The organism is Pseudomonas sp. R2-7-07 (assembly GCF_003852355.1).
In the GTDB taxonomy this organism is placed as follows: Bacteria; Pseudomonadota; Gammaproteobacteria; order Pseudomonadales; family Pseudomonadaceae; genus Aquipseudomonas.
In genome coordinates this window covers 526200-641542 of record NZ_CP027759.1, presented here as the reverse complement: position 1 = coordinate 641542, position 115343 = coordinate 526200, and the positions used below count along the sequence as shown (strand labels likewise).

Below are 115343 nucleotides of genomic sequence, written 5' to 3'. Positions count from 1 at the left end.
TCACGCACGCGATCAGCACCACGCCAAACCAGTCCATGCCGCGCCGGCCGGCGGACAAGGCACCCGTCATGGCTTCGGCGGTGATGGCGATGAGGTAGAGCATCAGCAGCATGATGGCGATCCTTGCAGAGAGGCCGGCAGTCTAATCATTTGCTGATGGCACCAAAAGGGGGCGCTTGGCGATAAACCGAGTCGCCGGCTATCGGGGGCAAGCCCCCTCCCACATTGGGACGCAGAGCGTCCTGGGCTGCATTCCCACGCGGAGCGTGGGAATGATCCAAGGCGGAAGGTCTTCAAGCCTTGATGAAATGCTTGCGGTAATGCTGCAACTCGGCGATCGACTCGCGAATATCATCCAGCGCCAGGTGCGTGCTGCCTTTGTGGAAGCTGTCTTTGACCTCCGGCGCCCAGCGTGCAGCCAGCTCTTTCAAGGTGGACACGTCCAGGTTGCGATAATGGAAGTAGCTCTCCAGCGCCTTCATATGCGTATAAAGGAAGCGACGGTCCTGGCAGATACTGTTACCGCAGATCGGCGATTTGCCCTTGGGCACCCATTTTTCCAGGAACGCGATGGTTTCGGCTTCGGCTTCGGCCATGCTGATGCGGCTGTCGCGTACACGCTGGGTCAGGCCGGAGTTGCCGTGGGTGCGGGTATTCCATTCGTCCATGGTGGCGAGCACGGCGTCGCTGTGATGGATGGCGATCACCGGACCTTCGGCCAAGGTGTTGAGGTTGCTGTCGGTGACGATCGTTGCCATCTCGATGATGACGTCGGTGTCGGGGTTCAGACCGGTCATTTCCAGATCGATCCAAATCAGGTTCTGTGGGTTTTGCATGGCTTGATTCTCTTGGCACCTTGGCGTAGCCAGGCAGTTTAGCAGGCGGCGCCGTGCTAGACTCGCGACCGTTTCACCCAACTTTTGCATTATCGACACGGAACACCAATGGCCAAACGCCAGCTCAATCGTCGCCAAAACTGGCGCATCGAAAAGATTCAAGGTGAACGCGCAGCGCGCGCCGCCAAACGAGAGTCCTCCGCCGTGGAAGCGCTTGAGGGCGGCGACCTGGGTCCCGAACAAACGGGCCTGGTGATCGCGCACTTCGGCGTACAGGTCGAAGTCGAGGCGCTGGAAGGCGAGCTCGCCGGCTCGGTATCCCGCTGCCATTTGCGCGCCAACCTGCCTGCGCTGGTGACCGGCGACAAGGTCGTCTGGCGCGCTGGCAACCAGGGCATCGGCGTGATCGTCGCCCAGTTGCCCCGCAGTACCGAACTGCGCCGCCCCGACAGCCGCGGCCAGCTCAAGCCGGTGGCGGCCAACGTCGACATGATCGTGATTGTGTTCGCGCCGCTGCCCGAGCCCCACGCCAACCTGATCGACCGCTATCTGGTCGCCGCCGAGCATGCCGGTATCCGCCCGCTGCTGCTGCTGAACAAATTCGACTTGATCGACGAGCAGAACGCACCGGCGCTTAACGCATTACTGGCGGTCTACCGCACCCTGGGTTATCCGGTACTGGAAGTCTCGGCACACCACGGCAACGGCATGGAACAGCTGCAACAGCAGTTGGACGGGCGTATCAGCGTGTTTGTCGGCCAGTCCGGCGTGGGCAAGTCATCGCTGGTCAACAGCCTGCTGCCGGAAGTCGACACCCGTGTCGGCCCGCTGTCGGAGCTGTCCGGCCAGGGCACGCACACCACCACCACCGCACGGCTGTTCCACTTCCCCGGAGGCGGCGAGCTGATCGATTCCCCAGGCATTCGTGAGTTCGGCCTCGGCCATGTCAGCCGCAGCGACGTGGAAGCGGGCTTCATCGAGTTCAACGACCTGATCGGCACCTGCCGCTTCCGCGATTGCAAACACGACCGCGAACCGGGTTGTGCATTGCTCAAGGCCCTGGAAGATGGCCGCGTGCAGCAGCAACGGATGAATAGCTATCGGTCGATTATTGCGAGTTTGCCTGAGAGCAGTTACTGACGGTCAACGTCTTGATACATATAAATCAGGACGCCGATCCTCATAATCCATTGATTTAATAGGTGCAGGCATCAAGAATTCAGTCCAACTCGGTGGCTTACAACACGAGCTGGCTTGTATTCGGATTTTCTGATGCCCATAATTGCTCCGTCACCAGCGAAAGCTGGCAGGAGTCTGGATCCTTTTCGGAGTTGATCCAGCGGCGCAGAAGGGGCGAAGCAAGCTCCGCTGCGTGTCGAATGAAGCCGCCTTCGGGCGGCTTTGCTTTTTGTGGGGAATTAACATTTGGCTCTCTACTATCACCCCAAACAGGGCGATGTACTGCTGTGCGACTTCACGCGGGGCTTTGTGGCTCCGGAGATGCTGAAGATCCGTAAGGTCGTAGTGATATCCCCAACCTCTACGCACAATCGCAAACTGTGCACCGTGGTGCCGATTTCCTCTACTGCACCAGATATCCGGCACGACTGGCACCATCTGCTACGCGCCAACCCACTTCAATCCGACCGTTACAAAGAGCTGTGGGTAAAGTGCGACATGATTTACACCGTCAGCTTCGAACGCCTCGACAAACTGCACAGAAAGACCCGCTCCAAGGGTCGAGAGTACTTCGTACCGCGCCTGTGCGCGGATGATATGCGGGGCGTAATCGGTGGCGTCAAAGCGTACCTGCCACTCTGACCGCAAATGAAAACGCCCCGGCTGATCGGGGCGTTTTCATTTCTGGCTTATAGAGACCGCTTACGGCGCAGGCACAGGCGCCGTCGGGTCCTTCACGCCGCCATCATCAAACAGGTTCAGCTTCTGGCGCAGTTCATGGGCTGGCAGCGGCTCCTGCCCTGGCGGGAGCGCGTTCGGGTCCGCCGGCACTTCACCGGGGGCGCCTTCACCCTGAGCCGGCTGTGGCGGTGGCGGTTGATCGCCCTCGATCGCACGCTGGGCCTTTTTGGTCAGCACAACGATGTCGATCCGACGGTTGATCGGGTTGAACGGTTCCTTGGGGTCAAACAGCTGCGATGACGCAAAGCCCACCACCCGCGCCACTTGCGGGTCCGGGTAGCTGCCAGCCACCAGCGCACGGCGGGCGGCGTTGGCGCGGTTGGCCGAAAGTTCCCAGTTGCCGAAGTCGCCCTGCCCCGCATAGGGCTTGGCATCGGTGTGGCCGCTGATACTGATCTTGTTCGGCACCGCCTTGATGGTGTCGGCCATGGCCAGCAGGATATCTTCGAAGTACGGCTTCAAGCGTGCGCTGCCGGAATCGAACATCGGCCGGTTGGCGGCGTCGGTGATCTGGATGCGCAAGCCTTCCGGAGTGATCTCGAAGGAAATCTGATCCTTGAACTTCAGCAGTTGCGGGTTCTCCTCAACTTTGGTCTGCAGCTCCTGCAACAACAGCTCGAGGCGTTCTTTCTCAACCTGTTCGGCCATGGTTTCGACCTTATCGCGCTCGATCGGGATTTTTTCCTGGGGCGATTCGGTCTGCACTTCCGGGTTGATGGTGCGCTCAGGCGCCAACTGCGGCGAGCCACCCAGGTCGATCACGAAGGGCGTGCCACTTTCCGAAAAACCAATCGGGTCCTTGAAGTAACCCGCGATGGCGATCTTCTGTTCAGGGGTAGCGGTGGACATCAGCCACAGCACCAGGAAGAACGCCATCATTGCCGTCGCGAAGTCGGCAAAGGCGATTTTCCAGGCGCCGCCATGGTGCCCCGCTGCGAAGCGCTTGACGCGCTTGATGATGATCGGCTGGTTGTTTTCCATGGCTTAGCGACCGCGAACCGCTTGTTCCAGCTCGGCGAAACTTGGGCGATGTTTCGGGTACAACACTTTGCGTCCGAACTCTACCGCCAGCGAGGGCGGCATGCCGGATGCCGAAGCCACGAGGCACGCCTTGATCGCTTCGTAGAGGTTGATCTCTTCCTTGGCATCGTGGGCCAGCGACGTGGCGAGCGGGCCGAAGAAACCGTAGGCCGCGAGAATACCGAAGAAGGTACCGACCAACGCCGCGCCGACGTGCATGCCGATGGCCGCCTGGTCGCCCTCGCCCAGGGAGGCCATGGTCACCACGATACCCAGCACCGCCGCGACGATACCGAAACCGGGCATGCCGTCGGCAATGCCAGTCACCGCGTGGGAAGGATGCTCCAGCTCTTCCTTGAGGCTGAACAGCTCCATGTCGAACAAGCCTTCGAGCTCATGGGGGGCCATGTTGCCGGAGGACATGATGCGCAGGTAATCGCAGATATACGCGGTCATGCGCTCGTCTTTGAGCACGGCCGGGTATTTGGCGAAGATCGGGCTGGCGGCGGCGTCTTCGATGTCTCCTTCAATCGCCATCATGCCTTCGCGGCGGCTCTTGTTGAGGATCTCGTAGACCAGCCCCAGCACTTCCAGATAGAACGTGTGCGAGAAGCGCGAGCTGAACATGCCCAGCGACTTCTTGATCACATGCATGGTCATGTAGCCGGGGTTGGCCTGGAGGAAGGCGCCAAAGGCGGCGCCACCGATGATCATCACTTCGAACGGCTGGATCAGCGCGGCGATTTTACCGTGGGACAGGACGTACCCACCGAGCACACTTGCGAGGACGACAATGATGCCGATAATTTTAGCCATAGGGGATCTGTACTTGCGCCGTCGGGTTCATGGACATAGTGGGTGCAGCTGGAAAACTCTTGTTCTACTTATCGGCAAAACTGCGCCAGACTATAGCCCGTTAAGGCGAAAAGCCAATTCAGCCCGTTCCGGGCGTGTTGAACACAAGTGACGATCGCGCCCCAATCATGGCTAATGAAACGACAGTTCCAACTGCAAAACCCGCCACACTCGCCGCCTGGATCAAGTGCCTGGACGACGTGCTGCTGCCCGTTCCCCAGGCCAGCCACGAGCGTGTGTGCAAAGCCATCCGCGACAGCCGCAGCTCATTAAGGGACATCGCCGAGCTGATGCAAGACAGCCCGGCCCTGGTGCTCAGCGTGATGCGCGAGGCCAACAGCCACACTCACGGCAGCCTGGCGGAACCGGCGGAAAACCTCGAAGTGGCGCTCAACCGCCTCGGTCTCAAGCGCGCCGAGGAACTGCTGGCACGCCTGCCTTCGGTGCCGGCCGATGAAATTCCCGTAGCGCTGCGCCAGCTGCTGTTGATCAGCCAACATGCCTCGCAGCAGGCCAACGGCTTGTTCGGCAACCGCCTGGCGCGTCTGTGGCAGGATATTCATTGGGGCAGCCTGTTGTTTCTGTCACCGTTGTGGCCGATGGCCGTCGCCTACCCCAAGCTCCTGGAGGAATGGGAACTGCGGGTGATCCACAAAGGCGAGTCGGCGCACCAGGTCGAGCAGCAATTATTCGGCGTGCGCCTGCTGGACCTGTGCCTTGGCCTGACTGCGGCCTGGCACCTGCCTATCTGGGTATCCCAGGGCTATCACCTGCTGCTGGGCGAGCGTCGCCTGCTGGTCAAGGCCTTGCGCATCGCGCGCGAAGACGACCCTCTGCGCCACCAGCAATTACTCGACGCCGACCCCAACCTGCGCCGCTGGCTGAACCAGCCGGCCAACACCGTATTGTTGGCCAATGGCCTGGCAATGTCGGCGCAGGAGTCCTGGACCTGTCCGCACACCGAGCGCTGGCAATACCTCACTGCGCTGTACCTGCAGGAGCCATTGGGCGATGTGCAGCAGCAAGTGCACCAACAAGCGGTGACCAGCGCGCGCAGCACCTTGATGCCTGACCTCTGGCACCCGGCCCTGTCGCTGATCTGGCCGTGGCATGTGCAAAAAGTCCATCGTGGCCTGTTGCCCGCGCCGCCGCCCACGGCCGAAGCACTGGCACTGTGGCGCAGCCGCTGCACCGAGCTATTGGTCGAGCCGAGCCGCTTTGCCAATGCGATGCACCTGACCACTTGCGCCAAGGAAGCCCTGGTCGCCAGCGGCATGCAACGCGTATTGCTGTTCATGGCGGATCGCGCTTTGAGCACCTTGCGTGTGCATCAGGCCGATGGCTTGCCCAGGGACGCTGCCAACCTGAGCCTGGATGTGGTTAACAGTACATTGCTGCAACGCCTGCTGGAAAAGTCCGCCCAGGTGCGTCTCAGCCCTGACAACCATGCACAGTTCGCCGCCCTGCTGCCACCGATCCTGCGCCGCCTGTTTACCGGCGAGCACCTGCTGTTGCGCTCGCTGAGCTGCAATGGCCGCGTGGTGATGCTGATGGTGGCGGACCAGGGTGGCGGGCCGTTCTCGGAAACCACCGTGCAAGCCTTTGGTAAAACCGCGCAATGCATCGAAAAGGCCCTGCACAGCTTTACCAACCGCAGCGCCTGATGCTTGCGCTACAATCGCCCTCCTTTATCGCCAACATTTGTGCCCAGGAGACCTCACATGCCTGACTTCTCTGGCTTGCCGCTGGTGATCGAATCCAGCGACCTGCAAGGTCGCCTGGATGCCGACCACCTGATTCTGGTGGACCTCACCAGTGCCGCCCGCTACGCCGAAGGGCATATCCCCGGCGCGCATTTCGTTGACCCCAAGCGCACCCAATTGGGCCAGCCCCCCGCGCCAGGCCTGCTGCCGCACAAGGCCGACCTGGAAAAGCTGTTCGGCGAGCTGGGCCACACCCCCGACGCCACCTATGTGGTCTACGACGACGAGGGCGGCGGCTGGGCCGGTCGTTTTATCTGGATGCTCGACGTCATCGGCCATCAGAAGTATCACTACCTCGACGGCGGCCTTCTGGCGTGGCTGGAAGAAAAGCATCCGGTTTCCACCGAGGTGCCCGCGCCAGCCGGTGGCCCGGTCAGCCTTACGCTGCACGACGGCCCCACCGCCACCCGCGAATACCTGCAAAGCCGGCTGGGCGCAGCCGACCTGGGTATCTGGGACGCACGCGGCCCGCTGGAGTATTCCGGCGAAAAAGTGCTCGCGGCCAAAGCCGGGCACATTCCCGGCGCGGTGAACTTCGAATGGACCGCCGGCATGGACAAGGCGCGTAGCCTGCGTATCCGCCGCGACATGCCGCAAATCCTCGAAGACCTCGGGCTGACCCGCGATAAAGAAATCATCACCCACTGCCAGACCCACCACCGCTCTGGCTTCACCTACCTGGTGGCCAAGGCGCTCGGTTATCCGCGAGTCAAAGGTTATGCCGGTTCCTGGGGCGAATGGGGCAACCACCCCGACACCCCCGTCGAGATTTGAAGCTTAAGGACACTTAATGAAAAAGCAGTTGTTTATCCTCAGTCAGTACTTGCTGCCGCACCACCTGCTGTCGCGCTTGGCCGGCTGCATTGCCGAGTGCCGTGTGCGCTGGTTCAAGAACGCCTTCACCCGCTGGTTCGCCAAGCGTTACCAGGTGGACATGTCCCAGGCACTGGTTGAAGACGTGACCGCCTACGAGCATTTCAACGCCTTCTTTACCCGCGCATTGAAAGACGGTGCGCGCCCGCTGGACCCGACCCCCGGCGCCGTACTGAGCCCGGCCGATGGTGCGGTCAGCCAGCTCGGCCCGATAGAACATGGCCGTGTGTTCCAGGCCAAGGGCCACAGTTTCAGCGTGCTGGAATTGCTCGGCGGCGACGCAGCGCTGGCGGCGCCGTTCATGGGCGGTGACTTCGCCACTATCTACTTGTCGCCCAAGGACTATCACCGCGTACATATGCCACTGGCCGGTACCCTGCGCGAGATGGTCTATGTGCCGGGGCGGATTTTCTCGGTGAACCAGACCACCGCCGAAAACGTGCCGGAACTGTTTGCGCGTAACGAACGGGTTGTCTGCCTGTTCGACACCGAACGCGGCCCGATGGCCGTGGTATTGGTGGGCGCGATGATCGTGGCCTCGATCGAGACGGTGTGGGCCGGGCTGGTAACACCACCGAAACGCGAGCTGAAAACCTTCCGCTATGACGAAGCTGCTCGCGCACCGATTCACCTGGAGAAAGGTGCGGAGTTGGGTCGCTTCAAGTTGGGTTCTACTGCGATCGTGCTGTTCGGGCCGGACCAGGTGCAGTGGGCGCAGGAACTGGCGGCGGGCACGCCGGTGCAGATGGGCCAGGGTATCGGCTCACCTAAAGCCTGATGATCGTTCCCACGCTCTGCGTGGGAATGCAGCGCAGGGCGCTCTGCGCCCCCAAAGCCTGACGCAGAGCGTCACAGAAGGCATTCCCACGCGGAGCGTGGGAATGATCTGTCGAGTTACAGCTGACCATCACGGTCACGCAAGCCCAGCAGATACAGCACTCCATCCAACCCCAAGGTCGAAATCGCCTGCTTGGCCGATTGCTTGACCAATGGCTTGGCACGAAACGCCACACCCAATCCCGCAATCGCCAGCATCGGCAAGTCGTTCGCGCCGTCGCCGACCGCAATGGTCTGCTCCAGGCGCAAGCCTTCCTTGTGCGCCAGCTCCTTGAGCAGGTCCGCCTTGCGTTGTGCATCGACAATCGGCTCCACGGCCACGCCGGTCACTTTGCCATCCACCACTTCCAGCTCGTTGGCGAACACGTAGTCAATGCCCAGCTTGGCCTGCAGTTGCTTGGCGAAGTAGGTGAAGCCGCCAGACAGGATAGCCGTCTTGTAGCCCAGGCGCTTGAGCTCGGCGAACAAGGTTTCGGCGCCTTCGGTCAGGCGCAGGGACGCGCCGATTGAATCGAGCACGCTCACATCCAGGCCCTTGAGCAACGCCAGGCGCTCCTTGAAGCTGGCGCGAAAATCCAGCTCGCCGGCCATCGCGCGCTCGGTAATGGCCGAGACTTGCTCGCCCACACCGGCGGCCTTGGCCAGTTCGTCGATGACTTCGGCTTCGATCAGCGTGGAGTCCATGTCGAACACCGCCAGGCGACGGTTGCGTCGGAACAGCGAGTCCTCCTGGAAGGCGATGTCGACATTCAGCTCCTGGGCCACGCTCAGGAATTCAGCGCGCAGCGCCTGCGCATCGGCCGGCTCGCCCCGTACGGAGAACTCGATGCAGCCCTTGCCTTTGTCTGCGGGCGTGTCCAAGGGCATGCGACCCGACAGACGGTCGATATGGTCGATGTTCAAGCCGTAGTGCGCCGTGATCGAACTGACGCGCTGCAACTGTTCGGCCGTGACCTTGCGGGTGAGCAACGTCACGATATGGCGTTTTTTGCCCTGGCCTTCGACCCAATGCTGGTAATCGACTTCGGACACCGGCGTGAAACGCACCTGCTGATCCAGCTTGTAGGCCGTAAACAGGATGTCCTTGAGTACCGACGAAGCCTGCTCGTTGCTGGGGATTTCCACCAGGATGCCGAACGACAGGGTGTCGTGGATCACCGCCTGGCCGATGTCGAGAATGTTCACACCACCCTGGGCCAGAACGCCGGTAATAGCAGCGGTGAGACCCGGTCGGTCAAGACCTGTGATGTTGATCAGGACAATTTCGCGCAAAGCGCACCCCCAGGCTGGAAAAAAACCGCATTCTACCCACTTTCAGTGACCATCGGGCACAGCCAGCGCTTTGCCGGTCATGGGCCTGTCGCTATACTGCGCGTCAACTTCACGGACCAAGAGCCGAGCGCAAGTGAACCGGCCCACGCCAGTAAAAACCGATAACTTCTTCCTGCTGATCTTCCGGGCACTGCGCCACCGCCGTGTACCGATCGCATTACGCATCGCCAGCCATAATGTGATCCTGGTCGCCCTGGCCCTGGTGATCTACGCCTGCGTGATGGGTTTGCAGTTCAAGCAGGCCATGCACGAGCAGGCCGACGCCCTCGGCGAGAGCCTGACCACCCAGACCGCCACCTCGGCGACTGAGTTGTTGGTGTCTAACGACATCCTCAGCCTCAACGTATTGCTCAACAACCTGACCAAGAACCCGCTGGTGGCCCACGCCGCCATCTATAGCGTGGACAACCGGATCATGGCCGAAGCCGGGCAGCGCCCGAAAAACGGCCTGTTGGGCGAAGCCGAGGGCCTGTACCAGAGCAATATCACGTTTCAGGATGTAAAAGCCGGCCAATTGCGCATCAGCCTGGACATGCAACAATTCCAGCAGCCGATGACCATCAGCCTGCAGAGCATGGGCATCTTGAGCGCGATCCTGCTGGCCCTCGCCCTGGCGTTGAGCCTGCGCCTGGGACGGCATATCTCCACGCCGTTGATGCAACTGCGCATCTGGCTGCGCGATATCGACGAACACACTCCAGCCACCGACCGCCAGGACGAAATCGGCGACCTGGCGCGCCAGTTGCATGCCAGCTTCGCCCCGGAGCCGACCGTGCCTGAGATCGAACCCGAACCCGAGTACGACGACGCCGACTACACCGACGAGCCTGAGTTTGAAGTACGCGACCTGCGCGACCCAGGCTTCGACGAAAGCGCTCCGGTAGCGGGCTTGAAGCCTGCACCGCGGCATGTGGTCAAGGCCGAAGAAGACGAGCTGGACGACGAAGACCCGTTCGCCGACCTGCGCGATACCGCCGAGTCCGCTCCCGTCGTAACGCCCAAATCGCTTCCCGCCAAAAGCAGCGAACCTCAGTACAGCGCCGTACTCGCCGTGCAACTGGGTGCACAGGACCAACTGCGCCGCCTGCCCCGCGCTCGCTTGACGGAACTGCTGGAACGCTACCGCGACTGTCTCGACCAGGCCGCCTCGCTCTACCAGAGCGAACTGCACACCCTGAACGACGGCAGCACGCTGATGCTGTTCCACAGCGAAGACAGCGGCGAGGACTACCTGACCAACGCCATCTGCTGCGGCGAGTTGTTGCGCGCCCTGGGTCATGCTTTGCAGATTGAAGTGGCGGACAGCGGTATCACATTGCAACTGCAGCTCGGTTTGACGGTGGGTGATGACCTGTTCGGCATCAGCCAGATCGACCTGCTGCTGACCGAGATCGCCCAGGATGCCCTGGCCTTGTCGCAACACAGCCGCAACCTGCTGCTGGTGGAGCGCAAGATCAGTGAAGACACGCTGATCCGCCAACGCGCACGCATCCGCCCGATTGCCAGCCCTGAGGGTGCCAGCTGCGTGGAGCGCTTGATGGAGCCTTACCCGTCGATGCTGGAACGGCAGCTGGCGCGGATGCATGAGACGCGCAAGCCCTGAAGCACGCTGCAAGAACCTTGTGGGAGGGGGCTTGCCCCCGATAGCGGAGTATCAGTCAGCACATCACTCACTGAAACACCGCCATCGGGGGCAAGCCCCCTCCCACATTTGACTGCGCCATGGCTTCTATTTTCAGATACAAAAAAGGCCCGCTTACTCAGCGGGCCTTTTGCTTGTCTGCCATTCAGATCAAAACCTGAACACTTCCAAATCCGTACGAATCGGTGTCGCCATCGGCATCTTGGGTTTTTCCGGTGTGGCCGGCTTGGCCTGTGCCGGCGCCTGCTTGCGCGGAGCCTCGGCAATTGGCGGCTGGTTGGCCAGCGGCTTGAGCGCTACCGACAACTGTTGCGCCAAGTGCTGCAACAATACGCCCTGGGCCTGGACCTGGGACGCCGTGGTGCCGGTATGTTCTTCCTGCAGGTGCACGATACGGTTGTCCCGCACCTGGCCGCGACGGTCGATCAGGCGCCACTGTGCATCCAGGATCGCCGGTTGCGAGGTACCGGAGTCAAGCCGCGTGATCGTCAGCAGCACCTGCACATCCGGGGTAAACCCGGATGGCCCCGGCGCCAGGACTACGCGCTGGCTGTCCAACTGGCCGGCCACCTGACGCAACATCAATTGATTGATATCGGAGGACAGGCTGCCCGCCCAGCGACCATCGGTGGAACCTTGCAGGCTGCCGTCGTTCTGACGTTGCAGCAGGGTTTCGCGTTGCAGGTAATCGGCAACGATTACCGGCCCCAGCAGAACGGCCATGCCGGCGGTTTGTGCTGGCTGAGCCGGACTTCCGCTGTCCAGCTGGTACAGCGACACCGGCTGGTGCGTGCTGCAACCCGCCAGCCCTAACAGGCCAGCGAGCATCAAAAATAGAGGAAGGCGTGGAGCAGTCATCATCCCATCCAGGTGGCTGCCGCACGGCGAACCACAATGTAATACTAAAAATAACCTAAATACGCTCGGCCACGCCGGCGCTGGAAAGGCCATATCATCCGTGAATATGCGCCATGACTCCAGCGCCAAAGCGTCGATCTACGCGTTAAATCGTAGATCGAGGCCTCTAGTACGCCTTAAGCAGGCGTTTCTACCAACAAAGCATCCACTCTCTGGAAGCCGCGAGGCAGTTTGTTACCGCGTCGACCGCGCTCGCCCTTGTAGTGTTCAAGGTCGTCGGGGCGCAAGGACAACGTGCGCTTGCCGGCCTGGAGCACCAGGGTGGAGCCTTCCGGGATGACGGCGATGTCGGTCACGTACTCTTCGCGACTGGCCACCCGCTCTCCAGGGATACCGATGATCTTGTTGCCCTTGCCCTTGCCCAACTGCGGCAGGTCGCTGATCTTGAACACCAGCAAACGCCCTTCGGTGGTCACCGAGGCCAGCCAGTTATGCTCGCGATCCTCCACCGGTCGCGGCAGGATCACCTTGGCGTTGTTCGGCAGGCTCAACAACGCCTTGCCCGCCTTGTTCTTGGCCTGCAGGTCTTCACCCTTGACCACGAAACCGTAGCCGGCGTCGGACGCGATGACGTACAGCGAATCATCGTCCGGCAACAGCACGCACTCGAAATTCGCCCCCGGCGGCGGCGTGAGGCGCCCGGTCAGCGGCTCGCCCTGCCCGCGTGCTGAGGGCAAGGTGTGAGCCGGCACCGAATAACTGCGCCCGGTCGAGTCGATAAACACCGCAAATTGGTTGGAACGCCCAGCCGCCGCAGTCTTGAAGCCATCACCGGCCTTGTACGACAGGCCGGTGGCATCAATATCATGCCCTTTGGCGGAACGAACCCAACCCTTTTCCGACAGAACGACGGTAATTTTCTCGTTAGGCAACAGCTCGGTTTCTGTCAGAGCTTTCGCTTCTGCGCGCTCGACAATCGGCGAGCGGCGGTCATCGCCGTAGGTTTCGGCGTCTTTGATCAGTTCACTGCGCACCAGCTTCTTGAGCTTGGCTTCGCTGCCCAGCAGCGCCTGCAGCTTGGCTTGTTCCTTGAGCAGCGCGTCCTGCTCGTCGCGCAGCTTCATTTCTTCCAGGCGTGCCAACTGGCGCAAGCGGGTGTCGAGGATGTAGTCAGCCTGGATTTCGCTCAGCTCGAAGCGCGCGATCAGCTCGGCCTTCGGGTGCTCGGCGGTACGGATGATATGGATCACTTCATCCAGGTTGAGGTAGGCAATCAGCAAGCCGTCCAACAGGTGCAAGCGGCGCTCGACCTTGTCCAGGCGAAATTGCAGGCGGCGGCGCACGGTCTGCACGCGGAACTCCAGCCATTCCACCAGCAAATTGCGCAGGTTCTTGAGCTGTGGCTTGCCGTCCAGGCCGATGATGTTGACGTTGACCCGGTAGCTGGACTCAAGGTCGGTGCTGGCAAACAAATGCTGCATCAGCACTTCATGATCAACCCGGCTATTGGTCGGGATGATCACGATGCGGCAAGGGTTTTCGTGGTCGGACTCATCGCGCAGGTCGGCGACTTGCGGCAATTTCGACGGTTTTGCCTGCATCAACGCGGCGATCTGCTCCAGCACCTTGGCGCCGGATACCTGATGCGGCAATGCGGTCACAATAATGTCGCCGTCTTCGACGTGGTACACCGCGCGCATGCGCACCGAGCCCTTGCCGGTTTCGTACATCTTCAGCAGGTCGGCGCGCGGCGTGATGATTTCCGCCTCGGTCGGGTAGTCCGGGCCCTGGATATGCTCGCACAGCTGCTCGACCGTGGCTTTTGGCTCATCCAACAGGCGCACGCATGCCGTGGCGACTTCGCGCAGGTTGTGCGGCGGCACGTCGGTGGCCATGCCGACCGCGATGCCGGTGGTGCCATTTAGCAGGATGTTCGGCAAACGTGCCGGCAACACCAGGGGTTCGTCGAGGGTGCCGTCAAAGTTCGGCCCCCAGTTCGCGGTGCCCTGGCCCAGCTCGCTGAGCAGTACTTCCGAGTAGCGCGACAGGCGCGCCTCGGTATAACGCATGGCGGCGAAGGACTTGGGATCATCCGGCGCACCCCAGTTACCCTGGCCATCGACCAGGGTGTAGCGGTAGCTGAACGGCTGGGCCATCAGCACCATGGCTTCATAGCACGCCGAATCGCCGTGGGGGTGGAACTTACCGAGCACGTCACCGACGGTACGCGCCGACTTCTTGTGCTTGGAGTCGGCGTCCAGGCCCAACTCACTCATGGCGTAGATAATGCGCCGTTGTACCGGCTTCAGGCCGTCGCCGATATGCGGCAGGGCACGGTCCATGATCACGTACATGGAGTAGTTGAGGTAGGCATTTTCGGTGAAGTCAGCCAGCGATCGGCGTTCTACGCCATCTAAGCTGTCTGCGAGGATGTCACTCATGCGGGCCTCATCATGGGGTAAGGCGCAACGGAATTGCCGCTGCGCTGATTCAATTCAAATTCGTGACGGCTCATGGCTGGGCACTCCAGCCACCGGCCGGGGCGGCGAAACGATAGACCACCGGGCGCTTTTCACCATCGGCACGCGCGCCGAAATTATTGTCGATGCCAATCCAGGCACCGTCGGCGTCCACCGCCAGGGCTTCGGCCAGGCCGTAAGGCTGGGGGTAACGCCGCTCGGGCGTCAGGGTTTCGTCGGCAAACGACCAGCACAGCTCAACCTTGGCCGTCACCGTATCGCGCCGGCAAATCTGGAACGCATTGCGCTCCAGGGTAAACAGCTTGCCGTTGAACAGCGCGAGGTCGGCAAAGTCCTTCGACACCGCCTTGGCGTTGGGGAACTGCGCCGGTTGCACTTCCAGGCCGGCCTCGCTCAACAACACGCAAGCACCGTCGCAATCCCACACGCTCTGCCCGCGCTTGATCGAAACCAGGCCGCGGCGCTCACGCTCGGCCGCCAGCCAAATCCGATCGCCTTGCGGGTTCACCGTCAGGCCCTCGAACAACGCATTGAAGTGCAGCAACATGCCGCTGGCCCGGGCCTCGCGCACCATGCCTGGGGCAATTTTCAGCCACTCGGGTGCGCCTGCTACCGGCACCTGCAACACCGCCGCGTGGGCTTCGCTGACGATGTAGCGGTTGCCTGCGGCATCACAGCTGATGCCTTCGAAATCCAGGTCGCCACCGCGAACGAACGAAGCCGCCTTGGTGCGCGAGCGCAAACCCCACGGCAGGCCGGATTCGGGCACGGGGGGTACGTCGATCTTCACCACTTCGGCGGTCCAGGTCGGCGCGCGGGTGTCCAGGCGATAAATCTGCTCATCATCACGGTCCGACACGGTCCACAATTGCTCGCCACATAGCGCCAGGCCCGACAGGTTCCCGCCGCGCATGCCGTCTACCGGGTGTTCCGACACCAGCTTGAGTTCAGCCACGGGCGCGGCAACCACATCGGTGGTCGCCAACCCGCACACCATCAGGATCGCCAGGGCGACGCCTGTGCGCATCAGCCCAGAACCTCGGCCAGGTTGCCTTTGGATTCGAGCCAGGCTTTGCGATCCGGTGCGCGCTTTTTCGCCAGCAGCATGTCCATCATTTCCGACGTGCCGGCGAAGTCTTCCAGGGTCAACTGCACCAGGCGCCGGGTGTTCGGGTCCATGGTGGTTTCGCGCAGTTGCGGCGGGTTCATTTCGCCCAGGCCCTTGAATCGCGTGACCTGTGGCTTGCCGCGTTTCTTCTCGGCCACCAGGCGGTCGAGAATGCCATCGCGCTCGGCTTCGTCCAGGGCGTAGAAAATCTCCTTGCCCAGGTCGATCCGGTACAGCGGCGGCATGGCGACGTAGACGTGACCGGCATCCACCAACGGGCGGAAGTGCTGCACGAACAACGCACACAGCAGGGTCGCGATGTGCAGGCCGTCGGAGTCGGCGTCAGCGAGGATGCAGATCTTGCCGTAGCGCAACTGGCTGATGTCCCCCGCGCCCGGGTCGACGCCGATGGCCACGGCAATGTTGTGCACTTCCTGGCTGGCCAGGACTTCGCTGCCGTCGACTTCCCAGGTGTTGAGGATCTTGCCGCGCAACGGCAGGATCGCCTGGAACTCCTTGTCCCGCGCTTGCTTGGCGGAACCACCGGCGGAATCACCTTCCACCAGGAACAGCTCGGAACGCATCGGGTCCTGCCCGGCGCAATCGGCCAGCTTGCCGGGCAATGCCGGGCCCTGGGTGATGCGCTTGCGCTCGACCTTCTTGCTGGCCTTGAGGCGACGACCGGCGTTGTTGATCGCCAGTTCCGCCAGGGCCAGGCCCAGCTCCGGGTGCTCGTTGAGCCACAGGCTGAAGGCATCCTTGACCACACCGGAGACAAACGCCGCCGCCTCGCGGGACGACAGGCGCTCCTTGGTCTGGCCGGAAAATTGCGGCTCCTGCATTTTCATCGACAGCACGAAGGCGATGCGCTCCCACACGTCTTCCGGCGCCAGCTTCACGCCGCGTGGCAGCAGGCTGCGGTATTCGCAGAATTCGCGCATGGCATCCAGCAGGCCCTGGCGCAAGCCATTGACGTGGGTGCCGCCCTGGGCGGTGGGGATCAGGTTGACGTAGCTTTCCTGCACGCTGTCGCCGCCTTCGGGCAACCACAACAGCGCCCAGTCGACGGCTTCCTTGTTACCGGCCAGGCTGCCGCAGAACGGCGCGTTGGGCAGGCGCTCGAAGTCGCTGACGGAGTCTTCCAGGTAGGAGCGCAGGCCGTCTTCGTAGTGCCACTCGACCTTCTCCCCCGTGCCTTTGTCTTCAAAGCTCACCAGCAGGCCCGGGCACAGCACGGCCTTGGCCTTGAGCACGTGCTTGAGGCGGCTGATGGAGAATTTCGGCGAATCGAAGTATTTCGGGTCCGGCGCGAAGTACACGCTGGTGCCGGTATTGCGCTTGCCAACGGTGCCGATCACCTGCAGGTCGGTGGCTTTGTAGCCATCGGCGAAGGTCATCTCGTACTCGTTGCCGTCGCGCTTGACCTTGACCCGGACGTGGTTCGACAGCGCGTTGACCACCGAAATACCCACGCCGTGCAGGCCGCCGGAGAACTGGTAGTTCTTGTTGGAGAACTTGCCGCCGGCGTGCAGCTTGGTAAGGATCAGCTCGACGCCCGACACACCCTCTTCGGGGTGGATGTCCACTGGCATGCCGCGACCGTCATCGGACACTTCCAGGGAGTGATCGGCGTGGAGAATGACCTGCACCGACTTGGCGTGGCCGGCCAGGGCTTCGTCAACGCTGTTGTCGATGACTTCCTGGGCGAGGTGGTTCGGCCGACTGGTGTCGGTGTACATGCCGGGGCGTTTGCGCACCGGGTCGAGGCCCGAGAGGACTTCGATGGCGTCGGCGTTATAAGAGCTAGCGCTGGGAGTGGCCATGGGGTCTCGTCGTGAGTCGTTCGATTAAAAAAGTAACCCGCGATTTTTACAGTGACGAAAAATCGAAGGATTGATACTGATCTGCGCCAATGCCGGCAAAGCTCAACAGTGCCGGCAATTGCTGGGCGAACCCTTGGTAACCATGGTCGCCACCGGCCTGGATGCGCAAGGCACAGGCCCGGTAATACTGCTGGGCCAGGCGATAATCCAGGGTTTCATCCCCGGTCTGCAACCACACCTGATAACGCGCGGCGTCTTGAGGAGCCGGCACTTCCAGCTCGGCCAGCGCTGTGACGTGATCGTGGGTCAATTCCCAGGTTTCATCGGTGTAGAGGTTCTTCTGGGTGCCCAGGTAACCGTCAAACATCCGATGGGGGCTGATCGCCGGGTTGACCAGCAGCGCCTTGAGGCCATGGCGTTCGGCAAGATGGGTTGCATAGTAGCCGCCGAGTGAGCTTCCCACCAGCAGTGGCCGACCCAGTTGCGCGATGGCTTCCTCCAATTGAGGAATCGCCTGACGCGGGTGGTGATGCAGGGCCGGTACACGCAACTGGTCGGCCAGGCCGAGGCTGTCCATCACGGTCATCAACTGGCTGGCCTTGTTGGACGCCGGCGCGCTGTTGAAACCGTGGATATACAAGATTGATGCGGACATGCCGGGCTCTCCATGCTTGCGCCAAAGAGGCGCAGTTTACAGGTAACAGCGGGGTCGTGGGTGCAGCCCATCGCCGCTGGCGTTACTATCCGTTCCACGCCCCTTAAGCACCTGATCGGCTGCAAACTGCTCATTTTTTGATCAGCGCACTCTTTCTTCATTGCTTGTGGAATTCGCCGGTACTGGCGGCGCGTTAAATAGGTTGCCGAGCGGGAAAACAGCATGCAACTGGAATGGCTTGAGGACTTTATTGAACTGACCCGCACCCGCAGCCTGTCGCGCGCGGCGGAAAATCGGTGCGTCACGCACCCCGCGTTCGGGCGACGTATCCGGGCGCTGGAAGAATGGGTCGGCACGCCATTGATCGAACGTACACAACCGGTGTCACTGACCCCTTGCGGCGTACTGTTTCTGGATGCTGCAACCCAATCGCTGGAACTGCTGACCGCCGTCAGAGCGCAATTCAAAGGTGGCCCCCTGAGCCGCGATGAACCCGTGCGTATCGCCACCGGGCGAACCCTGGCCTGTGACTTCTTCCCCGACTGGTACGAGTCGCTGCACCCGCAATTGGGCAGTTTTGCGGTGTCACTGCTCACCAGCGGTGCGCAAGAGGCCATCAGCCGGCTGTCGGCTGGCGAAGTCGATCTGCTGCTGAGCTTTTCCAGCCCGCTGACCCAGTCATTGATCGACCCGCAGCGTTTTGACTCTCGAGTGCTGGCAAAGGAGCAATTGCTACCGGTCAGTGCGCCGGACGCTCAGGGCCAACCGCGCCAGCAGATAGCCGCAAGCAGTAACGCCCTCCCCATTCCCTGGCTGGCCTTTTCACCTTCCCTTGCGCTGCGCGGCGTGCTGGCGCAGCACCTGGAGCGACTGCCACAGCGCCTGGCGTTGCGGATGGTTTACCAAGCCGATTCCTATGATGCGATTCTGGAAATGGCCAAGCGTGGCAAGGGCCTTGCGTGGTTACCGCAGATGGTCGTCAACGATGCGCTGGCGTCGGGCGAACTGCTGATTGCAGGCGGCGCCGAGTTTTGCGTCAGCTTCGACGTCTCGCTGCATCGGTTACGCGATAACCAGAGCGAGATGGTGATGAAGATATGGGAAGCGTTGGCAGCGTTTGAAACGCTGCCGCCCCCCTCATAATCGCCCGTTTTTCCGCTTCACCACCGCTACCAGCCGCGGCTGGCCTGGCCCGTGCCAAAACAGCTCAAACCTGTGCCAAATCAGCAATTGCCGCTACACCGCTATTGATTCACTTTCATCCGGGCTTTCACCCATAACAATTAACGCTTTCGATCTCGCCAGGCCGCGTAGCAGCTTGGGCGAATCCGAATGCCAAACGTGAAATACACCCGGGGCACACCCATGACCGCTCAATCACCCGTCTTACCCTCGGCAACGACCCCAGCCCGACGAGGCCCATGGAAGGAAATCATCGCTGCCAGTTTCGGCAATGCGCTGGAGTTCTATGATTTGTTGATCTACGGCTATTTTGCAGTCGTCATCGGCAAACAGTTTTTCCCCTCCGATAACGAAACCACCTCACTGTTGCTGGCCGTGGGCTCATTCGGTATTTCCTTTCTGATGCGTCCGCTAGGCGCCATTGTGCTGGGTTCCTACACCGACAAAGCCGGGCGAAAAGCCTCGCTGACACTGTCGATCATGATCATGTTGCTCGGCACCGCAATAATCACTTTCGCACCCACCTATGAACAGATTGGCTTGGCCGCGCCGTTGTTGATCATCGTTGCGCGCATGCTTCAGGGGTTCTCCACAGGCGGTGAGTTCGGCGCCGCGACGGCGTTTATGGTCGAACACGCAGACGCCAGGCGCCGGGGTTTCTTTGCCAGCTGGCAACTGTCCACCCAAGGGCTGGCAACCGTCCTGGCAGCGGGGGTCAGCGCGATCCTCAGTTATGTACTGTCGGATGTGCAGTTGAACGAATGGGGCTGGCGCGTCGCATTCGGTTTCGGCCTGCTGATCGGGCCGGTGGGCTATTACATTCGTACACAAATCGATGAAACCCCGGACTTCAAGAAAACGCTGGTCAGCAGCACGGCCAAAACCCCGCTGCGAGACGTCTTGATCAAGGGGCATGTCAGCCTGCTGCTGGCTATCGGTGTAGTGGCCGGTGCGACCGCATTCAATTATGTCCATAAGTTGTACATGCCGATCTACGCGTTCAAGCAACTGAACATCACCGCCACGTCTTCTTACCTCGGGGCGCTGATGACGGGCGTGACGTTAATGCTGATGGCGCCGGTATTTGGCGGGCTTTCAGACCGCTACGGACGATACCGGGTACTGACCATTGCGCTGTTGATTACCGGGTTTTCGTCTTACCCGATGTTCGTGCTGCTCAACACCTTCCCCAGCTTCACCACACTGCTGATCGTGCAAGCCCTTGTTGGCTTGTTGATCGCAGCCTGCCTGGGGCCGATTCCAGCGATGCTTTCCGACATTTTCCCGACCAGCATTCGCGGCACGGGCCTGGCGCTGAGCTACAACTTTTCCGTCACCCTGTTTGGTGGTTTTGCGCCATTGATCGTGACCGCGTTGATCGAAGCCAGCGGCAGCAAGCTCGCACCGAGCTTTTACGTGATGGGGACCATCTTGATCAGTGTCGTGTCGATCGTCTGCCTCGGCCGGCGCATGCGCGGTACGCAACCTTCGGCCAGTTGAGCCGGGCCCTTATAAAAGCCAGCTTCCCATGTTTGTCGCGCCCTATCTGGCGACACGTCTAAACGTTGGTCTATCGGAGACAGAAATGAAAACCTTAGAGCAAGTGCGTGCATCCCTGAAGCCATACCCGATTGAAGTCAACTTCCCCGACCTCAGCCCATGGAAAAACGGTAATGGCGGGATCGACTACGTTTACAGTTTCGACAGCGGCGAACCGGGGCCGCATGTTTTGATCATGGCATTGACCCATGGGAATGAAGTCAGCGGAGCCATCGCGGTAGACACCCTGTTACGCAGCGGTATCCGTCCGCGCAAGGGCCGCTTGTCACTGGCGTTCGGCAACGTTGAGGCCTATCAACGCTTCGACCCGCAAAACATCGACGCGTCCCGCTTCATTGACGAGGACATGAACCGTGTCTGGCTGCCATCCGTATTGGACGGCGAGCGAGAGTCTGTCGAGTTGCGCCGCGCCCGTGAGCTGCGACCGCTGATCGACGACGTCGATTTTCTGCTCGATATCCATTCAATGCACGAAGAGTCCCCACCCCTGATGATGTGCGGGGCGTGCGCCAAAGGCCTGGCATTTGCAAAATCGTTGGGTGTACCGGCCACCGTCGTCGCCGACGCCGGCCACGCCAATGGTCGACGCATGCGTGACTACGGCGGGTTTGGTGACGCCAAAAGCACCAAAAACGCGCTGCTGATCGAAACAGGTCAGCACTTTTCAAAAAAGAGCGAACACGTCGCCCTCGATATAGCCGCTCGTTTCCTGGTGGCGACTGAAACCGTCACCGGGGCTGACGTTTCGAGGTTTCTAAGCCGGGAACAGCCCGTTGCCCAGCACTGTTTGCAGGTCACCGATCCGGTGATCGCGAACAGCATGGACTTCAGTTTTACCGATGACTTCCGTGGCCTGGAACGGATCGCTCACGCGGGAACAGTGATCGCCCGAGACGCCGAACGCGAAATCCTCACGCCGTATGACAACTGCGTGCTGATCCAACCCTCGCTGCGGCACTTGGGGCAAGGCGTTACCGTGGTCAGGTTGGCGAAGGCGCTGGACCTATAGCCGCGCCGTCGGTGGTCAATAGCCGTTGCTGCCGTAGTCCACCTGGAACGCGAAGCCTTGGAGCCTTTCTACGCCGGTATCCAACCGCCCGTCGGCATGCAGGCGCAGCCAGCGATAGCCCGGCGCTTGCTCGCTGACCTTGAAGTCCTCACTGCCGGGTGCGAACTGGATGCACGTGGACGGCGAAGCCAGCAGGCGTACACCGTTGCGCTCGCGGTCGATTTCCTGGTGCACATGGCCCCAGAGCACCGCCTTGACCTGCGGGAAGCGGTCGAGCACGGCAAACAACGCATCGGGGTTGCGCAGGCCGATAGGCTCCATCCAGGCACAGCCGATCGACATCGGGTGATGATGGAAGCACACCAGATGATGCCGGTTCGGCGCTTCGCTCAAGGCCTGGGCGAGTAATTGCAGTTGCTGGTCTTGCAGGTAGCCGGGCACGGAGCCGGGTACGGCGGAGTCCAGCAGGATGATGCGCCAATTGCCGACATCGACCACCGGCTCCAGCAGGTCGCTGTGCACGGCAGCCTGGGCCATGATCTGCGGCTCATCGTGGTTGCCGGGAATCCAGCGCGCGGGAGCACCTATCGGCGCAGTCATATCGCGAAATTGCTGGTATGACGCCAGCGTGCCGTCCTGGGACAGATCCCCGGTGGCCAGCACCAGATCGATAGACGGCTGTTGTTCGCGGACCAATTCGATCACCCGCTGCAGGCTCTCGCGGGTATTCATACCCAGCAGCGTACTGTCGGCCTCGGCAAACAGATGGCTGTCGGTCAGCTGCACCAGCAGCACAGCGTCAGGGTTCACGGCGGATACGCTCGGCAAGGCGCTCTCCCTAGCAATCACAGGAATAGATAGTTGGGGCAATTATGCTGGGGCAGGACACAAAGAGGAAACCTGGACAAACGGACACCGTTCACATCTACCGCACGACTTCGAACTCATGGCCCAAGGCCAGGCAGTGGCTCAACCATTCGCCAAGGAACACATTGAGCTGGGCTTTCTCGTCGGGCTGGTGCATGAACACATTCGGGTAAGGATAGATGCTGCGAAAGCGCCGTGCATGTTCGGCGCTGATCACTTCGGCCATGCGCGCATCGTGGTACACCTGCACTTCCAGCTCCGGCACCGGCAGCCACGGCAGGCTGTGTTCCTGGCGCACGCGCAGGGTGGTGGTGTACGGGCAATTGACGATGACTTCCAGGGCCAGCACGCCGAGCATCTGGTCGCCGTGGGTCACGGCAATGCGCCGCGCCTCGGGCGCGTGGCGCATGTCGGGCAGCAGGCGCATCAGCCGCGCGTAGTTGGCCTCGCACGCGGCTTGCAGCCCGATCAGGTCGACCCGATAACGTTCCCGTGCCTTTACTGCCATAACCCCCTCACTTCCGCGCGATTAAGCGCAAGCCATTGCAGGGCGATAATGCTGGCTGCGTTGGAAATCTTACCGTCGCGTACCGCCTGCAAGGCATCTTCGAATGCCCAGGTGGTGACGCGGATGTCTTCTGCCTCTTCTTCCAATCCATGGATACCACCGGCCTGGGAGCTGTCGCAACGGCCCAGGTACAAGTGGACAAATTCGGTGCTGCCGCCAGGCGAGGGGAAATACTTGGTGATCGGCCACAGCGCGGAGAACGTCAGCCCAGCTTCCTCCTCGGCTTCGCGGTGTGCAACCTCCTCCGGCTGCTCGTCCTTGTCGATCAGGCCGGCGACCATTTCCACCAGCCAGGGGTTGTCGGTGCGGCCCATGGCGCCCACGCGGAACTGCTCGATCAGCACCACTTCATCGCGCTGCGGGTCGTAGGGCAGCACGCACACCGCATCATGGCGCACGAAGACTTCACGATTGATCACGCGGCTCATGCCGCCGTCGAACTTCTCGTGGCGCAACTGCACGCGATCGAGCTGGTAGAAGCCCTTGTAGGCAGAGTCGCGCTGAACAATCTCGATTTTATTCGGCGTCGACTTCGTAAAATCCGTCATATCCTTCCTCGTCATAAGCCGTGCAATGGGCGCCATCCTAACGCGCCCATGCAGGTTGGCGCAGCCCCTTTCCGGTTGCCGGGATAGACGGCGGGCGTCAAACTCACTCTAATCAGTCTAGTGGCGAACTGGCGGCCTTGTTGGCAGTCCAAGCGCTACTCTTTTCGCTTTCCATCGATTTACGAAGGACACACATGTCGCTTTTAAAAATCGCCTCCGTGGCTTGTATTGCCTTGACCCTGGGTGCCTGCCAGAGCCTGTTCCAACCCAGCCAGCTCAAGCCGCTGGACGTCACCACCGACAAATCGGAGCAAACCAAGCCCGGCTGCGGCAGCCCTGACTGCCCGCTGGTGAATATCGATACCGTGCATTTTCCCGCCGACCCGCAACTCGACAGCCTGGTGGAGCAGCGCTTGCTGCAAATGACCCGCACCAGCCCCGGCGCCAGCGTACCGGCAACCCTGAATGCCTACCGGGACAAGTTCCTGCGCGAATCCCCCGACCGCCACAGCATGTATTTGCAAGCCAAGGTACGCGAGCAGCATGACGCCCTGGTGATCGTCGAAGTGTCCAGCTACCTGGACACCGGCGTGGCCCACGGTGAGCCTGGCCGCGGGTTCATCAACTATTCACGTGTGCTGCATAAAGAGCTGGGCCTGGCCGACATGTTGTTGCCCGGCCAGGAGCAGGCCTTCTGGAATACGGCAAAAGTTGCCCACAATAGCTGGTTGATCAACACCAAGATGGACCGCGATCCGGAGTTCGTGAAGAACTGGCCGTTCCAGAAAACCCCGAATGTGGCCTTGACCAGTGGCGGCGTGGTGCTCAAGTACAACGTGAGCACCATCGCGCCTTATGCACAGGGGTTGATCGAAATCACCATCCCCTATGCGCGCCTTACCGGTGTGATCAAGCCTGAGCTGATGCCCGCGCGCCACTGACCGCCCGCCCCAGGATGAACTGCAGCAGCCCCGCCAGCAGCAATGCCGGCAGGGTTGCGCCAATATCCGGATAGAGGTTGGCCAGCACATGATAGGTAGCGATGCCGCCCAGCCAGGCCACCAGCGCTGGCCAGTGCAGCTGGGTCACCGCGCCCTGGCGCCGATGGCGCAGGATGAAGTGATCCACCAGTACCACGCCGAACAGTGGTGCAAATACTGAACCGATCAGCAACAGGAAGTTCTGGTATTGCGCCAAGGGCGCAAAGCAGGCGATCAGGGTGCAGATCACACCAATGGCCAACGCCAGGTGCTCGACCTTCAAGCGCAGCAGAATAGCGCTCGACACCGCCGCCGAGTGAATATCGGCAAACGCGTTTTCCGACTCGTCCAGCAGGATCAGCAACAGCGGAATACCCAGGCCGGCGCCGGCCAGGGCCAGCAGCAATGCATTGACCTCACCGCTTGGCGCAAATGCCAGGGTGTAGGCCACCCCCAGGCTCATCAGCCAGAAATTACCCACAAAGAACCCCAGCGCAGTGCCGCCGAACACGCTTTTGGCGCGCTTGCCGAAGCGTGAGTAGTCGGCAATCAACGGCAGCCAGGACAGCGGCATGGCGATGGCAATGTCGAAGCCCACCGCAAACGGCATCGAGCCATCACCGGCCTGGGCCCACAGGGCAGCGAGGTCGGCCTTGACGAACAGGTTCCAGGTCAGCCACAGGCAGGCCGCAAGCAGCAGCCAGATACCCCATTTGCGCAGGACCTGGCGCACGAAGGTCAGCGGGCCGCTCACCGCCAGCAAGGTGGCAAGGCCGCCGAAGAACAGCGTCCACAGCAAGGGGCTCGCCAGCAGGCTGCCTTCGCTGAACGCTCTTGTGCCCAGCAGACTGGCGGCATCGCGCATCACGATGATTTCGAACGAGCCCCAGCCAATCAATTGCAACAGGTTCAACAGCGCCGGCAGGCTGGCGCCCTTGGCACCGAGGCTGAGCTTGAGTGCGGCCATGGCGGACAAGCCGGTGTCGCTGCCGATCACACCGACGGATGCCAGCAACAGCACGCCCACCAGGGTGCCAAGGAAGATGGCCAACAATGAGCCGGACAAACCCAGGCCCGGCGCCAACAGCGCGCCGGTTTGCAGGACCATCAGGCCGATGCCGAGGGAGAACCACAGGGAGAACAGGTCGCGGGCGCCGAAGACGCGCTTGTCGGTGGGCACCGCGATGTCGGGGGAGTAGGTACTCGGTTGAATGTTCAAGGGGGGTATCTCTGAGGGGCTGATCGTTCCCACGCTCTGCGTGGGAATGCCGCTTTGGACGCTCTGCGTCCGCCTTTGTGACGCGGAGCGTCACGGGATGCATTCCCACGCGGAGCGTGGGAACGATCATGGGTTTCAGACTTTTTTGTACAGCTGACTGCCTTCCTGCTTGAACCGCTCCGCCTGCTCCGCCAGGCCCTTGGCCACGTCCACATCCACCGCTTCAATGCGCTGGTTAGCCGCGTACTCACGCACTTCCTGGGTAATTTTCATCGAGCAGAATTTCGGCCCGCACATCGAGCAGAAATGCGCGACCTTGGCCGAATCCTTCGGCAGGGTTTCGTCGTGATAGGAACGCGCGGTGTCCGGGTCCAGGCCGAGGTTGAACTGGTCTTCCCAGCGAAACTCGAAGCGTGCCTTGCTCAGCGCGTTGTCGCGTATCTGCGCACCCGGATGGCCCTTGGCAAGGTCGGCAGCATGCGCCGCGATTTTGTAGGTAATGATGCCGGTCTTCACGTCATCCTTGTTCGGTAAGCCCAGGTGCTCCTTGGGCGTGACGTAGCAGAGCATGGCGCAGCCGAACCAGCCGATCATCGCCGCGCCGATACCGGAGGTGATGTGGTCATAGCCTGGCGCAATATCGGTGGTCAGCGGCCCGAGGGTGTAGAACGGCGCTTCGTCGCAGCACTCCAGCTGCTTGTCCATGTTTTCCTTGATCAACTGCATCGGCACGTGGCCCGGGCCTTCGATCATGGTTTGCACGTCGTGCTTCCAGGCGATCTTGGTCAGCTCGCCAAGGGTTTCCAGTTCACCGAATTGCGCGGCGTCGTTGGCGTCGGCGATCGAGCCAGGGCGCAGGCCGTCGCCTAGGGAGAAGCTGACGTCATAGGCCTTCATGATTTCGCAGATCTCGTCGAAATGCGTGTAGGTGAAGTTCTCTTTGTGGTGGGCCAGGCACCACTTGGCCATGATCGAGCCGCCACGGGACACAATGCCGGTGACGCGCTTGGCGGTCAGCGGTACGTAGCGCAACAACACGCCGGCGTGGATGGTGAAGTAGTCGACGCCCTGCTCGGCCTGTTCGATCAAGGTGTCACGGAACAGCTCCCAGGTCAGGTCTTCGGCGGCGCCGCCGACTTTTTCCAGGGCCTGGTAGATAGGCACAGTACCGATCGGCACCGGCGAGTTGCGGATGATCCACTCGCGGGTTTCGTGGATGTGCTTGCCGGTGGACAGGTCCATCACCGTGTCCGAACCCCAGCGAATACCCCAGGTCAGTTTCGCCACTTCTTCTTCAATGGACGAGCCCAGCGCGCTGTTGCCGATGTTGCCGTTGATCTTCACCAGGAAGTTACGGCCGATGATCATCGGTTCCAATTCGGTGTGGTTGATGTTGGCCGGAATTATCGCGCGGCCACGGGCGATTTCTTCACGCACAAATTCAGGGGTGATGATTTTCGGCACGCTGGCGCCGAAGCTGTGGCCGGCGTGCTGCTGGTCAAGCAAGCCACCGGCGCGGGCTTCTTCAAGCTTCATGTTTTCGCGGATGGCAACGTATTCCATCTCGGCGGTGATGATGCCCTTGCGCGCGTAGTGCATCTGCGTGACGTTAGCCCCGGCCTTGGCGCGGCGCGGGTTCTTTACATGGGCGAAACGCAGGGCAGTCAACTCGGCATCGCTCAGGCGCTGTTGACCGAAGTGCGAACTCAGGCCCGACAGGCGCTCGGTGTCGCCACGGGATTCGATCCAGGGCGAGCGCACATCGCCCAAGCCTTTGCGCACGTCGATGATCACGTTGGGGTCGGTGTACGGACCGGAGGTGTCGTAGACCACCACGGGCGCGTTGATTTCGCCGCCGAAATCGGTGGGCGTCACATCCAGGCTGACCTCGCGCATCGGCACACGAATGTCCGGGCGAGTGCCTTGTACGTAGATTTTCTGCGAGCGGGTAAACGGCTGCACGGAGCCGGAGTCGACCTTGGCCGATTCACTCAAGTGCACGGTGTTTTTCAGTTTTGTACTTTTTATTTCTGTGCTCATCACGGGCTCTCCAACTCTCCAGGCGGTGGATGTTTGTCGGAGCGAACCTGTGACGGACGGAGGCACTGGAACCAGTGCTGTGCTTGGCGCACGAGGGCTGTTCGATTGTCGAACAACATCCCGGACGAAGCACAAGAGGACTCGCCGGGTGACGAGAAATCTTGTTCCCTACGCAGGCGTTAACCTGATCAGGTTCAACGGGATCCGGTATTTACCGATCTCAGCCTTCCAACAAGGCACCCCGACAAGAACGCGGCCAGTCTAGACCATGGCGTGGGCAAATTGCCAATGGCGCCGCATTGGGCACGATAAATGGCGTGATTGCAGGATTGTTGTGCCGCGGTCCGGCCACTACACTCCGGAGCTGCCTCAAGGCTTGACGCTCCAGTTGGGTCACCGTAGCCTTGGCTAACAAATTATCATCGTAATATTTACTCAGGGATCGACTCATGCTGCGCAAACTTTCACTGGCAGTTGCCGTGTCTTGTGCGACCCACACAATGGTCTGGGCAGCTGAAGCGCCCTTGTCTGCCAGGACCGACCTGGTCAGCGTCTATCAGGAAGCGGTGGACAACAACGCTGATCTGGCCGCCGCACGCGCCCAGTACGGCGCGCAGAAAGAAGTGGTGCCCCAGGCCCGCGCCGGGTTGCTGCCGAACCTGACCGGCGGCGCTGATATCAACAACGTACGCACCCAGATCGACACGCCGGCCGCCACCGCCAATCGCGATGCGCACTCCTGGCGTGCAACCCTGAGCCAGCCGCTGTTCCGTGCCGACCGCTGGTTCCAGTTGCAAGCTGCCGAAGCCACCAACGAGCAGGCGGCGCTGCAGCTCTCGGCGACCGAACAGAACCTGATCCTGCAGAGCGCCGAAAGCTACTTCGCCGTGCTGCGCGCCCAAGACAACCTGGCCTCGACCAAGGCCGAAGAAAATGCCTTCAAGCGTCAGTTGGACCAATCCAATGAACGCTTCGATGTGGGCCTGTCGGACAAGACCGACGTGCTGCAATCCCAGGCCAGCTATGACACGGCACGGGCCAACCGTATCCTCGCCCAGCGCCAGGTGGAAGACGCCTTCGAGGCGCTGATCACCCTGACCAATCGCCAATACAATTCGATCCAGGGCATTGTCCATACGCTGCCGGTGTTGCCGCCGCTGCCGAACGACGCCAAGGCCTGGGTCGAAACCGCCGGCCGCCAGAACCTGAACTTGCTGGCCAGCAACTACGCCGTCACCGCCGCCGAAGAAACCCTCAAGCAGCGCAAGGCGGGCCACGCGCCGACCCTGGACGCGGTGGCGCAGTACGAAAAAGGCGATAACGATGCCCTGGGTTTCAGCAACCCGAATGCGTTCGGTACGCCCTATCGCGGTGACGTCGAACAGCGCACCATCGGCCTGCGCCTGAACATTCCGATCTACAGCGGCGGCCTGACCAGCTCCCAGGTCCGTGAGTCCTACTCGCGCCTGGGCCAGACCGAACAGCAACGCGAAGGCCTGCGCCGCCAGGTCGTGGAAAACACCCGCAACCTGCACCGCGCGGTGAATACCGACGTGGAGCAGGTACAGGCGCGCCGCCAGTCGATCATCTCCAACCAGAGTGCGGTGGAAGCCACGGAAATCGGCTATCAGGTGGGCACGCGCAATATCGTCGACGTGCTCGACGCCCAGCGCCAGCTCTATGCGTCGGTGCGCAATTACAACAATAGCCGCTACGACTACATCCTCGACAACCTGCGCTTGAAGCAGGCTGCGGGCACGTTGAACCCAGGGGATCTGCAGGACCTGACGCGCTACCTCAAGGCCGACTACAACCCGGACAAGGACTTCCTGCCACCGGACCTGGCCAAAGCCGCCGCCGAGCAATTGAAGGCCCGCCCAGGTTCTTGAGAACACTGCAAAACCAATGTGGGAGGGGGCTTGCTCCCGATAGCGGTCTGTCAGTTCAAGTAGTTTTGACTGACACTCCGTCATCGGGAGCAAGCCCCCTCCCACATTTTGGATCGGCGTTGAGTCAGTGAGTGATCAATCGATCCAAACCATCCAGCAAGCGCTTAAGCGCGCCCTGGTTGGCCTGCATCACCTTCAACCCCGCCTGCGCCATCCTGCGCGCATCCTGTGGCAACTCGAACAGCTGCCGCACCGCCTCGGCCAAGCCGTCTGCATCATCCACCTCACGCAACGCCCCGGCGTCGCGCATCATCGCGGTGATTTCCAGGAAGTTGAACAGGTGCGGCCCCATGATCACCGGCTTGCCCAGCGCGGCCGGCTCCAGCGGGTTGTGCCCTCCGGTCGGGACCAGGCTGCCGCCGACAAAGGCGCTGTCGGCCAAGGCGTAGAGAAACAGCAACTCGCCCATGGTGTCGCCGAGCAACACTGAGGTGTGGGCGGTGACCGGCTCGCCACTGGAACGACGTACCGTGGCAAAGCCCTGCTGCACGCAACGCTCAAAGGCCGGGTCAAAGCGTTCCTGGTGACGCGGTACCAGGATCAGCAAGGCGTTGGGATAGCTGGCGAGCAATTGGCGATGGGCCGCAAGCACGACTTCGTCTTCACCTTCGTGGGTGCTGGCGGCGATCCACACCGGCCGCTCGCCGGCCCCCCATTGTCCGCGCAGGGCGGCGGCGCGGGCCGGCAGTTGCGGGTCGACGGTCAGGTCGAACTTGATCGAGCCGGTGACTTCAACGGTTTCAGGACGCGCGCCGAGGCTGCGAAAGCGTTCGGCCTCGGTCTCGGTCTGTACCGCAATCAAGTTCATTTGCGCCAGCATCGGCGCGGTCAGCCTGGCAAACCGGGCGTAGCCCTTGGCCGAGCGCGCCGACAACCGCGCATTGGCCAGGGCCACCGGAATACCGCGCTGGGCGCAGGCGTGAATATGGTTGGGCCACAATTCGGTTTCCATTATCACCGCCAGCCGGGGCTGTACCCGGTCAAGGAAACGCTTGGCGGCGCAGGGCAAGTCGTACGGCAGATAACAATGTTGAATGCGCGGTTCATTGGCGAACAGCGCCTGGATGCGCTCGGAACCGGTGGGCGTCATGCAGGTGACGGTCATCGGTAACTGCGGATAACGCTCCAGCAGGGCGCGGATCATCGGCGCGGCGGCAATGCTTTCGCCCACCGACACCGCATGCACCCAGATGCCGCCGGGCCGCATCACCGGCAAGCCATAGGAAAACCGCTCGCCCACGCGCTTGGCATAGGCCGGCGCCTTGCGCGCGCGCAACCATAGACGTAAAGCCACCAACGGCAGCGCCAGGTAAAACAGACAGCTGTAGAGAGTTCTATTCATGGCGGCGGAGTTTATCGGCTTTTTCAGTCGATCGCCTGCAGGCACTCGGCAAAACGTTCAGCCAAAAAGCGTGCGGCAGGCCCGAGGTGTTCATCGCGGCGCCACACCAGCTCCACCACCAGCGCCGGCGGGGTCCATTCGCTGTCCAGTTCAACCATCTGTTGCTGGTAGGTCGGGTATTGCACGATATGCCGTGGCAACCAGGCCCAACCGAGGCCGCTCATCAGCCATTCGGCCAGTACGTAGAAGCTGTCGGCCCGCCACACCAGCGGGCTGGCGGCTTCGCTGCCGGGGTAGACGCTGGTCTGGGTCGACATCAGCAACTGGCGAAACTGTGCCAGTCGTTGGCAATCTACATATTTTTCCCTAGCCAAAGGGTGATTCACTCCGCACACCGTGACCATTTCCACACTGCCCACCACCCGCCGTTCGAGGGCTTCGGGGATCTGGTCGTGGTAGAACAACAGGCCCAGGTCGGCCTGGCGTTCCACCAGCTTGCGCGCCACATCGCCCTGAGCGGCGCTGGACAACTGCACTTCAAGCAACGGATAGCGCACGGCCAGCGCTTCCAAGCTGTCGAGCACCGGCTGGAACAACATCGCCTCGTCCTGGGCCAGGCGCAGGCACGCTTCCTCGCCACGGGTCAACGACAATGCCCGCCCCGTCAGGCGCTCGCACTGGCGCAGCACTTCGCGCGCCTCCTCCAGCAGCACACCGCCGGCTTCGGTCAGGCGCGGCTGGCGGCCGCTGCTACGCTCGAACAGGCTGACGCCGAGGTCCGCCTCCAACATCGCGATAGCATTGCTGACGGCCGATTGCGCCTTGCGTTGCCCGCGCGCCACGGCAGAGAACGAACGCTGCTCGGCAACGCTGACAAACAGGCGCATCTGTTCCAGATCCCACTGCACGCTCATGGCTGAACCTATCTTGAATTCGGATAGGTAATGACTTTACCCCATCTGTTGAACCTCTAGAATGCCGACCTTATCAAACGAGCTTCACCTTGAGGAACGCACCATGAACGCCGCCTACTGTTACCTGGCCATCGCCATCTGCTCGGAAGTGATCGCGACCGTTTCCATGAAAGCCATCAAGGGCTGGAGCACACCCATCCCGCTGTTGCTGGTGATCGTCGGTTATGGCGTGGCGTTCTGGATGCTTACGCTGGTGGTGCGCACGGTGCCGGTGGGCGTGGCTTATGCCGTCTGGGCGGGGATGGGCATCGTGATGGTCAGCGTTGCAGCGCTGTTCATCTACGGGCAGAAGCTGGACATCCCGGCCATGCTGGGGATGGGCCTGATTGTGCTGGGCGTGGTGGTGATTCAGCTGTTCTCGAAAACCGCCGGTCACTGACCACCACTCAACAGCCTGTATACTGCACCTCTTGTCTTGAACATTGAGGTCGCCGATGCCATCCGTTATTTCCACCGACGTTCTGATTGTCGGCGCCGGGGTTGCCGGCCTTTGGCTCAATGCGCGCCTGCGCCGCCAGGGGTTTTCCACGGTGCTGGTGGAAAGCGCGACCCTGGGTGGCGGGCAAAGTGTGAAGTCTCAGGGGATCATCCACGGCGGCGCGAAATACGCCCTGCACGGCGCCCTCACCGGCGCCTCCGAAGCAATTGCCGACATGCCGCGCCGCTGGCGTGAAGCCCTGGCCGGCACTGGCGAGCTGGACCTGTCCGGCGTGCGCCTGCTCTCCGAAGCCCACTACCTGTGGTCCCCCGGCACCCTCGCCGGTAATCTCACCAGCTTTTTCGCCAGCAAAGCCGTGCGCGGTCGCGTCGATCAGGTCAAGGGCGACGAACTGCCCCCGGCGCTGCAAGATCGCCGCTTCAAGGGCAAGGTCTATCGCCTGGCGGAGTTGGTAGTGGACGTGCCGAGCCTGATTGAACGCCTGGCGCACCTGGCTGGTGACGGTTTGCTCGCAGGCCGGCAGATCGAACCACTGCTCGACGGCGACACGCTGGTCGGCTTGAAGGTTGATGGCCGCGACATCCGCGCCCAGCGCATCGTACTGAGCGCCGGCGCCGGCACGGCGGAGTTGCTGGCGGCCCTGGGCTTGAGCCAGCCGGCGATGCAGACCCGCCCGCTGCACATGATCATCGCCAAAGGCCCAGGCCTCAAGCCGTTGTATGCCCACTGCCTGGGCGGCGGCACCAAGCCGCGCCTGACCGTGACCACCCACCCGGCCGCCGACGGTCGCTGGGTGTGGTACATCGGTGGCGATATCGCCGAGGCCGACGGCGTGGCGCGCACGCCGCAAGAGCAGATCGCTACCGCCCAGAAAGAGCTTGCCCAGTTGTTGCCGTGGATCGACATGAGCCAGACCCAGTGGGCCACCCTGCGCGTCAACCGCGCCGAGCCACTGCAATCGGGCCTGACCCGTCCCGACAACGCCTTCGTTGCCGAACAGGGTCGCCTGTTGGTGGGGTGGCCGACCAAGCTGGCCCTGGCACCGGATTTCGCCGACCGAGTCATCACCCGCCTGGAACGCGACGGCATCCGCCCAAGCGCCAGCGCCCCCCTGCCCGAGCTGCCAAAGCCTGCTATCGGCCAACCCGCCTGGGAGCAACTGTTGCCATGAGCCTGCCAACCCTGCACGACCTGCATCGCCCCCTGGGCAGCACCGGCTTGCTGGTGTCGCCGCTGGGCCTGGGCACCGTCAAGCTGGGCCGTGACCAAGGGGTGAAATACCCCAGCGGCTTCAAGATTCCGGATGACGACGAGGCGCGGATGTTGCTGCGCCAGGCGCGCCAGCTGGGCATCAACCTGATCGACACCGCACCCGCCTACGGCCGCAGCGAAGAGCGCCTCGGACCACTGCTGCGCGACCAGCGCAAGGATTGGGTGATCGTCAGCAAGGTCGGTGAGGAATTCGAAGCGGGCGTTTCCCGCCACGATTTCAGCGCTGCCCATACGCGGATGTCAATCGAGCGCAGCCTGAAAAGACTTGAAACGGATTTTATCGACCTGGTGCTGGTGCACTCCGACGGTAACGACCTGCATATCCTCAACGATTGCGAGGTGTACCAGACCCTGGCGGCGCTGAAAAAAGAGGGCAAAATTCGCGGTTTCGGCTTCTCCGGCAAGACCGTTGAAGGCGGCGTGAAGGCGCTGGAACAGGGTGATTGCGCAATGGTCACTTACAATTTGAACGAACAAGCTGAAAAAGCCGTCATTGAATACGCAGCGGCCCATGGCAAGGGCATCCTGGTGAAAAAAGCCCTGGCCAGCGGCCACGTGTGCCTGGAGCCTGGAATGGATCCAATTCAGGCCAGTTTCATGTTGTTGTTTGCGCAAACGGGTGTCGCCAGTGCTATTGTCGGGACCATTAATCCGCTGCACCTGGCCCATAACGTGGCAACCGCTGCCCGAGTCATCCGTCAACTCTGATGCCGCCCACGCGGCCGACCCCGTCGCAAAAAGGAGCCGACATGCCGCGTACGCTCATAAGAAAGAACCCCAGCAACTTCAAGACATTGCCGCTGCACGTAGAAGCCACCCCCGAAGGCCTGAGCTACCAGAGCGTCGGTATGCCGCTCAACTTCGCCCAGACCCTGCAACGGCGCAAGCCGGTCGAGGTGCCCGACGCCGAACGCTTCACCCTGGAACTGGCGAACCTCGGCGTCTCGGTGCGCCTGACGCTGCACTGGCAAAACAAGGATTACTGGGTACTGGTGCGCCAGCGGCGCCAGGATCGCGGCGATGTGGTGCTCAAGCTGATCTCCGGCTACGTCCCGGCCCATGAACTGAACCTGCCGCTGCATACCGCCATCCAGGAAATTGCCGAAGAGTGCTTGCTGGAAACCCCGGAAGGCTGGCTCGGCGGGCGCTTCAACGACACATGGCTGCCGGCGCCCTACTCCGCCGCGCTGCATTACCGTGAAGCCCTGCCGTTTCGCCTGAGCCCGCTGTCCGGCGCCGCGCGCCCGGTGCGCTGCGCGACCACCCAGTTGATCGAGCGCCCACGGGCCTATGTGCACCTGCCAACGGCTTCACTGCAGTTGATTTACGATCTGCGCCTGGAAGTGCCGAAAGAGGCCAAGTCGCTGAGCCTGTTTCATGTGGATGAGCGCCTGGAAGGTGACCAACTGGTGGCGCGCCTGGATCGACAGCGTCCGGATCTGTACTTGATGCCGCTCAAAGACGGCGAGCCGCTGGCCGAGCTGTACACGGTCAAGAAAGATCAGCTGTACCCTGCGAGCACGCGTGGTTTGTACCTGGCCGAAAGCTTCGCCCAGCAAGAAGGCTGGCTGGTGCGTGATGAGCGGATTCGCTGGAAGGACTGGCTGCGCCAGCAAGGCCTGGCAGAACCGGAAAAAGAATCGAAGCTCAAGCGCTTGACCGGCAAGGCGCAGCAGATGCTGCGCAAGATCGTGCCGAAGAAAACCAGCCGCTAGGCGCGAGCCCAGCGGCTACAGGCTTTATTCGTTATTGCGGATTTTCTCGACGATCGCGGTGGTCGAGCTGTTTTCCACCAGCCCCAACACTTTGACCGTGCCGCCGTAGGCACTGACGATGTCCGCACCCACTACCTGGTCGACGGAATAGTCACCACCCTTGACCAGCACGTCTGGCTTGACCTGGGCCAACAGGTTTTCCGGGGTGCCTTCAGAAAAACTGATCACCCAGTCCACCGCACCCAAACCCGCCAGTACCGCCATGCGCCGGTCGACGCTATTGATCGGGCGGCCAGGGCCTTTCAAGCGGCTGACGGACGCGTCATCGTTGACCGCGACGATCAGGCGATCACCCTGGGCGCTCGCTTGCTCGAGATACGTCACATGGCCGGCGTGCAGGATGTCGAAGCAACCGTTGGTGAAGACAATGCTTTCGTTGTGGGCGCGAGCGTCGTCAATCGCCAACAGCAATTGCTCGAGCCCCAGCACCCCGCGTTCCGAGCCTTCGGAGCGCTGGATGGCGCGACGCAACTCGGGTGCGCTGATGGCAGCGGTGCCCAGCTTGCCAACCACGATGCCCGCCGCCAGGTTGGCCAGGGCCACGGCGTGGGGCAGCTCCTCACCCGCGGCGATGGACGCGGCCAGGGTGGAAATCACCGTGTCACCGGCGCCGGTGACGTCGAACACTTCCCGCGCACGCGCCGGCAGGTGCATCGCCGGATGGCCTGGACGCAGCAGGGTCATGCCGTGCTCGCCACGGGTCACCAGCAGGGCGCCGAGTTCAAGATCGGCCATCAGCGCCGCGCCCTTGCTCACCAGCTCGTGCTCATCGGCGCAACCACCGACGACGGCTTCGAACTCGCTGAGGTTTGGCGTGATCAGGCTGGCGCCGCGATAAATCGAGAAGTCCTTGCCCTTGGGATCGGCCAGCACCGGAATGTTGCGGGCCTTGGCGGCCTGGATCAGCACCTGGTGGTTCTTCAAGGCGCCTTTGCCGTAGTCAGACAACACCAGCACCTTGATGCCTTCGAGCAACTCCTCTACCTGGCTATTGAGGGCCAGGGCGTCGGTGGCGAAGGGTTCTTCGAAATCGATGCGCAGCAATTGCTGGTGACGGCTCATGACTCGCAGCTTGACGATGGTCGGCTGATGAGCGATGCGCTGGAATAATGCGCGCACGCCCGCCCCGCGCAGGCTGTTGGCCAGGCTGTCGGCCGCTTCGTCGTCACCGGTCACACCCACCAGAGAGGCCGGGGCGCCGAGCGCGGCAATATTGAGGGCGACGTTGGCAGCGCCACCTGGACGGTCTTCGATTTGCTCGACCTTGACGACCGGTACCGGCGCCTCAGGGGAAATCCGTGAGGTACCACCATGCCAGTAACGGTCGAGCATGACATCGCCGACCACCAAGACAGGGGCTTGATTGAATCGCGGCATGGACAACTTCATGGAGCAACCCACATACAAAATGAACAGGGGCGCGATATTAGCACAGGGTTTGCGCTGGCTTGCGACTGGCGCGACGCCGAATATAGCGCAGGGCAAATGTGGGAGGGGGCTTGCCCCCGATGGCGCTGTATCAGCCAGCACTTCTGCAAGCTGACACTTCGCTATCGGGGGCAAGCCCCCTCCCACAGTAGATGTGTGCGTATTTCAGATCAGGTGATATCGGCCGGTACCGGCGCGTCCAGGCCCATGGCATGCAGGCGGGCGTAATAGCCGTTCTGCGCCAACAGTTCGCCGTGGGTGCCGCGTTCGACGATCCGACCGTCGTCCATCACCAGGATCAGGTCAGCCTTTTCGATGGTGGACAAGCGGTGTGCGATCACCAGCGTCGTGCGGCCCTGCATGACCTTGTCCAGCGCGGCCTGGATATGCCGCTCGGACTCGGTGTCGAGGGCCGAGGTGGCCTCGTCGAGAATCAACACAGGCGCGTTCTTGAGCAGGGCGCGGGCGATCGCCAGGCGCTGGCGTTGGCCGCCGGACAACAGCACGCCGTTCTCGCCGACCTGGGTATCGAAGCCCTTGGGCAACTGGTCGATGAAGTCCCTGGCGTTGGCATCCGCCGCCGCCGCCTCGACGTCTTCGCGTGGCGCGCCGGCCAGGTCACCGTAGGCGATATTGTTGGTCACGGTGTCGCTGAACAGGGTCACGTGCTGGGTCACTTGGGCAATGTGCTTGCGCAGGTTGAGCAGCTTGTAGTCTTCGATCTCGATGCCATCGAGCAGGATTTCACCGCTTTCGTGGTGATAGAACCGCGGGATCAGGCTGGCCAGGGTCGACTTGCCACTGCCCGAGCGCCCCACCAGGGCGATCATCTGCCCAGGCTCGGCGGTAAAGCTGATGTCCTTGAGCACATGGCGCTCGGTGCCCGGGTAGGTGAAGTTCAGGTTGCGCACTTCCAGGCGGCCGCTGACTTTTTCACGCTCGAGGGTGCCGTGGTCGACCTCCACCTCTTCGTCCAGCTGTTCGAAAATGCTTTCGGCACCGGCCACGCCTTTCTGGATAGTCGAGCTGACTTCCGACAGTTGGCGGATCGGTTTAGGCAACAAACCGGCCAGGGTGATGTAGGCCACCATGTCACCGGCCGACGCATCGCCTCGCAGGTACAGCACCAGGAACATCAGCACCGCCATCGCGGAGTAGATCACCAGTTGCAGCGCCGGCGTGTAGATCGCCCCGGTGCGGGTCATGCGCAATTGCTTGTTGGTGTTGCTCTGGCTGGCCTTGAAGAATCTTTTTTCTTCGTAGACCTCGCCGCCGAAGCTGCGCACCACGCGGTAGCCCTGGATGGTTTCCGAGGCGACGTGGGTGACGTCACCCATGGCCACCTGGATCTTCTTGCTCTGCTTGCGGAATTTCTTGCTGGCCGTGCTGACCATGACCGCAATCAACGGCAGGATGGCGATCATCACCAGCGTCAGGCGCCAGTTCATGAACAGCAGCGAGGCGAACAGGAAGATCACTGTCATGCCTTCGCGGATCACCACCTTGATGGCATCGGTTGCCGCCCCCGTGACCATGGTCACGTTGAAGGTGATGCGGGAAATCAGGTGGCCGGAGTTGTGATTGTCGAAGTACCGGTTTGGCAGCGTCAGCAGGTTGTTGAACAACTGCACGCGCAAATCGTGGACCAGCCCCAGGGAGACCTTGGCCAACAGGTAGTTGCCCAGGAATGAGCCCAGGCCTTGCCAGGCCGCGATCAGAATGATCAGCAGCGGCACCGCCTGCAGCAGCTGCAGGTCGCGCAGGAAAGGCACGGTCGGAAACAGCACGGCTTCGGGGTTGGACAGGCCGTCGACGAAGTATTTGAGGATGTAACCCAGCATCGGTTGAGTCGACGCGAAAATCAGAAATCCAAGGATACTCAACGCGAACAAGCCCATATAAGGCTTAACGTAACTGAGCAGGCGGAAGTATATTTTCAAGCTCGAAGGGCTTGCGCTCGGACTGGAGTCGGTCATATCACGCGGCGTTTTGAAAAAGGAGGCTGACTTTAGCACAGCTTCTCTGTTGTACTTGCACCCGGCGTAACCCGCAGCCCGGTTGGATCAGACGGGCGACATTACATAGCCACTACCTTAAGATGGTCGGCTTTCTCTTTCTGGAATGGCTTTATCGTATGCACTCAAAGCGCCTTATCTATGGCTCAAATCGCGTTTTCGACTTCCTGGTCTTGTGGATTTTGCCTGTTGGCTTGCTGTTGCTCTTGAGTGCGCTGTTCTTCGTCGGCAACCGTAACGTACTGCATAAACTCTATTACGGCCTGTTCAGTGCGCCAACTCTGTTGTTGTTGTGCTTGCGCCCAAGGGAGTTCAAGGAGGCCTTCCGCGAGCCTGTGATCATCGCTTTTGTGATGTTTTCGGCCTGGGCATTGATCAGTCTCTTATGGAGCCCTGAGCATCACCCTGATACCGATCTTTTCAAGAGACCGATGCATACGTTCATGCTGCTGGCCGGCTGCGGCATGTTGTTGCATTACCGTAACGAACTATTCAAGCCGATCTTTTTCAGCGCGGCGCTCATCGCGCTGGTCACCACCCTCTTCAACCTTGCACATTTCATCAAAAGCTTTGAACCCGGAATGCGCATGATTGGTGGGCGCGGCGCACTGGACAACCCACTGCTCAGCTCTCACATCTTCGGTTTCTTTACTATCTACTGGCTCTTTGTCTGCGTAACAACCCGTCAACTCAAGAGTCTGTGGTTCGCAGTTCCCGCGCTTGCCATTATGCTTGCGGCAGTATTGGCGACAGGGTCCAGGACGCCGCTGGTAGCGCTGGTGGTTGCCGCACTCTGGTTGACCCTCATAAGCCCGAACCGTCGGTCGGCTCTGATGATCGCGGGTCTGATATTCGGTTTCGCGACGGTAGTGGCGATTGCCCCTGAAATTATCACTGTACGCGGCGATTCTTCGCGCCTAGGTCTCTGGCAGCTCTCGCTGGAGCGTATCGCCGAGCATCCGTGGATCGGTCACAGCTACGATTCTGATCTATACCTGAGCTTCGGTTGGGGCGAAACTCTGCGTGAACCCCATAGCTTTGCCCTAGGCGTGCTGTATTATGTCGGTATCATCGGCTTCATCCCATGGATTCTCATGATCTGCTGGGGTTTGTACAGCAGCTTCCGACACCGTACCCAAGCGCTTTTCATTCTTGCCTCATCACTACTGGCATATGGGATCGGTGCAGGTCTAACTGAGGGCGGCGGTATTCTCTCGCGCCCTAAAGAGCACTGGTTCCTGTTGTGGATTCCGCTGGCGCTGATCGCCGGCCTGAATATCGCCCGGCGCCGACGCAGTCTCTTGCGCTTACCTGTGGCAGACATTAAGTCGCAAGAGTTCGACCAGCTGTGCAGCAATGCCCATGTAATCGAAGCCGATGGCCTCGGGCCAAAAGTCCTGCGCCTGGAAGATGGCAGTTTCCTCAAACTGTTCCGCCCACGCCGCTGGTACACCTCCGGTAGCTTCAATCCGTATTCAGAGCGCTTTGCCAGCAACAGCGAGCAATTGCGCACCCTGGGCATCCCCGCACCGCACATCCTCGGGCTCTACTCCTTGCCCGATGCCAGCAGCGCCGTGGCCTACACGCCCCTGCCCGGCCTGACCCTGCGCCAGGCCCTGCAAAGCCTGGACAGCAGCCTGCGCGAATCGCTGGTCGAGCGTTTTGGTCGGTTCATGGCGCAATTGCATGAGCGCGGCGTGTACTTCCGCTCGCTGCACCTGGGCAACGTGTTGCTGATGGACGACGGCGAGTTCGGACTGATTGATGTCGCCGACCTGCGCATCTACCCGTCGCCCCTGCGCTACGCATTGCGCCAGCGTAATTTGCGCCACATGCAGCGCTATCCGCAGGACCGCAACTGGCTGTTCGAAACGCACTTCGAGCAGCTGGTGAAGGGCTACGCAACGGTTGCGAGCCCAACGGCCACTGCGAAAATTCGCGAGCAGGTACGCAGCCTGGCCCATTCAGGTGATAAGCACCTGTAGGCGCGAGCTTGCTCGCGAAGATCGTCAACGATAACGCGGGCATTCAGACTGCCTGCAGTGTCCTCGGGTTTTTCGCGAGCAAGCTTGCTCTACAGGGGGAGCGCCTCAGCTTTTGAGCGGTGCCAGGTAGAGCCGCACCAACCCGCGCAAGGTTTTGCGGCCCCAGAACTTCAGTGGAATCTGCTTGAGAATCTCGCGCGCCAACGGCCGGTCGCGCTGGGCGGTCTTTAAGAACATCGAGTTCAGGAAGTTGTAGCGCACCGCGTCATAGGCCGGGTGGTCGCTGAACTTGGCGTACGTCTTGAGAATGTTCTGGATCATGTAGCGGTGGTTCTTGTAGGTGTTGCTGCCGTGCTGCCGATACTGCGCCATCACCACGTCAAGGGCGTCGATGGTGTAGCCCGCCGCCGTGATCTTCAATTGGATCAGCAGGTCCTCGAGGGGAATCTGCGGGTCGAAACCGCCGACCTCCTCGAGCACGTCCCGACGAATCAGCATGGTGGGCGCCGGTGGGAACGGCTTGCGGTCCATGAACATGTCGTCGAAATCGAGACTGCGAAACGGCACATCGCGACGTTGCTTCTTCTCCGGGTGCAGGTTGCCATCGCCATCGATCAGCTCGATGTTGCCGGCGCACATGCCCACCTTCGGCTTGCCTTCCATATACGCCACCTGGGTCGCGATGCGGTCCGGCAACATGATGTCATCCGAACCGAACGGTGCGATCAGGCTGCCCTTGGCGCGAGCGATCGCGCCGTTGAGGGTGGCGCTGAGGCCCTGGTTCTGTTGCACCTGGAAATCAAAGCCATGCTCGGCCTGCAGGCGCCGGATGCGCTCGACGCTGTCATCCTTGGAACCATCGTCCACCACCAGCAACTCGATATTGGGGTAGGTCTGCCCCAACACGCTGAGGATGCTCTGCTCGATGTACCGGGCATGGTTATAGGAAGCAATGATCACCGAGACCAGGGGTTGCTGCTGATTCATGCTCTACCTACTTCACGCAAACCGGTTTCAATCAGGGTCAGGTACTTGTGCTTGAACTCGTCGAGGGTGTGGTTGGCTTCCAGATAGCGGAACACCTCTTCCCCCTTGGCGCGCAGCTGTTCATCGCTCAGTGCCAGATAAGTGTCCAGGGCCGCGGCCAGTTGCTCGACATTGCCTGGGTCATGGGACAAGCCGCCCGCGCCCTGCACCAGGGGCAGCATCGCAGGGCCGTTGGAAGCGATCACCGGCAAGTGGCCGCTCATGCCTTCCAGCAGCGCAAGGCCCAGGCCTTCGAACAGCGATGGCATGGTCCAGATGTCGAAACCGCGCACGTACTTCATGCCGTCTTCGCGAAAGCCCAGCAAATGCGCACGGCCCGTCAGGCCCAGGCGCTCGATGTCGGCGCGCAGATCGGCTTCGGCACGCCCGGAACCAATGATGCCCACCTGCGCTTCAGGGTATTTGTCCTTGAGGGTGGCAAAGGCTTGCAGCAAATGGGTGTGGCCCTTGATCGGCACCAGGCGGCCGAGGGCGCCGATCATGCGTGCGTCCATCGGCAGCCCCAGGGCTTGGCGGGCATCCTCGCGGGACAGCTGCAAAGCCTCTGCCTGGGGAATATCGATCGCGTTGGTCACATAGGTCGTGTTCTCACGGGTGAACCCGCAGTTGAGGTCCACCAGGTAGTCCTTCACCGCCTCCGACACACCGACGAACCGCCAGGCCGGGCTGACCCAACGCCGGGTCTGGCGCCGGCGATAGCTACGGGCATACTCGCCGAAACCGTGGGAGATGCCGATGCACAACGGGATCTTCAGCCAACGGTTGAGCGACAGCATCATGTTCACCGATTTGAAGCGGTTACAGATGACCACGTCGAATTTCTGCTCGCGGCAATACTTGTAGATCTGCCACATGGCGCCAAAGCGGATGCCCTTGAGGGACTTCTCCGGCAACTCGAAATAGTGGGAGTGCTCGGCCACGCTCAAGGGCTGGCCTGGCTGCGGACGCCCACTGAGAAAACCGGAGGTCACCTCGAAACGCTCAACCGGCAGGGATTTGACGATCTGCTCACCCAGGTCGGCGAAATCATGGGTCTTGACGTTGTAGTCCGGCTGTAACTGCAAAACCTTGAAACGCGGCTTCATAACTCTCCATGCAGCGATCTGGCTACGGGCGCACGGCCCGGTAAAAAACAGCGACAGGCCCATGCCGGCCTGCCTTCGATAGGGTCTCAGTCCTGCTTAAGGACCCACAACAGCTCGTGACGACGCACGGCCTTGCGAAAGAATTCGTTCTCGCCATAAGGCGATGGACTACGGCCCGCCAGCACCTGCTGCAACCACTTGCGCACGCGACGCTTGAACGGCGCTCGCGGCTGCAGGTCATGCATCATGCCCAGCGCCATGGCCTTGTCCTGCTGCTGGCGCAAGGTCAGGTTAAAACTGCACGGGACCAGCGCTACGGCGGCATCGAAATGCGGCGGCAGCGCCACCCCGGCCCCGGAATCGCCCATCGGCCAGCGGTCGTTATCATGCAGGTGATTGGCGTAGCCGAGCAATGTGTCGGGCTGCCACGCCAGGCCCTGCAACGCTTCAAGCACCGCCGCATGGGCGCAGATATGGTCGGCGTGCGGGTCGAGCAACGGCGTGGGTAACACGATCACCTGAGGCTGCGCCTTGAGCAGCAGTGCGCGCAGGTCGGCGATCAGGTTGTGCCAGGTCGGCGCGCCGTCCACATCCCCGGGCAAAGCAAAGCTATTGAATTGACGGAACAGTCGCGTATCGGCCAAGTCGGCTTCGCGCGAGGCCTGAGGCTGATCCGGCGCGGCCTGCATGGCCTGCAATTGCATGCAGAAATAACCCAGTTGCACACACTGCGCCTCGGGCACACCGGCCCAACGCGGCACGGCGACGCTGTCCCAGGCGCGCAGGCGGCCTTTGAGCCGTGCCGCCTCAGCCGTGGGCAAACCCATGTGCTGGTAATGCTCGGCTTCGATTTCGCCGGCGGTCAGGGTCACGATCCAGCTTTGTGTCGCCTGGCTGTAAAGGCTGAACGCGGCCAGCTCGGCATCGTCGGCGTGGGGGGCGATCACCATTACGCGTTGCTGGCGATAGTCGGGTTGGCGAAAACGCCATAGCGTCGGCTGGCCCTCGATCCGGCAAAAACGTCCGCGCAAGACGATATTGCCCGCCGCAAGTGCTTCAGTGGCGCCGGTCAGGTTGAGATAACGCCGCCCGGCGACACCCCGTTCGAAGACTTGCCGGTCCGGTGTTTCCAGGCCCAGCACGTCCAACGCCGGGTCGAGGAAGCGCCCTAGCCATGAGCTTTTCAACTCAACCCCGACGATCAGGGTTTCATCGGCCGCCAACGGCGCGTCCAGCAATAGCCGTCCTGCCTCCAGACGCAAACCGGGCTGTTCGCTGCCGGCCGGGAAGGCGTACGCATAAGGGTCTTTTGGCGAGTAGAACAGGTGGTCGGCAAACCAGGCTTCATGGGCCGCCCACAGCAGCACCGCGAGGATCGGCAGCAGCCACCAGGCCACCAGCACGCCGGTCGCGATCAGCACCAGCAAGCCGATTAACAGCGCAATGCGCTTGTTGCGCCGATGGCGCTTGAGCAACTGCTGTTTGCGGCTCATACGCTGAACACCGGCACCGGGTTGCACCAGCGCTCCTTGTATTCGCGGTCGGCACGCCCGAAGGAAAAGCGCAGCGACTTGTCGGCCGCCCGCGCCTGCTCCCAGGCACTTTGGGTATTAAGGAAACTCAATACGCTGCCGGGGCTGAACGCGCGAGTTTCAGGGTCGACACCGCCGTTGACGTATTCGGCGCTGAACCATTCGCGGGACTGCACCTGATACACCAACTGCACAGCGATTGCGGCGTCGTTGAGAAACAGCACCGAACCGAACAGAAACTCCTTGAGCAGCTCCAGCACCTCGGCCAAGCGCGCCGCGCCGGCCGCCGGGAAACCCCAGCGGCGCTGGAACAGGTCGCAATAAATCGCCGCCAGTTCCACGCTGGAAAACTCGTTGACCGCCCGCACCACGCCACCCGCTTCTTCCAGCAAACGCAACTCACGCCGCTGGTTGTAGCGAAACTTTTTCGAGAGTTCTTCAGGGGTGCGCGCCATGGCCAATTGTTCGGCCTGGGGCTTGAGGGTGCTGATGCGTCCTTCGTTCAGCGCTGACAGGTAACGCCCACGGTGGCGCAGCGGCGCCTGCGCATCGGCGGCAATCGGCAGGATGATCTCGGCATTGCCCAGGTCAAACAGGCCCTTCCTGCCCGTGCGCTTGAGTACGTCCTTGGACAGGGCCAGGTCGCGCCCCCAGGTGGCAATCGCCCCCTTGAGTTCGCCGTCCTGCTCCCAACCCAGGTAGCGCACCGGAAGCTGGGCCAGGCCGGCCAAGCGTTCGATGACCTGCGGATGGGTCGCCACACTGCCGCCGTAACGCTGCCAGGCCTGGGCGTAAACCTCGGCCTCGACAGGCGTCCAGCCACGTTCACGCCAGCCCCGCAAGCGGTTCAGCATTTAAACCACGGCGTCATAGGGGTCCACGCCGTCCTTGACCACCAGGATGTCTTCCATGATCAGGTACTGCAGGTCGGAGCCGAAGAACATGTTCAGCGCGTCGGTCGGCGAGCAGATCATCGCTTCACCCCGGCGGTTGAGCGAAGTGTTCAGGGACACGCCATTGCCGGTCAGGACTTCCAGCTCCTTCATCATGTCGTAGTAGCGCGGGTTGTATTCGCGCTTGAGCACCTGGGCACGGGAGGTGCCGTCTTCATGCACCACCTCCGGCACGCGGGTTTTCCATTCTTCCGAGACTTCAAAGGTGAAGGTCATGAACGGCGCCGGGTGATCGACCTTGATCATCTGCGGGGCCACGGTGTCGAGCATCGACGGGCAGAAAGGCCTCCAGCGCTCGCGGAACTTGATCTGGTGGTTGATACGATCGGCCACGCCGGTGGCGCTGGGGCAACCGATGATCGAACGACCGCCCAAGGCACGCGGGCCGAACTCCATGCGGCCCTGGAACCAGGCCACCGGGTTGCCATCGACCATGATTTTGGCGATACGCTTGGGCATGTTTTCGATCTTGCGCCAGTTCGGCTTGCTCGCGTGCTTGGCGCACGCCGCGATGACGTCTTCGTTGCTATAGGACGGGCCGAGATAGACGTGCTCCATCTTCTCCACCGGCACACCACGGGCGTGGGAGACATAGGCGGCCGCACCCACGGCAGTGCCGGCATCGCCGGACGCCGGCTGCACAAACAGCTCTTTGACGTCATCGCGGGCAATGATTTTCTGGTTCAGCTTCACGTTCAGCGCACAGCCGCCGGCAAAGGCCAGCTTGCCGGTGTCCTTGAGGATGTCGCCCAGGTAATGGTCGATCATCTGCAAGGCCAGTTTCTCGAACAGTGCCTGCATGCTGGCCGCGTAGTGGATGTACGGCTCGTCGGCAATATCGCCTTCGCGCTTGGGCCCCAGCCACTCGATCAGTTTTGGCGAGAAGTAGAACCCCTTGCCCTTCTCTTTATAGCGACGCAGGCCGATGACGTTGGCGTAATCGGTGTTGATCACCAACTCGCCATTTTCAAAGGAGGCCAGGCGCGAGAAATCGTATTTGCTGGCATCGCCATAAGGCGCCATGCCCATGACCTTGAACTCACCGTCGAGCATCTCGAAACCGAGGAACTCGGTGATCGCGCCGTAAAGGCCGCCCAGGGAGTCCGGATCGTAGAATTCCTTGATCTTGTGGATCTTGCCGTTTTCGCCGTAACCAAAGAACGTGGTGGCGTATTCACCTTTGCCGTCGATGCCCAGGATCGCGGTTTTTTCCTGGAAGCCGGAGCAGTGGTAGGCACTGGAGGCGTGGGCCAGGTGGTGTTCAACCGGTTCGATCTTGATTTTCTTCGGATCAAAGCCCAGTTGCTCCAGGCACCAGACGATTTTGTTGCGATAGCGCTTGTAGCGGCGGTTGCCCATCAGGATCGCGTCGAGCGCGCGGTCCGGGGCGTACCAGTAACGCTTGGCATAGTGCCAGCGCGCTTCGCCGAACAAGCTGATCGGAGCGAACGGAATAGCCACCACGTCAACGTCGGAAGGCTTGATGCCCGCTTGCTCCAGGCAGAACTTCGCCGACTCGTAGGGCATGCGGTTCTTTGCATGTTTGTCGCGTACGAAGCGCTCTTCTTCGGCGGCCGCGATCAGCTTGCCGTCGATATACAGGGCCGCGGAAGGATCATGGCTAAGGGCGCCGGACAGGCCAAGAATCGTCAATGCCACTGGGGTCTAGCCTCTTTTAGTCTGCATGCAGGCGGGTCGCGCCTGAAAAAAGTGTGCCTCCCGCACGGGCGGGAAACAGCTAAAGGGCGGGATTATAGCTTAAAAGCACTAGGAAGCTGTTAGCGCCAAGGGCTAGCGAAGCTCAAGGTTACCGTCGGCGTTTTGCCGGTAGAGGGTATAGGGCAGGACGAGCGTATCCAGCACTCCGGAGAGGGGCACATCGAGAATGGCCCACGGAATACCGTTCAGCGAGAGTCCGCCTGCGGAATTGGGGGGCCCGTGCAGGACACACAGGTCATACGCCACGCCGCTGTAGATGCGTGAAACAGACTGGCAATAGGTTTTCTTGCCCCTGAGCTCCCGAACAGTGACGTCATCACCTCGCAGCACAGTGGTCGCGGTACCGCAGCCGCCCAGCAGCAAAGATATTCCCAGCAGCACCGATAACCGCACGATAAGCGTCCACATATTTGCTTCTTCTTTCTTATTGAGAGGACCGAAAATCTAGCACCCTAGAGCCGCCGACTCAGGTTTCCATAGCCGCTGCCTGGCGTAGGAAACCTCTCATTCGGCCCAACGGCAAGGAACTCGGCAATTCCCAGGCTGAATCGTTAAACTTGCGATATTTGCACCCGCGCACCTGAGTCGGGTGGCGCCACGGACCTGACCTGTTCATGAACTCATCTACCCCCGCTTGCCTGGCCCTGCTCCTGGGCTTGGTGAATACCGCCCAGGCTGACGATGCGCCGCTGATCCTCGACCCCAGCGTGGTCACCGGTTCGCGCAGCGCCAGCCCCACCTTTGACCTGCCCTACTCGGTCGACGGCATCAGCCGCGAACAGATCAGCGACGGCCAACTCGGCATCAACGCCTCCGAAGCCTTGTCCCGTGTGCCCGGCCTGGTGGTGCAGAACCGCCAGAACTACGCGCAGGACCTGCAAATCTCCTCCCGTGGCTTTGGCGCCCGTTCAGCCTTCGGCGTGCGCGGCATCAAGCTGCTGGCCGACGGGATTCCCGCCAGCACCCCGGACGGCCAGGGCCAGGCAGCGACCTTCAACCTCGATACCGCCGAACGCATCGAAGTCCTGCGCGGCCCCGCCGCGACGCTGTATGGCAGCAACGCCGGCGGGGTGATCCAGATGTTCTCCCGCGACGGCGAGGGCCCGCCGCGCATCGGTGCCGAAACCCTGGTCGGCAGCGACGGGCTGAACAAAAACCACCTCACCGCCGAAGGTGCGGCCAACGGCGCCGGCTTCGTGCTCGACGCCTCGCGCATGGACACCAACGGCTATCGCGACCACAGCAGCGCGCGTCGCGACCAGACGTTCGCCAAGCTCAACGTCGAGCCGGATGACGACAGTAAGCTGGCGTTGATCTACAGCAGCCTGGAACAGAATGGCACGCAGGATCCGCTGGGCCAGACCTGGGCGGCGTACAAGGCTGATCCACGTTCGGTGAGCGCCAATGCGCTGACCTACAACACACGTAAAAGTATCGATCATCAGCAATTGGGCATGAATTACGAACGGTACTTTGGCGAGGCTACCTTGCAGGTCAACGCTTACACCGGGCGGCGTAGCGTGATTCAGTACCTGTCGATCCCCAAGGGCACGCCCGCGAACGAGCGTGGCGGTGGCGTCGTGCAATTCGACCGCAAGTTCTACGGTGGCAGCGTGCGCTGGATGCAGCCCATCGAACGCGCGCCGGGCGAGCTGATGATCATCACCGGCCTGGACTTCGACCAGAGCGAAGACAGCCGCCACGGTTATCAGAACTACAGCGGCAACACCCTGGGCGTGAAAGGCGAGTTACGCCGTGATGAAATCGACACCGCCCGCAGTCTCGACCCCTATATCCAGGCCAACTGGGCCCTCGACCGCTGGACCCTGCAAGCCGGCATCCGCCATAGCACCATGCAGCTGGACGTCGACGATCAATTCCTGAGCAATGGCGACGCCAGCGGCAACAAGACCTACCAGAAGAACACCCCGTCGATGAGCGTGATGTACGCGTTCACGCCCGACCTGCACGGTTACATCAGCGCAGGCAAAGGCTTCGAAACCCCCACCCAGGCCGAGCTGGCCTATGCACCAGGCAATGTCGAAGGCTTCAACTTTGGCTTGAAGCCGTCTGACAGCACGCAATACGAAATAGGCCTGAAGGCTCAACTGGCCAACACCCACGTCAACGCCGCCGTGTTCCAGATCACCACTGAAGACGAACTGGTCGTGCAGCAATCCATCGGTGGCCGCACCAGCTACCAGAACGCTGGCCGAACCTCGCGTCGCGGTTTCGAACTGGGCGTGGAAAGCCAGCTCAGCGAGCAGTGGAGTACCAGCCTCGCCTATACACGCCTGCAGGCGACCTACGACAGCGCCTTTGCCAGCGGCGCGAATACCATCGACAAAGGCAACTACCTGCCCGGCGTGCCGCAAACCACGCTGTTCGCCGAACTGAATTGGAAACCGCGCGACTGGGTCAGTACCGCCCTCGAAGGCATGTACCGCAGCAAAGTCTACGTCGAAGACACCAACCGCCAACACGCCGCACCGGGCTACAGCGTATTCAACTGGCGCGCGCGGTTCGAGCAGAAGGCGGAGCACTGGACCTTTCACCAGACCTTGCGCCTGGATAACTTGCTGGATCGTCAGTACGTGGGCTCGGTGATCGTGGGGGACGGCAATGGTCGCTACTACGAAGCGGCGCCGGGGCGGTCGTGGTATGCGGGGGCGGGGGCGGAGTATCAGTTCTGACTGCAGCTCCATCATCTGGCGCCGCCTGGCCGCAAGCTGGCTCAATAGCTGCGTTGACACCTAAAAATCGCGCGCATAGAATTTGCTTCAAATGGACTGGGGGATCCTGGTCGGCGCTATAGCCTCGGTGAGTTTCACCGGGGCTTTTCGCTTTCAGCGACAGGAAAAATCTTCAGCCCCCAATTTTCGAACCCTTCTCCGACCTTGCCACGCCCTCCACTGCAGTAGAACTTTCGCGTAAGCACATCAAAGGCTCGATTCTCCTGGCCGGGGCGCAAGACGCTCATGCCGATGGGTCTCGCAACGAGATCCGCAAGTTGCAACCCTGTGGAATTAACCTGTTTTGTAGCGAATACAATGTCAAATGGCATACGAACACCTGAACGATTCGCACCGTCACACATTCGGCGAAACTCCAACTCAAGCTCATTATCCTCCCTGCGGCCTCGACGCTCGAAAATCACATGAGTTAACGCATGCTGTTGATTTTTCTCTTGAAGGAATTCGTAAAGCGTTTCAAGACAGAACCCCAACGCCAGATGATACGGGTTGTGTATCGGCCCCTGCTGTTCACGAAGTGCAATTTTATCAATCACACAACTGATCAATACGAAATTGCTCACTTGGATAATACTGGTCAATTCTTCAAGAAAGTCGTGTTTATGCTGGCGTGACATAAACATGTTCGAGAACGCGCCTTTCTCTTTGCGGATCTCCAATTCATGCAAACCCACAAGGTCATGCCCCATATGGTTGAATTTGAATTTCTGAAGCGCGGGGATGACCTTTTCGCAATAGTGCCGCTTATGAAACACGCAAAAAGCCAATACAAACATAGGGTAGTTAACGTCAAGCGTTTGCATCCCATGATCGCCGCTTTCATCCACGTAAACGATGAAATCGCTGAACTGCCCAGTCGGCGAGCTGGCCATCACACTTTTTGCGGCTCGCTCAGTCTCGCTTTCATTTTCAAAAAGTAAAAACTGCGGGGAAGCTGGCGGTTCATTTGCCATGGAGTTGTTAATCCCAGGTTTTCGTTTTTGTTCGCCGGGATAATATCGAAAGGTCTGTCCAGCCAGACCTTTGCTTACGTTACAGAATCAGACAGAGAGATCCTGGGCAAACGCTGATCAATCACCTGATACAACGCACTGCCCTGCGGCCAATTACGCATGAACCGCGCACGATCCTTGGCATACGCCCCAGCGAAGCTGGCAGCGGAGTGGTGCTGGCACATGGCGTCAAGGTCGATCATCGCCCAGCGGCCTTCGCTCCAGAACAGGTTGTGGCCTTTGAAGTCTCCATGGCTGATGCGCTCGCGGATCAACTCGGCGAACAACCGGTCCAGCGCCAGCAGCTCATCTTCTGGCGCATCGCCGTTTTCAACATAGGGCGCAAAACGCTCAATAATGTCGGGGCCAGGCAGGTATTCAGTGACCAGATACGCACGGCTGCGCAACCAGAAAAAGCGCTTCTCCAACACCGCCAGCGGCTTGGGCGTGGCGATGCCAAGGAATGCCAGGCGATTGCCTTCGCGCCAGGAATGCCAGGCACGGCTGGGGCGCCAGAAGCGTTTGAGCCAGTGGGCGAAACCCTTGATGTTGTAGCGTTTGATCACCAGGGGCCGGCCGGCCACTTCGACCTTGGCCACGCTTGCCGCGCCACCGGTCTTGTACAGATGGCCCCGGTCGAGCAGCGCATCGGCCTGCTCCAGCACGGGCAGCATGGCGGCCTCTTCTTCACGCCGAATCGCGCGCAGGCCGAAGGCGCCACGCACCACGCTGAACAGCGTGCAGTCGCGACCGACCTTGTTCAGATAGTCCCTCAAGCGCCAGGCGCTGACTTTGCGCACCTGCTTTTCGAGCGCTTCCAGGGGCAAGGCATGTTCGCCGTTTGCCAGCAGGTAGTACACCAGCAATTCTTCGGTAAACGGCTCGAGGTTTTTCGGCAACTGGGCAAAGAACACCCCGAGGTTTTCCAGCACCCGATTGCGCGACAGCGGCTTGCCCGCCTCTTCGACACGGATTCCGGCACCATCGATCAAATACAGTTTGCCGTCCTGGCGCAGCAGGTTGTCCAGGTGCAGGTCTTCCTGCCACAGCCCTTTGGCATGCATCTGCGCAATCGCGCCGAGCGCTTCGGCGAGCACAGCGGTTTGTTCGTCGGCCAAGGGCGGCAAGCCTTCGACAGCGAGCCAGGCGTCTCCCAGGCTGTGGGCGCCTTCGAGAAACTCGAACAGCAGCCAGCCCCCCTCACCTTCCTGCAAACCGTCGGCGAGCAGCAGCGGTGTGGTCAAGCCTTGCTCGGCCAACAACCGCACACCACTGAGTTCACGTTGGAAATGCCGCGCCGCCTTGCTGCCCACCAACAACTTGGCCAGCACCGGGCGACCGCGCCACACGGCGGCGCCGACGTAGCGCTGCCCCGGCAAAACCCGCAACAGGCTGAGCAGCTGCAGTTGCCCCGGACCTGCCGCATCCGCCAGATCGAGGGTCAGCGGCAGGCGGGGTGTACGACCGGCATTTTTCAGCTCGGACAAACGCATCAGCGGTTCTCCTTGTGGCTGCGGCGCGCCGTCAGGCGCTGGTGCCAGGTAGACACCGATGCGCTGTCTTCGGGCTGCTCAAGGTAAGCCGCCAACAGCTGTCGCACCTGGGCGTCGGTCCACTGCGGTGCACGGCGCAGCAGCGGTTCCAGGTCCTTGACCCGGTCACGCCAGCCGAACAGCAGCGGGCGGGTTTTTTCCAGGTCGATTAGTTGCGCGGCATAACTGTCGCCACGGCCCTGCAGGAAAATATGCTTGGGGTAAAAGCAGCCGTGCACCTGGCCCACGCTGTGCAAATGCCGCGCAAGCTTGCCGCAGGCCAGGAGGATCGCGTGCTGCTGGGCGTCGCTCAGTTGCGTCCATTGCTCCAGCAACGAGTCAAGGTCGTTCCAGCCGTCCAGGGCACGGGTGAGCAGCATCGCACGGCGCTCGCCCGCAACCTTGCGCTCGCCGAAAAAGGCTGCCTGCAAGGCCGGGATACCCAGCTTTCGGTACAGGCTGATATTGCGAAACTCGCGGGCAAAACTCGGTTCGCCAAACGGCCGGTGCAAGGTGCGCGTCAGGTAGTTGCTCTGGCGCTTGAGGTAGTAACCCTGACCTTCAAGCTCCAGGCGATACACGCTGCTCCAGCCGTCGCCGCTGGTGTTCGGCTCGTCCACCGCGTCCAGTTGCCGGGCCCACAGCGCGTCGAAGCTAGCCAGGCCGTTGCGCTCAAGCAGAGCGCGGTCTTCGGCCGCCAGGAAGTCACTCATTCACGTCCCTCGAAAAACTTCACCACATGGCGAATTCGTTGTTTGTCCGACGTCTTCAGGTGCGTGCGTTGGCGGTATTGCATGTAGAAACGCAGGCGCTGGGTGGCCGACAGATGATACTTGGCGACCTTGTCCAGGCAGGCCAGGTCTTTGGTAATGCGGTACTTGAGCCAGAAACCGCGCCAGAAATCGCCGTTGGGGCAGTCGATCAGGTACAAGGTGCGCTGGTCGTCGACCAGCAGGTTGCGCCACTTCAAGTCGTTATGAGTAAAGCGGTGATCGTGCATGGTGCGCGTGTATTCGGCGAGCTGGCGGCTGATCGCATCAACCCACGTGGGGTCTTTGAGGCGCGGATCGTTGCGCTCAGCCAACGCCGACAGGTCTTCAGTCTTGGGCAGCTCACGGGTGATCATCGCGCCACGGTCGTAGGCCAATCCGCTACGTTGCAGGCCCCAGGCGATGACCTCGGCGGTGGGAATGCCCCACTTGGCAAAGCGCTTGAGGTTCTGCCACTCGGACTTGACCCGCGGCTTGCCCAGGTAGCGGCGCAGGCCTTTGCCAGCCCCGACATAGCGCTTGACGTAATAATTGACCCCGCCGCGCTCCACCCGAATTACTTCCGACAGTGGGTCGCGGGTCAGGCGCTCGCCTTGCAGGGCAAACACCGCTTCCAGGCTTCCGAAGTCGTCCGCGAGGGCGGCGTAGGCAGGTTCCAGATTCCAACCCGCCATCAGAGCGCATCCCCGTAGCGCTGCTTGCGCGCATAGAGCTTGGCGGCCATGCGTTCCAGTTCGCGCAACAGCGCGGTTTGCTCGGCGAAGATCTGGCGCAGCGGCTGCTGAAAGTAATGCTTGAGAAAGCGCAGCTTGTCGCGCTGGGTCAGGCCGATTTCCAGGGCAGAGTAATACAGCCCGGCCAGGTCTTTGTTGCGCCAGCGCACGGGGATCGTCGCACGCACCTGGGCGCGGTGCAGGTCGATCACCGACAGCTTGAGGGTGTCGACCGCAATGGGCCGGTCAGTGTGCAGCAGGAAGTGGCACAGGTAGCAATCGCGATGATTGACGCCGCCCCGGTGCATCGCCCCGACGGTGTTCGCCAACTCGACGGTCAAGGCGTGCTTGATCGCCGGCACGGGCGGATGCTTGACCCAATCGAGGGTCAGGTCTTCCAGGCTGATGATCGGCGTCAGCTCTTGCGTGATGATGAACGAATGCTGGTCGGCCGGGTTGCTGCCTTTTTCGCCAAAGGCCACCGCCGTCATGGTCGGCACGCCAAGTTCCTGCAAGCGCTGGATCGCCAGCCACTCCTGGCCTGCGCCCAGCACCGGCAATTTGGCGGTGACCAGATTCTTGAGGATTTCGCCCCAGCCGATACCACGGTGGATCTTCACGAAATAGGGTTGGCCCTGCACCACCGTACGCAGCGTACGGCGAGCGGCCAGCTCGCGGAACACCTGGCCTTGCAGCTTCTCTACCTCGGCGAACGCATCGCGTCCGGCCCAGAGGGTGTTGAAGGGTTCGGCAAGAATCAACTTCATCGGTTTGGCTCCGCCAGAATCAGGTCCGCAGCGTACTGCGGCATGCTAAACAGGTCGGCCGTCTCGGCGAAGGCCAGACCATTGCGACTCCAGGTCGCGCGCGCGCGTGGATCTTTGAGCATATCCACCAGGTACTGGTTGAGCTGGGCCTGTTCGAACGGCTCGTCCAACACCCGGCCGCTCTGGGCCTTGTCGATGTAGAACGCGTAGCCGCAGACCCGGCTCACCAGGACCGGGAGGCCGGCGACCACCGCTTCGACCAGCACCATGCCGGCCGCCTCGTTGTAGGCAGGGTGAATCAACAGGTCCGCCCCGAGCAGGAAGCGCGGGATATCGTTGCGGCCTTTGAAGAACTGCACCTGGTCGCCCAGGCCCAGCGCGGCGCTCTGCAATTGGAAGACTTTGGGGTCGTCCTGGCCGATTACAAACAGGCGGGTGCGTTTCTTCAGTTTGGACGGCAATGCGGCGACGGCCTTGAGGCTGCGGTCGACGCCCTTGGTCTTGAAACCCGAACCGATCTGCACCAGCAGCAAATCATCCTCGGCCAGGCCGAACTCACGGCGAAATTCAGCGCGGATGTCAGCGGCGTTCGGCGGCGCGCGCCGGTCACGGGCGATGCCCGGCGGCAGCAGGTGGAACCGCTCGGGCTGGGTGCCGTAATACTGGCTGAACAGTTGTTGTTGATGCTCGGACAGCACCATGATCTGGGTCTTGGCGTTCTTGTCGAACACCGCACGCTCGTATTCGGCAAAGTGCTTGTAACGCCCGAACCAGCGGTACATCGGGTTGCGCAGTGTCTGGGCCTTGTCTTCGAACACGCCGTCGGCGGCGAAGTACAGGTCGAGCCCCGGCATCTTGTTGAAGCCCACCACGCGGTCCACCGGGCGCCTGGCCAGGTCGGCCTGGATCCAGGCGTAGAGCCTTTCGTTGCGGCGATGGTTGACCAGCGCCTTGACCGGCGCCACCAGCACTTCGAAGCCGGGCGGGATATCGCCTTCCCAGATCAGCGTATAGACACGAATCTGATGGCCGCGCTGCTGGCACTCCAGGGCGATGCGCATGAAGTCACGCTGCAGGCCACCGAAGGGAAAGTATTTGTACAGTACGAAAGCCAGTTGCATCAGTGCTGCTCCTCAGCCAGTAACAACGCGCTCAGTCGGCTTGCTACGCGCTCAGGATTCAGGCGCGTGAAGCACAGGGGCGACTCGCGCGTGATGTCGAACCGCCGCAGGTCATCGGCGGTGGGTTGGTAGGTGCAGTGCTTTTGCAGGCACGGCGCACACGGCCAGTCGCTGGCCAAGTGGACCTGGCCTTTGCCGTAGGCGCCGGTGAGGCCCGGGTTGGTCGGCCCGAACAGCGAAATGGTCGGCACATCCAGCGCCGCCGCCAAGTGGCCGAGGCCGGTGTCCACCGCCACACAGGCGCGGGCACTGGCCAATACACGGGCTACGCCCGCCAGGTTCAGTTTTGGCAGCACTTCGGCGTTGGGCAAGCCCTGGGCCAGGCGCTCGGCGCGGGCTTTTTCGGCGGCGTTGCCCCACGGCAACTTCACGTCCACGCCCAGGCGGGCCATGCGTTCGGCCAGTTCGCGCCAGTAGGCTTCGGGCCAGTGCTTGGTATCCCAGGTGGTGCCGTGCAGCAGCAGCACGAAGGGTTTCTTCGGCGGCAGGCCAAGCAGTTTCTCGACGCTCAGCCCATAGTCACCCAGGCCCTTGGGCAGGTCATAACCCAGCGCCACGGCAAACAGTTGGCGCAACCGCTCCACCGCATGTTGCCCACGGGCCACGGCCAGGCGTCGGGAATAAAAACGCGCCGCCAGGGGCTCACGGGCCGAGGTTTTATCGAAGCCGGCGACCGGCGCCCGCACGTAGCGGGTCAGCCAGGCACTTTTCAGCAGGCCCTGGGCATCGATCACCAGGTCATACTTGGTCGACTGCACGGCCTGTTTGAAACGCCGCCATTCGCCGCTCTTGATGGTTTGCCAGAGGTTCTTGCGCCAGCGACGAATCGCCACCGGGATCACCTTGTCCACCGCCGGGTGCCAGGTCGGAATTTCGGCAAAGCCTTCTTCCACCACCCAATCGAAACGGATGCCGGGGATCGCCCGCGCCGCGTCGGTGAGTGCCGGCAAGGCGTGGATCACGTCGCCCAGGGATGAGGTCTTGATTACCAGTACCCGCAACTCAGTGAACCTCGACCACGTCGCCCTGCAACCGCTGCAAGGCATCGGTTACCGGCTGCGGCAGCAATTGGCGCAGGCAGTTGTAGTGGCCGAAACGGCAGGTGCGCTCAAAACAGGGGCTGCAATCCAGGCCCAGGCGTACCACTTCGACCTGGTCGGCCAAGGGCGGAGTGAACCCAGGGGACGTCGAGCCGTACACCGCCACCAACGGACGATTCAGCGCAGCGGCGACGTGCATCAGGCCGGAGTCGTTGGACACCACCGCGTCGGCGCACGACAGCAAGTCGATGGCTTCGGCCAGGGACGTCTCGCCACTGAGGTTCACCGCCTCTTCGCGCAGGCCTGGAATCAGGCGCTGGCGAATATCTTCACCCACCGAGTGATCGTTTTTGGAGCCAAACAGCCACACCTGCCAGCCTTCGCGGATCTTGGTCTCGGCGACCTTGGCGTAGTGCTCCGACGGCCAGCGCTTGGACTCGCCGAACTCGGCGCCCGGGCACAAGGCCAATACCGGGCGGTCCAGCGCCAGGCCGAACTTGGCCAGCGCCGCATCGCGGGTCAGCGGGTCGATCTGCAAGCTGGGGCGCGGATACGGCGTGGGCAGCTCGGCGCCGGGTTCGTAGGCCAGGGCCATGAAACGCTCGATCATCAACGGGTAGCGCGCTTTGTCCAGGGTGCGTACATCGTTAAGCAGCACATAGCGAAACTCGCCGCGCCAGCCGGTACGTTTGGGAATACCGGCAAAAAACGGCACCAGCGCCGACTTCAGCGAGTTGGGCAACAGGATCGCCTGGTCGTACTGGCCGGCCATGGCTTTGCCGATGCGCCGGCGGGTCGCCAATTCCAGCGCGCCATGGCCGAGCGGAAAGCTCAAGGCCTTGCGCACCTGAGGCATGCGCTCGAGGATCGGCCGGCTCCACTCAGGGGCGAGCACGTCGATCTGGCAGTCCGGATAGCGCTGCCGCAGGCACTGGAACAGTGTCTGTGCCATCACCATGTCACCGACCCAACTGGGCCCAACGATCAGAATATTCATGTAGTTTCCACAAACGATGCGGGGAGGCTTATGCCTCCCCGCCCTAATAGTGTTTCAGCTCAAACCGAGCGCCTGCCAGATTCGCATCACCTGGCGCCGCTCGTCTGCAAATTGGTCCCCGGCCACCGTGCCCGCCTCGTTCTGCAAGGCTTGGCGGTGCGCGGCGGAGCGGTACGCCTTATACACCTCCCGCAACAAATGGGCATCGGCGGCGGGCATCAGCCCGACCTGCTCCAGGCCTTCCAGAATGCGGATATTGTCGGTGTAGCGCAGCAACGATGGATGTTGCGCAGACCACGCCAAAGCGGCGTATTGCACCATAAATTCAATATCGACGATACCTCCGGCGTCCTGCTTGAGGTCGAACAGCGCCGTGGCTTCGAAGGCATTGGCGCCCATACCGGCCGCTGTGCTCCTGGTCCCCAGGTTGTCACGCATCTTGGCGCGCATCTCGCTGACCTCCTGGCGCAGCTTCGCCAAGTCCCGTTCACGCCCCAATACCTTGGCACGGACCTGCTCGAATGCCTGGCCCACATCCTGGCTGCCGACCAATACCCGCGCGCGAATCAGCGCCTGATGTTCCCAGGTCCAGGCTTCATTATGTTGATAGCGGTCGAACGCGCCCAGTGAACTCACCAGCAACCCGGATGCACCTGAAGGTCGCAGGCGCATGTCCACCTCATACAGCTGGCCGGAGTTGGTCTGGGTGGTCAGCAGGTGAATGATGCGCTGGCCCAGGCGCGTGAAGAACTGCGCACCGTCGATCGGCTTGGCGCCGTCAGTCTCGGCCTGCGGGTCGCCATCATGGATAAACACCAGGTCCAGGTCCGAACCATGCCCCAATTCGATACCGCCGACTTTCCCATAACCGACAATGATAAACCCAGGATCGCACAGGCTGCCGTCCAGCCGTTGCGGCGAGCCATGACGGGCAACGGTCTGGCGCCAGGCCAGGGCCAGCACTTGCTCGAGAATGGCTTCGGCCAGCCAGGTGAGGTAGTCGCTGACTTTCATCAATGGCAGGCTGCCGGCGATTTCCGACGCGGCCACCCGCAGACGGTGCGCCAGCTTGAAATGGCGCAAGGCTTCCATCTGCTGCTCGAGGTCGTCTTCGGGAATACGCGTAAGGCGCTCGCGCAACTCGGCGGCCAGCTCCGGCGCCAACGGCGGCTTGAACAGGCGCCCTTCGTTGAGCAGTTCATCGAGCAACAGCGGGAAACGGGTGATCTGCTCGGCGATCCACGGGCTCGCGGCGCACAGCGTCAGCAGACGGCGCAGGGCGTCGGGGTTTTCAGTGAGCAGCACCAGGTAAGCCGAACGACGGGCGACAGCCTCGACCAGCGGCAATACGCGCTCCAATACCAGGTCCGGGTTGGCGTGCTCGACAGCCTGGGCCAGCAAGCGCGGAATAAACGCATCCAGCCGCTCGCGACCGAGGCGCTGCATGGCGCGCAGCTGCGGACTGCCGCGCAAGCCAGCCAGGGCCTTGAGGGCCTTGGGCGCATCGCTGAAGCCGCCTTCGCTCAACTGGCGGCAGGCGGCGTCGTCATCCTGGGATTCTTCCCACAGCGGCAACCATTCCCCGCCGACGACCAGTTCGCTTTCTGCGCCCTCTTCTTCATCAGGGTCGGCAATCACTTGGCGGAAGTGCCAATCCACCCGCCCACGCCAATACATCAGGCGTTCGTGGAACGCGGCCCAGTCGGCAAAACCGAGCATGAAGGCAATACGCGCCTGATCTTCCGGGCTGTCGGGGAGCATCTGGGTCTGGCGGTCGGCAATCGCCTGGATCGCGTGTTCGGTGTAGCGCAAAAACTCGTAGCCATTGCGCAACTCACTGATCACGGCGGCCGGCAAGTAACCCTGGCCCTCCAGGGTGCCCAGCACATTCAATAGCGGACGTTGCTGCAGGCTGAGATCGCGGCCACCGTGGATCAGCTGGAACGCCTGGGCGATAAATTCCACCTCACGAATACCGCCCGAACCCAGCTTGATATTCTCGGCCATGCCTTTGCGCCTTACTTCCTGCTGGATCAGTTGCTTCATGGTGCGCAGCGCTTCGATGGCCGAGAAGTCCAGGTAACGGCGATAGACGAACGGGCGCAGCATGTCGAGCAACTGCGCGCCGGCCAGTTGGTCACCGGCGACGACGCGGGCCTTGATCATGGCATAACGCTCCCAGTCACGGCCCTGGTCCTGGTAGTACTGCTCCAGCGCGTTGAAGCTCAGTACCAGCGCGCCGGCCGAACCGTAGGGACGCAGGCGCATGTCGACGCGGAACACGAAACCGTCAACCGTCATCGGGTCGAGGGCCTTGATCAATTTTTGACCAAGGCGAATGAAAAACTCCTGGTTATCCAGGGAGCGCTTGACCCCCACCGTCTCGCCGCCTTCTGGGTAGGCGAAGATCAGGTCGATATCCGACGACAGGTTCAGCTCCACCGCTCCGAGCTTGCCCATGCCGAGGATGACCATGTGCTGCGCCTCGCCGCTGCGCCGCCCGGTTGGCGTGCCGAATTGCACGCAATGGCGCTGGTACAGCCATTGGTAGGCCTGGTCGATGCAGGCGTCGGCCATGTCGGAGAGGTCGCGGCAGGTTTGCACCAAATCCGCCTGGCGGGTCAGGTCGCGCCAGATGATGCGCACTTGCTGACGCGTACGCTGGCGCCGCAGCACACGGCCGAGTTCGTCTTCTGTTTCGGCCTGTTGCACGGCACCGGCAATCTGCCCGCACAGCTCACCCGGCGCAAACCCCCGGTCCAGCTCGCCCCAAGCCGCCAGCTCAAGCAACATCAAAGGGTCACGCACACTCTGTTCAATGACAAAATCACTGGCGGCGCACACCCGCGCGAACTCGGCCCACCGTTGCGGCGTCCAGCCAGAAAGGCCATGATCGTCATCCAGCGCGGCCACTGCGTCACGAAATGACTGCTCGGCCCGGCTGGCGTAAGGCAAGAGAATGGCCGGCAGTTCGGCCAGCGTTGGAAGGCTCATGGTCTATCCTTGATCGGCGTGTAAATGGCGTGTAGTTGTGAACGCAGGAGCCATGCTCGATGAAGGACTGTCGAACAAAAGTTAGAAATAGCTGAAATTAAATTAATCTTGGCAGGCAACATCAAACTTTCACCTTTTCTTGTTCGCAATAGACCAACAATAACGATTATGCTCACCAGCCAGACCGAGCCATACGCTCAGTCTTGTGTAGTTTTACTACTCGTATATACATTCGAAAGGCTGAAATGGCCGACGATTTGTAGTAAAACTACAGGACGCCGAAGCAACCTTCGGCCATCCAAGAATTTATGTCGTCTGCCCACAAGGCCAGTCGCAAACTTCAGGCAACCGATTCTGGTAGCCTTTCCGCCCTGGAGCAAGCCATGCAAGACCTCGATCCCGTCGAAACCCAGGAATGGCTGGACGCCCTGGAATCGGTTCTCGACAAAGAAGGCGAAGACCGTGCTCATTACCTGATGACCCGTATGGGCGAACTCGCGACCCGCAGCGGCTCGCAATTGCCTTACGCCATCACCACGCCATACCGCAACACCATCCCCGTTACCCACGAAGCACGCATGCCTGGCGACCTGTTCATGGAACGCCGCATTCGCTCGCTGGTACGTTGGAACGCCATGGCGATGGTAATGCGCACGAACTTGAAGGATTCGGACCTGGGCGGTCACATCTCCAGCTTCGCTTCCAGCGCAACCCTGTATGACATCGGCTTCAACTACTTCTTCCAGGCCCCGACCGACGAACACGGCGGCGACCTGATCTACTTCCAGGGCCACACCTCGCCAGGCGTCTACGCCCGTGCGTTCATGGAAGGTCGCATCACCGAAGAGCAAATGAACAACTTCCGCCAGGAAGTCGACGGTCAGGGCCTGTCGTCCTACCCGCACCCTTGGCTGATGCCTGATTTCTGGCAGTTCCCGACCGTATCCATGGGCCTGGGCCCGATCCAGGCGATCTACCAGGCACGTTTCATGAAGTACCTGGAAGCCCGTGGCTTCATTCCCGAAGGCAAGCAGAAAGTCTGGTGCTTCCTGGGTGACGGCGAGTGCGACGAGCCGGAATCCCTGGGCGCCATCTCCCTGGCCGGCCGCGAGAAGCTGGACAACCTGATCTTCGTCATCAACTGCAACCTGCAGCGCCTCGACGGCCCGGTTCGCGGCAATGGCAAGATCATCCAGGAACTTGAAGGCGTGTTCCGCGGTGCGCATTGGAACGTGACCAAAGTCATCTGGGGCCGTTTCTGGGACCCGCTGCTGGCCAAGGATGTCGACGGTATCCTGCAACGCCGCATGGACGAAGTCATCGACGGCGAGTACCAGAACTACAAGGCCAAAGACGGCGCGTTCGTGCGTGAACACTTCTTCAACACGCCTGAACTCAAGGCGATGGTTGCCGACCTGTCCGACGACGAGATCTGGAAGCTTAACCGTGGCGGCCACGACCCGTACAAGGTCTACGCGGCGTACCACGAAGCGGTCAACCACAAAGAGCAACCAACCGTCATCCTGGCCAAGACCATCAAGGGTTATGGCACCGGTGCCGGCGAAGCGAAGAACACCGCGCACAACACCAAGAAAGTCGACGTCGACAGCCTGAAGCTGTTCCGCGACCGCTTCGACATCCCGGTCAAGGACGAAGAGCTGGAGAACCTGCCGTTCTTCAAGCCTGAGCCGAACAGCGCCGAAGCCCGCTACCTCAGCGAGCGTCGCACTGCACTGGGCGGTTTCGTGCCGCAACGCCGCGCCAAGAGCATGAGCATCCCGACGCCGCCACTCGATACCCTCAAGGCTATCCTGGACGGCTCGGGCGACCGCGAAATCTCCACCACCATGGCCTTCGTGCGGATCCTCGCGCAGCTGGTCAAGGACAAGGAAATCGGTTCGCGTATCGTGCCGATCATCCCGGACGAAGCCCGTACCTTCGGTATGGAAGGCATGTTCCGTCAGTTGGGCATCTACTCCTCCGTCGGCCAGCTCTACGAGCCAGTCGATAAAGATCAGGTGATGTTCTACAAGGAAGACAAGAAGGGCCAGATCCTCGAAGAAGGCATCAACGAAGCGGGCGCCATGAGCTCCTTCATCGCTGCCGGTACTTCGTACTCCAGCCACAACCAGCCGATGCTGCCGTTCTACATCTTCTACTCGATGTTCGGCTTCCAGCGCATTGGCGACCTGGCTTGGGCCGCAGGCGACAGCCGTACTCGTGGTTTCCTGATCGGCGGTACCGCCGGCCGTACCACGCTCAACGGCGAAGGCCTGCAACACGAAGACGGTCACAGCCACATCCTGGCTGCCACCATTCCGAACTGCCGCACCTTTGATCCAACCTACGGCTATGAGCTGGCGGTGATCATCCAGGACGGCATGAAGAAGATGACCGAAGAGCAGCAGGACGTTTTCTACTACATCACCGTGATGAACGAGTCCTACCAGCAGCCAGCCATGCCGGCCGGTGTCGAGGAAGGCATCATCAAGGGCATGTACCTGCTCGAAGAAGACACCAAGGAAGCGGCGCACCACGTACAGCTGATGGGCTCCGGCACCATCCTGCGCGAAGTGCGTGAAGCGGCGAAGATCCTGCGTGACGAGTTCAACGTCGGCGCCGACGTGTGGAGCGTTACCAGCTTCAACGAACTGCGTCGCGACGGCCTGGCCGTGGAACGCAGCAACCGCCTGCACCCGGGCCAGAAGCCTGCACTGAGCTACGTCGAAGAGTGCCTGGCCGGCCGTAAGGGTCCAGTCATCGCCTCTACCGACTACATGAAACTGTTTGCTGAACAAATTCGCCAGTGGGTCCCGTCCAAGGAATTCAAAGTCCTGGGCACCGACGGTTTCGGCCGCAGTGACAGCCGCAAGAAGCTGCGTCACTTCTTCGAAGTCGACCGTCACTTCGTGGTGTTGGCAGCCCTGGAAGCCTTGGCTGACCGTGGTGAGATCGAACCCAAGGTGGTGGCTGACGCCATCGTCAAGTTCGGGATCAACCCGGAAAAACGCAACCCACTGGACTGCTGAGGAGATTTTTTGTGAGCGAACTCATTCGCGTACCTGACATCGGCAGCGGTGAAGGTGAAGTAATCGAGCTGTTTGTGAAGGTTGGCGACACCGTCGAAGCCGACCAGAGCATCCTGACCCTGGAGTCGGACAAGGCGAGCATGGAAATCCCTGCTCCCAAGGCCGGCGTGGTCAAAAGCCTGAAAGTGAAGCTGGGCGACCGCCTGAAAGAAGGCGACGAACTGCTGGAGTTGGAAATCGAAGGTGCCGCTGATGCGGCCCCTGCGGCGGCTCCTGCTGCCGCTGCACCTGCGCCGGCTGCTGAAAAGCCTGCTGCTGCCGAGGCTGCTCCAGCCCCGGCCGCTGCACCTGCCGCCGCCACCGTCCAGGACATCCACGTTCCGGACATCGGCTCGTCGGGCAAGGCCAAGATCATCGAGCTGCTGGTCAAGGTCGGCGACACCGTCGAAGCCGACCAGTCGCTGATCACCCTGGAGTCCGACAAGGCCTCCATGGAGATCCCATCGCCGGCTGCCGGCGTGGTGGAAAGCATCGGGGTCAAGCTGGAAGACGAAGTCGGCACTGGCGATTTCATCCTCAAGCTGAAAGTACAAGGCGCTGCGCCTGCTGCTCCAGCACCTGCCGCCGCTCCGGCTGCGGCCAAGGCTGAAGCGGCTCCGGCCGCTGCTGCTCCTGCCCCGGCTGCCAAAGCCGAAGCTGCACCGGCTCCTGCCGCCGCGCCTGCGCCAAGCGGTGCCAAGGTTCATGCCGGCCCTGCCGTGCGTCAGCTGGCCCGTGAGTTCGGTGTCGAGCTGGGCGCCGTCTCGGCCAGCGGCCCTCACGGCCGTGTGCTGAAGGAAGACGTGCAGGCTTACGTCAAAGCCATGATGCAGAAAGCCAAGGAAGCGCCAGCTGCCGGCGGCGCTACCGGTGGCTCGGGCATTCCGCCGATCCGCACCGTGGATTTCAGCCGTTTCGGCGAAATCGAAGAAGTGCCGATGACCCGCCTGATGCAAATCGGCGCGGCAGGTCTGCACGCGAGCTGGTTGAACATCCCGCACGTAACTCAGTTCGATCAGGCCGATATCACCGACCTGGAAGCGTTCCGCGTTGCGCAGAAAGCCGTGGCCGAGAAGGCCGGCGTGAAACTGACCGTGTTGCCTCTGCTGCTCAAGGCTTGTGCGCACCTGCTCAAGGAACTGCCGGACTTCAACAGCTCGCTGGCGCCAAGCGGCAAGGCGATCATTCGCAAGAAGTACGTGCACATCGGCTTCGCGGTAGACACGCCTGACGGCCTGCTGGTACCGGTCATCAAGAACGTCGACCAGAAGAGCCTGCTGCAACTGGCTGCCGAGGCTGCTGCGTTGGCCGCCAAGGCCCGCGACAAGAAGCTCACCCCGGACGACATGCAGGGCGCGTGCTTCACCATCTCCAGCCTCGGGCATATTGGCGGTACTGGCTTCACGCCAATCGTCAACGCGCCGGAAGTGGCGATCCTGGGTGTGTCCAAGGCAACTATCCAGCCAGTCTGGGACGGTAAAGCGTTCCAGCCCAAGCTGATGCTGCCACTGTCGCTGTCCTACGATCACCGCGTGATCAACGGCGCGGCGGCGGCACGCTTCACCCAGCGCCTGAGCCAGCTGCTGAACGACATCCGCACCATCCTGCTGTAAGCCGCAGCGGCCTCCCCTGAGCGGGAGGCCTTTGCCGCACCGATTTCCGAGCGCCACGCTCGTACCTCAACCCCGCCACTTGGCGGGGCTTTTTTTGCCCGTTTGTTGTATACATAGGACAGGCTTGTACACCTTCCGTCACTTCGACTGCAGAAACGCCCTGCGTGGCCGATAACAGGGTTATAGCACTTAGCCTTCATCCTCTCTTGTCAGTGCGTGCCGCATGATGCAACCTTGCCGCAGGCAACAGTAAAGAGGGCGTGAGCCCGGCGCCGTGCGCATTTTTCCAAGCGAGTTTCCCCCATGAAAAGCCAACCCGATGTCGCCCGAACGGCGGCCGAGGTAGTGACGCAATTACCGGTGCCTTCGCGCCTCGGTATGCTGCGTTTCGAGCGGCTTAATGAGGCAAGCTGGGCGCTGCTCTACCTCGATCCCAATTGCGAGCGCCAATTCGGCCTGCCGGCGGTCGAACTCTGCGCCCTGATCGGCACGCCGTACGCCAGCCTGATGGAGCCCCAGGCACGCTATCAACTGCACGACGCGATCCAGCAGCAACTGAGCCTCAGCCCCCACTACCTGGTGCGCTACACCCTGCACACCAACGATGGCCCGCTGAGCCTGCTGGAAATGGGCGAGGCCTACAAACAACACAATCGCCACCTGCTGCGCGGCTACCTGATGGTGGTTGATGGCCTGTTCAGCGAAATTCCCGCCACGTTGCCGACCGCCGACCTGGAAAACCAGAACAGCCGCCTGCAAATCGCCCTGGAACTCAACCAGCGCGCGCAACAGGAACAACTGCAGCACCTGGAGCGGGTACGCGCCCAGCAGGAGTTGATCCTGCTCCTGGCCCGCCAACGCTACACCACACCCAATTCGCTGCAAGAAGCCGCCGAACTGATCACCCGCAGCGCCTGCGACATCTACCAGATTGATTGCGCCAGCATCTGGAACTTGGAAGGCCAGCGCCTGGTGCCGATTTCGGCCTATCACCGCGCCGATCAGCAATACCATTTGCCTGAAGCGATTGACGCCAGTTGTTTCCCCGATTACCTCGAAGCCCTGCACAGCAGCCGCGCGATCGATGCCACCAATGCCCTGCGCGACCCGCGTACGCGGGAAATGGCCGAAAGCCTGTTCGCCAAGGATATCCACGCCATGCTCGACGCGAGCATCCGGGTGGATGGCCAGGTCGTCGGCGTGCTGTGCCTGGAGCAAAGCGGCAGTTCGCGTGCCTGGCAGTCCGATGAAATCGCCTTTGCCGGCGAGTTGGCGGACCAGTTCGCCCAAGTCATCAACAACCACAACCGCCGCACCGCCACCAGCGCTCTGCACCTGTTCCAGCGTGCCGTGGAACAAAGTGCCAATGCCTTTCTGCTGGTCAATTGCGATGGCGTGGTGGAGTACGTCAACCCAAGCTTTACCGCGATCACCCAATACAGCGCCGAAGAGGTGCACGGCCACCGCCTGGCACAGTTGCCGGCCCTGGAGAACCTCAGCGAGTTGCTGTTCGATGCGCCGTCGAGCCTGGCCAAGAGCAACAGCTGGCAAGGTGAATTCAAAAGCCGACGCAAAAACCTCGAACCCTACTGGGGCCAGCTGTCGATTTCCAAGGTGTATGGCGACAACCGTGAGTTGACCCACTACATCGGCATCTACGAAGACATCACCCAGACCAAGCTGGCGCAACAGCGCATCGAACGCCTGGCCTACACCGACAACCTGACCAACCTGGGCAACCGCCCGGCCTTCATCCGCAACCTCGACGAGCGCTTTGCCCGCGACAGCGACAGCCCGATCAGCCTGCTTTTGGTGGACATCGACAACTTCAAGCGCATCAACGACAGCCTCGGGCACCAGACCGGGGACAAGCTGTTGATCAGCCTGGCCCGTCGTCTACGCAACAGCCTGAGCAGCGGCGGCAGCCTGGCGCGCTTTGCCAGTAACGAGTTTGCGGTGTTGCTGGACGATGCCGACCTGGAGACCGGCCAGCAGGTCGCCAGCCAGTTGCTGGCCACCCTCGACAAGCCGATGTTCGTCGACAACCAATTGATCAGCGTGACCGGCTCCGTAGGCCTGGCCTGCGCACCGCTGCACGGCCGCGACCCGCAGACCCTGATGCGCAACGCCGGTTTGGCCCTGCACAAGGCCAAGGCCAACGGCAAACACCAGGTGCAGGTGTTTACCGAAGCCCTGAATGCCGAAGCGAGCTACAAACTGTTCGTGGAAAACAACCTGCGCCGCGCCCTGACCCAGAACGAGCTTGATGTGTTCTACCAGCCCAAGCTGTGCCTGCGCAGTGGCCGCCTGTTGGGTATGGAAGCGCTGTTGCGCTGGAACCATCCGGAAAAGGGCATGATCCGCCCCGACCAGTTCATCAGCGTGGCCGAAGAGACCGGTTTGATCATCCCCATCGGCAAATGGATCGCGCGCCAGGCGTGCCGCATGAGTCGGCAGTTGACAGCGGCGGGCCTGGGTAATCTGCAGGTAGCGATCAACCTGTCGCCCAAACAGTTTTCCGACCCGGACCTGGTGGCCTCGATCGCCTCGATTCTCAAGGAAGAACAGTTGCCGCCCAATCTGCTGGAGCTGGAGCTGACCGAAGGCCTGCTGCTGGAGGCCACCGAAGACACGCGCTTGCAACTGGACCAACTGAAGAGCTTTGGCCTGACCCTGGCCATGGATGACTTCGGCACCGGTTATTCGTCGCTGAGCTACTTGAAAAAATTCCCCATCGACATCATTAAGATCGACCGGAGCTTTATCCACGAAATCCCGGATAACCAGGACGACATGGAAATCACCTCGGCGGTCATCGCCATGGCCCACAACCTCAAGCTGAAGGTGGTGGCCGAAGGCATCGAGACCGCCGCGCAGCTGGCGTTCCTGCGCCGGCATCGGTGCGACGTGGGCCAGGGCTACCTGTTCGACCGGCCAATCCCCGGCGCAGAGCTGCTGGAGAAGCTTAAACGCTATCCACGCGGGCCAATCGCCTGACAGCGCTGTAACACTCGGGCACACTGGCTGTCTGACCATTTACTGCTAATCAACCTGACGAGAGGACTGATCATGGTCTTGCGCTCGGAAATTCTGGTGAACAAAAACGTGCTGCCTACTCAAGAACAAGCTCTGCCTGGCCGTGAAACCCCGATGAACCTGCCGGAGACGCATTTCGTCAACGGCAACCCGCTGCTGGGCCCGTTTACCGACGACGTCGGTTTTGCGATCTTCGGCCTCGGCTGCTTCTGGGGCGCAGAGCGCAAGTTCTGGCAGCGCGACGGGGTGGTCAGCACCGTGGTCGGCTACGCCGGCGGCTTCACGCCGAACCCGACCTACGAAGAAGTCTGCTCAGGCCTGACCGGCCACAGCGAAGTCGTGCTGGTGGTGTATGACCAGGCCAAAGTGAAATACGAAGACTTGCTGAAGATGTTCTGGGAACTGCACAACCCGACCCAAGGCATGCGCCAGGGCAACGATATCGGCAGCCAATACCGCTCGGTGATCTATGCCACCACGCCGGAGCAACTGGCGGCGGCCAAAGCCAGTGCCGAGGCTTATCAGCAAGAGCTGACCAAGGCCGGCCTGGGCGAGATCACCACCGAAATCGACGAAGCGCCGACGGTTTACTTCGCCGAGGCGTATCACCAGCAGTACCTGGCGAAGAATCCCCAGGGTTACTGCGGCATCGGCGGCACCGGCGTGACCTGCCCGATATAAAGGGGCAACACAGCTCAAAATGTGGGAGGGGGCTTGCCCTAAAGCCAGTCAGTTAAGGCTTTTTGTAGGAGCGAGCTTGCTCGCGAAAAACGTCAACGATAACGCGTGCTTCCTGAATAAACGCGGTGTCTGTGAGTTTTTCGCGAGCAAGCTCGCTCCTACAGACGGTGGTGTACGCTTAACTGACTGGCATTAGGGCTTGCCCCCGATTGCGGTGTACCAGTGACAGATGCACTGACTGACACTCCGCTATCGGGAGCAAGCCCCCTCCCACACTGGTTTTGTGTTTGGCTTGAAATAGGCTATTCAGCGATGAGCCAATCCATCTGCCACCCGCCCTGAGTCTGGCCCAGTTGCCTGGACAGCCACGGCAGCAATTCACGCAGCTCCTCTTCCAGGCCCCACGGCGGGTTGGCAATTGCCAGGCCTGAGCCGGTCAGGGTGTTGGGCGTGTCCAGCGGATGCACCAGCAGCTCTACGCGCAACAGTTTCGGCGCACCGGTGCCGGCCAGGTCCTGGTAGAAGCGGCGCAACATGCGCGGATCTTTCACCGGGTACCAGATTGCCGCGACCGTCTGGCGCATGCGGCTGACGGCTTCCTTGAGGGACGCCGCGCAACGCTGCATTTCATCGAGCTTTTCAAACGGCGGGTCGATCAGCATCAGCGCGCGTTTTTCCGGCACCGGCAACAGGGCGCGCGGTACGTGCCAGCCTTCGCCCAGGTGCACCTTGACCCGACGATCACCCTTCATGTTGTCCTTGAGCAACACGCCGTCTTCCGGGTGCTTTTCGTTGAGCAGTACACGGTCCTGGGGACGCGTCAGGCGCCGCGCCAGTTCCGGCGAACCTGGGTAGTAGCGCAACTGGCCATCCGGGTTCATTTCGTGCAGCACGCGCATGTAATCAGCAGTGAGCGGCGGCAGGTCGTCTGCGCCCCACAGGCGGGCGATGCCTTCCAGGTATTCACCGGTGCGGTTGGCCTGGTCACCCTGCAGGTCGTACAGGCCAATGCCGGCGTGGGTATCGAGGTAGGCGAACGGCTGCTCCTTGCGCGACATCAAGGCGATGAGGCGGGTCAAGGTCAGGTGTTTGAAGACATCGGCGTGGTTGCCGGCGTGAAAGGCGTGACGATAATTCATGGTTGCTCCTGCGCAGGGGGCGAAGTTTACCTTCTACCGGCGCAAAGGTGCAGGGCCGCATGGCGGCTGGTGTTTTTGTTAACTCAACTGCGCAGCGAGGTAATCGGCCAGCGCTGCATGGTTGACTCCCGGCCTGCGCGCGAACCAGGCGAGCTTGTGCTGCAAGGTGGCCGGCGTGAACGCGGCATACACATCAGGACGCTGCTCTTGCAACCATTGCAACAGGTTGTCGACCAGTACCTGCGGCGACCGCTCAGCCAGGTGCCTGAGCAACGGCTCAGGCACTCGCCACCAGGGCCAGGGCTTGGCAGGGGTGATCGGGCCAGTCGCCACCGTCAGCGGCTGACCATTGATCAGATAACGTCCAAACACCGGCAAGACCGTCCCTGCCTCGTCACCCAATTGCTGCCACATCGGCTGAAACTGAGCGCCATCCCAGAAGCGTAGGAACACCGCCTGGTCATTGGGCATAAACACCTTGGTCAAGCTTTGCAGATGGGCAACTACGGTTTCCAACGGGCTGGAGGACACCGCCAGCCAACCCCAATCCACGGCTTGCACAGTGGCGACCCAATCGAGAAATGCGCTGCCCGACTCGACGATGCCCACGTAAGGCATCACCTCATCCCAAGCGTCGTAGGCCGTGCCGGCCCAGATCGCGTGCGGCGCCGGCCCTGCCGTCATGGCTTGCCAGGCGGCAAATGGCTTGGCGTCGCTGGTAGTGCCTAGCACGGCAAAGATTCGCTCACCGGCAAGCAGCGGGAACTGCGCCAGCCAGGTGCTGGGGTCCATGGGCGTCTGCATCAAGGAACACTCCGTGCATGCTCGGGGATACTGCACTGCCCGTCACGGCAGCGTTCGCACTCTTCACAAAAAGGCGCGCTGCGTTTCAGGCTCTCAATCTGCACAGGGCTCAGAGGGAGCGGGACCGCCGCCAGTGCTGCCTCCTTCAAGCCCGGCTTCAAGGGCGCCGCCGCAGGGGCTGGCGCCCCGCCAAGCTGGATCGGCACGCTGCTGAAAATACCGCCCGCCGACAGCGTGATCGACTGCCCTCCCGCCTGAATCGTAACGCTGGCTCCCGCGTCGATAACAATGCTTTGCCCGGCCGCCAACTGAAGGGTGCGACCGGCACGCATGTGCTGAGAACCGCCGACCACCAGGTGGTCATCCTGCTTGAGTTCCGTCAGGCGGTTGCCATGGGTAATGCGCTGCTCTTCGCCCTGCAACTCATGGTGCGATTCGCCGCCCACCCTCACCCGGCGCTGGTTATCGACCTGCACCTGTTGGTCATGCAATACATGCTGGGTCCAGTCGCGCTGAGCGCGCAGGTAGATTTCCTCGGCGCCCTTGCGGTCTTCGATGCGCAGTTCGTTGTAGCCTCCGCCACCAGGGCTGCTCTGGCTGCGAAAAATACTGCGGGTCTTGTCCGCCGGCAGGTCGAGGGGCAAACGATTCGCCGCGTTGGGCAGGCAACCCATGACCAGCGGCATGTCCATGTCGCCATCGACGAAACCCACCAGTACCTCCATGCCGACTCGCGGGATCAGCACCGCCCCATAACGGTCATGGGCCCAGCCGCTCGCCACGCGCAGCCAACAGCTGGAATGATCGTTGTGCTCACCGTCGCGGTCCCAGGCCATCTGCACTTTGACACGACCGTACTCGTCGCAATGGATTTCACTGTCGACAGGCCCGGTGACCACCGCGTTCTGGTAGCTGGATAGGTGCGGCCGGGGCGTGATCAGAGGCGTTCGAAACGGCACATCCCAGGGCGTCACTACAAAATCGTTGCTGTAACCCGCAGGCAAGTCATCCCTATAGGTGTCAGGCGCAGACTCTTCCAACACTTGCGATTGTTGCCCCGTGTGGTGCAACTGGGTAACCAGCCACAGGTCATTCCACTCCTGACGCGGGTGGCCAGCCATCTTCAGAAACCGCCCAGTGCCCAAGGCCGGCTGATCGCTGATGCCGCTGGCTTGGCGAAAGTCGCTGCGATGACGCTCCAACACACGCTGTGCCAGGTACTTGCCATGCGCACGATCGGTAAAGTTTCCAGGGTAACGTTGCTCGTCCAGGGGCAGGTGCTGCCCGCTGGAGGCCGTGCTTTCCAACACCAGGCTGGGCTTTTTGAAGTCGTAGGCCCGCAGGTTCACGCCGGCGGTACGGGTTTTCAGCCGCAGGATGAAGCGCTTTATCGCAGGGGCCTCGGCCACCATCCCGGAACCGGCCAGGTAGGGGGTGACCTGGTCCGGCTGGCCAAACACACTCTGGTCATCGCCAAACACCAACAGGTGACGCTCGGGACTGTGCTGAAAGTGATAGTGAATGCCCGACTCAACGCACAAGCGCTGAATGAACTGCAGATCGGTTTCGTCGAACTGAACACAGTACTCACGCTCGGGATATTTTCCGCTCAGGCGGAACACGAAGGTATCACCCTGAATGTCCTGGGCCTCCAACACCCGAGCAATGATCTGCGGCACGGTTTTCTGCTGAAAGATCCTCTGGTGAGTGCTGTGCTCCAGATAGGCCAACTGCGGCACCAGGGTCATCTGGTAACGGGTAAGCCGCTTGCCCGAATCGCCTTGCGCGACCCGGTAAACTCGGCCATGGATACCGTGGCCCTGAGCGTCAAACCCGAGGAACGCCTGACGGTGCAGCAGGCCATCGAGGTCCAGATCGGGTCGCTCGCTCACCAACTCAAGGTCAAAGCGAAAGGGCAGGCTGATAAATTCGTCGCCCATGAACCCATGAACCTTGAGATCATAAGGCTCCCCGTCCAGGGTCAGGTTAAAGGCACTTTGATTGGCAGGAGCGAACATCCGGTGTTTCTCTGCGAAGGGTGGGTGAGCGATTCTGCCTCAGCCGTTTGCCGAGTCGAGCGCTGTGCCGGCAAATAAGTAACGTCCTACATCGACAGTGCCGAAATCCTGCGCAGGGCTTTTTTTCTTCATAAAAAAAGGCCCAGCATCCATAGGACGTGGGCCTTCTTTTCGAATACCAGGCGATCAACGCCCGGCTGTATTACTTGTTGAGGTTGTAGTCTTTTTCCGCGGCATCAAAGCGCTCGACCATACCAGCCGTCGGTGCACCCATCTTGCTCACGAAGTAGATCGCCAGGCTGGCGAAGATGAAGCCTGGGATGATTTCGTACAGGCCCAGCACTTCGAAGTGCTTCCACACGATTACGGTGATCGCGCCGACCAGGATGCCGGCCAGTGCGCCGTTGCGGGTCATGTTTTTCCAGATCACCGAGATCAGCACCACAGGCCCGAACGCGGCGCCGAAACCGGCCCAGGCGTAGCTGACCAGGCCCAGTACGCGGTTTTCCGGGTTGGCGGCCATGGCGATGGCGATCAAGGCTACCGCCAGCACCATCAGGCGACCGACCCACACCAGCTCAAGCTGGGACGCGCCCTTGCGCAGGAATGCCTTGTAGAAGTCTTCGGTCAGGGCGCTGGAGCACACCAGCAATTGGCAGCTCAGGGTACTCATGACAGCCGCCAGGATGGCCGACAGCAATACACCGGCAATCCATGGGTTGAACAGAATCTTGGCCAGTTCGATAAACACGCGCTCAGGGTTTTCGGTCACGGGACCGGCCACCTCAGGATGCGCCGAGAAGTAAGCGATGCCGAAGAAGCCCACCGCCACGGTGCCGCCCAGGCACAGGATCATCCAGGTCATGGAGATGCGACGCGCATTGGCAATCGACTTCACCGAATCCGCCGCCATGAACCGCGCGAGGATGTGCGGCTGGCCGAAGTAACCCAGACCCCAGCCCATCAGCGAGATAACGCCGATAAAGGTGGTGTTTTTCAGCATGTCGAAGCTGGTCGGGTCCTTGGCTTCGATGGCCAGGAAGGTGGTGTCCACGCCGCCGGTCGCCAGCAGTACGATGATCGGCGTCAGGATCAACGCGAAGATCATCAGTGTGGCTTGCACGGTATCGGTCCAGCTGACCGCCAGGAAACCGCCAACAAAGGTGTAGGCAATGGTCGCTGCGGCACCGGCCCACAGCGCAGTCTCGTAGGACATGCCGAAGGTGCTTTCGAACAGGCGGGCACCGGCCACGATGCCGGAGGCGCAGTAAATGGTGAAGAACACCAGGATCACCACAGCGGAGATGATCCGCAGCAGCCCGCTTTTATCTTCGAAGCGGCTGGAGAAGTAATCCGGCAGGGTCAGGGCGTCGCCGTTGTGTTCGGTCTGCACGCGCAGGCGGCCGGCCACGAACAGCCAGTTGAGGTAGGCACCGACGATCAGGCCGATAGCAATCCAGCTTTCCGACAAGCCCGACATGTAGATTGCGCCAGGCAGGCCCATCAACAACCAGCCGCTCATATCGGAAGCGCCGGCGGACAAAGCGGTCACCACGCTACCGAGGCTGCGGCCGCCCAGGATGTAATCGGAAAGGTTATTGGTGGAGCGATAGGCCATCAAGCCGATCAGTACCATTGCTGCGATGTAGATCACGAACGTGATCAGGGTGGGATTACTAACGCTCATAGAAGTGACGCCCTGGCTTTGTTTTTATGTAGCGACGGTCAATCAGCCCGCTACCGGTGGTTAACCGGGTAAACGATGCTGCCTGCCGCGCATTTATGACTGGCGTTTCCCCAGGAAAGCCGCCAGCCGATGAACCGACCTGTGGAAGTGGTTGCACCTTGGTGCGCGAATGCTATTCAACAAAGCAAATAAGGTGCAACCAGTTTCTCGCGAATAAGTTGCACCTACGCGGTTTTAAGGACAAACACCGGGTTTTTGCTCCTTTTCGGAGCAAGAACAGTCAACCTCAGAAGCAAATGCACCAACAAGAAGTTGATTCGAGAGAAGGCCGGAATTTTTCCGATCAACCGTCGGAAATTTCCTGAATAAAAAGGGTTGCACCCGGTTGCACCTCTTCATGGGCGAGGCTAATCTTGCCGCCAGCAGATGCCACTCGGTAGTGGCACCCATGAGGATAAGAAAATGGCTACGACCACCCTTGGGGTCAAACTCGACGACCCGACCCGCGAGCGCCTGAAGGCCGCCGCGTCCTCCATTGATCGCACGCCGCACTGGCTGATCAAACAGGCAATTTTCAATTACCTGGAGAAACTCGAGGGTGGCGCAACCCTTTCCGAGCTCAACGGTTCGGGCAGCAAGGATGCCGACGACGCCGGCGAAGTCCAGCATGACCACGCCCACCAGTGCTTCCTTGAGTTCGCCGAGAGCATCCTGCCGCAATCGGTACTGCGCGCCTCGATCACCGCCGCTTACCGTCGCCCCGAGCCGGAAGTGGTGCCGATGCTGATCGAGCAGGCGCGCCTGCCGGTAGAGATGGCCGAAGCCACCAACAAGCTGGCCGCCACGATTGCCGAAAAATTGCGCAACCAGAAAAGCGCTGGCGGCCGTGCCGGTATCGTTCAGGGCCTGCTGCAGGAATTTTCCCTGTCGTCCCAGGAAGGCGTGGCGCTGATGTGCCTGGCCGAAGCGCTGCTGCGCATCCCCGACAAAGGCACGCGCGATGCGCTGATTCGCGACAAGATCAGCACCGGCAACTGGCACCCCCACCTGGGCAACAGCCCGTCGCTGTTCGTCAATGCTGCTACCTGGGGCCTGCTGTTGACCGGCAAACTGGTCGCGACCCATAACGAAGCAGGCTTGACCTCGTCCCTGAGCCGCATCATCGGCAAAAGCGGCGAGCCGATGATCCGCAAGGGCGTCGACATGGCCATGCGCCTGATGGGTGAACAGTTCGTCACCGGCGAGACCATCGCCGAAGCCCTGGCCAACGCGAGCAAGTTCGAAGCCAAGGGTTTCCGCTATTCCTACGACATGCTCGGGGAAGCCGCCCTCACCGAACACGACGCCCAGAAGTACCTGGCTTCGTACGAACAAGCCATTCACTCCATCGGCAAAGCGTCCCACGGCCGTGGGATCTATGAAGGCCCAGGCATCTCCATCAAGCTCTCCGCCCTGCACCCGCGTTACAGCCGCGCGCAGTACGAGCGGGTGATGGACGAACTGTACCCGCGCCTGTTGTCGCTGACCCTGTTGGCCAAGCAATACGACATCGGCCTGAACATCGATGCCGAAGAAGCCGACCGCCTCGAGTTGTCCCTGGACCTGCTCGAGCGCCTGTGCTTCGAGCCGCAACTGACCGGCTGGAACGGTATCGGTTTCGTGATCCAGGCCTACCAGAAGCGTTGCCCCTACGTGATCGACTACGTCATCGACCTGGCCCGCCGCAGCCGCCACCGCCTGATGATCCGCCTGGTCAAAGGCGCGTACTGGGACAGCGAAATCAAGCGCGCCCAGGTCGAGGGCCTGGAAGGCTACCCGGTGTACACCCGCAAGGTGTACACCGACGTTTCCTACATTGCCTGCGCACGCAAACTGCTGTCGGTGCCGGAAGCCATCTACCCGCAGTTCGCCACGCACAACGCCCATACGTTGTCGGCCATCTATCACATTGCCGGTCAGAACTATTACCCCGGCCAGTACGAGTTCCAATGCCTGCACGGCATGGGCGAACCGCTGTACGAACAAGTGGTGGGCAAAGTTTCCGAAGGCAAGCTGAACCGTCCGTGCCGTGTGTACGCACCGGTCGGCACTCACGAAACACTGCTGGCGTACCTGGTACGTCGCCTGCTGGAAAACGGTGCGAACACCTCGTTCGTCAACCGCATCGCCGATCACTCCATCTCGATTCAGGAGCTGGTGGCCGATCCAGTGGCGAACATCGAGCAGATGGCGACGGTGGAAGGCGGCTTCGGCCTGCCGCACCCGCGTATCCCGCTGCCGCGTGACCTGTACGGCAGCGACCGCGCCAACTCGGCCGGTATCGACCTGGCCAACGAGCATCGCCTGGCATCGCTGTCCTGCGCCCTGCTGGCCACCGCTCACAACAACTGGAAAGCCGCGCCGATGCTCGGTTGCGCCGCCAGCGAACAACCGGCTGCAGCGGTGCTGAACCCGTCCGACGTGCGCGATGTGGTCGGTCACGTTCAGGAGGCCACCGTCGAAGACGTCGACAATGCCATCCAGTGCGCCATCAGCGCCGCGCCGATCTGGCAGGCCACCCCGCCCGCCGAACGCGCCGCGATCCTGGAGCGCGCCGCCGACCTGATGGAAGGCGAGATTCAGCCATTGATGGGCCTGCTGGCCCGTGAAGCCGGCAAGACCTTCGCCAACGCCATCGCTGAAGTGCGCGAAGCCGTGGACTTCCTGCGCTACTACGCGGTGCAGGCGCGTAATGATTTCACCAACGACGCCCACCGCCCGTTGGGTCCGGTGGTGTGCATCAGCCCCTGGAACTTCCCGCTGGCGATCTTCAGCGGCCAGGTGGCGGCGGCATTGGCTGCCGGTAACCCGGTGCTGGCCAAACCCGCCGAACAAACCCCGTTGGTCGCCGCCCAGGCCGTGCGCATCCTGCTCGAAGCCGGCATCCCGCAAGGCGTGCTGCAATTGCTGCCGGGCCAGGGCGAGAGCGTCGGTGCCCGCCTGGTCGGTGATGATCGCGTCAAAGGCGTGATGTTCACCGGCTCCACCGAGGTTGCACGCTTACTGCAACGCAGTGTCGCCGGTCGCCTGGATGCCCAGGGCCGTCCGATTCCGCTGATCGCCGAAACCGGCGGCCAGAACGCGATGATCGTGGATTCCTCGGCGCTCACCGAACAAGTGGTGATTGACGTGGTGTCGTCGGCTTTCGACAGCGCCGGCCAACGTTGCTCGGCGCTGCGCGTGTTGTGCCTGCAGGAAGATTCGGCAGACCGCGTCATCGAAATGCTCAAGGGCGCCATGGCGGAATGCCGCCTGGGCAACCCGGAACGCCTGTCGGTAGATATCGGCCCGGTGATCGACGCCGAAGCCAAGGCTGGCATCGAGAAGCACATCCAGGCCATGCGCGACAAAGGCCGCAACGTTTACCAGGTGGCGATTGCCGACGGCGAAGAGATCAAGCGTGGCACCTTCGTGATGCCCACCCTGATCGAGCTGGAAAGCTTCGACGAACTGCAACGCGAAATCTTCGGCCCGGTGCTGCACGTGGTGCGCTACAAGCGCAAAGAGATCGACCAGCTCATCGGCCAGATCAATGCCTCCGGCTACGGCCTGACCCTGGGCGTGCACACCCGCATCGACGAGACCATCGCCAAGGTGATCGACAACGTCAATGCCGGTAACGTCTACGTCAACCGAAACATCGTGGGTGCCGTTGTGGGCGTGCAGCCGTTCGGCGGCGAAGGCCTGTCGGGTACCGGCCCGAAAGCCGGTGGCCCGCTGTACCTGTACCGCCTGCTGTCGACTCGTCCTACCGATGCGATCGAGCAATCCTTCGTACGTGGCGACGCATTGACCGCACCGGACCTGCGCCTGCGCGACGCCATGAGCCAACCGCTGACCGCGTTGAAAACCTGGGCCGACAGCCACAACTTCAGCGAACTGAGCGCCCTGTGCAGCCAATTCGCCGCCCAGTCGCAAAGCGGTATCACTCGCCAACTGGCCGGCCCGACCGGCGAGCGCAACAGCTATGCGATCCTGCCGCGTGAACACGTGCTGTGCCTGGCGGAAGTGGAAGGTGACCTGCTGACCCAACTCGCTGCGGTATTGGCGGTAGGCGGTTCTGCGGTATGGCCGGAAACCGAACTGACCAAGGCCGTGTTCCCACGCCTGCCGAAAGATATTCAGGCGAAGATCAAGCGCGTGGCCGACTGGACCAAGGACGTGGTGTTCGACGCTGTCCTGCATCACGGTGATTCCGACCAGCTGCGTGCGGTGTGCCAGCAAGTGGCGCAGCGCGGTGGGGCGATTGTTGGGGTGCATGGTTTGTCCCAGGGCGAGACATCCATTGCCCTGGAGCGGTTGGTGATCGAGCGGGCGTTGAGCGTTAACACGGCTGCTGCCGGCGGCAATGCCAGCCTGATGACCATCGGTTAAACGCGGTAAAAAAAATGTGGGAGGGGGCTGATCGTTCCCACGCTCCGCGTGGGAATGCAGCTCAAGGATGCTCTGCGTCCAGAAGCGTGACGCGGAGCGTCAAGAGAGGCGTTTCCACGCAGAGCGTGGGAACGATCTTAAATACACTGCTATCGGGGGCAAGCCCCCTCCCACATTTGATTGCATTTCAATTCCCTCTCTCCGAGTTCTGCTCGTCCATCACCCAGATCAATCTTGCTATCCAGCCTCTATTCGCGCACTTAGACTCACGGCAATTCCTCAAAGGTAAGCCGCCATGTCCGAGACGCTGCTCAGTTCCCGCAATCTGGCTTTCGAGCTGTATGAAGTCCTCGATGCCGAGGGCCTGACCCAGCGCGAGCGGTTTGCCGAGCACAATCGCGAAACCTTCGACGCCGCCATCAGCACAGCGCGCAACATTGCCGAAAAGTACTTCGCGCCTCACAACCGCAAGAACGACGAGAACGAACCGCGCTACGAAGACGGTAAGGCGATTCTGATTCCGGAAGTGAAACCGGCGGTGGATGCTTTCCTGGAAGCCGGTTTCCTCAATGCCGCCCGCAGCTTCGAGGCCGGCGGCATGCAGTTGCCGACCCTGCTGTCCCAAGCCTGCTTCGCTCACTTCCAATCCGCCAACGCGGCATCAACGTCCTACCCGTTCCTGACCATGGGCGCCGCCAACCTGATCGAAAGTTTCGGCACCGAGGAGCAGAAACAACGCTTCCTGCAACCGATGATCGAAGGCCGCTTCTTCGGCACCATGGCCTTGACCGAGCCGCACGCTGGCTCATCCCTGTCGGATATTCGTACCCGCGCGGAGCCTGCGGCTGACGGCAGCTATCGGCTGAAGGGCAACAAGATCTTCATCTCCGGCGGCGACCATCCGCTGTCGGAAAACATCGTGCATATGGTGCTGGCCAAGCTGCCCGATGCACCGGCCGGGGTGAAGGGCATTTCGTTGTTTATCGTGCCCAAATTCCTGGTCAACGCTGACGGCAGCCTGGGCGAGCGCAACGATGTACTGCTGGCCGGGCTGTTTCACAAGATGGGCTGGCGCGGCACGACGTCTACAGCACTCAATTTTGGCGATAACGGCAACTGTGTCGGCTATCTGGTGGGCAAACCGCACCAGGGCCTGAGTTGCATGTTCCAGATGATGAACGAGGCACGGATCGGCGTCGGCATGGGCGCGGTGATGCTCGGTTACGCGGGCTATCTCTACTCGTTGGAATACGCCCGCGAACGTCCGCAAGGCCGCCTGCCGGACAGCAAAGACCCGAGCACCGCGCCGGTATCGATCATCCAGCACGCCGATATCAAACGTATGCTGCTGACCCAAAAAGCCTACGTGGAAGGCGCCTTCGACCTGGGCCTGTACGCCGCACGCCTGTTCGACGACACCACCACCCTGCCAAGCGAAACCGAACGCAAACAAGCCCACGAGTTGCTGGACCTGCTGACCCCCATCGTCAAATCCTGGCCGTCGGAGTTCTGCCTCAAGGCCAACGAACTGGCGATCCAGATTCTCGGCGGCCATGGCTATACCCGCGAGTACCCGGTCGAGCAGTATTACCGCGATAACCGCCTGAATCCGATCCACGAAGGCACCCATGGCATCCAGTCCCTGGACCTGCTTGGGCGTAAGTTGGCGCAGAACGGCGGGGCCGGCCTCAAGCAATTGATTCGACTGATCGCCGAGACAGGTGCTCGGGCGCAGCCATACCCATCGCTCACCGCACTAAGGGAACCGCTGGAGCAATTGGTCAACCGCCTGCAAAGCGTGACTCTCGGCCTGCTGAGCGATCTCGCCCAGGGCAAGGTCAACAGCAGCCTGGCGAACTCGGCGCTGTACCTGAAAGTGTTCGGGCACACGGTAATTGGCTGGCGCTGGCTGGAACAGGCGATTCGCGCCGAAGAAGGTCTGGCCAAGGGCAATGCGGCCGATGTGGCCTTCTATAAAGGCAAGCTCCAGGCCGCCCGGTACTTCCTGACCTGGGAAGTACCAAGCTGCCATCATGAACTGGCGATTCTGGAGGCACGCGACGATACGTGCCTGGGGATGCAGGATGCGTGGTTCTAAGGCTGGATCGCCTTGGAAATCACTTCGACCGTGGCGCTGACTTGCTCTTGGTAACGGTCGAGTTCCTGTTGATGGGCCTGCTGCATTTCGATCTGCTCGGCGCACAGGTTCAGCGCGGCCAATACCAATAATTTGTCACCAATCAGGGTCGGGTACTTTTTCTTGGTCGTGGCCAGGGAAGCCTTGAGCATGGTCACGGCGTGCATCAGGGTCTGGTCTTCCCCGGCCGGCGCCTTGATCGAGTAATCCTCACCGAGAATCGAAACGACCTTTATCCCTTCATTCATGCGCTGACAGGCCCTGCGCTCACACGCTCAACCAGTGCCTGGATGCGGGCGGCGGTGGCGCCATGCTTTTCTTCCTGTTCCATCAGGTTCAGTTGCAGGCTGTCGTTTTCGTCCTTGGCCTGGGCCAGCTGCGCCTTGAGGGATTCGTTGCTGCTCAGCAGGTCCTGGTTCTGCTGTACCAGGTCGTTGACCAGTTGTTCCAGTTGGCTGAGGGATGCTTCTAACATTTTGATTTCTCGGGCTTTTTAAAAGGGCGGTGACGATAAAGAAAATTCACCTCGGATGCCAGGGTTATCCCCGGCGCGCAGCCCGATGTTCAAGGGCCGGGCCGCGCTTTCGAGCCTTAGTGACTGCAATTACCCGATCTGGTTCCTGAATCCGTGCAACCCCCGGTCAGCTGCGACAAAAGCGCGCGCCCCCCTTAAGACTTTAGTCGCAGGGCCGATACGCGATGCACACCCCGTCTCATGGCCGCATGGATCGCGCTTCTCCCCAGGATTCCAGCATGTCTCTTCGTAATATGAATATCGCCCCGAGGGCTTTCCTCGGCTTCGCGTTTATCGGCGCGTTGATGTTGTTTCTCGGCGTGTTCGCCCTGAACCAGATGAGCAAGATCCGTGCTGCCACCGAAGACATCACCCTGTCCAGCGTGCCAAGCATCCGCGCCCTCGACGAATTCACCCAGCTGACCTTGCGCCTGCGCGTGTTGTCGTACCGCTTGCTCACCAACCGCGAGCCGGAGGTACAGCAAAAGACCCTGGAAGCCTTCGACGTGCGCAACCAGCAGATCCGCACCGCCCAGGGCGTGTATGAAAAGCTGATCGAGAGCCGCGAAGAACGAACGACCTACGATGAATACGTGCGATTGCTGGCCCAGTACCATCAGATCGAAGAGCGCATGAAAAGCCTGTCCCGGGCCAACCAGGTCGACGAATTACGCGCCCTGCTCAACACTGAACTGCTGAACAACTCCGAGCAGGTCAATGCGGTGCTCAGCCGCCTGCTGGAAATCAACAACAGCATGGCCCTGGACACCAACCAGCAAGCCAAAGACCAGTACGACCTGGCCTTCAACATGGTCGTGAGCCTGCTGGTGATCGCCACCGCGCTGACCCTGTTGTTCGCCTGGCTGCTGACCCGCAGCATCACCGTGCCGATTTCACAAGCGCTGGAAGCGGCCGAAGAAGTGGCCGAAGGCAACCTCACGCGCCCGATCAAAGTCGACGGCAACGATGAGGCCGGCCGCCTGCTCGCCGCCATGGCCAAGATGCAGGACAAACTGCGCGACACCCTGCAACGTATCGCCGGCTCCGCCACGCAGCTGGCGTCGGCCGCCGAAGAGCTCAACGCCGTCACCGACGAAAGCGCGCGTGGCCTGACCCAGCAGAACAATGAGATCGAACAGGCCGCCACCGCCGTGAACGAGATGACCAGTGCGGTCGAGGAAGTCGCCCGTAATGCCGTGAGCACCTCTGAAGCCTCGCGCAACGCCACCACCTCGGCCGGTGATGGCCGTGACCTGGTACAGGAAACCGTCAGCGCCATCGAACGCATGAGCGGCGACGTGCAAGCCACCGCCACCTTGATCGGTGAGTTGGCCAATGAATCCCGCGATATCGGCAAAGTGCTGGACGTGATCCGTGGCCTGGCCGACCAGACCAACCTGCTGGCCCTCAACGCGGCCATCGAAGCGGCGCGGGCCGGTGAGGCCGGGCGTGGTTTTGCGGTAGTGGCGGACGAGGTCAGGGCGCTAGCCCATCGTACCCAGCAGTCCACCAGCGAGATCGAGCGCATGATCGGCAGCATCCAGGCCGGCACCGAGCATGCGGTGGATTCGATGCGCAACAGCACTGAGCGCGCCGAATCCACGCTGAACATCGCCAAGGGCGCAGGGATGTCGCTGGATACCATCAACACGGCAATTGTCGAGATCAACGAGCGCAACCTGGTGATAGCCAGTGCGGCGGAAGAACAGGCGCAGGTCGCGCGGGAAGTCGACCGTAACCTGGTGAATATCCGCGATCTGTCGGTGCAATCGGCGACAGGTGCGAGCCAGACCAGCGCGGCGAGCAGCGAGTTGTCGCGCCTGGCAGTGGACCTCAACGGCATGGTGGGCCGCTTCCGGCTGTAAAAATGTGGGAGGGGGCTTGATCGTTCCCACGCTCCGCGTGGGAATGCCTCAGGTGACGCTTTGCGTCACGACGTCAAGAGCGGACGCGCAGCGTCCAATGAGGCGTTCCCACGCAAAGCGTGGGAACGATCTTTTGACAGCGCAGCAATTCAACAGGTTAGAATCCCTGGCACGCAGACTGCATGGTCAGTTTGCGCCCTGTCTTTCCCTGCTCTGGAGTACTGCCTTTGAATGCGACGACCATCAACAGCCTGTTCTTGATCGGCGCGTTGCTGGTGAGTGCGAGCATTCTGGTGAGTTCTCTGTCGTCGCGCCTGGGCATCCCGATCCTGGTGATCATCCTGGCCGTGGGCATGATCGCCGGCGTCGATGGCGGCGGCATCATCTTCGATAACTACCCGACCGCCTACCTGGTGGGCAACCTGGCGCTGGCCGTGATCCTGCTCGACGGCGGTTTGCGCACGCGGGTGGCGAGTTTCCGCGTGGCACTCTGGCCTGCGTTGTCCCTGGCCACGGTGGGCGTGTTGATCACCACCGGCCTCACTGGCATGGCCGCGGCCTGGCTGTTCGACCTCAACATCGTGCAGGGCTTGCTGATCGGCGCCATCGTCGGCTCCACCGACGCCGCAGCCGTGTTCTCGCTGCTGGGCGGCAAGGGCCTGAACGAACGGGTGACCGCCAGCCTGGAAATCGAATCCGGCAGCAACGACCCGATGGCGGTGTTCCTCACCGTGACCTTGATCGACATGCTCGCCAGCGGCCAGACCGGCCTGCATTGGAGCCTGCTGACCCACCTGGTCCGCGAGTTCGGCATCGGCGGCCTGGTCGGCCTGGGCGGCGGCTGGCTGATGCTGCAGATGGTCAACCGCATCAACCTGGCCACAGGCCTGTACCCGATCCTGGTGATCGCCGGCGGCCTGTTCGTCTTCGCGCTGACCAACGCCTTGCACGGCAGTGGCTTTCTCGCCGTGTACCTGTGCGGGCTGGTGATCGGCAACCGTCCGGTGCGCAGCCGTCATGGCATCCTGCATATGCTCGACGGCATGGCCTGGCTGGCGCAGATCGGCATGTTCCTGGTGCTGGGCCTGCTGGTCACGCCCCATGACTTGCTGCCGATCGCCCTGCCGGCACTGGGCCTGGCACTGTGGATGATCCTGTTTGCACGGCCGCTGTCGGTGATGGTCGGCCTGTTGCCTTTCAAGGCGTTCCACGGCCGGGAAAAAGCCTTTATCGCCTGGGTCGGCCTGCGCGGCGCGGTGCCGATCATCCTCGCGGTGTTCCCGCTGATGGCCGGCCTGCCCCATGCCCAGCTGTATTTCAACCTGGCGTTCTTTATCGTGCTGGTGTCGCTGCTGGTGCAGGGCACCAGCCTGCCGTGGGTGGCCAAGTTGCTGAAAGTCACCGTACCGCCAGACCCGGCGCCGATTTCTCGCGCGGCCCTGGAAGTGCACGTCACCAGCGAGTGGGAGCTGTTCGTCTACCGCCTGGGCGCAGAGAAATGGTGCATCGGCGCCGCCCTGCGCGAGTTGAAAATGCCCGAGGGCACGCGGATCGCGGCGCTGTTCCGTGGCCAGCAATTGCTCCACCCGTCGGGTAGTACGGTGCTGGAAGTCGATGATTTGCTCTGCGTCATCGGCCATGAACATAACCTGCCGGCCCTGGGCAAACTGTTCAGCCAGGCCCCACAACGCGGCCTCGACCTGCGCTTCTTCGGCGACTTCGTACTCGAAGGCGACGCCCAGCTCGGCGCGGTGTCGGCCTTGTACGGGCTCAAGCTCGAGGGTATCGACCCGGACATGCCGTTGAGCCGCTTCATCACCCAGAAAGTCGGCGGCGCGCCGGTGGTGGGCGACCAGGTGGAATGGAACAACACCATCTGGACCGTCGCGGTCATGGACGGGAACAAGATTGGCAAAGTCGGCGTCAGATTCCCCGAAGGAAGTCGCCCGGGCCCCGGTCTCTTCCTCTAAACTGCGGGGCCACAACGCCCCGATTCTTCATCTAGCTCGACCGGTCTCTATGCCAACCCTGCGCACTTTTCTCGCCACTGCCCTGCTGGGCCTGACTCTTTGTGTCGGCACCGTTCACGCGGCCGACCCACCCAGCGCCGACGCCGTCCAGCAAACCCTGGACAAACTGCCCGACCGCAAGCTGCCCGACGCCGACATGAAGGCGTTGCAGGGCATCCTGCAACAGACCCTGACTTACCTGGCTAACAAGCAGGAATACGAGCAGCGCCTGGCAGACCTGAAGCGCCAGCTGGAAGATGCCCCGCGCCAGACGACGGACAACCAGCGCGAGCTGACTCGGCTCAAGGCCACCAAAATCATCCCGGTGGCCCAACGCTACGCCAGCCTGCCCGTGCCGCAGCTTGAACAATTGCTGGTGCAACGCACCACCCAGCAAGGTGATTTGCAAAAAGAGCTGGCCGACGCCAATAGCCTGACCATCGCCGCCCAAACCCGCCCCGAGCGCGCCCAGACCGAGATCAGCAGCAGCCAGACGCGCATCCAGCAGATCAATGCGACCCTCAAGACCGGCAAAGACAACGGCAAAGCCCTCAGCGCCGACCAGCGCAACCAGCTCAACGCCGAACTCGCCGCCCTGAATGCGCTGATCCCCCTGCGCCGCCAGGAACTGGCCGGCAACAGCCAGTTGCAAGACCTGGGCAACAGCCAGCACGACCTGATCCAGGAAAAAACCGCGCGCCTGGAGCAGGAAATCCAGGACCTGCAAACCCTGATCAACCAGAAACGCCTGGCCCAGTCCCAGCAGACGGTGACCCAACAGTCCATCGAAGCGCAGAAAGCCGGCGGCAGCAGCCTGCTGGCCACGGAAAGCGCGGCCAACCTGAAGCTCTCCGACTACTTGCTCAAGAGCACCGACCGCCTCAACGACCTGACCCAGAAAAACCTGCAGACCAAGCAGCAACTGGACACCGTCACCCAAAGCGATTCGGCGCTGGACGAGCAGATCAACGTGCTCAAGGGCAGCCTGCTGCTGTCCAAGATCCTCTACAAGCAGAAACAGGCGCTGCCACGCTTGACTGTCGACCGTGACCTGGCCGACGACATCGCCAACATTCGCCTGTACCAGTTCGAGGTCAACCAGCAGCGCGAGCTGATCAGCTCGCCCAGCGCGTATGTGGATAACCTGCTGGCCAACCAGCCGCCGGACGAGGTCACCCCGCAATTGCGTCGCACCCTGCTGGAACTGGCAATTACCCGCAGCGACCTGCTGGAGCGCCTGAGCCGTGAACTGAGCGCGCTGCTCAACGAATCCATCACCCTGCAACTGAACCAGAAACAACTGCTGAGCACCGCCACCACCCTGCGCGCCACGCTCGATGAACAGATGTTCTGGATCCCGAGTAACAAGCCGCTGGACACCGAGTGGCTGGAAACCGTACCGGCGCACCTGAGCAAGCAAATCACCACCCTGCCCTGGGCCTCCAGCGTCAGCGAACTGTATGACGGCCTGACCCAGCGCCCGTGGCTGTTCCTGCCACTGCTGCTGTTGATCGGCGCGCTGCTGTGGCGGCGCAAGGCGCTGTATCAGCGCCTCAACAAAGTTCACCTGGACATCGGTCACTTCAAGCGCGACAGCCAGTGGCACACGCCGCAGGCGATCCTGATCAATATCCTGCTGGCGATGCCGGTGTCCCTGGGCCTGGCGCTGTGCGGCTATGCGTTGCAGATCGACGCCCGTGGGCAAAACGCCAACCTGGGCTCGGCTTTGTTGCAGATCGCCCAGGCGTGGCTGGTGTTCTACACCGCTTACCGCATCCTGGCGCCCGGCGGCGTGGCCGAGTTGCACTTTCGCTGGGAAAAACCCCAGGTCGAATTCCTGCAAGGCTGGGTACGCAAGCTCGGGCTGGTGGTACTGGCCCTGGTGGCCGTGGTCGCCATCGCCGAGCACCAACCGGCGGCGCTTGCCGAAGATGTGCTGGGCATCGCCGTGGTCCTCACCTGCTATGCCTTGATGGCGTGGTTGCTCAGTCGCCTGCTGCTGAACAGCCCCACCCATGAAAAAGCCTCGCTGTTTCGCAAGACGATCGGGCTGGTCTTCACCGCCCTGCCCGTCGCATTGTTTATTGCCGTGTGCTTTGGCTACTACTACACCGCACTGAAACTCAGCGACCGCTTGATCAACACCCTGTACCTGCTGATGTTCTGGCTGGTAATCGAAGCCACCTTCGTGCGCTGGCTGAGCGTTGCCGCCCGACGCCTGGCCTATGCGCGCGCCCTGGCCAAACGCCAGGCCGCCAAGGAAGCCGGTGAAGGCGAAGCGGTGGTGGAAGAGCCCACCCTGGACATCGAAAAGGTCAACGAGCAATCCTTGCGCCTGATCCGCCTGGCCTTGCTCGGGGGCTTTATCGCAGCCCTGTACTGGGTCTGGTCGGACCTGATCTCGGTATTTTCCTACCTCGATAACGTCACGCTGTACGAATACACCAGCGGCACCGGCTCGAATATCAGCATGGTGCCGATCAGCATCGGCGACATGCTCGGCGCGCTGATCATCATCGGTATCACCTTCGCCCTGGCACGCAACCTGCCCGGTCTACTCGAAGTATTGGTGCTGTCCAAATTGGAGCTCGCACAAGGCAGCGCCTATGCCACCACGACGCTGCTGTCCTATGTGATTGCCGGCGTAGGTTTTGTCTCCACCTTGTCCACCCTGGGCGTGAGCTGGGACAAGTTGCAATGGTTGGTGGCCGCGCTGTCGGTCGGCCTGGGCTTCGGCATGCAGGAAATCTTCGCCAACTTCATCTCCGGCATCATGATCCTGTTCGAACGCCCCGTGCGCATCGGCGACACCATCACCATCGGCAACCTGTCGGGCACGGTGAGCAAGATCCGCATTCGCGCCACCACCATCACCGATTTCGACAACAAGGACATCATTGTCCCGAACAAGACCTTCATTACCGGGCAACTGATCAACTGGTCGTTGACCGACACCATCACTCGGGTCACCTTGAAACTGGGCGTGGACTACGGCTCCGACCTGGATCTGGTGAAGGAATTGTTACTCAAGGCCGCCAAGGAAAACCCACGGGTACTGAAAGAGCCCGAGCCCCACGTGTATTTCCTCAACTTCGGCGAAAGCACCCTCGACCACGAGCTGCGCATGCATGTGCGCGACCTGGGCGACCGCAACCCTGTGCTGGACGAGGTCAACCGCTTTATCAACCGTGAGTTCAAGAAACAGCACATCAACATCTCGTTCCGACAGATGGAGGTGTACCTGAAAAACATGCAAGGCCAGGAATACAAACTGGTCCCGGTGGAAGACGAGCGCAAGACCATCGTCGCGCCCGAGCAGGACACCCCCGAGCCGCCCGCCGGAAAGGTCGCAGACGCGCCTGAACCACCGCCGAGCAAACTCGACTAACGAATTACCCCCAGCAAAACGCTGGGGGCATCCTGCTGGAGATGGCCGGTGAAAGCCCTCGACGAACTGACCTTCGACAACCGCTTCGCACGCCTGGGCGATGCGTTCTCAACCCATGTGCTGCCCGAGCCCCTGGACGAGCCGCGCCTGGTGGTGGCGAGCAACGCCGCCATGGCCCTGCTCGATCTCGACCCGGCCACGGCCGAAACGCCCGTGTTTGCCGAACTGTTCGGCGGCCACAAGCTGTGGGCCGAAGCTGAACCGCGGGCGATGGTCTATTCCGGGCACCAGTTCGGCGGCTACACCCCGCAACTGGGCGATGGCCGAGGGTTGCTGCTGGGCGAGGTGTATAACCAGGCCGGCGAGCATTGGGACCTGCACCTCAAGGGCGCCGGCATGACGCCCTACTCGCGGATGGGCGACGGGCGTGCGGTATTGCGCTCCTCGATCCGTGAGTTCCTCGCCTCCGAAGCCCTCCATGCATTGGGCATCCCCAGCAGTCGCGCCTTGTGCGTGATCGGCTCCAGTACACCGGTATGGCGTGAAAAACAGGAACGCGGGGCGATGGTGTTGCGCCTGGCGCCCAGCCATATCCGCTTCGGGCATTTCGAATATTTCTATTACACCAAGCAGCCCGAACAGCAGGCCGAGCTGGCTGAACACGTATTGAACCTGCACTTCCCCGAGTGCCGCGAGCAGCCGGAGCCTTACCTGGCGATGTTCCGTGAAATCGTCGAACGCAATGCCGAGATGATCGCCAAATGGCAGGCGTATGGCTTCTGCCATGGCGTGATGAACACCGACAATATGTCGATCCTGGGCATCACCTTCGACTTCGGGCCGTTTGCGTTTCTGGATGACTTCGATGCGCACTTCATCTGCAACCATTCCGATCATGAGGGGCGTTATTCCTTCAGCAATCAGGTGCCGATCGGGCAGTGGAACCTCAGCGCGCTGGCCCAGGCGCTGACGCCGTTTATCAGCGTTGACGCCCTCAAAGAAGCCCTTGGCCTGTACCTGCCGCTGTATCAAGCGCACTACCTGGACCTGATGCGTCGCCGGCTGGGGCTGACGACCGCCGAAGACGACGACCAGCAGCTGGTGGAACGCTTGCTCAAGCTGATGCAGAACAGCGGCGTGGACTACACGCTGTTTTTCCGACGTCTTGGCGATGAGTCGGCAGCCTTGGCAGTCACGCGGCTACGCGATGACTTTGTCGACCTGGCCGGTTTCGATGCCTGGGCCGACCTGTACAAGGCCCGTGTTGCCCGGGACGGGGACGACAGCGAGGCACAGCGCCGTGAACGCATGCATGCCGTGAACCCGCTGTACATCCTGCGCAACTACCTCGCCCAAAACGCCATCGCCGCTGCCGAGTCAGGCGATTACAGCGAAGTGCGACGGCTGCATGAGGTGCTGACCAAGCCGTTTGAAGAACAAGCGGGGATGGAGCAGTACGCACAACGGCCGCCGGATTGGGGCAAGCATTTGGAGATTAGTTGTTCGTCTTGACCTCTTAGATAAAGGTCTCCACAGACACCCCGAAACGCTCGGCCAGCCAACGAATCTGGCGGACGTTGAGCTGGCGTTTCCCGCTCAATATTTCCGAGACGACTGATTGCGCGCCAACGCCCGGAAGGTCGCTCTGGGTGAGATCGTGCTCGCGCATCATGTAGCGCAGCACATCGACGCCGCTGGCGACGGGCATTGGACGATGCTCACGATCATAAGCTTCGATCCAGTCGCTCAGAATGTCGACCAGGCTCATCAGCGGGCTGTCCTCATCTTCACCCACCAGGCTCAATAGTTCATCCAAACCGCACACCAGTGCGTCGTAGTCTGCCTCGTTTTCCGGCTTGCGCAGCACAGGCGAAACGAACTGCCAGTGCTCTGCCGCCACTCGCATAAGTGCGCTCATCTGATTTTTTCCTTCCATTTGTCCTTCTCATAATCGCGATGGTCAAGCAGGTGCTTGATGTAAACGCGCTGCATTCGATACTGCACCGACGCAATCAACCTCAGCTTGTTACCGCCAATATCAAACACATGAAATTCACCTACCTTGTCCGTGGCAGGAAACATGGTTTTCATTGCGGCGAAGTCCTTGGGGGCGTTGCGTTTGATCACGCGATACCACTGATCCAACGCTGTTGCCGAGCGCGGCCATTTTCCCTTTGCTTCCCAGATCCTGCTTTCACTGATGACTCGCATGCAACGTCCTTATCGCATCTTGCTATGGAGGTTAAACCTGAATTCGAACTATCGCAATTTGCTATAGCCGCAAACAGACCGGTGGCGCACACCAGGAAGCCTAGACAGACGATTCACCGCAGCGCGGGTAAAACTGTGAGCGAATGAGACGCTGCACCCAGCCTTGATAAATCTCCGCTCCAGCACCACATACAACCTATTGGCCAGTCCCCAGGAGCCTCCGATGTCCGAACCTCTCGTAATCCCTTGCCCACATTGCAACGGCCTCAACCGCATCCCCGGCGAACGCCTGGGTGATGCGCCGAAATGTGGGCGCTGCAAGCAGCCTGTGTTGTTGCGCAAACCCTTTGAATTGAAACAAGGCGACTACGCCAGCCAGATCAAGGGTGACCTGCCGTTGCTGGTGGATGTGTGGGCGGATTGGTGCGGGCCGTGCAAGTCGTTTGCGCCGGTATTTGAACAGGCCGCCGGTCAGCTGGAAGGCAAGTGCCGGCTGGCCAAGCTGGACAGCGAGGCCAATCAGCAGTTGTCGGCGCAGTTGGGGATTCGCTCGATTCCCAGTTTGATTCTGTTCAAGAATGGCCGCGAAGTAGCACGCCAGAGTGGGGCGTTTCCGTTGCCGCAATTGATGAGTTGGTTGCGTAGTCAGGGCGTTTAACCCGATCAGGAAAGCACCACAGGACAGTGTGGGAGGGGGCTTGCTCCCGATAGCGGTGGGTCAGTGACACTTAAGTGCCTGACACTCTGCCATCAGGAGCAAGCCCCCTCCCACATTTTGACCGCGTTTCAGCCTTGGACCAGTGGGGCTTGGCGGTCCATCATTTGGCTGACCAGCATGACGCCAAGCTCACTCAATTGATGGATAGCCAAGGCCACATCGCGGTGTTCGCCGGTGAGGTCGTTGGATAGATTGAGCAATAAGGTGCGGACTGAGGCGAAGGTTTCGTAGCTGTTGAGCACGAGGGTTTCGGTGGGCAGGTTGGGTGTAACGGTATAGAGGTTAACCATGAATCGTCTCCGGGTAGAAGCCGCAACCAACCCGCTACTAAACGGAGGGTGGCAGCTGTACGCAGGTTAGTAGACCGGGGAGACTCAACCGGCGCGCCCGAAAGCGCCCTCCGTACAGCCACCATCAAATTCAGGAGAGTCCTGACCGACGATTTACCGTACGTCTCACCACGGGCTACTAAACCCGATCACTGAACATTCAGCGACCGGCAAACCTTAGAGATGCCCATCCAGACGCACAAGCCGGCGGATTCTGGCGTAGCTGTAGGCAACGACACAAGACCCAATCCCTTGCGCCAGACCCTTCCTACAGACCATGTGGGAAAAATCCAAATACCCCTGCTCGATCGCTATCCAAAATGTGGGAGGGGGCTTGCTCCCGATAGCGGTGGGTCAGTGACACTTAAGTGCCTGACACACCGCTATCGGGAGCAAGCCCCCTCCCACATTGGGTCTATGCAGCCCTTAAGATCAGGCGCTTTCCAGCAGGTTATGCAGTTCCACAAACTGCAGCGTCAGCTTATGCCGTGGGTCCAGATGGATCAGCGGCTTGCTCTCCTGGTGCGACTCGCGCATGCGCACGGAGCTGGCCAGGTACACCGGCAATACCGGCAAGCCTTCGGCAATCAGTTCATTGAGGATCTGCTGCGGCAGGCTCGCCCGGGCCTGGAACTGGTTGACCACAATGCCTTCGACTTCCAGGCCTTCGTTGTGGTCTTCCTTCAATTCTTCGATTTCAGCCAACAGGCCATACAAGGCCTGGCGCGAGAAGCTGTCGCAATCAAAGGGAATCAGCACACGATCAGCGGCAATCAGCGCCGACACCGCATAGAAATTCAACGCTGGCGGCGTATCCAGGTAAATGCGGTCGTAATCCTCGCTCAGCTCGTCCAACAGCTTTCGCAGCTTGTTGATCTTGTGCTTGGCCTCAAGCTTGGGCTGCAGGTCTGCCAGTTCCGGAGTGGCCGTGATGACGTGCAGGTTGTCGAACGGCGTTTCGTAGATATCCACCTTGTTTTTCTTCGAAAATGGCCCGGAAGACAGGGTTTGCTTGAAAAAGTCGGCGATCCCCATGGGGATATCGTCGCCAGTCAGCCCGGTGAGGTACTGGGTGGAGTTGGCCTGTGCATCGAGGTACACCAACAGGGTTCGATAACCTTCGCTGGCGCTGACCGCCGCCAGGTTGCAGGCGATGCTGGACTTGCCCACGCCGCCTTTCTGATTGAACACCACGCGCCGCATGGGAAAACCTCCGTGTATCAATGAATGACCGAGTGTAGAGCGCAAAAGCGCCGGTTAGCTACCTCGTTCATCCATACGCTGTGTCTGGCCCACAAATGAATGGGAACGCTCCGACAATCCAGTTCGGCCCTCTATCGCGCACAATTTGTGAATCCGTCCAATTTATTTGTGATCCGTCGTGAACAAATTTTTACCAATATTTGCTAGAAGCCCACGGCACCGGGATAATGCGCGCCATTCGGCCATTGCCCTCTGTCCCGGAATCCGGGGCCATTGGCCGCACATGGAAGCCCGCAGGGGCGGGATAACTTCTCAGTGATCAACTTCAACATCGCCCAATGGCGCGCCTGGGCCCCTGGCCTGGAGCGTGCGGACGACTGGCTGGCCTGGTGCCGGGACCCGGTGTTGCTGCCCGCCAGCGATGCCTCTCCGGATGTGTCATTTTTGCCAGCCATGCAGCGCCGGCGCTTGAGCCGTCTGGCGCGCATGGCATTCAGTGTGGGCTGGCCGCTGGCCGAAGGCCGTGAAGCGCTGCCGCTGGTGTTTGTTTCGCGCCACGGCGAGACCCCGCGCACCCTCGACATCCTCAGTGACCTGGCCAACGAACAGCCGCTGTCGCCGACCCAGTTCAGCCTGTCGGTGCACAATGCGGTGATTGGCCTGTGGTCGATCCTGCGCAATGAAACCAGCGAAATGACCGCCCTCGCCGCCGCCGGCGATGGCCTCGAACACGGCCTGCTCGAAGCCGCCGCGTTGCTCAACGAAGGCGCCCCGGCGGTATTGCTGGTGATTGCCGAGGAACAACCGCCCGAGGCGTATGCCAGCTGGATCGCCGACGTGCCCTTCCCCTACGCCCTCGGTCTTTTGCTCACGCCCGGCGACGAGTGGCAACTGGAACTAAACAGCAGCGCGGTCCAACTCACTCAAACCCAGTGGCCCCACGCCCTGAACCTGCTGCGCACCCTGCTGACCGAACAGGGCGCCTGCCAACATGCCTGGAAGAACCGAGTATGGAACTGGCGACGCAAATCCTGACCGACAAACCACGGCAGGCCTATTACTGGCGCCTGTTCGCCACCGCCACCAGCTTCTTTATGTTCGGTGTCGGCGGGCTGTGCCTGCGCCTGCTGGTATTCCCGCTGCTCAGTTGCCTGCCGGGCGACGCCAGGCAGCATCAACGACGCGCACGTCACACCATCAGTTGCCTGTTCTGGTTTTTTATCCGGATGATGAAGTTTCTGGGCATCCTCACCTACAGCGTCGAGGGTACGGACAAACTCGGCCGCCCCGGCCAGATGATCGTCGCCAACCACCCGTCGCTGATTGACGTCGTGTTCCTGATCGGCCTGATGCGCCAGACCAATTGCGTGGTCAAGCAGAGCCTGTTTCAGAACCCGTTCACCCGCGGCCCGGTGCGCGACGCCGGCTATATCAGCAACGACGGCAGCGCCGACATGCTGGACGCGGCGGCCGACGCCCTGCGCGCAGGCCAGACCCTGATCATCTTTCCCGAGGGCACCCGCACCACACCCGGTGCGCCACCTGCCTTTCATCGCGGCGGCGCGGCCATTGCGCTGCGGGGTGCGACAATCATCACCCCAGTGGTGATCAAGGTCAGCCCCACCACCCTGACCAAGGCCGAGCCCTGGTATCGCATTCCCAGATGCCGATTCCACTTCAGTTTGCGCGTGGGTGCCGATATAGAACCACAGGCGTTCGCCGCACTGGGCCCCGCGCCCCAGGCGTCACGCAAGCTCAACGATTACCTGCATCACTATTTCATTAAGGAGCTCGCCGAAGATGAGCGACCAACACCGCCTTAGCCTTGAGCACGACATAAAGACGCTGATCATCGAGGCCCTGGGCCTGGAGGACATCAGTGCCGACGACATCGGCAGCGACCAGACGCTGTTCGGCGAAGGCCTGGGCCTGGATTCGGTCGACGCCCTGGAACTGGGCCTGGCCATCCAGAAAACGTACGGCATCAAGATCGACGCCGACGCCAAGGACACGCGCAATCACTTCACCAACGTGGCCAGCCTTGCGGCATTCGTCACGGCCAGACAGGCAGCTTGAGACCGGACCATGCAAACTCGTGACGATATTTTCAACACCCTGCGCGACGCCTTGGTGGAACTGTTTGAACTGGAACCTGAACGCGTCACCCTCGATGCCAACCTGTACCAGGACCTGGAAATCGACAGCATCGACGCGGTGGACCTGATCGACCATATCAAGCGCCAGACCGGCAAGAAGATCGCCGCCGAAGAATTCAAGGCGGTGCGCACCGTGAATGACGTGGTTGAGGCGGTGTACCGTCTGGTCCAGCCCGCCGCATGAGCCGGCTGATCGGCCTCGGCCTGCTGCTGGCGGGGCTGCTGTACCCCTTTGCGGTGTATTACGGCACCGAGCATTTTGCGCCATGGCAATTCGGCCTGCTGCTGGGCAGCCTGTGGCTGCTGCGCGCGCTCACCGCTGCACGCCGCCCCGGCAGTCGCTGGATGGCGGTGGTGGTGATTGTGTTTTGCCTGGCGCTGGCCTGGTTCGATAACCCGCAGTGGCTGCGTTGGTACCCCAGCCTGGTCAGCGCGTTCATGCTGGCACTGTTCGGCCTGAGCCTTAAATACGGGCCGCCGATGGTCGAACGCCTGGCGCGCATGAGCGACCCGCAGTTGCCGCCGCACGCGATTGTGTATACGCGCCGGGTCACCGTCGTGTGGAGTGTGTTTTTCCTGGGTAATGGCCTGCTCGCCGCCGCCCTCACCCTGTGGGCGCCGCTGAGCTGGTGGACGTTGTACAACGGCTTGATCGCCTACGGGCTGATGGGGCTGTTGTTTGCCGTGGAATGGCTGGTACGACAAAGGGTTCGAGGCCGCGTATGAAAGGTTTGAAACTTGAGCATCTGCTGCTCGAGCCGCAGGAACACCGCCAGGTCACTATTGAGCCTGCGCTGAATCATGCTCAACTGGTGGAGCAATCCCTGCGCCTGGCGGCAGGCCTGCAGGCGCGTGGCATACAGCGCCTGGCGGTGCACCTGGAAGACGCGGGCGTGCTGGCGATTGCCCTGCTCGGCGCCTGGCGTGCCGGGGTCAGCGTGCTGCTGCCGGCCGACCTGCAACCCCAGACCCGCCAACGCTGGGCCGCCGCCGTGGATGCCTGGCTGACGCAGGCGTCGGACCTGCAAGCGCTGTATCACACGCCACTGAGCCCAGCCGCACTCGACCTGGATAGCTGCCAACTGAGCCTGTGCACCTCCGGCTCCAGCGGTGAACCCAAACGCATCGACAAGTCCCTGCGCCAGCTGGCCAATGAGGTCCAGGCGCTGGAAGCGCTGTGGGGCGCCGACCTGAAAGACGCCTGCATCATCGGCAGCGTCGCCACCCAACATATCTACGGCTTGCTGTTCCGTGTGCTGTGGCCGCTGTGCGCCGGGCGCCCCTTTGGGCGCAGGCAGCTGGCATTCCCGGAAGACATGCAGCGTGCCAGTCGCGAGCATCCGCACTTCGCCTGGGTGGCCAGCCCGGCATTGCTCAAGCGCATGGGCGATAACCTCGACTGGCCGGCGCTGAGCCAGGTCTCCCGGGTGTTTTCCTCCGGCGGTGCCTTACCTGTCGACGCCGCCGCCAGCCTCTACGACCGCTTGCAGCAATGGCCGACGGAAATCCTCGGCAGCTCGGAAACCGGCGGTATCGCCTGGCGCCAGGGTGCCCAGCCGTGGCAGCCGTTTACCGACGTACAGCTGAGCCAGGATGCCGACGGTGCCCTGCGCATTGCCTCGCCTTACTTGCCCGAAGGGCATATCGAACAGACCGCCGACGCCGCGCGCATCCATGCCGATGGCCGCTTCGAACTGCTCGGGCGCCTGGACCGCATCGTCAAGCTGGAAGAAAAACGCATCGCCTTGCCGATGCTCGAACAGGCCTTGATGAACCATCCATGGGTCGCCGACACCCGCCTGGGCGTGGTGCAGGAAAACCGCGCCTCACTCGGCGCCCTGGTGGTGATGAGCGCCGAGGGCCTGCATGCCCTGCGCAACCAGGGCCGGCGCACGGTGACCCAAACCCTGCGCCAGCACCTGAGCCAGCATTGCGAAGCCCTGGCCTTGCCGCGCCGCTGGCGTTTGCTGCGCCACCTGCCGCTCAACAGCCAGGGCAAGCTGCCCCAGGCCGATACCGAGGCGCTGTTGCTGGCGCCGCGCCCCAAGGCGCCGGAGGTGCTGGCGCAGGTCGAAACCGACGGCGAGTGGACGTTGCAACTGAGCGTTCCGCCGGACCTGGCCTATTTCAGCGGGCATTTCCCGGTGACGCCGGTTCTGCCCGGTGTGGTGCAGGTGGAATGGGCCTTCAACCTGGGCCAGCAATTGCTCGACCTGCCGACGACGTTCGCGGGTATGGAAGTGCTCAAGTTCCAGCAACTGGTGCGCCCCGGCGATCACATCGAATTGCACCTGCGCTTTGACCGCGAACGCAGCAAGTTGTACTTCGCCTACCGCAATGGCGCCGCCGCCTGCTCCAGTGGGCGGATAGTGCTGGAGCCTGCCAAGTGAATAGGCTTTTGTGGCGAGGGAGCTTGCTCCCGCTGGAGTGCGCAGCACTCCCGACTCAGGCACCGCCATTTGCCAGGATGAATTCGTTCGCCTGCATTGGGGCTGCTTCGCAGCCCAGCGGGAGCAAGCTCCCTCGCCACAAGATGAGCGACAACCTTGAGAAGGTCCACCATGCATAACCCCTGCGCCCTGATCCCGGTCTACAACCACGAAGCCGCCGTGCCCGCCGTGGTCCACAGCCTGCTGGACAGCGGCCTGCCCTGCCTGCTGGTGGACGACGGCAGCAGCGCGGCCTGCGCGGCGGTGCTGGCCCAGTTGGCGACGCTGGAACATGTCACCCTGCTGACGCTGCCCCGCAACCAGGGCAAGGGCGGCGCGGTCATGGCGGGCTTTCGCGAAGCCGCGCGGCTGGGGTACACCCATGCCCTGCAGGTGGATGCCGACGGCCAGCATGACCTGCGCGAAGTCGAGACTTTCATCGACACGTCGCGCCGGCACCCCGACGCCGTCATCTGCGGCTACCCCGAATACGACGACAGCGTGCCCAAAGGCCGCCTCTACGCACGCTACCTGACCCACGTGTGGGTGTGGATCAACACCCTGTCGCTGCAGATTCGCGACTCGATGTGCGGCTTTCGCGTGTACCCGCTGGCCCCCACGCTGGCGCTGATGGACTCGGCCTACATTGGCACGCACATGGATTTCGACTCGGACATCCTCGTGCGCCTGGCCTGGCGCAACCAGCCCATGCGCTGGCTGCCGACCCAGGTGCATTACCCCGCCGACGGCCTGTCGCACTTCCGCCTGTTCCGCGACAACCTGCGCATCAGCGCCATGCACACGCGGCTGTTCTTCGGCATGCTGGTGCGCGCGCCGGCCATCCTGTGGCGCCGGTGGCAGGCATGAGCGACAGCGGTAAACACTGGGCCGACCGCGAGGAGCGCGGCAGCTTCTGGTTGATGAAACTCACGGCGGTCGCGGCAAAAGTCCTCGGCCGCCGCCTGTTGAGCCCGTTGCTCTACAGCATTGTGTTGTACTTTTTCCTGTTCGGCCGCACCGCGCGCCAGAGCGCCTGGCACTACCAGCAGCGCCTGGCGCAGTGGAGCGGGCGTGATGACCTGCTGCCGAGCCACAGGACGGTCTTTGCCCAGTTCATGGCCTTCGCCGACTCACTGCTCGACAAGCTGGACGTGTGGAACGGCAAGCTGCGCCTGGAACAGATCGACATCAACGACCCGGCGCAATTACGCGGCCAATTGCGGGGCGAGCGCGGGCAGATGCTGGTGGGCGCGCACCTGGGCAACCTGGAAGTGTGCCGCGCCCTGGCGGAAATCGGCGAACGCGTGACCATGAATGTGCTGGTGCACACCAAGCATGCCGAGCGTTTCAATCGCCTGCTGGGCGAAGCGGGCGCGACCCACTTGCGCCTGATCCAGGTCAGCGAGCTGGACCCGGCCACCATGCTGCTGCTCAGCCAGCGCCTGGACGACGGCGAATGGCTGGCGATTGCCGGCGATCGCATCCCGCTGCACGGCGGGCGCACGGTGTGCGTGGATTTCCTCGGGCATGCAGCCGCGTTCCCCCAAGGTCCGTGGCTGCTGGCCGGCCTGCTCAAATGCCCGGTCAACCTGCTGATGTGCCTCAAGCACCAGGGCCGCTATCGCCTGACCATCGAGCCCTTCGCGCAATCGATTGAATGGAAGCGCAGCACCCGCGAGCAGGTCATCGCCCTGTGGACCGCCCGCTACGCCACGCGCCTGGGTGAGTTCTGCCTGCAGGCGCCTCAACAGTGGTTCAACTTTTACCCTTTCTGGAAGACCGATGACGACGCCTCTTGAGCCGATCACCTTTGGCGAACGCCCCCTGCGCATCGAAGACGTACTGGCCCTGGCCAACCGTCAGGTGCCTACCTGCTTGCAGAACGATGCCGCGTATCGCCAGCGCATCGCCAAGGGCGCGCAGTTTCTTGACTCGCTGCTGGACAAGGAAGGCGTGATCTACGGCGTGACCACCGGCTACGGCGACTCGTGCGTGGTCGCGGTGCCGTTGCACCATGTCGAAGCGCTGCCGCGTCATCTCTACACCTTCCACGGTTGCGGCCTGGGCAAATTGCTCGACGCCCAAGCCACCCGCGCCGTGCTGGCGGCGCGCTTGCAGTCGCTGTGCCACGGCGTGTCCGGCGTGCGTGTGGAATTGCTGGAGCGCCTGCAGGGGTTCCTCGAACACGATGTGCTGCCGCTGATTCCAGAAGAAGGCTCGGTGGGCGCCAGCGGCGACCTGACGCCGCTGTCGTATGTGGCGGCGACCTTGTCCGGCGAGCGTGAAGTACTGTTTCGTGGCGAACGGCGCCAAGCCGCCGACGTGCACCGCGAACTGGGTTGGCAGCCGCTGGTACTGCGGCCCAAGGAAGCCTTGGCATTGATGAACGGCACTGCGGTGATGACGGGCATTGCCTGCCTGGCCTTCGCCCGCGCCGACTACCTGCTGCACCTGGCCACGCGCATCACCGCGCTCAATGTGGTGGCGCTGCAAGGCAACCCGGAACACTTCGACGAACGCCTGTTCGCCGCCAAGCCCCACCCCGGGCAGATGCAAGTTGCCGCCTGGCTGCGCCAGGACCTGGCTATCGATGCACCGACTGCACCGCTGCACCGCCTGCAGGACCGCTATTCGCTGCGCTGCGCGCCCCATGTGCTCGGCGTGCTGGCCGACAGCCTGAATTGGTTGCGCTCGTTTATCGAAATCGAGCTGAACAGCGCCAATGACAACCCGATCATCGATGCCGAAGCCGAACGCGTGCTGCACGGCGGGCACTTCTACGGCGGGCACATCGCTTTTGCCATGGACAGCCTCAAAACCCTGGTGGCCAACGTCGCCGACCTGCTCGACCGCCAACTGGCGCTGCTGGTGGACGTGCGTTACAACCACGGCCTGCCGAGCAACCTGTCGGGCGCGCCGGCCGACCGCGCGATGATCAACCATGGCTTCAAGGCCGTGCAGATCGGCACCAGCGCCTGGACCGCCGAAGCGCTGAAAAACACCATGCCGGCCAGCGTGTTTTCGCGCTCTACCGAGTGCCATAACCAGGACAAAGTGAGCATGGGCACCATCGCCGCCCGCGATGCGATCCGCGTACTGGAGTTGACCGAGCAGGTTGCCGCCGCCACCTTGCTCGCCGCCAACCAAGGGGTATGGCTTCGCGCCCAGGCCGACGATGCCCGGCCGTTGCCACCGGCGCTGGCGGCGATGCATGAAGCGCTGGCCAAGGATTTCCCGCCGGTCATTGAAGACCGCGCCCTGGAAGGCGAACTGCGCCTGTGCCTGCAACGTATTGCCGCGCAACACTGGAGGCTGCATGCGTAGTCCCGGCGTATTGCACAGCGACACTGAAATCCTCGTGCCGTTTTTCGATATCGACTCGATGAACGTGGTGTGGCACGGGCATTACGTGAAATACCTGGAAGTGGCGCGCTGCGCGCTGCTGGACAAAATCGGCCACAACTACACCGCGATGCTCGAAGCCGGCTACGCCTGGCCGATCATCGACATGCAGCTGCGCTATGTGCGCGGCGCGACCTTCGACCAAACCCTCAACGTGCGCGCCAGCCTGGTGGAGTGGGAGAATCGCTTGAAGGTGAATTACCTGATCACCGACCTCGCCAGCGGCGAACGCCTGACCCGCGCCAGCACCGTGCAAGTGGCGGTAGAGATCGCCAGCCGCGAGATGCAACTCGCTTCCCCCAAAATATTCACCGACGCCGTAGAAAGGGCCTTGAAATGAGATCCCCTGTAGGAGCGAGCTTGCTCGCGAAGATCGCCAACGATAACGCGCTGCACCTGACGCCCCGCAGGGCCCTCAGGTTTTTCGCGAGCAAGCTCGCTCCTACAGTGGCCGCCGCGTTGCTGAGCTTCAGCGCCCACGCCTTCGACCTGCAACAGCTCAGCGATCAACTAGCCAAACCCCGCGTGATCCACGGCAACTTCATCCAGGAAAAACACCTGCGCGCCCTGCCCCAGCCGCTGGTCAGCAAAGGCACCTTCGTGCTCGCCAAGGACCACGGCTTGCTGTGGCTGTTGAAGACCCCGCTGCAACAGGACTACCGCATCAGCGCCCAGGGCATCGCCCGGCGTGACGCCAACGGCTGGCAATTGCTGCCGAACAAGAGCGCCGGCGCCGAGCAGAATCGCCTGTTCCTTGCGGTGCTGCAGGGCGACAGCAGTGGCTTGCAACGTGACTTCGAACTGCAACTGCAAGGGCAAGCCCAGCAATGGAAGCTGACGCTGATCCCGCGTTCGCTGCTGCTCAAGCAGGTCTTTACCCAGATCAATATCGACGGCGGCGAGCTAGTCAATACCATTGAGCTGCTGGAAACCCAGGGCGACAGCACGCTGCTGCGCATGCAGGACAGCAGCGCCGACCAGCCATTGAGCATTGCCGAGCAACATGACTTTGCCCAGTGAGCGCCTGCTGCCGCGCCTGTTCCTGACCCTGCTGGCGGCCGTATTGGCCCTGGCCGGCTGGCAGTGGCGCGAGGGTGCGCCGCTGTCGGCCAACCTGATGGAACTGGTGCCCGGCAGTACGCCGGACGCCTTGGAGCTGCAAGCCGAGCAGCGCATGCAGGAGCCGCTGAACCGCGAGATGCTGGTGCTGGTGGGGCACGCCGACCGCCAACGAGCGCTGGCCGTGGCGCAGCAACTGGCCGAGCGCTGGCAAGCCAGCGGCCTGTTTGAAAAGGTGCAATGGAACCTGCAAGCCGACTTGCCGGCGCTGCGCGAACAGCTGCTGCGCGGCCGCCTGGCGATGCTTGCGGCCAAGGACCGCGAGCAACTGATCGAACAGCCTGAGGCCTTTATCCAGCAGCGTGTGCAGTCGCTGTTCGACCCCTTTACCGGCTTCAGCCTGGTGCCGAGCCAGGACGACTGGCTGGGCCTGACCGGGCGCATCCAGAACAGCCAGCCGCAACACGGGGCGGTACAGCTGGATATCGGCAGCGGCGCGCTGATCGCCGATGCCGACGGCAAAAGCTGGGTGCTGCTGCGGGCGCGCACCACCGGCAATGCGTTCGATATGAAACTGCCGCTGCAAGTGGCCGATCTGCTCCAGGCCAGCCGCGCCGAGGCAGGCAAGCAAGGTGTGCAACTGCTCGCCGCCAGCGGCTTGCTCTATGCGGCCAATGGGCAGCAGCAAGCCACGCGGGAAATCACCTGGGTCGGCGGCGGCGCAACCGTGGGCATCCTGCTGTTGCTGCTGCTGGCGTTCCGGCGCTGGCGGGTGCTGCTGGCGTTCGTGCCGGTCGTGGTCGGCATGCTGTTTGGCGCCGTGGCCTGTGTGGCGCTGTTCGGCCATATGCATGTGATGACCCTGGTGCTGGGCTCGAGCCTGATCGGCGTGGCGGTGGATTACCCGCTGCACTACCTGTCCAAAAGCTGGAGCCTGCAACCCTGGCGCAGTTGGCCGGCATTACGCCTGACCCTGCCAGGGCTGAGCCTGAGCCTGGCCACCAGTTGCATCGGCTATCTGGCCCTGGCCTGGACGCCGTTCCCGGCGCTGACACAAATCGCGGTGTTCTCCGCAGCCGGTCTGGTCGGTGCTTATCTCTCAGCCGTGTGCCTGTTGCCCGCGCTGCTCAGCGGTGTGGAACTGCGCCCGGCACAATGGCCGCTGCGCATCGCCGAACGCTTGTGGCAGTGGCGGGCTGCATTGATCAAGCGCGTACCAGGCTCGGTGCTGCTGGTGTGGGTGCTGTTGTTCTGCGCCGGTGGCCTGTGGCAGCTGAACACTAAAAACGATATCCGCCAGTGGATCGGCGCACCGCCGCAATTGTTGCAGGAGGCCCAGGCCGTGGCGCGCATCACCGGGTTCCAGCCCACCAGCCAGTTCTTCCTGGTGCGCGCCGAGACTCAGCAGCAGTTACTCGAACGCCAGGCCGCCCTCGGCCAGCGCCTGGATCAACTGGTGAATATGGACAAGCTGCAGGGTTACCTGGCGCTGAATCAGCTGGTCAACCTGCCCGCCGAACAACAGCAACTGCGCGCGGCGCTGGATACACTCGCGCAGCATTGGCAACCGCTGCTGGACCTCGGCGTGCCCGCCGCCGCGCTGCAGGCCGAAGTCGCGCAGTTGCAGGCGCTGCCCACCGAAGACATCGACGCCGCGCTCAAAGGCCCGCTGGCCGAGCCATGGCGTACGCTGTGGCTGGGCCCGGTAGACGGCGGCGTGGCGGCGATGGTCAGCCTGCAAGGCTTGAACAACCCGGCCTTGCTGCGGGTGCAGGCCGTGGACTTGCCCGGCGTGCAACTGGTGGATCGCCTGGGTGACTTGAACCGCGTGTTCGCCGACACCCAAATCAGCGCCGCCGAGTTGAAGTTGCTGTCCTGTGTACTGATCGTGGTGCTGTTGATGCTGCCCTTCGGCTTCATCGGCGCCTTGCGCATCGTCGCGCTGCCGCTGCTGGCGGCGCTGTGCAGCCTGGCCAGCCTCGGTTGGCTGGGGCAGCCGCTGACCCTGTTCAGCCTGTTCGGCCTGCTGCTGGTCACGGCCATCAGCGTCGATTATGCGATCCTGATGCGCGAGCAGATCGGCGGTGCTGCCGTGAGCCTGCTGGGAACCTTACTGGCCGCGCTGACCACTTGGTTATCGTTCGGCCTGCTGGCCGTCTCCAGTACCCCGGCAGTGAGCAATTTCGGCCTGTCGGTCAGCCTCGGCCTGGCATTCAGCTTTATGCTGGCGCCCTGGGCCGGGCAACAGAAACACGCCTTATGAATGTGATTATCGCCAAAGCGGCAAGGAGCCTTCGTGCCCACAGTTGAAATGGAACGTCGCCAAGTGGTGGTGATCGGTGCCGGGCCGTCCGGGGCCATCGCGGCCGCGCTGCTCAAGCGCAAAGGGCATGATGTATTGGTTATCGAGCGCCAGCATTTTCCGCGCTTCTCGATTGGCGAAAGCCTGCTGTCGCACTGCATCGACTTTATCGAAGAAGCCGGCATGCTCGACGCCGTGCAGGCGGCCGGCTTTCAACTGAAAACCGGTGCCGCGTTCGCCTGGGGCGAGCGCTACAGCGCGTTCGATTTCGGTGACACCTTCAGCAACGGCAAGCCGACGACCTTCCAGGTGCAGCGCGCCGAGTTCGACAAGCTGCTGGCCGATCAGGCGGCACTGCAGGGTGTGGAAATCCGCTACGGCGAAAGCATCGTCGGCGTGGACTTTTCCGGCGAGTGTCGTTACCTGCACGTACGCCGCGAGAATGGCAGCGAGTACCACCTCAAGGCCAAATTCGTGCTGGATGCCAGCGGCTATGGCCGCGTGTTGCCGCGCCTGCTGGACCTTGAAGCCCCATCGAATTTCCCGCTGCGCCAGGCCGTGTTCACCCACGTCGAAGACCGCATCGAACACCCAGGCTTCGACCGCACCAAGATTCTGGTGACCACCCATCCCGAGAAGCGCGATATCTGGTTCTGGACCATCCCGTTCAGCAACGGTCGTTGCTCGGTGGGCGTGGTCGCGGCCAAGGAGCACTTCGACGGCCACGACGGCGACCTCGACGCCTGCCTGCGCGGGTTTATCGAGCAAACCCCGAGCCTGTCCGGCGTGCTGCAAAACGCCGTGTGGGACACCCCGGCGCGCAGCATCGGCGGCTATTCGGCCAACGTCAAAACCCTGCACGGTCCGGGCTTTGCGCTGTTGGGCAACGCGGCGGAATTTCTCGACCCGGTGTTCTCTTCCGGCGTGACCATCGCCATGCGCTCGGCGAGCATGGCCGCCGGCTTGCTGCATCGCCAACTGCAAGGCGAAACGGTGGACTGGCAAACCGAGTTCGCCGAACCGTTGAAGCGCGGGGTCGACACCTTCCGCTGCTACGTCGAGGGCTGGTACGCCGGGACGTTCCAGGATGTGATTTTCCACGCCGGCAGTTCGCCGGATATTCGCCGCATGATCAGTTCGATCCTCGCCGGTTACGCCTGGGATGAACGCAATCCGTTTGTCAGCGAGCCCAAGCGGCGCCTGCGCATGCTGTCGCAAATCTGCGCGAGTGAGACGGTATGACCAGCCCTGCCGTTGAAAAAAACTACCTGAGTAAGAACTACGTCGAAGAAACCCGGTTCGGCTTCTGGTTCCTGCGCAGCCACACCTGGCAGCACCATGTATTGCGCGTAGCGATCAACGACCTGCGCAGCCTGTTCAGCGAACCGCTGCCGGTGGCGCCGGTGTTGCTCGACGCCGGCTGCGGCCAGGGCAAATCCTTCAACTTGCTGCAGCAGGTCTTCGCGCCCTCGCGTTTGATCGGCCTGGATGCCGACCCTCACAGCCTGGCCCTGAGCCGCGAAGAAGCCGCTCGCCAGGGCCTGGCCGTGGAGCTGATCGGCAGCGACTGCGCCACCCTCGACGTCGCCGACGCCAGCGTCGATATCGTGTTTTGCCACCAGACCTTTCACCACCTGGTCGAGCAACATCGCGCACTCAAGGAGTTTTATCGGGTACTCAAGCCGGGCGGCTATTTGCTGTTTGCCGAGTCCACCGAAGCCTATATCGACACCTGGGTAATCCGCTGGCTGTTCCGCCACCCGATGCACGTGCAGAAAAGCGCCGAGGAGTATCTGCAGATGCTGCGCGAGCAAGGCTTTGAATTCGGCGCGCGGAACGTCTCGTATCCCTATTTGTGGTGGAGCCGTTCCAGCGATTTCGGCCTGCTGGAACGCTGGGGCCTGCGCAAGGCGCCGCCGGTGGGTCAGCGTGAGGAAACCCTGGTCAACTGTGTGGCGCGCAAACCGTTAGAGGCCGCGAGCTCATGATGCGCTGGCTGTTGATGGGCTGCCTGTTGCTGCTCAGCGCGTGCGCCAGCCAGGCGCCGTTACCCGAGAAAATCCCGGCGCTGGCCTTGCCGATGCAATTGCATGTGCAACGCCTGGAGGGCGAGCGCAGCCAGGACTGGCTGTTGGTGATCCAGCGTGAAGGCGCGGCGATTCGTTGGTCGATGATGGATCCGCTGGGCATTCCCCAGGCCCGGCAGAAGCTGATCGACGGGCAATGGCAGGCCGATGGCTTGCTGCCGCCCAATCCCCAGGCGCGAGAACTGTTCGCCGCGCTGCTGTTTGCCCTGGCCTCGGCGGATGACGTGCGTGCGCTGTATCCTTCGGCCCAGGCCATGGACCTCACGCGAACGCTGCCGGGCCATTGGCAAATCGTCTATCAGTCCTCGGAGGTGTTCAGCGTGAACATGGCGGGCCAACCGTTGAGCTATCGCATTACTCCGCTGGGAGTCGGCCGATGACCGCTTACCTCAATGCCCTCGGCGTGATCTGTGCCCTTGGGCGCGGCCAGGCCGAGGTCAGCCGCAGCCTGTTTGCCGGTGACTGTTGCGGCATGCGCGCCGAGAGCGGCTGGGTGCCGGAGCGCGTGGTGCCGGTCGCGGCGGTGCGCGGCGAGCTGGCAACCATTCCGGCGCAATTGGGCCAGCAGAGCAGCCGCAATAACCAGTTGCTGCTGGAAGCGGCGTTGCAGATTGAGGCGCAGATTCGCCAGGTGGTCGACACCTACGGCGCCTCACGGGTGGGCGTTGTGCTGGGTACCAGCACCTCGGGCATCGACGAAGCCAGTCGCGGCATTGCCCACTACCTGCGCGATCACGCGTTCCCTGGCGACTACGACTACCAGCAGCAGGAACTCAGCGCTCCGGCGAATTTCCTCGCCGACTGGCTGCAGTTGAGCGGCCCGGCCTATGTGATTTCCACCGCCTGCACGTCCAGCGCCCGCGCGTTGATGAGCGCCCAGCGCCTGCTCGACCTGGGCGTGTGCGATGCGGTGCTCTGCGGCGGCGTCGACAGCCTGTGCAGGCTGACGCTGAACGGGTTTACCGCGCTGGAAGCCGTGTCTGCCGAGCGCTGCAATCCGTTCTCGGTGAACCGCGACGGCATCAATATCGGCGAAGCGGCGGTGTTGTTCGTGATGAGCCGCGAGGCGGCGCCGGTCGCCCTGCTGGGCAGTGGCGCCAGTTGCGACGCGCACCATATCTCCGCGCCCGAGCCCAGCGGCAAGGGTGCGTTGCAGGCGATGCGCAAGGCCCTGGCCAGCGCAAAACTTACCCCTGCGCAGATCGGTTACCTGAACCTGCACGGCACCGCCACCCAACACAACGACGCCATGGAAAGCCAGGCGGTCGCCAGCCTGTTTCCGGGCGGCGTGGCCTGTTCATCGACCAAACCCATGAGCGGCCATACCCTCGGCGCGGCGGGCGCATTGGAAGCGGCGTTCTGCTGGTTGAGCCTGACTCACGGCCTTGTTCCGCCCCATGTGTGGGACGGCCACCTTGACCCGGCGCTGCCCGCGTTGCAGTGGGCGCAACAGGGCGACACCCTGGAAAAACCCTACCTGATGAGCAACTCGTTTGCCTTCGGCGGCAACAACGTCAGCCTGATTATTGGAGAGGCCCCATGATCGATTGGCCACTCGCCGAACTGCTGCCCCACGCGGGCGATATGATCCTGCTCGACCAGGTGCTGTCGTTCGATGAAGAGCAGGTGCATACCCGCCTCACCGTCAAGCCCGGTGGCCTGTTCAACCGCGCAGACGGCAGCCTGCCGGCCTGGGTCGGTATCGAGTTGATGGCGCAAAGCGTCGCCGCCTATGCCGGTTGTCGCGCGCGCCAGCAGGGCCTGGCGGTGGAACTGGGCTTCCTGTTGGGCACGCGTAAGTTCGAGTGCAACGTGGAGCACTTCCCCGCCGGCGCCGAGCTGAACATCCACGGCCTGCGCTCCCTGGAAGACGACAATGGCATGGGGGTGTTCGAATGCCACCTCACTGGCGATGGAATCCAGGCCAGCGCACGCTTGAACGTATTTCGACCGCCCCAGGCGGCCAACTATTTAGCTGAAACGAAGGACGAAACGCCATGACTGAATCCGTACTGGTCACCGGCTCCAGCCGTGGCATCGGCCGCGCCATTGCCCTGCGCCTGGCCCAGGCCGGGCATGACATCGTGCTGCATTGTCGCAGCGGGCGGGCCGAAGCCGACGCGGTACAGGTCGAGATCCAGGCCCTGGGCCGCCAGGCGCGGGTGCTGCAGTTCGATGTGGCAGACCGCGCCGCATGCAAGGCAATCCTTGAGGCCGATGTGGAGCAGCACGGTGCTTATTACGGCGTGGTGCTCAACGCCGGCCTGACCCGCGACGGCGCCTTCCCGGCCCTGTCGGAAGAGGACTGGGACGTGGTGCTGCGCACCAACCTCGACGGTTTCTACAACGTGCTGCACCCGGTGATGATGCCGATGATTCGTCGGCGTGCCGCCGGGCGCATCGTGTGCATCACCTCGGTTTCCGGGCTGATCGGCAACCGTGGCCAGGTCAACTACAGTGCTTCCAAAGCGGGCCTGATCGGCGCAGCCAAGGCGCTGGCCATCGAGCTGGGCAAGCGCAAGATCACCGTCAACTGTGTCGCACCGGGCTTGATCGACACCGCCATGCTGGATGAAAACGTCCCGGTGCAAGAGCTGATGAAGATGATCCCGGCGCAGCGCATGGGCACCCCGGAAGAAGTGGCTGGGGCGGTGAATTTCCTGATGTCGGCCGAGGCCGGCTATATCACGCGCCAAGTGTTGGCCGTAAACGGGGGCTTGTGCTGATGAAGCGCGTCGTCGTCACCGGCATGGCCGGCATGACCTCCCTGGGCAGCGATTGGGACACCATCGCGGCCAACTTTCGCGCCAACCGCAGCGGCATCCGGCGCATGGATGAGTGGGACCGTTTTACCGAACTGAACACGCGCCTGGCCGGGCCGATCGACGATTTCGTCGTGCCCGCCCACTGGACGCGCAAACAGCTGCGCAGCATGGGCCGTGTCTCGCGCCTGGCGGTGTGGGCAGCGGAGCAGGCGTTGCAGGATGCCGGCCTGCTCGGCGACGCGTCGATCAAGGACGGGCGCATGGGCGTGGCGTGTGGTTCGTCCACCGGCAGCACCGACGAGATCAAAGCGTTCGGCAATATGCTGCTGAATTCGGTGGCCGAGGGGCTGAATGCCAACTCCTACGTGCGCATGATGCCGCACACCACGGCAGCGAATATCAGCATTTTTTTTGGCCTGACCGGCCGCTTGATCCCCACGTCCAGCGCTTGCACCAGCGGCAGCCAGGGCATCGGTTATGCCTACGAGGCGATCAAGTTCGGCCGCCTGCCCTTGATGCTGGCCGGAGGCGCGGAAGAGCTGTGCCCCACCGAGGCCATGGTGTTCGACGCGCTCTACGCCACCAGCCTGAAAAACGACGCGCCCCAAACCAGCCCGCGCCCCTACGACAGCGGCCGCGATGGGCTGGTAATCGGTGAAGGCGGCGGCATGCTGGTGCTGGAAGAGTTGGAACACGCGTTGGCGCGGGGTGCGCATATCCACGCCGAACTGGTTGGTTTCGGCAGCAATGCCGACGGCCAGCACACCACCCGCCCGGAGCAGAAAACCATGCGTCGCGCCATGGAACTGGCGCTGGAGGATGCCGGGCTTGAGCCGTCCGCCATCGGCTACGTGAACGGCCACGGCACCGCCACCGACCAGGGCGACATCGCCGAAACCCTGGCCACCAGCAGCCTGTTCGGCCCTCGCATGCCCATCAGTTCGCAGAAGAGTTTTCTTGGTCACACCCTGGGCGCGTGCGGGGCGCTGGAGTCATGGTTCAGCATCGAGATGATGAACCGCGACCAATACGTGCACACCTTCAACCTGGACGCCGTCGACCCGCACTGCGGCGCGCTGGATTACCTGCAAGGTGGCTTTCGCGAGATGCATCACGACTACGTAATGAACAACAATTTTGCCTTCGGCGGCGTCAACACCTCGTTGATCTTCCGCCGCTGGTCCTGACTTTTAAATCAATTGGAGAAAACGGAATGTCTTCCCTGCTACGCGCGACCCTGATCACCCTGGCCCTGCTGACCACCGCCGGCTGCACCAACAAACCGGTACTCAACACCCAGCACGAACTGCCGGCCACCACTCAGGTCAGCGAAGAAAAAATGAAACAGGTGATCGTCGCTGCCCTGCAAAAACGCGAGTGGACGGTACAACGCCTGAGCCCGCAACTGGTGCAGGCCGAGATCACCGTGCGCAACCAGTTTTATGCAGCCATCGACATCCGCTACACCCGCAACAGCTACGCCATCACCTACCGCGACAGCCGCGACCTGGGCTACAAGGACGGCAAGATCCATCGCAACTACAACCGTTGGGTGAGCATGCTGGACCGCGACATCATGGCCGGGTTGCGCTCGGCGGGAATGCAGTAACGCCGATTGTTTGGATCGTTCCCACGCTCCGCGTGGGAACGCTGCCTCGGACGCTCTGCGTCCCGCCGCGAGTGCACGGTTGCAGTCCCCTTCACCTGAGTGACGCGGAGCGTCACGGGATGCATTACCACGCGGAGCGTGGGAACGATCGGATGTGACCCGGCCTACACCGACGCCTTACGCGTCAACAACTCCACAAACGCCTGCGCCATCGGCGACTGCGCGCCCTTGCGCTGCACCAGCCACACCGCCGTCACCGCCTCCGGGTCCAGCAAGGTGCGGTACACCACGCCATCAATGCGGATACGCTGGTAAGACGCGGGCAGCACCGATACCCCCAAGCCCGCCGCCACCAGGCCGATGATGGTCATCGCCTCGCCTGCTTCCTGGGCAAAGTGCGGGCTGAACCCGGCGTCGCGGGCCAGATTGAGTAATTGTGCGTAGAGGCCGCTGCCATAACTGCGCGGGAAAAATACAAAGGGTTCGTCAGCCAATTGCGCCAGGTGCAAGCCGCCTTCGCTGCCCTGGGCCAACGGGTGCCCGGCGCTCAATACCGCCACCAAAGGCTCGCGCATCAGTTCGATCACACTGAGGGAATCCGGCAATGGCAACGGTCGCATGAGCCCGACCTGGATCGACTCATCCAGCAACGATTCGGCCACCTGGGTGCTGCTCATCTCTTGCAGGCTCAAATGCACGGCCGCAAACGCCTGGCGAAACGCAAAGATCGCCTGCGGGATGCTGGCGTTGAACGGCGCCGACGACGTGAAGCCGATTTTCAGCTCTCCAAGCTCTCCCAGCTGCGCACGTCGCGCGACGTCTGCCGCTTTATCGACCTGCGCCAGCACCAGGCGCGCCTCGTGCAGAAACAGTCGCCCTGCTTCGCTCAGCTCGACCCGACGATTGGTGCGCTCAAATAAGCGCGCGCCCACGTCTTGCTCCAACGCCTGAATTTGTTGGCTCAACGGCGGTTGCGAGATGCCCAGCACTTGCGCGGCGCGGCCAAAATGCAGCTCCTCGGCGACGGCGATGAAGTACCGCAGGTGACGTAATTCCATTCAAACCTCATTAGGTCGCTAAAGCTATCAAACGGGTCGAACAATATATTGGAAAGAATCATTAGCCAGCTATATTCTTTTTCGTATTGCCGGCCGTGGCAGTCTTTCCTCCCCGAGGTCACCGTGAAATCTGCTGTTGCTGCACACGCCCAAGAAGCCCCGCACACTGCCCTGGATGAGGTCGTCGCGCAGCTCAACGACGAGTACATCGAAAAAGGCACACCGATGTTCATGCGCACGGTGTTGGCGCTGTTCTCCGGCGGCTTTGCCACGTTTGCCCTGTTGTATTGCGTGCAGCCGATGATGCCAGCGCTGTCCCACGAGTTTTCCATCAATGCCGCACAAAGCAGCCTGATCCTGTCGGTCGCCACCGCGATGCTTGCTTTCGGCCTGCTGATTACCGGGCCGGTTTCCGACAGGCTGGGGCGCAAGCCGGTGATGGTCGCCGCGCTGTTCTGCGCAGCGCTGGCCACCATTGCCAGCGGCTTGATGCCGAGCTGGGAAGGCATCCTGTTGATGCGGGCGCTGGTGGGCTTGTCCCTGAGCGGCCTGGCCGCCGTGGCCATGACCTACCTGAGCGAAGAGATCCACCCGCAGCACATCGGCCTGGCCATGGGCCTGTACATCGGCGGCAATGCGATTGGCGGCATGAGCGGGCGCCTGATCATTGGCGTGCTGATCGACTTCGTCAGTTGGCACACCGCAATGCTGATCATCGGCGCCCTGGCGCTGATCGCCGCGACGGTGTTCTGGAAAATCCTCCCCGAATCGCGCAACTTCCGCGCCAGCAGCCTCAAGCCGCGCAACCTGCTGGACGGCTTTGTCATGCACTTCAAGGACGCGGGCCTGCCGTGGCTGTTCCTTGAAGCCTTCCTGCTGATGGGCGCGTTTGTCACGCTGTTCAACTACATCGGCTATCGCTTGCTGGCCGATCCGTATGACCTGAGCCAGGCCGTGGTCGGCCTGCTGTCGCTGGTGTATCTGTCGGGCATCTACAGCTCGGCAAAAATCGGCTCGCTCGCCGACCGCCTGGGCCGCCGCCGCGTGCTGTGGGGCACCATTGTGCTGATGCTCGCCGGCATGACCCTGACACTCTTCACCCCGCTATGGCTGGTGGTGCCGGGCATGCTGATCTTTACCTTCGGCTTCTTCGGCGCCCACTCGGTGGCCAGCAGCTGGATCGGCCGTCGTGCGGTGAAGGCGAAGGGACAGGCGTCGTCGCTGTATCTGTTCTGCTATTACGCAGGTTCAAGCATTGCCGGGACGGCGGGCGGATTCTTCTGGCACTTTGCCGGATGGAACGGAATAGGCGCATTTATCCTGGCGTTGCTGATCGGCGCGTTGCTGGTGGCGTTGAGGTTGGCGAAGTTGGCGCCGTTGGGCCATGTGAAGGCCTGAGATCACCTGCGTCTGCCGATGCAGGTGACCCGGTCTCAGCACTCAACCGCACTCACCGCCAACCCGCCCCGCGACGTCTCTTTGTACTTGTCATGCATATCCGCACCGGTATCGCGCATGGTGCGGATCACCCGGTCCAGGGAGATAAAATGCTGCCCATCGCCGCGCAAGGCCATTTGTGCGGCGTTGATCGCCTTGACCGCCGCAATCGCATTGCGCTCGATACACGGCACTTGCACCAAGCCGCCCACCGGGTCGCAGGTCAGGCCCAGGTTATGTTCCAGGCCGATTTCTGCGGCGTTGCACAGTTGTTCGGGGGTGGCGCCGAGAATTTCCGCCAGGCCCGCTGCGGCCATGGCGCAGGCGGAACCGACTTCACCCTGGCAACCGACTTCGGCGCCGGAGATCGAGGCGTTCTTTTTGCACAGAATGCCCACCGCCGCCGCGCCGAGCAGGTAGTCGACCACGTTGGCCTCGGTCACCTCTTCACTGAACTTCATGAAGTAATGCAGCACTGCCGGAATGATCCCCGCTGCGCCATTGGTGGGCGCCGTCACCATGCGCCCACCGGCGGCGTTTTCTTCATTGACCGCCAGAGCGAACAGGTTCACCCACTCCATGGCGCTCAAGGTCGAGCCGATCACATTGGGTTTGTTCAACTCCTGCAGGCTGCGGTGCAATTTGGCGGCGCGACGGCGCACGTTCAAGCCACCGGGCAAGATGCCTTCATGCTTGAGGCCTTCCTCCACGCATGCTTGCATGGCACGCCACAGGGTCATCAGGCCACTGCGGATTTCTTCTTCGGAGCGCCAGACCTTCTCGTTGGCCAGCATCAATTCGGCGACGCGCAGGTTGTGGGTCTTGCACAGCTGCAACAGTTCTGCGGCGCTGGAAAAGTCATACGGCAGCTCGGTGCGGTCCATGTCCGCCACGCCGCTCTGGGCCTGGGCTTCATCCACCACAAAGCCGCCGCCCACCGAATAGTAGGTGTCGCGGTGCAACTCGCCGTCAGCATC

At 61.9% G+C, this 115343-nt stretch carries 95 protein-coding genes, 1 pseudogene and 1 riboswitch (2 of these 97 cut by a window edge); of the genes and pseudogenes, 50 read left to right on the top strand and 46 right to left on the bottom strand.

All coding sequences use genetic code 11. The features are described from left to right. Positions 1-115, bottom strand: the 5' portion of a protein-coding gene (locus C4J86_RS02665; protein ID WP_177412764.1) for a trimeric intracellular cation channel family protein. 503 nt of this gene lie to the left of the window's left edge; 115 of the gene's 618 nt are visible here — the first part of the coding sequence; its start codon is at positions 113-115; its stop codon lies beyond the left edge, outside the window. Positions 116-293: 178 nt separating this feature from the next. Then, positions 294-836, bottom strand: a complete 543-nt coding sequence (gene orn, locus C4J86_RS02660; RefSeq protein WP_010213620.1) for an oligoribonuclease — start codon at positions 834-836, stop codon at positions 294-296. A gap of 108 nt (positions 837-944) precedes the next feature. Between orn and rsgA the strand changes: the two genes are divergently transcribed. Both rsgA and C4J86_RS02650 read left to right on the top strand, forming a co-directional pair. Continuing rightward, positions 945-1976 carry a small ribosomal subunit biogenesis GTPase RsgA gene (gene rsgA / locus C4J86_RS02655; RefSeq protein WP_005784215.1) on the top strand — a complete coding sequence of 344 codons (1032 nt, stop codon included), beginning with the start codon at positions 945-947 and terminating at the stop codon, positions 1974-1976. 285 nt (positions 1977-2261) lie between these two features. Continuing rightward, a complete protein-coding gene (locus C4J86_RS02650) occupies positions 2262-2657 on the top strand; it encodes a type II toxin-antitoxin system PemK/MazF family toxin (RefSeq protein WP_124369385.1) in 396 nt (131 codons plus the stop codon). Positions 2658-2717: 60 nt separating this feature from the next. Here the strand turns inward: C4J86_RS02650 and motB are convergent, their stop codons facing one another. After that, a complete protein-coding gene (motB, locus tag C4J86_RS02645; protein WP_124369384.1) occupies positions 2718-3737 on the bottom strand; it encodes a flagellar motor protein MotB in 1020 nt (339 codons plus the stop codon). Positions 3738-3740: 3 nt separating this feature from the next. After that, positions 3741-4592 carry a flagellar motor stator protein MotA gene (gene motA / locus C4J86_RS02640; RefSeq protein ID WP_124369383.1) on the bottom strand — a complete coding sequence of 284 codons (852 nt, stop codon included), beginning with the start codon at positions 4590-4592 and terminating at the stop codon, positions 3741-3743. 167 nt (positions 4593-4759) lie between these two features. Between motA and C4J86_RS02635 the strand changes: the two genes are divergently transcribed. Genes C4J86_RS02635 through asd form a run of 3 tightly spaced genes read left to right on the top strand, consistent with a single transcriptional unit; the run spans position 4760 to position 8045 of the window. Then, entirely contained in the window at positions 4760-6295 is a 1536-nt protein-coding gene (locus C4J86_RS02635) for an HDOD domain-containing protein (protein WP_124369382.1), read from the top strand. Positions 6296-6352: 57 nt separating this feature from the next. Continuing rightward, entirely contained in the window at positions 6353-7168 is an 816-nt protein-coding gene (rhdA, locus tag C4J86_RS02630; RefSeq protein WP_124369381.1) for a thiosulfate sulfurtransferase, read from the top strand. Between the two features lie 16 nt (positions 7169-7184). Then, the gene (asd, locus tag C4J86_RS02625) at positions 7185-8045 is read left to right on the top strand and encodes an archaetidylserine decarboxylase (protein WP_124369380.1); all 861 of its coding nucleotides are present in this window, start codon (positions 7185-7187) and stop codon (positions 8043-8045) included. A 116-nt stretch (positions 8046-8161) separates the two neighbouring features. Here the strand turns inward: asd and serB are convergent, their stop codons facing one another. Then, positions 8162-9376, bottom strand: a complete 1215-nt coding sequence (serB, locus tag C4J86_RS02620; protein ID WP_124369379.1) for a phosphoserine phosphatase SerB — start codon at positions 9374-9376, stop codon at positions 8162-8164. A 133-nt stretch (positions 9377-9509) separates the two neighbouring features. Between serB and C4J86_RS02615 the strand changes: the two genes are divergently transcribed. Further along, positions 9510-11039, top strand: a complete 1530-nt coding sequence (locus tag C4J86_RS02615; RefSeq protein ID WP_124369378.1) for an AhpA/YtjB family protein — start codon at positions 9510-9512, stop codon at positions 11037-11039. Between the two features lie 189 nt (positions 11040-11228). Here C4J86_RS02615 and C4J86_RS02610 read toward each other — a convergent pair whose 3' ends face one another. The 5 genes from C4J86_RS02610 to C4J86_RS02590 form a co-directional block, all read right to left on the bottom strand. Continuing rightward, positions 11229-11939 (bottom strand): membrane integrity-associated transporter subunit PqiC, encoded by a 711-nt coding sequence (locus C4J86_RS02610; RefSeq protein ID WP_124369377.1) that lies wholly within the window; start codon positions 11937-11939, stop codon positions 11229-11231. A gap of 173 nt (positions 11940-12112) precedes the next feature. After that, the gene (gene parC, locus C4J86_RS02605) at positions 12113-14377 is read right to left on the bottom strand and encodes a DNA topoisomerase IV subunit A (RefSeq protein WP_124369376.1); all 2265 of its coding nucleotides are present in this window, start codon (positions 14375-14377) and stop codon (positions 12113-12115) included. Between the two features lie 70 nt (positions 14378-14447). Further along, on the bottom strand, positions 14448-15443 hold the full coding sequence (locus tag C4J86_RS02600) for an esterase-like activity of phytase family protein (RefSeq protein ID WP_124369375.1): 996 nt from the start codon (positions 15441-15443) through the stop codon (positions 14448-14450). After that, positions 15443-17347 carry a DNA topoisomerase IV subunit B gene (gene parE / locus C4J86_RS02595; protein WP_124369374.1) on the bottom strand — a complete coding sequence of 635 codons (1905 nt, stop codon included), beginning with the start codon at positions 17345-17347 and terminating at the stop codon, positions 15443-15445. Before parE ends, C4J86_RS02600 begins: the two co-directional genes overlap by 1 nt. Positions 17348-17393: 46 nt before the next feature. Further along, a complete protein-coding gene (locus C4J86_RS02590; protein WP_124369373.1) occupies positions 17394-18002 on the bottom strand; it encodes a YqiA/YcfP family alpha/beta fold hydrolase in 609 nt (202 codons plus the stop codon). A 222-nt stretch (positions 18003-18224) separates the two neighbouring features. Between C4J86_RS02590 and C4J86_RS02585 the strand changes: the two genes are divergently transcribed. The 3 genes from C4J86_RS02585 (at position 18225) to C4J86_RS02575 (ending at position 21753) form a co-directional block, all read left to right on the top strand. Then, positions 18225-19145: a LysR family transcriptional regulator gene (locus tag C4J86_RS02585; protein ID WP_124365608.1), complete on the top strand. Its 921-nt coding sequence runs from the start codon at positions 18225-18227 to the stop codon at positions 19143-19145. A gap of 222 nt (positions 19146-19367) precedes the next feature. After that, positions 19368-20684 carry an MFS transporter gene (locus C4J86_RS02580; RefSeq protein WP_124369372.1) on the top strand — a complete coding sequence of 439 codons (1317 nt, stop codon included), beginning with the start codon at positions 19368-19370 and terminating at the stop codon, positions 20682-20684. Between the two features lie 85 nt (positions 20685-20769). Then, positions 20770-21753, top strand: a complete 984-nt coding sequence (locus C4J86_RS02575) for a M14 family metallopeptidase (protein WP_124369371.1) — start codon at positions 20770-20772, stop codon at positions 21751-21753. A gap of 15 nt (positions 21754-21768) precedes the next feature. Here C4J86_RS02575 and cpdA read toward each other — a convergent pair whose 3' ends face one another. The 3 genes from cpdA to C4J86_RS02560 form a co-directional block, all read right to left on the bottom strand. Next, complete coding sequence (cpdA, locus tag C4J86_RS02570; RefSeq protein ID WP_124369370.1) at positions 21769-22581, bottom strand: 3',5'-cyclic-AMP phosphodiesterase; 813 nt, start codon at positions 22579-22581, stop codon at positions 21769-21771. Positions 22582-22678: 97 nt separating this feature from the next. Continuing rightward, a complete protein-coding gene (locus C4J86_RS02565) occupies positions 22679-23128 on the bottom strand; it encodes a DUF1249 domain-containing protein (RefSeq protein WP_124369369.1) in 450 nt (149 codons plus the stop codon). After that, complete coding sequence (locus tag C4J86_RS02560) at positions 23119-23736, bottom strand: NUDIX domain-containing protein (protein WP_124360997.1); 618 nt, start codon at positions 23734-23736, stop codon at positions 23119-23121. Before C4J86_RS02560 ends, C4J86_RS02565 begins: the two co-directional genes overlap by 10 nt. A gap of 194 nt (positions 23737-23930) precedes the next feature. On the opposite strand from C4J86_RS02560, the gene C4J86_RS02555 reads away from it, so the two are divergent. Then, positions 23931-24677: an RsiV family protein gene (locus tag C4J86_RS02555; protein WP_124360996.1), complete on the top strand. Its 747-nt coding sequence runs from the start codon at positions 23931-23933 to the stop codon at positions 24675-24677. On the opposite strand, the gene cytX is transcribed toward C4J86_RS02555, so the two are convergent. Both cytX and thiC read right to left on the bottom strand, forming a co-directional pair. Next, positions 24646-25935: a putative hydroxymethylpyrimidine transporter CytX gene (cytX, locus tag C4J86_RS02550; RefSeq protein ID WP_124369368.1), complete on the bottom strand. Its 1290-nt coding sequence runs from the start codon at positions 25933-25935 to the stop codon at positions 24646-24648. The two genes, C4J86_RS02555 and cytX, sit on opposite strands and share 32 nt — an antisense overlap. A 135-nt stretch (positions 25936-26070) precedes the next feature. Next, positions 26071-27975, bottom strand: a complete 1905-nt coding sequence (thiC, locus tag C4J86_RS02545; RefSeq protein ID WP_124369367.1) for a phosphomethylpyrimidine synthase ThiC — start codon at positions 27973-27975, stop codon at positions 26071-26073. Positions 27976-28123: 148 nt separating this feature from the next. Beyond that, positions 28124-28229: riboswitch (TPP riboswitch) on the bottom strand. Between the two features lie 195 nt (positions 28230-28424). Between thiC and C4J86_RS02540 the strand changes: the two genes are divergently transcribed. Further along, complete coding sequence (locus C4J86_RS02540; protein WP_124360993.1) at positions 28425-29864, top strand: TolC family outer membrane protein; 1440 nt, start codon at positions 28425-28427, stop codon at positions 29862-29864. Positions 29865-29988: 124 nt separating this feature from the next. Here C4J86_RS02540 and waaA read toward each other — a convergent pair whose 3' ends face one another. After that, positions 29989-31266 (bottom strand): lipid IV(A) 3-deoxy-D-manno-octulosonic acid transferase, encoded by a 1278-nt coding sequence (gene waaA, locus C4J86_RS02535; RefSeq protein ID WP_124369366.1) that lies wholly within the window; start codon positions 31264-31266, stop codon positions 29989-29991. Between the two features lie 23 nt (positions 31267-31289). Further along, complete coding sequence (locus C4J86_RS02530; RefSeq protein ID WP_124369365.1) at positions 31290-32180, bottom strand: LysR family transcriptional regulator; 891 nt, start codon at positions 32178-32180, stop codon at positions 31290-31292. 103 nt (positions 32181-32283) lie between these two features. On the opposite strand from C4J86_RS02530, the gene C4J86_RS02525 reads away from it, so the two are divergent. The 4 genes from C4J86_RS02525 to C4J86_RS02510 are packed head-to-tail and all read left to right on the top strand — an operon-like array spanning position 32284 to position 35666. Beyond that, a complete protein-coding gene (locus tag C4J86_RS02525; RefSeq protein WP_124369364.1) occupies positions 32284-32619 on the top strand; it encodes a multidrug efflux SMR transporter in 336 nt (111 codons plus the stop codon). A 55-nt stretch (positions 32620-32674) separates the two neighbouring features. After that, the gene (locus C4J86_RS02520) at positions 32675-33850 is read left to right on the top strand and encodes an FAD-binding oxidoreductase (protein ID WP_124369363.1); all 1176 of its coding nucleotides are present in this window, start codon (positions 32675-32677) and stop codon (positions 33848-33850) included. After that, positions 33847-34659: an aldo/keto reductase gene (locus C4J86_RS02515; RefSeq protein WP_124369362.1), complete on the top strand. Its 813-nt coding sequence runs from the start codon at positions 33847-33849 to the stop codon at positions 34657-34659. The genes C4J86_RS02520 and C4J86_RS02515 overlap by 4 nt, the downstream gene beginning before the upstream one ends. A 41-nt stretch (positions 34660-34700) precedes the next feature. Beyond that, complete coding sequence (locus C4J86_RS02510; protein WP_124365597.1) at positions 34701-35666, top strand: metal ABC transporter ATPase; 966 nt, start codon at positions 34701-34703, stop codon at positions 35664-35666. A 24-nt stretch (positions 35667-35690) separates the two neighbouring features. Here C4J86_RS02510 and hldE read toward each other — a convergent pair whose 3' ends face one another. Next, a complete protein-coding gene (gene hldE, locus C4J86_RS02505; protein WP_124369361.1) occupies positions 35691-37115 on the bottom strand; it encodes a bifunctional D-glycero-beta-D-manno-heptose-7-phosphate kinase/D-glycero-beta-D-manno-heptose 1-phosphate adenylyltransferase HldE in 1425 nt (474 codons plus the stop codon). Positions 37116-37324: 209 nt separating this feature from the next. Beyond that, positions 37325-39130: a lipid A export permease/ATP-binding protein MsbA gene (gene msbA, locus C4J86_RS02500; protein WP_124365595.1), complete on the bottom strand. Its 1806-nt coding sequence runs from the start codon at positions 39128-39130 to the stop codon at positions 37325-37327. A 158-nt stretch (positions 39131-39288) separates the two neighbouring features. Between msbA and C4J86_RS02495 the strand changes: the two genes are divergently transcribed. Continuing rightward, positions 39289-41154 carry a bifunctional O-antigen ligase/aminoglycoside phosphotransferase family protein gene (locus tag C4J86_RS02495; protein ID WP_124372382.1) on the top strand — a complete coding sequence of 622 codons (1866 nt, stop codon included), beginning with the start codon at positions 39289-39291 and terminating at the stop codon, positions 41152-41154. Positions 41155-41259: 105 nt separating this feature from the next. On the opposite strand, the gene C4J86_RS02490 is transcribed toward C4J86_RS02495, so the two are convergent. The 6 genes from C4J86_RS02490 to C4J86_RS02465 form a co-directional block, all read right to left on the bottom strand. After that, positions 41260-42141: a glycosyltransferase gene (locus tag C4J86_RS02490; RefSeq protein WP_124360982.1), complete on the bottom strand. Its 882-nt coding sequence runs from the start codon at positions 42139-42141 to the stop codon at positions 41260-41262. Further along, complete coding sequence (locus tag C4J86_RS02485) at positions 42138-43286, bottom strand: glycosyltransferase family 4 protein (protein ID WP_124369360.1); 1149 nt, start codon at positions 43284-43286, stop codon at positions 42138-42140. Before C4J86_RS02485 ends, C4J86_RS02490 begins: the two co-directional genes overlap by 4 nt. Positions 43287-43372: 86 nt before the next feature. Further along, the gene (locus C4J86_RS02480) at positions 43373-44779 is read right to left on the bottom strand and encodes a PIG-L family deacetylase (protein WP_124369359.1); all 1407 of its coding nucleotides are present in this window, start codon (positions 44777-44779) and stop codon (positions 43373-43375) included. Then, a complete protein-coding gene (locus tag C4J86_RS02475) occupies positions 44776-45672 on the bottom strand; it encodes a GNAT family N-acetyltransferase (protein WP_124369358.1) in 897 nt (298 codons plus the stop codon). The genes C4J86_RS02480 and C4J86_RS02475 overlap by 4 nt, the downstream gene beginning before the upstream one ends. Continuing rightward, entirely contained in the window at positions 45673-47430 is a 1758-nt protein-coding gene (locus C4J86_RS02470; protein WP_124365589.1) for a carbamoyltransferase, read from the bottom strand. A 132-nt stretch (positions 47431-47562) separates the two neighbouring features. Next, entirely contained in the window at positions 47563-47898 is a 336-nt protein-coding gene (locus C4J86_RS02465) for a YceK/YidQ family lipoprotein (protein ID WP_124360977.1), read from the bottom strand. 206 nt (positions 47899-48104) lie between these two features. On the opposite strand from C4J86_RS02465, the gene C4J86_RS02460 reads away from it, so the two are divergent. Further along, complete coding sequence (locus C4J86_RS02460; RefSeq protein ID WP_124369357.1) at positions 48105-50183, top strand: TonB-dependent receptor; 2079 nt, start codon at positions 48105-48107, stop codon at positions 50181-50183. A gap of 134 nt (positions 50184-50317) precedes the next feature. Here C4J86_RS02460 and C4J86_RS02455 read toward each other — a convergent pair whose 3' ends face one another. The 9 genes from C4J86_RS02455 to glnE form a co-directional block, all read right to left on the bottom strand. Further along, positions 50318-51196, bottom strand: coding sequence for a DUF3800 domain-containing protein (locus C4J86_RS02455; protein WP_124369356.1), 879 nt, complete (start codon positions 51194-51196; stop codon positions 50318-50320). 74 nt (positions 51197-51270) lie between these two features. Beyond that, complete coding sequence (locus tag C4J86_RS02450) at positions 51271-52728, bottom strand: lipopolysaccharide kinase InaA family protein (protein WP_124369355.1); 1458 nt, start codon at positions 52726-52728, stop codon at positions 51271-51273. Next, positions 52728-53480 (bottom strand): lipopolysaccharide kinase InaA family protein, encoded by a 753-nt coding sequence (locus C4J86_RS02445; protein ID WP_124369354.1) that lies wholly within the window; start codon positions 53478-53480, stop codon positions 52728-52730. The genes C4J86_RS02450 and C4J86_RS02445 overlap by 1 nt, the downstream gene beginning before the upstream one ends. Continuing rightward, the gene (locus tag C4J86_RS02440; protein ID WP_124360973.1) at positions 53477-54211 is read right to left on the bottom strand and encodes a lipopolysaccharide kinase InaA family protein; all 735 of its coding nucleotides are present in this window, start codon (positions 54209-54211) and stop codon (positions 53477-53479) included. Before C4J86_RS02440 ends, C4J86_RS02445 begins: the two co-directional genes overlap by 4 nt. Next, complete coding sequence (gene rfaP, locus C4J86_RS02435) at positions 54211-55017, bottom strand: lipopolysaccharide core heptose(I) kinase RfaP (protein WP_124369353.1); 807 nt, start codon at positions 55015-55017, stop codon at positions 54211-54213. The genes C4J86_RS02440 and rfaP overlap by 1 nt, the downstream gene beginning before the upstream one ends. Next, positions 55014-56138, bottom strand: coding sequence for a glycosyltransferase family 4 protein (locus tag C4J86_RS02430; protein WP_124369352.1), 1125 nt, complete (start codon positions 56136-56138; stop codon positions 55014-55016). Before C4J86_RS02430 ends, rfaP begins: the two co-directional genes overlap by 4 nt. Continuing rightward, positions 56138-57199 carry a lipopolysaccharide heptosyltransferase I gene (gene waaC, locus C4J86_RS02425; protein WP_124365581.1) on the bottom strand — a complete coding sequence of 354 codons (1062 nt, stop codon included), beginning with the start codon at positions 57197-57199 and terminating at the stop codon, positions 56138-56140. Before waaC ends, C4J86_RS02430 begins: the two co-directional genes overlap by 1 nt. 1 nt (position 57200) lies before the next feature. Then, the gene (waaF, locus tag C4J86_RS02420) at positions 57201-58235 is read right to left on the bottom strand and encodes a lipopolysaccharide heptosyltransferase II (protein ID WP_124369351.1); all 1035 of its coding nucleotides are present in this window, start codon (positions 58233-58235) and stop codon (positions 57201-57203) included. Between the two features lie 54 nt (positions 58236-58289). Continuing rightward, a complete protein-coding gene (gene glnE, locus C4J86_RS02415) occupies positions 58290-61229 on the bottom strand; it encodes a bifunctional [glutamate--ammonia ligase]-adenylyl-L-tyrosine phosphorylase/[glutamate--ammonia-ligase] adenylyltransferase (protein WP_124369350.1) in 2940 nt (979 codons plus the stop codon). 383 nt (positions 61230-61612) lie between these two features. Here glnE and aceE point away from each other — a divergent pair, with 383 nt between their 5' ends. From aceE to msrA, 4 genes are all read left to right on the top strand, one after another. Then, entirely contained in the window at positions 61613-64258 is a 2646-nt protein-coding gene (gene aceE, locus C4J86_RS02410; protein ID WP_124365578.1) for a pyruvate dehydrogenase (acetyl-transferring), homodimeric type, read from the top strand. Between the two features lie 11 nt (positions 64259-64269). Beyond that, positions 64270-65910 carry a dihydrolipoyllysine-residue acetyltransferase gene (aceF, locus tag C4J86_RS02405; protein ID WP_124369349.1) on the top strand — a complete coding sequence of 547 codons (1641 nt, stop codon included), beginning with the start codon at positions 64270-64272 and terminating at the stop codon, positions 65908-65910. Positions 65911-66213: 303 nt separating this feature from the next. Continuing rightward, positions 66214-68907: a bifunctional diguanylate cyclase/phosphodiesterase gene (locus C4J86_RS02400; RefSeq protein ID WP_124369348.1), complete on the top strand. Its 2694-nt coding sequence runs from the start codon at positions 66214-66216 to the stop codon at positions 68905-68907. 72 nt (positions 68908-68979) lie between these two features. After that, positions 68980-69627 carry a peptide-methionine (S)-S-oxide reductase MsrA gene (msrA, locus tag C4J86_RS02395; protein ID WP_124360964.1) on the top strand — a complete coding sequence of 216 codons (648 nt, stop codon included), beginning with the start codon at positions 68980-68982 and terminating at the stop codon, positions 69625-69627. 302 nt (positions 69628-69929) lie between these two features. Here the strand turns inward: msrA and C4J86_RS02390 are convergent, their stop codons facing one another. The 4 genes from C4J86_RS02390 to putP all read right to left on the bottom strand — a co-directional run bounded on the left by C4J86_RS02390 (position 69930) and on the right by putP (position 75275). Beyond that, positions 69930-70766, bottom strand: coding sequence for a 23S rRNA (adenine(2030)-N(6))-methyltransferase RlmJ (locus C4J86_RS02390; RefSeq protein WP_124369347.1), 837 nt, complete (start codon positions 70764-70766; stop codon positions 69930-69932). Positions 70767-70844: 78 nt separating this feature from the next. Continuing rightward, positions 70845-71570, bottom strand: coding sequence for a DUF4123 domain-containing protein (locus tag C4J86_RS02385; protein ID WP_124369346.1), 726 nt, complete (start codon positions 71568-71570; stop codon positions 70845-70847). Then, positions 71570-73588, bottom strand: a complete 2019-nt coding sequence (tssI, locus tag C4J86_RS02380) for a type VI secretion system tip protein TssI/VgrG (protein WP_124369345.1) — start codon at positions 73586-73588, stop codon at positions 71570-71572. Before tssI ends, C4J86_RS02385 begins: the two co-directional genes overlap by 1 nt. 202 nt (positions 73589-73790) lie before the next feature. Beyond that, positions 73791-75275, bottom strand: a complete 1485-nt coding sequence (gene putP, locus C4J86_RS02375; RefSeq protein WP_124369344.1) for a sodium/proline symporter PutP — start codon at positions 75273-75275, stop codon at positions 73791-73793. A 462-nt stretch (positions 75276-75737) separates the two neighbouring features. Here putP and putA point away from each other — a divergent pair, with 462 nt between their 5' ends. Together putA and C4J86_RS02365 are read left to right on the top strand one after the other, a co-directional pair. Further along, positions 75738-79688: a trifunctional transcriptional regulator/proline dehydrogenase/L-glutamate gamma-semialdehyde dehydrogenase gene (gene putA / locus C4J86_RS02370; protein WP_124369343.1), complete on the top strand. Its 3951-nt coding sequence runs from the start codon at positions 75738-75740 to the stop codon at positions 79686-79688. A gap of 295 nt (positions 79689-79983) precedes the next feature. Continuing rightward, the gene (locus C4J86_RS02365) at positions 79984-81786 is read left to right on the top strand and encodes an acyl-CoA dehydrogenase (RefSeq protein WP_124369342.1); all 1803 of its coding nucleotides are present in this window, start codon (positions 79984-79986) and stop codon (positions 81784-81786) included. Here C4J86_RS02365 and C4J86_RS02360 read toward each other — a convergent pair. Then, positions 81783-82073: a cell division protein ZapA gene (locus C4J86_RS02360; RefSeq protein ID WP_057724383.1), complete on the bottom strand. Its 291-nt coding sequence runs from the start codon at positions 82071-82073 to the stop codon at positions 81783-81785. The two genes, C4J86_RS02365 and C4J86_RS02360, sit on opposite strands and share 4 nt — an antisense overlap. Then, entirely contained in the window at positions 82070-82300 is a 231-nt protein-coding gene (locus C4J86_RS02355) for a hypothetical protein (protein ID WP_124360957.1), read from the bottom strand. Before C4J86_RS02355 ends, C4J86_RS02360 begins: the two co-directional genes overlap by 4 nt. A gap of 224 nt (positions 82301-82524) precedes the next feature. On the opposite strand from C4J86_RS02355, the pseudogene C4J86_RS27300 reads away from it, so the two are divergent. From C4J86_RS27300 to selO, 5 genes and pseudogenes are all read left to right on the top strand, one after another. Further along, positions 82525-83349, top strand: a pseudogene (locus C4J86_RS27300) (MCP four helix bundle domain-containing protein); the annotation flags it as partial. Further along, a complete protein-coding gene (locus tag C4J86_RS27295) occupies positions 83332-84204 on the top strand; it encodes a methyl-accepting chemotaxis protein (protein ID WP_371850830.1) in 873 nt (290 codons plus the stop codon). The pseudogene C4J86_RS27300 and the gene C4J86_RS27295, both read left to right, overlap by 18 nt. 227 nt (positions 84205-84431) lie before the next feature. Next, the gene (locus C4J86_RS02345; RefSeq protein ID WP_124369340.1) at positions 84432-86174 is read left to right on the top strand and encodes a potassium/proton antiporter; all 1743 of its coding nucleotides are present in this window, start codon (positions 84432-84434) and stop codon (positions 86172-86174) included. Positions 86175-86223: 49 nt separating this feature from the next. Then, a complete protein-coding gene (gene mscK, locus C4J86_RS02340; RefSeq protein ID WP_124369339.1) occupies positions 86224-89601 on the top strand; it encodes a mechanosensitive channel MscK in 3378 nt (1125 codons plus the stop codon). A 48-nt stretch (positions 89602-89649) separates the two neighbouring features. Further along, the gene (gene selO / locus C4J86_RS02335) at positions 89650-91113 is read left to right on the top strand and encodes a protein adenylyltransferase SelO (RefSeq protein WP_124369338.1); all 1464 of its coding nucleotides are present in this window, start codon (positions 89650-89652) and stop codon (positions 91111-91113) included. A 4-nt stretch (positions 91114-91117) separates the two neighbouring features. Here selO and C4J86_RS02330 read toward each other — a convergent pair whose 3' ends face one another. Both C4J86_RS02330 and C4J86_RS02325 read right to left on the bottom strand, forming a co-directional pair. Next, the gene (locus tag C4J86_RS02330; protein ID WP_124369337.1) at positions 91118-91519 is read right to left on the bottom strand and encodes a type II toxin-antitoxin system HigA family antitoxin; all 402 of its coding nucleotides are present in this window, start codon (positions 91517-91519) and stop codon (positions 91118-91120) included. Further along, positions 91516-91812 carry a type II toxin-antitoxin system HigB family toxin gene (locus tag C4J86_RS02325; RefSeq protein WP_124369336.1) on the bottom strand — a complete coding sequence of 99 codons (297 nt, stop codon included), beginning with the start codon at positions 91810-91812 and terminating at the stop codon, positions 91516-91518. The genes C4J86_RS02330 and C4J86_RS02325 overlap by 4 nt, the downstream gene beginning before the upstream one ends. 223 nt (positions 91813-92035) lie before the next feature. Between C4J86_RS02325 and trxC the strand changes: the two genes are divergently transcribed. Continuing rightward, the gene (trxC, locus tag C4J86_RS02320; RefSeq protein ID WP_124369335.1) at positions 92036-92470 is read left to right on the top strand and encodes a thioredoxin TrxC; all 435 of its coding nucleotides are present in this window, start codon (positions 92036-92038) and stop codon (positions 92468-92470) included. Between the two features lie 128 nt (positions 92471-92598). On the opposite strand, the gene C4J86_RS02315 is transcribed toward trxC, so the two are convergent. Together C4J86_RS02315 and C4J86_RS02310 are read right to left on the bottom strand one after the other, a co-directional pair. After that, positions 92599-92820 (bottom strand): DUF6124 family protein, encoded by a 222-nt coding sequence (locus C4J86_RS02315; protein WP_124369334.1) that lies wholly within the window; start codon positions 92818-92820, stop codon positions 92599-92601. 471 nt (positions 92821-93291) lie between these two features. Next, positions 93292-94062 (bottom strand): ParA family protein, encoded by a 771-nt coding sequence (locus C4J86_RS02310; RefSeq protein ID WP_124369333.1) that lies wholly within the window; start codon positions 94060-94062, stop codon positions 93292-93294. A 315-nt stretch (positions 94063-94377) separates the two neighbouring features. On the opposite strand from C4J86_RS02310, the gene C4J86_RS02305 reads away from it, so the two are divergent. The 20 genes from C4J86_RS02305 to C4J86_RS02210 all read left to right on the top strand — a co-directional run bounded on the left by C4J86_RS02305 (position 94378) and on the right by C4J86_RS02210 (position 111871). Beyond that, positions 94378-95097 (top strand): beta-ketoacyl synthase chain length factor, encoded by a 720-nt coding sequence (locus C4J86_RS02305; RefSeq protein ID WP_124369332.1) that lies wholly within the window; start codon positions 94378-94380, stop codon positions 95095-95097. After that, entirely contained in the window at positions 95073-95885 is an 813-nt protein-coding gene (locus C4J86_RS02300; protein ID WP_124369331.1) for a 1-acyl-sn-glycerol-3-phosphate acyltransferase, read from the top strand. Before C4J86_RS02305 ends, C4J86_RS02300 begins: the two co-directional genes overlap by 25 nt. Then, on the top strand, positions 95863-96138 hold the full coding sequence (locus C4J86_RS02295) for a phosphopantetheine-binding protein (RefSeq protein ID WP_124369330.1): 276 nt from the start codon (positions 95863-95865) through the stop codon (positions 96136-96138). Before C4J86_RS02300 ends, C4J86_RS02295 begins: the two co-directional genes overlap by 23 nt. A gap of 9 nt (positions 96139-96147) precedes the next feature. Next, positions 96148-96402, top strand: coding sequence for an acyl carrier protein (locus C4J86_RS02290; protein ID WP_003209389.1), 255 nt, complete (start codon positions 96148-96150; stop codon positions 96400-96402). After that, the gene (locus C4J86_RS02285) at positions 96399-96944 is read left to right on the top strand and encodes a hypothetical protein (RefSeq protein WP_124365556.1); all 546 of its coding nucleotides are present in this window, start codon (positions 96399-96401) and stop codon (positions 96942-96944) included. The genes C4J86_RS02290 and C4J86_RS02285 overlap by 4 nt, the downstream gene beginning before the upstream one ends. Beyond that, on the top strand, positions 96941-98608 hold the full coding sequence (locus C4J86_RS02280; protein WP_124369329.1) for an acyl-CoA synthetase family protein: 1668 nt from the start codon (positions 96941-96943) through the stop codon (positions 98606-98608). Before C4J86_RS02285 ends, C4J86_RS02280 begins: the two co-directional genes overlap by 4 nt. Positions 98609-98779: 171 nt before the next feature. Next, the gene (locus C4J86_RS02275; RefSeq protein ID WP_124369328.1) at positions 98780-99514 is read left to right on the top strand and encodes a glycosyltransferase family 2 protein; all 735 of its coding nucleotides are present in this window, start codon (positions 98780-98782) and stop codon (positions 99512-99514) included. Further along, positions 99511-100446 carry a glycosyl transferase gene (locus C4J86_RS02270; RefSeq protein WP_124369327.1) on the top strand — a complete coding sequence of 312 codons (936 nt, stop codon included), beginning with the start codon at positions 99511-99513 and terminating at the stop codon, positions 100444-100446. Before C4J86_RS02275 ends, C4J86_RS02270 begins: the two co-directional genes overlap by 4 nt. Beyond that, positions 100430-101971 (top strand): histidine ammonia-lyase, encoded by a 1542-nt coding sequence (hutH, locus tag C4J86_RS02265; protein WP_124369326.1) that lies wholly within the window; start codon positions 100430-100432, stop codon positions 101969-101971. The genes C4J86_RS02270 and hutH overlap by 17 nt, the downstream gene beginning before the upstream one ends. Further along, on the top strand, positions 101964-102389 hold the full coding sequence (locus tag C4J86_RS02260) for a thioesterase family protein (protein WP_124369325.1): 426 nt from the start codon (positions 101964-101966) through the stop codon (positions 102387-102389). Before hutH ends, C4J86_RS02260 begins: the two co-directional genes overlap by 8 nt. Next, positions 102386-103069: an outer membrane lipoprotein carrier protein LolA gene (locus tag C4J86_RS02255; protein WP_124369324.1), complete on the top strand. Its 684-nt coding sequence runs from the start codon at positions 102386-102388 to the stop codon at positions 103067-103069. The genes C4J86_RS02260 and C4J86_RS02255 overlap by 4 nt, the downstream gene beginning before the upstream one ends. Next, positions 103053-105371: an MMPL family transporter gene (locus tag C4J86_RS02250; protein ID WP_124369323.1), complete on the top strand. Its 2319-nt coding sequence runs from the start codon at positions 103053-103055 to the stop codon at positions 105369-105371. Before C4J86_RS02255 ends, C4J86_RS02250 begins: the two co-directional genes overlap by 17 nt. 33 nt (positions 105372-105404) lie before the next feature. Beyond that, positions 105405-106652 carry an NAD(P)/FAD-dependent oxidoreductase gene (locus C4J86_RS02245; protein ID WP_124369322.1) on the top strand — a complete coding sequence of 416 codons (1248 nt, stop codon included), beginning with the start codon at positions 105405-105407 and terminating at the stop codon, positions 106650-106652. Continuing rightward, entirely contained in the window at positions 106649-107398 is a 750-nt protein-coding gene (locus tag C4J86_RS02240) for a class I SAM-dependent methyltransferase (RefSeq protein ID WP_124369321.1), read from the top strand. The genes C4J86_RS02245 and C4J86_RS02240 overlap by 4 nt, the downstream gene beginning before the upstream one ends. Next, a complete protein-coding gene (locus tag C4J86_RS02235; RefSeq protein ID WP_124369320.1) occupies positions 107395-107877 on the top strand; it encodes a hypothetical protein in 483 nt (160 codons plus the stop codon). The genes C4J86_RS02240 and C4J86_RS02235 overlap by 4 nt, the downstream gene beginning before the upstream one ends. Beyond that, positions 107874-109040, top strand: a complete 1167-nt coding sequence (locus C4J86_RS02230) for a beta-ketoacyl-[acyl-carrier-protein] synthase family protein (protein ID WP_124369319.1) — start codon at positions 107874-107876, stop codon at positions 109038-109040. The genes C4J86_RS02235 and C4J86_RS02230 overlap by 4 nt, the downstream gene beginning before the upstream one ends. Then, on the top strand, positions 109037-109498 hold the full coding sequence (locus tag C4J86_RS02225; protein ID WP_124369318.1) for a hotdog family protein: 462 nt from the start codon (positions 109037-109039) through the stop codon (positions 109496-109498). Before C4J86_RS02230 ends, C4J86_RS02225 begins: the two co-directional genes overlap by 4 nt. Next, positions 109495-110223, top strand: coding sequence for a 3-oxoacyl-ACP reductase FabG (gene fabG, locus C4J86_RS02220; protein WP_124369317.1), 729 nt, complete (start codon positions 109495-109497; stop codon positions 110221-110223). The genes C4J86_RS02225 and fabG overlap by 4 nt, the downstream gene beginning before the upstream one ends. After that, positions 110223-111449, top strand: a complete 1227-nt coding sequence (locus C4J86_RS02215; RefSeq protein ID WP_124365542.1) for a beta-ketoacyl-ACP synthase — start codon at positions 110223-110225, stop codon at positions 111447-111449. The genes fabG and C4J86_RS02215 overlap by 1 nt, the downstream gene beginning before the upstream one ends. Before the next feature lie 26 nt (positions 111450-111475). Further along, positions 111476-111871, top strand: a complete 396-nt coding sequence (locus C4J86_RS02210) for a hypothetical protein (protein WP_124369316.1) — start codon at positions 111476-111478, stop codon at positions 111869-111871. Positions 111872-112035: 164 nt separating this feature from the next. Here C4J86_RS02210 and C4J86_RS02200 read toward each other — a convergent pair whose 3' ends face one another. Further along, positions 112036-112929, bottom strand: coding sequence for a LysR family transcriptional regulator (locus C4J86_RS02200; protein ID WP_124369315.1), 894 nt, complete (start codon positions 112927-112929; stop codon positions 112036-112038). Between the two features lie 123 nt (positions 112930-113052). On the opposite strand from C4J86_RS02200, the gene C4J86_RS02195 reads away from it, so the two are divergent. Beyond that, positions 113053-114327 (top strand): MFS transporter, encoded by a 1275-nt coding sequence (locus C4J86_RS02195; RefSeq protein WP_124369314.1) that lies wholly within the window; start codon positions 113053-113055, stop codon positions 114325-114327. Positions 114328-114362: 35 nt separating this feature from the next. Here the strand turns inward: C4J86_RS02195 and C4J86_RS02190 are convergent, their stop codons facing one another. Next, positions 114363-115343, bottom strand: partial view of an L-serine ammonia-lyase gene (locus C4J86_RS02190; RefSeq protein ID WP_124369313.1) — the 3' portion only. Its footprint extends 396 nt past the window's final position; the window shows 981 of its 1377 coding nt (coding positions 397-1377); its start codon lies beyond the right edge, outside the window — the gene reads right to left on this strand; it ends in the stop codon at positions 114363-114365.

What these genes read in the sequence shown, in the direction of transcription:
- C4J86_RS02480 (WP_124369359.1), bottom strand. Translation starts at nt 44,779, where the DNA reads ATGAGCCGCAAACAGCAGTTGCTCAAGCGCCATCGGCGCAACAAGCGC.
- C4J86_RS02240 (WP_124369321.1), top strand. Translation starts at nt 106,649, where the DNA reads ATGACCAGCCCTGCCGTTGAAAAAAACTACCTGAGTAAGAACTACGTC.
- C4J86_RS02585 (WP_124365608.1), top strand. Translation starts at nt 18,225, where the DNA reads ATGCAACTGGAATGGCTTGAGGACTTTATTGAACTGACCCGCACCCGC.
- C4J86_RS02430 (WP_124369352.1), bottom strand. Translation starts at nt 56,138, where the DNA reads ATGCAACTGGCTTTCGTACTGTACAAATACTTTCCCTTCGGTGGCCTG.
- asd (WP_124369380.1), top strand. Translation starts at nt 7,185, where the DNA reads ATGAAAAAGCAGTTGTTTATCCTCAGTCAGTACTTGCTGCCGCACCAC.
- trxC (WP_124369335.1), top strand. Translation starts at nt 92,036, where the DNA reads ATGTCCGAACCTCTCGTAATCCCTTGCCCACATTGCAACGGCCTCAAC.
- C4J86_RS02215 (WP_124365542.1), top strand. Translation starts at nt 110,223, where the DNA reads ATGAAGCGCGTCGTCGTCACCGGCATGGCCGGCATGACCTCCCTGGGC.
- putP (WP_124369344.1), bottom strand. Translation starts at nt 75,275, where the DNA reads ATGAGCGTTAGTAATCCCACCCTGATCACGTTCGTGATCTACATCGCA.
- C4J86_RS02255 (WP_124369324.1), top strand. Translation starts at nt 102,386, where the DNA reads ATGAGATCCCCTGTAGGAGCGAGCTTGCTCGCGAAGATCGCCAACGAT.
- rfaP (WP_124369353.1), bottom strand. Translation starts at nt 55,017, where the DNA reads ATGAAGTTGATTCTTGCCGAACCCTTCAACACCCTCTGGGCCGGACGC.
- motB (WP_124369384.1), bottom strand. Translation starts at nt 3,737, where the DNA reads ATGGAAAACAACCAGCCGATCATCATCAAGCGCGTCAAGCGCTTCGCA.
- thiC (WP_124369367.1), bottom strand. Translation starts at nt 27,975, where the DNA reads ATGAGCACAGAAATAAAAAGTACAAAACTGAAAAACACCGTGCACTTG.
- aceE (WP_124365578.1), top strand. Translation starts at nt 61,613, where the DNA reads ATGCAAGACCTCGATCCCGTCGAAACCCAGGAATGGCTGGACGCCCTG.
- tssI (WP_124369345.1), bottom strand. Translation starts at nt 73,588, where the DNA reads ATGTTCGCTCCTGCCAATCAAAGTGCCTTTAACCTGACCCTGGACGGG.
- C4J86_RS02310 (WP_124369333.1), bottom strand. Translation starts at nt 94,062, where the DNA reads ATGCGGCGCGTGGTGTTCAATCAGAAAGGCGGCGTGGGCAAGTCCAGC.
- C4J86_RS02565 (WP_124369369.1), bottom strand. Translation starts at nt 23,128, where the DNA reads ATGGCAGTAAAGGCACGGGAACGTTATCGGGTCGACCTGATCGGGCTG.
- C4J86_RS02325 (WP_124369336.1), bottom strand. Translation starts at nt 91,812, where the DNA reads ATGCGAGTCATCAGTGAAAGCAGGATCTGGGAAGCAAAGGGAAAATGG.
- C4J86_RS02200 (WP_124369315.1), bottom strand. Translation starts at nt 112,929, where the DNA reads ATGGAATTACGTCACCTGCGGTACTTCATCGCCGTCGCCGAGGAGCTG.
- putA (WP_124369343.1), top strand. Translation starts at nt 75,738, where the DNA reads ATGGCTACGACCACCCTTGGGGTCAAACTCGACGACCCGACCCGCGAG.
- C4J86_RS02280 (WP_124369329.1), top strand. Translation starts at nt 96,941, where the DNA reads ATGAAAGGTTTGAAACTTGAGCATCTGCTGCTCGAGCCGCAGGAACAC.
- glnE (WP_124369350.1), bottom strand. Translation starts at nt 61,229, where the DNA reads ATGAGCCTTCCAACGCTGGCCGAACTGCCGGCCATTCTCTTGCCTTAC.
- C4J86_RS02360 (WP_057724383.1), bottom strand. Translation starts at nt 82,073, where the DNA reads ATGAATGAAGGGATAAAGGTCGTTTCGATTCTCGGTGAGGATTACTCG.
- C4J86_RS02465 (WP_124360977.1), bottom strand. Translation starts at nt 47,898, where the DNA reads ATGTGGACGCTTATCGTGCGGTTATCGGTGCTGCTGGGAATATCTTTG.
- C4J86_RS02540 (WP_124360993.1), top strand. Translation starts at nt 28,425, where the DNA reads ATGCTGCGCAAACTTTCACTGGCAGTTGCCGTGTCTTGTGCGACCCAC.
- fabG (WP_124369317.1), top strand. Translation starts at nt 109,495, where the DNA reads ATGACTGAATCCGTACTGGTCACCGGCTCCAGCCGTGGCATCGGCCGC.
- C4J86_RS02250 (WP_124369323.1), top strand. Translation starts at nt 103,053, where the DNA reads ATGACTTTGCCCAGTGAGCGCCTGCTGCCGCGCCTGTTCCTGACCCTG.
- C4J86_RS02290 (WP_003209389.1), top strand. Translation starts at nt 96,148, where the DNA reads ATGCAAACTCGTGACGATATTTTCAACACCCTGCGCGACGCCTTGGTG.
- C4J86_RS02455 (WP_124369356.1), bottom strand. Translation starts at nt 51,196, where the DNA reads ATGGCAAATGAACCGCCAGCTTCCCCGCAGTTTTTACTTTTTGAAAAT.
- C4J86_RS02575 (WP_124369371.1), top strand. Translation starts at nt 20,770, where the DNA reads ATGAAAACCTTAGAGCAAGTGCGTGCATCCCTGAAGCCATACCCGATT.
- C4J86_RS02510 (WP_124365597.1), top strand. Translation starts at nt 34,701, where the DNA reads ATGCCGCGTACGCTCATAAGAAAGAACCCCAGCAACTTCAAGACATTG.
- C4J86_RS02295 (WP_124369330.1), top strand. Translation starts at nt 95,863, where the DNA reads ATGAGCGACCAACACCGCCTTAGCCTTGAGCACGACATAAAGACGCTG.
- C4J86_RS02365 (WP_124369342.1), top strand. Translation starts at nt 79,984, where the DNA reads ATGTCCGAGACGCTGCTCAGTTCCCGCAATCTGGCTTTCGAGCTGTAT.
- C4J86_RS02635 (WP_124369382.1), top strand. Translation starts at nt 4,760, where the DNA reads ATGGCTAATGAAACGACAGTTCCAACTGCAAAACCCGCCACACTCGCC.
- C4J86_RS02400 (WP_124369348.1), top strand. Translation starts at nt 66,214, where the DNA reads ATGAAAAGCCAACCCGATGTCGCCCGAACGGCGGCCGAGGTAGTGACG.
- C4J86_RS02600 (WP_124369375.1), bottom strand. Translation starts at nt 15,443, where the DNA reads ATGCGCACAGGCGTCGCCCTGGCGATCCTGATGGTGTGCGGGTTGGCG.
- C4J86_RS02555 (WP_124360996.1), top strand. Translation starts at nt 23,931, where the DNA reads ATGTCGCTTTTAAAAATCGCCTCCGTGGCTTGTATTGCCTTGACCCTG.
- waaA (WP_124369366.1), bottom strand. Translation starts at nt 31,266, where the DNA reads ATGAATAGAACTCTCTACAGCTGTCTGTTTTACCTGGCGCTGCCGTTG.
- orn (WP_010213620.1), bottom strand. Translation starts at nt 836, where the DNA reads ATGCAAAACCCACAGAACCTGATTTGGATCGATCTGGAAATGACCGGT.
- C4J86_RS02260 (WP_124369325.1), top strand. Translation starts at nt 101,964, where the DNA reads ATGCGTAGTCCCGGCGTATTGCACAGCGACACTGAAATCCTCGTGCCG.
- motA (WP_124369383.1), bottom strand. Translation starts at nt 4,592, where the DNA reads ATGGCTAAAATTATCGGCATCATTGTCGTCCTCGCAAGTGTGCTCGGT.
- C4J86_RS02515 (WP_124369362.1), top strand. Translation starts at nt 33,847, where the DNA reads ATGAGCCTGCCAACCCTGCACGACCTGCATCGCCCCCTGGGCAGCACC.
- parE (WP_124369374.1), bottom strand. Translation starts at nt 17,347, where the DNA reads ATGGCCACTCCCAGCGCTAGCTCTTATAACGCCGACGCCATCGAAGTC.
- C4J86_RS02225 (WP_124369318.1), top strand. Translation starts at nt 109,037, where the DNA reads ATGATCGATTGGCCACTCGCCGAACTGCTGCCCCACGCGGGCGATATG.
- msrA (WP_124360964.1), top strand. Translation starts at nt 68,980, where the DNA reads ATGGTCTTGCGCTCGGAAATTCTGGTGAACAAAAACGTGCTGCCTACT.
- C4J86_RS02590 (WP_124369373.1), bottom strand. Translation starts at nt 18,002, where the DNA reads ATGTCCGCATCAATCTTGTATATCCACGGTTTCAACAGCGCGCCGGCG.
- C4J86_RS02275 (WP_124369328.1), top strand. Translation starts at nt 98,780, where the DNA reads ATGCATAACCCCTGCGCCCTGATCCCGGTCTACAACCACGAAGCCGCC.
- rhdA (WP_124369381.1), top strand. Translation starts at nt 6,353, where the DNA reads ATGCCTGACTTCTCTGGCTTGCCGCTGGTGATCGAATCCAGCGACCTG.
- C4J86_RS02385 (WP_124369346.1), bottom strand. Translation starts at nt 71,570, where the DNA reads ATGCAGACGCCCATGGACCCCAGCACCTGGCTGGCGCAGTTCCCGCTG.
- C4J86_RS02610 (WP_124369377.1), bottom strand. Translation starts at nt 11,939, where the DNA reads ATGATGACTGCTCCACGCCTTCCTCTATTTTTGATGCTCGCTGGCCTG.
- C4J86_RS02300 (WP_124369331.1), top strand. Translation starts at nt 95,073, where the DNA reads ATGGAACTGGCGACGCAAATCCTGACCGACAAACCACGGCAGGCCTAT.
- C4J86_RS27295 (WP_371850830.1), top strand. Translation starts at nt 83,332, where the DNA reads ATGGCCAAGATGCAGGACAAACTGCGCGACACCCTGCAACGTATCGCC.
- C4J86_RS02445 (WP_124369354.1), bottom strand. Translation starts at nt 53,480, where the DNA reads ATGAGTGACTTCCTGGCGGCCGAAGACCGCGCTCTGCTTGAGCGCAAC.
- C4J86_RS02530 (WP_124369365.1), bottom strand. Translation starts at nt 32,180, where the DNA reads ATGAGCGTGCAGTGGGATCTGGAACAGATGCGCCTGTTTGTCAGCGTT.
- C4J86_RS02210 (WP_124369316.1), top strand. Translation starts at nt 111,476, where the DNA reads ATGTCTTCCCTGCTACGCGCGACCCTGATCACCCTGGCCCTGCTGACC.
- msbA (WP_124365595.1), bottom strand. Translation starts at nt 39,130, where the DNA reads ATGACCGACTCCAGTCCGAGCGCAAGCCCTTCGAGCTTGAAAATATAC.
- C4J86_RS02560 (WP_124360997.1), bottom strand. Translation starts at nt 23,736, where the DNA reads ATGACGGATTTTACGAAGTCGACGCCGAATAAAATCGAGATTGTTCAG.
- C4J86_RS02580 (WP_124369372.1), top strand. Translation starts at nt 19,368, where the DNA reads ATGACCGCTCAATCACCCGTCTTACCCTCGGCAACGACCCCAGCCCGA.
- C4J86_RS02525 (WP_124369364.1), top strand. Translation starts at nt 32,284, where the DNA reads ATGAACGCCGCCTACTGTTACCTGGCCATCGCCATCTGCTCGGAAGTG.
- C4J86_RS02520 (WP_124369363.1), top strand. Translation starts at nt 32,675, where the DNA reads ATGCCATCCGTTATTTCCACCGACGTTCTGATTGTCGGCGCCGGGGTT.
- C4J86_RS02355 (WP_124360957.1), bottom strand. Translation starts at nt 82,300, where the DNA reads ATGTTAGAAGCATCCCTCAGCCAACTGGAACAACTGGTCAACGACCTG.
- C4J86_RS02475 (WP_124369358.1), bottom strand. Translation starts at nt 45,672, where the DNA reads ATGCTGAACCGCTTGCGGGGCTGGCGTGAACGTGGCTGGACGCCTGTC.
- hutH (WP_124369326.1), top strand. Translation starts at nt 100,430, where the DNA reads ATGACGACGCCTCTTGAGCCGATCACCTTTGGCGAACGCCCCCTGCGC.
- hldE (WP_124369361.1), bottom strand. Translation starts at nt 37,115, where the DNA reads ATGAAGTTGTCCATGCCGCGATTCAATCAAGCCCCTGTCTTGGTGGTC.
- C4J86_RS02390 (WP_124369347.1), bottom strand. Translation starts at nt 70,766, where the DNA reads ATGAATTATCGTCACGCCTTTCACGCCGGCAACCACGCCGATGTCTTC.
- rsgA (WP_005784215.1), top strand. Translation starts at nt 945, where the DNA reads ATGGCCAAACGCCAGCTCAATCGTCGCCAAAACTGGCGCATCGAAAAG.
- C4J86_RS02450 (WP_124369355.1), bottom strand. Translation starts at nt 52,728, where the DNA reads ATGCGTTTGTCCGAGCTGAAAAATGCCGGTCGTACACCCCGCCTGCCG.
- C4J86_RS02235 (WP_124369320.1), top strand. Translation starts at nt 107,395, where the DNA reads ATGATGCGCTGGCTGTTGATGGGCTGCCTGTTGCTGCTCAGCGCGTGC.
- C4J86_RS02490 (WP_124360982.1), bottom strand. Translation starts at nt 42,141, where the DNA reads ATGAATCAGCAGCAACCCCTGGTCTCGGTGATCATTGCTTCCTATAAC.
- C4J86_RS02440 (WP_124360973.1), bottom strand. Translation starts at nt 54,211, where the DNA reads ATGGCGGGTTGGAATCTGGAACCTGCCTACGCCGCCCTCGCGGACGAC.
- mscK (WP_124369339.1), top strand. Translation starts at nt 86,224, where the DNA reads ATGCCAACCCTGCGCACTTTTCTCGCCACTGCCCTGCTGGGCCTGACT.
- C4J86_RS02285 (WP_124365556.1), top strand. Translation starts at nt 96,399, where the DNA reads ATGAGCCGGCTGATCGGCCTCGGCCTGCTGCTGGCGGGGCTGCTGTAC.
- C4J86_RS02485 (WP_124369360.1), bottom strand. Translation starts at nt 43,286, where the DNA reads ATGAAGCCGCGTTTCAAGGTTTTGCAGTTACAGCCGGACTACAACGTC.
- parC (WP_124369376.1), bottom strand. Translation starts at nt 14,377, where the DNA reads ATGAGTGACATCCTCGCAGACAGCTTAGATGGCGTAGAACGCCGATCG.
- C4J86_RS02270 (WP_124369327.1), top strand. Translation starts at nt 99,511, where the DNA reads ATGAGCGACAGCGGTAAACACTGGGCCGACCGCGAGGAGCGCGGCAGC.
- C4J86_RS02315 (WP_124369334.1), bottom strand. Translation starts at nt 92,820, where the DNA reads ATGGTTAACCTCTATACCGTTACACCCAACCTGCCCACCGAAACCCTC.
- C4J86_RS02230 (WP_124369319.1), top strand. Translation starts at nt 107,874, where the DNA reads ATGACCGCTTACCTCAATGCCCTCGGCGTGATCTGTGCCCTTGGGCGC.
- waaF (WP_124369351.1), bottom strand. Translation starts at nt 58,235, where the DNA reads ATGAATATTCTGATCGTTGGGCCCAGTTGGGTCGGTGACATGGTGATG.
- C4J86_RS02495 (WP_124372382.1), top strand. Translation starts at nt 39,289, where the DNA reads ATGCACTCAAAGCGCCTTATCTATGGCTCAAATCGCGTTTTCGACTTC.
- C4J86_RS02330 (WP_124369337.1), bottom strand. Translation starts at nt 91,519, where the DNA reads ATGAGCGCACTTATGCGAGTGGCGGCAGAGCACTGGCAGTTCGTTTCG.
- C4J86_RS02460 (WP_124369357.1), top strand. Translation starts at nt 48,105, where the DNA reads ATGAACTCATCTACCCCCGCTTGCCTGGCCCTGCTCCTGGGCTTGGTG.